Annotated in this window: 113 protein-coding genes and 1 pseudogene (1 of these 114 running past the window's edge); 55 read left to right on the plus strand and 59 right to left on the minus strand. The window is 51.8% G+C overall.

From position 1 onward, the window contains the following. Positions 1 to 693: 693 nt before the first annotated feature. The 17 genes from EZM41_RS12005 to dctP form a co-directional block, all read right to left on the minus strand. On the minus strand, positions 694 to 2,214 hold the full coding sequence (locus EZM41_RS12005) for a 4-hydroxyphenylacetate 3-hydroxylase N-terminal domain-containing protein (protein WP_198471303.1): 1,521 nt from the start codon (positions 2,212 to 2,214) through the stop codon (positions 694 to 696). 374 nt (positions 2,215 to 2,588) lie between these two features. Continuing rightward, entirely contained in the window at positions 2,589 to 3,764 is a 1,176-nt protein-coding gene (locus tag EZM41_RS12010; RefSeq protein WP_198471304.1) for a thiolase family protein, read from the minus strand. Between the two features lie 24 nt (positions 3,765 to 3,788). After that, a complete protein-coding gene (locus EZM41_RS12015; protein ID WP_198471305.1) occupies positions 3,789 to 4,997 on the minus strand; it encodes a DUF362 domain-containing protein in 1,209 nt (402 codons plus the stop codon). Positions 4,998 to 5,052: 55 nt separating this feature from the next. Next, positions 5,053 to 5,847, minus strand: coding sequence for an enoyl-CoA hydratase/isomerase family protein (locus EZM41_RS12020; RefSeq protein ID WP_198471306.1), 795 nt, complete (start codon positions 5,845 to 5,847; stop codon positions 5,053 to 5,055). Between the two features lie 269 nt (positions 5,848 to 6,116). Next, a complete protein-coding gene (locus EZM41_RS12025; protein WP_232619366.1) occupies positions 6,117 to 6,965 on the minus strand; it encodes a 3-hydroxyacyl-CoA dehydrogenase family protein in 849 nt (282 codons plus the stop codon). A gap of 44 nt (positions 6,966 to 7,009) precedes the next feature. Continuing rightward, complete coding sequence (locus tag EZM41_RS12030) at positions 7,010 to 7,918, minus strand: thiamine pyrophosphate-dependent enzyme (RefSeq protein ID WP_198471307.1); 909 nt, start codon at positions 7,916 to 7,918, stop codon at positions 7,010 to 7,012. After that, the gene (locus EZM41_RS12035; protein ID WP_198471308.1) at positions 7,915 to 9,120 is read right to left on the minus strand and encodes a transketolase C-terminal domain-containing protein; all 1,206 of its coding nucleotides are present in this window, start codon (positions 9,118 to 9,120) and stop codon (positions 7,915 to 7,917) included. The genes EZM41_RS12030 and EZM41_RS12035 overlap by 4 nt, the downstream gene beginning before the upstream one ends. After that, positions 9,117 to 9,374 (minus strand): 4Fe-4S binding protein, encoded by a 258-nt coding sequence (locus EZM41_RS14835; protein WP_198471309.1) that lies wholly within the window; start codon positions 9,372 to 9,374, stop codon positions 9,117 to 9,119. The genes EZM41_RS12035 and EZM41_RS14835 overlap by 4 nt, the downstream gene beginning before the upstream one ends. Further along, complete coding sequence (locus tag EZM41_RS12045) at positions 9,374 to 9,916, minus strand: 2-oxoacid:acceptor oxidoreductase family protein (protein ID WP_342449334.1); 543 nt, start codon at positions 9,914 to 9,916, stop codon at positions 9,374 to 9,376. Before EZM41_RS12045 ends, EZM41_RS14835 begins: the two co-directional genes overlap by 1 nt. Positions 9,917 to 10,125: 209 nt before the next feature. After that, positions 10,126 to 11,421: an MFS transporter gene (locus tag EZM41_RS12050; RefSeq protein ID WP_198471311.1), complete on the minus strand. Its 1,296-nt coding sequence runs from the start codon at positions 11,419 to 11,421 to the stop codon at positions 10,126 to 10,128. Between the two features lie 474 nt (positions 11,422 to 11,895). Continuing rightward, a complete protein-coding gene (locus tag EZM41_RS12055; RefSeq protein ID WP_198471312.1) occupies positions 11,896 to 12,834 on the minus strand; it encodes a U32 family peptidase in 939 nt (312 codons plus the stop codon). Positions 12,835 to 13,194: 360 nt separating this feature from the next. Next, positions 13,195 to 14,454, minus strand: a complete 1,260-nt coding sequence (locus EZM41_RS12060) for a hypothetical protein (RefSeq protein WP_232619367.1) — start codon at positions 14,452 to 14,454, stop codon at positions 13,195 to 13,197. Between the two features lie 31 nt (positions 14,455 to 14,485). Beyond that, on the minus strand, positions 14,486 to 15,694 hold the full coding sequence (locus EZM41_RS12065; protein ID WP_198471313.1) for an HD-GYP domain-containing protein: 1,209 nt from the start codon (positions 15,692 to 15,694) through the stop codon (positions 14,486 to 14,488). 281 nt (positions 15,695 to 15,975) lie between these two features. Next, positions 15,976 to 16,887 carry an isocitrate lyase/PEP mutase family protein gene (locus EZM41_RS12070; protein ID WP_198471314.1) on the minus strand — a complete coding sequence of 304 codons (912 nt, stop codon included), beginning with the start codon at positions 16,885 to 16,887 and terminating at the stop codon, positions 15,976 to 15,978. 24 nt (positions 16,888 to 16,911) lie between these two features. Beyond that, the gene (locus EZM41_RS12075; protein WP_198471315.1) at positions 16,912 to 18,192 is read right to left on the minus strand and encodes a TRAP transporter large permease; all 1,281 of its coding nucleotides are present in this window, start codon (positions 18,190 to 18,192) and stop codon (positions 16,912 to 16,914) included. Next, positions 18,189 to 18,695, minus strand: a complete 507-nt coding sequence (locus tag EZM41_RS12080) for a TRAP transporter small permease subunit (RefSeq protein WP_198471317.1) — start codon at positions 18,693 to 18,695, stop codon at positions 18,189 to 18,191. Before EZM41_RS12080 ends, EZM41_RS12075 begins: the two co-directional genes overlap by 4 nt. 154 nt (positions 18,696 to 18,849) lie before the next feature. Further along, positions 18,850 to 19,845, minus strand: coding sequence for a TRAP transporter substrate-binding protein DctP (gene dctP / locus EZM41_RS12085; protein WP_198471319.1), 996 nt, complete (start codon positions 19,843 to 19,845; stop codon positions 18,850 to 18,852). A 188-nt stretch (positions 19,846 to 20,033) separates the two neighbouring features. On the opposite strand from dctP, the gene EZM41_RS12090 reads away from it, so the two are divergent. Next, entirely contained in the window at positions 20,034 to 21,101 is a 1,068-nt protein-coding gene (locus EZM41_RS12090) for an NADH:flavin oxidoreductase/NADH oxidase (RefSeq protein WP_198471321.1), read from the plus strand. A gap of 45 nt (positions 21,102 to 21,146) precedes the next feature. Here EZM41_RS12090 and EZM41_RS12095 read toward each other — a convergent pair whose 3' ends face one another. Continuing rightward, a complete protein-coding gene (locus tag EZM41_RS12095; protein ID WP_198471323.1) occupies positions 21,147 to 22,304 on the minus strand; it encodes an MFS transporter in 1,158 nt (385 codons plus the stop codon). A 145-nt stretch (positions 22,305 to 22,449) separates the two neighbouring features. Here EZM41_RS12095 and EZM41_RS12100 point away from each other — a divergent pair, with 145 nt between their 5' ends. The 4 genes from EZM41_RS12100 to EZM41_RS12115 all read left to right on the plus strand — a co-directional run bounded on the left by EZM41_RS12100 (position 22,450) and on the right by EZM41_RS12115 (position 25,071). Then, positions 22,450 to 23,178, plus strand: a complete 729-nt coding sequence (locus EZM41_RS12100) for an RraA family protein (protein ID WP_198471324.1) — start codon at positions 22,450 to 22,452, stop codon at positions 23,176 to 23,178. Positions 23,179 to 23,427: 249 nt separating this feature from the next. Then, positions 23,428 to 23,718, plus strand: coding sequence for an acylphosphatase (locus EZM41_RS12105; protein ID WP_198471326.1), 291 nt, complete (start codon positions 23,428 to 23,430; stop codon positions 23,716 to 23,718). 18 nt (positions 23,719 to 23,736) lie between these two features. After that, positions 23,737 to 24,753 (plus strand): NAD(P)H-dependent glycerol-3-phosphate dehydrogenase, encoded by a 1,017-nt coding sequence (locus tag EZM41_RS12110; protein WP_198471328.1) that lies wholly within the window; start codon positions 23,737 to 23,739, stop codon positions 24,751 to 24,753. A gap of 144 nt (positions 24,754 to 24,897) precedes the next feature. Then, positions 24,898 to 25,071: a DUF362 domain-containing protein gene (locus tag EZM41_RS12115; protein ID WP_198471330.1), complete on the plus strand. Its 174-nt coding sequence runs from the start codon at positions 24,898 to 24,900 to the stop codon at positions 25,069 to 25,071. Between the two features lie 32 nt (positions 25,072 to 25,103). Here EZM41_RS12115 and EZM41_RS12120 read toward each other — a convergent pair whose 3' ends face one another. The 5 genes from EZM41_RS12120 to EZM41_RS12140 form a co-directional block, all read right to left on the minus strand. Next, positions 25,104 to 25,574, minus strand: a complete 471-nt coding sequence (locus tag EZM41_RS12120; protein ID WP_198471332.1) for a sigma-70 family RNA polymerase sigma factor — start codon at positions 25,572 to 25,574, stop codon at positions 25,104 to 25,106. Between the two features lie 5 nt (positions 25,575 to 25,579). Continuing rightward, positions 25,580 to 25,930: a D-Ala-D-Ala carboxypeptidase family metallohydrolase gene (locus EZM41_RS12125; protein ID WP_198471334.1), complete on the minus strand. Its 351-nt coding sequence runs from the start codon at positions 25,928 to 25,930 to the stop codon at positions 25,580 to 25,582. 1 nt (position 25,931) lies between these two features. Then, positions 25,932 to 26,081 (minus strand): YvrJ family protein, encoded by a 150-nt coding sequence (locus EZM41_RS12130; RefSeq protein ID WP_198471336.1) that lies wholly within the window; start codon positions 26,079 to 26,081, stop codon positions 25,932 to 25,934. Positions 26,082 to 26,160: 79 nt separating this feature from the next. Continuing rightward, the gene (locus EZM41_RS12135) at positions 26,161 to 26,361 is read right to left on the minus strand and encodes a DUF2922 family protein (RefSeq protein WP_198471338.1); all 201 of its coding nucleotides are present in this window, start codon (positions 26,359 to 26,361) and stop codon (positions 26,161 to 26,163) included. 44 nt (positions 26,362 to 26,405) lie between these two features. Continuing rightward, positions 26,406 to 26,621, minus strand: a complete 216-nt coding sequence (locus EZM41_RS12140) for a DUF1659 domain-containing protein (protein ID WP_198471340.1) — start codon at positions 26,619 to 26,621, stop codon at positions 26,406 to 26,408. 136 nt (positions 26,622 to 26,757) lie between these two features. On the opposite strand from EZM41_RS12140, the gene EZM41_RS12145 reads away from it, so the two are divergent. The 3 genes from EZM41_RS12145 to EZM41_RS12155 all read left to right on the plus strand — a co-directional run bounded on the left by EZM41_RS12145 (position 26,758) and on the right by EZM41_RS12155 (position 30,051). Continuing rightward, on the plus strand, positions 26,758 to 27,996 hold the full coding sequence (locus tag EZM41_RS12145) for a CCA tRNA nucleotidyltransferase (protein ID WP_198471341.1): 1,239 nt from the start codon (positions 26,758 to 26,760) through the stop codon (positions 27,994 to 27,996). Positions 27,997 to 28,144: 148 nt separating this feature from the next. Then, on the plus strand, positions 28,145 to 28,984 hold the full coding sequence (locus tag EZM41_RS12150; RefSeq protein ID WP_232619368.1) for a cyclase family protein: 840 nt from the start codon (positions 28,145 to 28,147) through the stop codon (positions 28,982 to 28,984). Between the two features lie 74 nt (positions 28,985 to 29,058). Next, the gene (locus EZM41_RS12155; protein WP_198471343.1) at positions 29,059 to 30,051 is read left to right on the plus strand and encodes an NAD(P)H-quinone oxidoreductase; all 993 of its coding nucleotides are present in this window, start codon (positions 29,059 to 29,061) and stop codon (positions 30,049 to 30,051) included. 109 nt (positions 30,052 to 30,160) lie between these two features. On the opposite strand, the gene ilvD is transcribed toward EZM41_RS12155, so the two are convergent. The 3 genes from ilvD to cysE form a co-directional block, all read right to left on the minus strand. Then, positions 30,161 to 31,831 (minus strand): dihydroxy-acid dehydratase, encoded by a 1,671-nt coding sequence (ilvD, locus tag EZM41_RS12160; protein ID WP_232619369.1) that lies wholly within the window; start codon positions 31,829 to 31,831, stop codon positions 30,161 to 30,163. A 213-nt stretch (positions 31,832 to 32,044) separates the two neighbouring features. Continuing rightward, on the minus strand, positions 32,045 to 32,962 hold the full coding sequence (cysK, locus tag EZM41_RS12165; protein WP_198471642.1) for a cysteine synthase A: 918 nt from the start codon (positions 32,960 to 32,962) through the stop codon (positions 32,045 to 32,047). After that, positions 32,963 to 33,667 (minus strand): serine O-acetyltransferase, encoded by a 705-nt coding sequence (gene cysE / locus EZM41_RS12170; RefSeq protein WP_446697849.1) that lies wholly within the window; start codon positions 33,665 to 33,667, stop codon positions 32,963 to 32,965. A 522-nt stretch (positions 33,668 to 34,189) separates the two neighbouring features. Here cysE and EZM41_RS12175 point away from each other — a divergent pair. Next, a complete protein-coding gene (locus EZM41_RS12175) occupies positions 34,190 to 34,624 on the plus strand; it encodes an arsenate reductase ArsC (protein ID WP_198471345.1) in 435 nt (144 codons plus the stop codon). Between the two features lie 103 nt (positions 34,625 to 34,727). Here the strand turns inward: EZM41_RS12175 and EZM41_RS12180 are convergent, their stop codons facing one another. Both EZM41_RS12180 and EZM41_RS12185 read right to left on the minus strand, forming a co-directional pair. Beyond that, positions 34,728 to 35,522, minus strand: coding sequence for a family 1 encapsulin nanocompartment shell protein (locus EZM41_RS12180; RefSeq protein WP_198471347.1), 795 nt, complete (start codon positions 35,520 to 35,522; stop codon positions 34,728 to 34,730). Between the two features lie 25 nt (positions 35,523 to 35,547). After that, complete coding sequence (locus EZM41_RS12185) at positions 35,548 to 35,889, minus strand: encapsulin-associated ferritin-like protein (RefSeq protein WP_198471349.1); 342 nt, start codon at positions 35,887 to 35,889, stop codon at positions 35,548 to 35,550. A gap of 146 nt (positions 35,890 to 36,035) precedes the next feature. Between EZM41_RS12185 and EZM41_RS12190 the strand changes: the two genes are divergently transcribed. The 6 genes from EZM41_RS12190 (at position 36,036) to EZM41_RS12215 (ending at position 41,579) form a co-directional block, all read left to right on the plus strand. Beyond that, complete coding sequence (locus EZM41_RS12190) at positions 36,036 to 36,668, plus strand: ABC transporter ATP-binding protein (RefSeq protein WP_198471357.1); 633 nt, start codon at positions 36,036 to 36,038, stop codon at positions 36,666 to 36,668. A 30-nt stretch (positions 36,669 to 36,698) separates the two neighbouring features. Continuing rightward, positions 36,699 to 37,496 carry an ABC transporter permease gene (locus tag EZM41_RS12195; protein ID WP_198471366.1) on the plus strand — a complete coding sequence of 266 codons (798 nt, stop codon included), beginning with the start codon at positions 36,699 to 36,701 and terminating at the stop codon, positions 37,494 to 37,496. A 202-nt stretch (positions 37,497 to 37,698) separates the two neighbouring features. Then, positions 37,699 to 38,727 (plus strand): Bug family tripartite tricarboxylate transporter substrate binding protein, encoded by a 1,029-nt coding sequence (locus tag EZM41_RS12200; RefSeq protein ID WP_198471368.1) that lies wholly within the window; start codon positions 37,699 to 37,701, stop codon positions 38,725 to 38,727. 81 nt (positions 38,728 to 38,808) lie between these two features. Then, positions 38,809 to 39,288: a tripartite tricarboxylate transporter TctB family protein gene (locus EZM41_RS12205; RefSeq protein WP_198471370.1), complete on the plus strand. Its 480-nt coding sequence runs from the start codon at positions 38,809 to 38,811 to the stop codon at positions 39,286 to 39,288. Positions 39,289 to 39,312: 24 nt separating this feature from the next. After that, on the plus strand, positions 39,313 to 40,815 hold the full coding sequence (locus EZM41_RS12210) for a tripartite tricarboxylate transporter permease (RefSeq protein WP_198471377.1): 1,503 nt from the start codon (positions 39,313 to 39,315) through the stop codon (positions 40,813 to 40,815). Then, entirely contained in the window at positions 40,812 to 41,579 is a 768-nt protein-coding gene (locus EZM41_RS12215) for an SDR family NAD(P)-dependent oxidoreductase (protein WP_198471379.1), read from the plus strand. The genes EZM41_RS12210 and EZM41_RS12215 overlap by 4 nt, the downstream gene beginning before the upstream one ends. 251 nt (positions 41,580 to 41,830) lie before the next feature. Here EZM41_RS12215 and EZM41_RS12220 read toward each other — a convergent pair whose 3' ends face one another. From EZM41_RS12220 to pdhA, 7 genes are all read right to left on the minus strand, one after another. Continuing rightward, positions 41,831 to 43,051: a dihydrolipoamide acetyltransferase family protein gene (locus EZM41_RS12220; protein ID WP_198471381.1), complete on the minus strand. Its 1,221-nt coding sequence runs from the start codon at positions 43,049 to 43,051 to the stop codon at positions 41,831 to 41,833. 7 nt (positions 43,052 to 43,058) lie between these two features. Continuing rightward, positions 43,059 to 44,075 carry an NAD(+)/NADH kinase gene (locus tag EZM41_RS12225; RefSeq protein WP_198471383.1) on the minus strand — a complete coding sequence of 339 codons (1,017 nt, stop codon included), beginning with the start codon at positions 44,073 to 44,075 and terminating at the stop codon, positions 43,059 to 43,061. A gap of 18 nt (positions 44,076 to 44,093) precedes the next feature. Next, positions 44,094 to 44,399 carry a DUF6506 family protein gene (locus EZM41_RS12230; protein WP_198471389.1) on the minus strand — a complete coding sequence of 102 codons (306 nt, stop codon included), beginning with the start codon at positions 44,397 to 44,399 and terminating at the stop codon, positions 44,094 to 44,096. A gap of 67 nt (positions 44,400 to 44,466) precedes the next feature. Then, positions 44,467 to 45,285, minus strand: coding sequence for an SDR family NAD(P)-dependent oxidoreductase (locus EZM41_RS12235; protein ID WP_198471391.1), 819 nt, complete (start codon positions 45,283 to 45,285; stop codon positions 44,467 to 44,469). Positions 45,286 to 45,313: 28 nt separating this feature from the next. After that, entirely contained in the window at positions 45,314 to 45,802 is a 489-nt protein-coding gene (locus tag EZM41_RS12240) for a VOC family protein (RefSeq protein ID WP_198471396.1), read from the minus strand. Positions 45,803 to 45,866: 64 nt separating this feature from the next. Then, complete coding sequence (locus EZM41_RS12245; RefSeq protein ID WP_198471397.1) at positions 45,867 to 46,844, minus strand: alpha-ketoacid dehydrogenase subunit beta; 978 nt, start codon at positions 46,842 to 46,844, stop codon at positions 45,867 to 45,869. Between the two features lie 14 nt (positions 46,845 to 46,858). Then, entirely contained in the window at positions 46,859 to 47,821 is a 963-nt protein-coding gene (gene pdhA / locus EZM41_RS12250; RefSeq protein WP_198471398.1) for a pyruvate dehydrogenase (acetyl-transferring) E1 component subunit alpha, read from the minus strand. 242 nt (positions 47,822 to 48,063) lie between these two features. Here pdhA and EZM41_RS12255 point away from each other — a divergent pair, with 242 nt between their 5' ends. From EZM41_RS12255 to EZM41_RS12280, 6 genes are all read left to right on the plus strand, one after another. After that, a complete protein-coding gene (locus tag EZM41_RS12255) occupies positions 48,064 to 49,062 on the plus strand; it encodes a cyclase family protein (protein ID WP_198471399.1) in 999 nt (332 codons plus the stop codon). Between the two features lie 129 nt (positions 49,063 to 49,191). Next, positions 49,192 to 50,025: a 3-methyl-2-oxobutanoate hydroxymethyltransferase gene (panB, locus tag EZM41_RS12260; protein WP_198471401.1), complete on the plus strand. Its 834-nt coding sequence runs from the start codon at positions 49,192 to 49,194 to the stop codon at positions 50,023 to 50,025. A gap of 41 nt (positions 50,026 to 50,066) precedes the next feature. Then, positions 50,067 to 50,990, plus strand: a complete 924-nt coding sequence (locus EZM41_RS12265; protein ID WP_198471403.1) for a ketopantoate reductase family protein — start codon at positions 50,067 to 50,069, stop codon at positions 50,988 to 50,990. 28 nt (positions 50,991 to 51,018) lie between these two features. After that, complete coding sequence (locus EZM41_RS12270; protein WP_198471405.1) at positions 51,019 to 51,324, plus strand: DUF997 family protein; 306 nt, start codon at positions 51,019 to 51,021, stop codon at positions 51,322 to 51,324. Positions 51,325 to 51,327: 3 nt separating this feature from the next. Then, the gene (gene panF, locus EZM41_RS12275; RefSeq protein WP_198471407.1) at positions 51,328 to 52,800 is read left to right on the plus strand and encodes a sodium/pantothenate symporter; all 1,473 of its coding nucleotides are present in this window, start codon (positions 51,328 to 51,330) and stop codon (positions 52,798 to 52,800) included. A 5-nt stretch (positions 52,801 to 52,805) separates the two neighbouring features. Beyond that, positions 52,806 to 53,036 carry a MoaD/ThiS family protein gene (locus EZM41_RS12280; protein WP_198471409.1) on the plus strand — a complete coding sequence of 77 codons (231 nt, stop codon included), beginning with the start codon at positions 52,806 to 52,808 and terminating at the stop codon, positions 53,034 to 53,036. A 14-nt stretch (positions 53,037 to 53,050) separates the two neighbouring features. On the opposite strand, the gene EZM41_RS12285 is transcribed toward EZM41_RS12280, so the two are convergent. The 5 genes and pseudogenes from EZM41_RS12285 to EZM41_RS12310 form a co-directional block, all read right to left on the minus strand. Beyond that, positions 53,051 to 54,559: an alpha,alpha-trehalose-phosphate synthase (UDP-forming) gene (locus EZM41_RS12285; RefSeq protein WP_198471411.1), complete on the minus strand. Its 1,509-nt coding sequence runs from the start codon at positions 54,557 to 54,559 to the stop codon at positions 53,051 to 53,053. A gap of 103 nt (positions 54,560 to 54,662) precedes the next feature. Next, positions 54,663 to 55,136: pseudogene (locus tag EZM41_RS12290) on the minus strand (MjaI family restriction endonuclease); the annotation flags it as partial. 15 nt (positions 55,137 to 55,151) lie between these two features. After that, positions 55,152 to 55,442 carry a hypothetical protein gene (locus EZM41_RS12300; RefSeq protein WP_198471412.1) on the minus strand — a complete coding sequence of 97 codons (291 nt, stop codon included), beginning with the start codon at positions 55,440 to 55,442 and terminating at the stop codon, positions 55,152 to 55,154. Between the two features lie 13 nt (positions 55,443 to 55,455). After that, positions 55,456 to 56,544 carry a hypothetical protein gene (locus tag EZM41_RS12305; protein WP_198471414.1) on the minus strand — a complete coding sequence of 363 codons (1,089 nt, stop codon included), beginning with the start codon at positions 56,542 to 56,544 and terminating at the stop codon, positions 55,456 to 55,458. Continuing rightward, on the minus strand, positions 56,541 to 57,119 hold the full coding sequence (locus EZM41_RS12310) for a DNA-methyltransferase (RefSeq protein ID WP_198471415.1): 579 nt from the start codon (positions 57,117 to 57,119) through the stop codon (positions 56,541 to 56,543). Before EZM41_RS12310 ends, EZM41_RS12305 begins: the two co-directional genes overlap by 4 nt. 682 nt (positions 57,120 to 57,801) lie before the next feature. Here EZM41_RS12310 and EZM41_RS12315 point away from each other — a divergent pair. Then, a complete protein-coding gene (locus EZM41_RS12315; RefSeq protein WP_198471416.1) occupies positions 57,802 to 59,397 on the plus strand; it encodes an N-acyl-D-amino-acid deacylase family protein in 1,596 nt (531 codons plus the stop codon). A gap of 152 nt (positions 59,398 to 59,549) precedes the next feature. Next, on the plus strand, positions 59,550 to 60,857 hold the full coding sequence (locus EZM41_RS12320; protein ID WP_198471417.1) for a hypothetical protein: 1,308 nt from the start codon (positions 59,550 to 59,552) through the stop codon (positions 60,855 to 60,857). Positions 60,858 to 61,172: 315 nt separating this feature from the next. Here the strand turns inward: EZM41_RS12320 and EZM41_RS12325 are convergent, their stop codons facing one another. From EZM41_RS12325 to EZM41_RS12360, 8 genes are all read right to left on the minus strand, one after another. Beyond that, on the minus strand, positions 61,173 to 61,343 hold the full coding sequence (locus EZM41_RS12325) for a DUF5362 family protein (protein ID WP_232619390.1): 171 nt from the start codon (positions 61,341 to 61,343) through the stop codon (positions 61,173 to 61,175). A gap of 137 nt (positions 61,344 to 61,480) precedes the next feature. Next, positions 61,481 to 61,816 (minus strand): P-II family nitrogen regulator, encoded by a 336-nt coding sequence (locus EZM41_RS12330; protein ID WP_198471419.1) that lies wholly within the window; start codon positions 61,814 to 61,816, stop codon positions 61,481 to 61,483. 31 nt (positions 61,817 to 61,847) lie between these two features. Beyond that, positions 61,848 to 62,549: a DUF1538 domain-containing protein gene (locus EZM41_RS12335; protein ID WP_198471420.1), complete on the minus strand. Its 702-nt coding sequence runs from the start codon at positions 62,547 to 62,549 to the stop codon at positions 61,848 to 61,850. Positions 62,550 to 62,648: 99 nt separating this feature from the next. Next, positions 62,649 to 63,386: a trehalose-phosphatase gene (gene otsB / locus EZM41_RS12340; RefSeq protein ID WP_198471426.1), complete on the minus strand. Its 738-nt coding sequence runs from the start codon at positions 63,384 to 63,386 to the stop codon at positions 62,649 to 62,651. 9 nt (positions 63,387 to 63,395) lie between these two features. Then, complete coding sequence (locus tag EZM41_RS12345; RefSeq protein ID WP_232619372.1) at positions 63,396 to 64,640, minus strand: glycosyltransferase; 1,245 nt, start codon at positions 64,638 to 64,640, stop codon at positions 63,396 to 63,398. After that, positions 64,637 to 65,311 (minus strand): DUF5752 family protein, encoded by a 675-nt coding sequence (locus EZM41_RS12350; RefSeq protein ID WP_198471428.1) that lies wholly within the window; start codon positions 65,309 to 65,311, stop codon positions 64,637 to 64,639. The genes EZM41_RS12345 and EZM41_RS12350 overlap by 4 nt, the downstream gene beginning before the upstream one ends. A gap of 61 nt (positions 65,312 to 65,372) precedes the next feature. Continuing rightward, a complete protein-coding gene (mnmE, locus tag EZM41_RS12355; RefSeq protein ID WP_342449325.1) occupies positions 65,373 to 66,815 on the minus strand; it encodes a tRNA uridine-5-carboxymethylaminomethyl(34) synthesis GTPase MnmE in 1,443 nt (480 codons plus the stop codon). Beyond that, positions 66,737 to 67,945, minus strand: a complete 1,209-nt coding sequence (locus tag EZM41_RS12360; protein WP_198471430.1) for an aminotransferase-like domain-containing protein — start codon at positions 67,943 to 67,945, stop codon at positions 66,737 to 66,739. Before EZM41_RS12360 ends, mnmE begins: the two co-directional genes overlap by 79 nt. Before the next feature lie 546 nt (positions 67,946 to 68,491). Between EZM41_RS12360 and EZM41_RS12365 the strand changes: the two genes are divergently transcribed. The 10 genes from EZM41_RS12365 to EZM41_RS12410 all read left to right on the plus strand — a co-directional run bounded on the left by EZM41_RS12365 (position 68,492) and on the right by EZM41_RS12410 (position 81,725). Then, positions 68,492 to 69,883, plus strand: a complete 1,392-nt coding sequence (locus tag EZM41_RS12365; RefSeq protein ID WP_198471432.1) for a trypsin-like peptidase domain-containing protein — start codon at positions 68,492 to 68,494, stop codon at positions 69,881 to 69,883. A gap of 274 nt (positions 69,884 to 70,157) precedes the next feature. Continuing rightward, positions 70,158 to 71,303 carry a pyridoxal-phosphate-dependent aminotransferase family protein gene (locus EZM41_RS12370; RefSeq protein WP_198471434.1) on the plus strand — a complete coding sequence of 382 codons (1,146 nt, stop codon included), beginning with the start codon at positions 70,158 to 70,160 and terminating at the stop codon, positions 71,301 to 71,303. Further along, positions 71,288 to 72,925, plus strand: a complete 1,638-nt coding sequence (gene serA / locus EZM41_RS12375; RefSeq protein ID WP_198471436.1) for a phosphoglycerate dehydrogenase — start codon at positions 71,288 to 71,290, stop codon at positions 72,923 to 72,925. The genes EZM41_RS12370 and serA overlap by 16 nt, the downstream gene beginning before the upstream one ends. Further along, positions 72,922 to 73,560 carry a histidine phosphatase family protein gene (locus tag EZM41_RS12380; RefSeq protein WP_198471437.1) on the plus strand — a complete coding sequence of 213 codons (639 nt, stop codon included), beginning with the start codon at positions 72,922 to 72,924 and terminating at the stop codon, positions 73,558 to 73,560. The genes serA and EZM41_RS12380 overlap by 4 nt, the downstream gene beginning before the upstream one ends. Before the next feature lie 39 nt (positions 73,561 to 73,599). Next, entirely contained in the window at positions 73,600 to 74,808 is a 1,209-nt protein-coding gene (locus tag EZM41_RS12385; RefSeq protein WP_342449326.1) for a 2,3-bisphosphoglycerate-independent phosphoglycerate mutase, read from the plus strand. Between the two features lie 67 nt (positions 74,809 to 74,875). After that, positions 74,876 to 76,576 carry a PEP/pyruvate-binding domain-containing protein gene (locus tag EZM41_RS12390; RefSeq protein ID WP_342449327.1) on the plus strand — a complete coding sequence of 567 codons (1,701 nt, stop codon included), beginning with the start codon at positions 74,876 to 74,878 and terminating at the stop codon, positions 76,574 to 76,576. Between the two features lie 31 nt (positions 76,577 to 76,607). Then, complete coding sequence (locus tag EZM41_RS12395; RefSeq protein WP_198471439.1) at positions 76,608 to 78,329, plus strand: PEP/pyruvate-binding domain-containing protein; 1,722 nt, start codon at positions 76,608 to 76,610, stop codon at positions 78,327 to 78,329. 6 nt (positions 78,330 to 78,335) lie between these two features. Next, positions 78,336 to 79,244 (plus strand): RluA family pseudouridine synthase, encoded by a 909-nt coding sequence (locus EZM41_RS12400; RefSeq protein WP_269778908.1) that lies wholly within the window; start codon positions 78,336 to 78,338, stop codon positions 79,242 to 79,244. Between the two features lie 402 nt (positions 79,245 to 79,646). Beyond that, positions 79,647 to 80,675 carry a 23S rRNA (adenine(2503)-C(2))-methyltransferase RlmN gene (gene rlmN / locus EZM41_RS12405; protein WP_198471649.1) on the plus strand — a complete coding sequence of 343 codons (1,029 nt, stop codon included), beginning with the start codon at positions 79,647 to 79,649 and terminating at the stop codon, positions 80,673 to 80,675. Positions 80,676 to 80,723: 48 nt separating this feature from the next. Beyond that, entirely contained in the window at positions 80,724 to 81,725 is a 1,002-nt protein-coding gene (locus EZM41_RS12410; RefSeq protein WP_198471441.1) for a potassium channel family protein, read from the plus strand. Positions 81,726 to 81,899: 174 nt separating this feature from the next. Here EZM41_RS12410 and EZM41_RS12415 read toward each other — a convergent pair whose 3' ends face one another. Further along, positions 81,900 to 82,244 carry a hypothetical protein gene (locus EZM41_RS12415; protein WP_198471442.1) on the minus strand — a complete coding sequence of 115 codons (345 nt, stop codon included), beginning with the start codon at positions 82,242 to 82,244 and terminating at the stop codon, positions 81,900 to 81,902. A 144-nt stretch (positions 82,245 to 82,388) separates the two neighbouring features. Here EZM41_RS12415 and rpsO point away from each other — a divergent pair, with 144 nt between their 5' ends. The 19 genes from rpsO (at position 82,389) to EZM41_RS12510 (ending at position 102,551) form a co-directional block, all read left to right on the plus strand. Further along, positions 82,389 to 82,682: a 30S ribosomal protein S15 gene (gene rpsO, locus EZM41_RS12420; RefSeq protein WP_198471650.1), complete on the plus strand. Its 294-nt coding sequence runs from the start codon at positions 82,389 to 82,391 to the stop codon at positions 82,680 to 82,682. 220 nt (positions 82,683 to 82,902) lie between these two features. Further along, the gene (locus tag EZM41_RS12425) at positions 82,903 to 85,152 is read left to right on the plus strand and encodes a polyribonucleotide nucleotidyltransferase (RefSeq protein WP_198471443.1); all 2,250 of its coding nucleotides are present in this window, start codon (positions 82,903 to 82,905) and stop codon (positions 85,150 to 85,152) included. Further along, entirely contained in the window at positions 85,121 to 85,576 is a 456-nt protein-coding gene (gene dut / locus EZM41_RS12430) for a dUTP diphosphatase (protein ID WP_232619373.1), read from the plus strand. Before EZM41_RS12425 ends, dut begins: the two co-directional genes overlap by 32 nt. A gap of 79 nt (positions 85,577 to 85,655) precedes the next feature. After that, a complete protein-coding gene (locus tag EZM41_RS12435) occupies positions 85,656 to 86,807 on the plus strand; it encodes a branched-chain amino acid ABC transporter substrate-binding protein (RefSeq protein WP_198471444.1) in 1,152 nt (383 codons plus the stop codon). Between the two features lie 36 nt (positions 86,808 to 86,843). Beyond that, positions 86,844 to 87,755, plus strand: coding sequence for an ABC transporter permease subunit (locus EZM41_RS12440; RefSeq protein ID WP_198471445.1), 912 nt, complete (start codon positions 86,844 to 86,846; stop codon positions 87,753 to 87,755). A gap of 6 nt (positions 87,756 to 87,761) precedes the next feature. Continuing rightward, positions 87,762 to 89,546, plus strand: coding sequence for an ABC transporter permease subunit (locus EZM41_RS14410; RefSeq protein WP_198471446.1), 1,785 nt, complete (start codon positions 87,762 to 87,764; stop codon positions 89,544 to 89,546). Continuing rightward, positions 89,546 to 90,286, plus strand: a complete 741-nt coding sequence (locus EZM41_RS12450) for an ABC transporter ATP-binding protein (protein WP_198471448.1) — start codon at positions 89,546 to 89,548, stop codon at positions 90,284 to 90,286. The genes EZM41_RS14410 and EZM41_RS12450 overlap by 1 nt, the downstream gene beginning before the upstream one ends. Before the next feature lie 75 nt (positions 90,287 to 90,361). Then, a complete protein-coding gene (gene thrS / locus EZM41_RS12455; protein WP_198471450.1) occupies positions 90,362 to 92,254 on the plus strand; it encodes a threonine--tRNA ligase in 1,893 nt (630 codons plus the stop codon). Between the two features lie 158 nt (positions 92,255 to 92,412). Continuing rightward, positions 92,413 to 92,988, plus strand: a complete 576-nt coding sequence (infC, locus tag EZM41_RS12460) for a translation initiation factor IF-3 (protein WP_198471652.1) — start codon at positions 92,413 to 92,415, stop codon at positions 92,986 to 92,988. 26 nt (positions 92,989 to 93,014) lie between these two features. Next, on the plus strand, positions 93,015 to 93,212 hold the full coding sequence (gene rpmI / locus EZM41_RS12465) for a 50S ribosomal protein L35 (protein ID WP_198471451.1): 198 nt from the start codon (positions 93,015 to 93,017) through the stop codon (positions 93,210 to 93,212). Positions 93,213 to 93,241: 29 nt separating this feature from the next. Continuing rightward, the gene (rplT, locus tag EZM41_RS12470) at positions 93,242 to 93,601 is read left to right on the plus strand and encodes a 50S ribosomal protein L20 (RefSeq protein WP_198471452.1); all 360 of its coding nucleotides are present in this window, start codon (positions 93,242 to 93,244) and stop codon (positions 93,599 to 93,601) included. 62 nt (positions 93,602 to 93,663) lie between these two features. Beyond that, positions 93,664 to 94,920, plus strand: coding sequence for a TrkH family potassium uptake protein (locus tag EZM41_RS12475; protein WP_342449335.1), 1,257 nt, complete (start codon positions 93,664 to 93,666; stop codon positions 94,918 to 94,920). A gap of 28 nt (positions 94,921 to 94,948) precedes the next feature. Continuing rightward, positions 94,949 to 95,629, plus strand: coding sequence for a potassium channel family protein (locus EZM41_RS12480; RefSeq protein ID WP_198471453.1), 681 nt, complete (start codon positions 94,949 to 94,951; stop codon positions 95,627 to 95,629). Next, complete coding sequence (pheS, locus tag EZM41_RS12485) at positions 95,630 to 96,667, plus strand: phenylalanine--tRNA ligase subunit alpha (RefSeq protein ID WP_198471454.1); 1,038 nt, start codon at positions 95,630 to 95,632, stop codon at positions 96,665 to 96,667. It abuts the gene before it with no gap. Then, positions 96,668 to 99,058, plus strand: a complete 2,391-nt coding sequence (gene pheT, locus EZM41_RS12490) for a phenylalanine--tRNA ligase subunit beta (protein WP_198471456.1) — start codon at positions 96,668 to 96,670, stop codon at positions 99,056 to 99,058. A gap of 25 nt (positions 99,059 to 99,083) precedes the next feature. After that, complete coding sequence (locus EZM41_RS12495; protein WP_198471458.1) at positions 99,084 to 99,392, plus strand: hypothetical protein; 309 nt, start codon at positions 99,084 to 99,086, stop codon at positions 99,390 to 99,392. Further along, positions 99,373 to 99,654, plus strand: a complete 282-nt coding sequence (locus EZM41_RS12500; protein ID WP_198471459.1) for a cell division protein ZapA — start codon at positions 99,373 to 99,375, stop codon at positions 99,652 to 99,654. Before EZM41_RS12495 ends, EZM41_RS12500 begins: the two co-directional genes overlap by 20 nt. Then, entirely contained in the window at positions 99,651 to 100,202 is a 552-nt protein-coding gene (locus EZM41_RS12505) for a CvpA family protein (RefSeq protein WP_198471461.1), read from the plus strand. Before EZM41_RS12500 ends, EZM41_RS12505 begins: the two co-directional genes overlap by 4 nt. Then, complete coding sequence (locus tag EZM41_RS12510) at positions 100,203 to 102,551, plus strand: endonuclease MutS2 (RefSeq protein ID WP_198471463.1); 2,349 nt, start codon at positions 100,203 to 100,205, stop codon at positions 102,549 to 102,551. 75 nt (positions 102,552 to 102,626) lie between these two features. On the opposite strand, the gene EZM41_RS12515 is transcribed toward EZM41_RS12510, so the two are convergent. The 5 genes from EZM41_RS12515 to EZM41_RS12535 all read right to left on the minus strand — a co-directional run bounded on the left by EZM41_RS12515 (position 102,627) and on the right by EZM41_RS12535 (position 108,232). Next, the gene (locus EZM41_RS12515; protein ID WP_198471465.1) at positions 102,627 to 103,544 is read right to left on the minus strand and encodes a MurR/RpiR family transcriptional regulator; all 918 of its coding nucleotides are present in this window, start codon (positions 103,542 to 103,544) and stop codon (positions 102,627 to 102,629) included. 606 nt (positions 103,545 to 104,150) lie between these two features. Further along, a complete protein-coding gene (locus EZM41_RS12520) occupies positions 104,151 to 105,476 on the minus strand; it encodes a short-chain fatty acid transporter (protein WP_198471467.1) in 1,326 nt (441 codons plus the stop codon). A 179-nt stretch (positions 105,477 to 105,655) separates the two neighbouring features. Then, positions 105,656 to 106,333, minus strand: coding sequence for a 3-oxoacid CoA-transferase subunit B (locus EZM41_RS12525; RefSeq protein WP_342449328.1), 678 nt, complete (start codon positions 106,331 to 106,333; stop codon positions 105,656 to 105,658). Positions 106,334 to 106,338: 5 nt separating this feature from the next. Then, the gene (locus EZM41_RS12530; protein ID WP_198471469.1) at positions 106,339 to 107,001 is read right to left on the minus strand and encodes a 3-oxoacid CoA-transferase subunit A; all 663 of its coding nucleotides are present in this window, start codon (positions 106,999 to 107,001) and stop codon (positions 106,339 to 106,341) included. A 31-nt stretch (positions 107,002 to 107,032) separates the two neighbouring features. Further along, positions 107,033 to 108,232, minus strand: a complete 1,200-nt coding sequence (locus EZM41_RS12535; RefSeq protein WP_198471471.1) for a thiolase family protein — start codon at positions 108,230 to 108,232, stop codon at positions 107,033 to 107,035. Between the two features lie 168 nt (positions 108,233 to 108,400). Here EZM41_RS12535 and EZM41_RS12540 point away from each other — a divergent pair, with 168 nt between their 5' ends. The 3 genes from EZM41_RS12540 (at position 108,401) to phoU (ending at position 111,108) form a co-directional block, all read left to right on the plus strand. After that, positions 108,401 to 108,763, plus strand: a complete 363-nt coding sequence (locus tag EZM41_RS12540; protein WP_232619376.1) for a response regulator — start codon at positions 108,401 to 108,403, stop codon at positions 108,761 to 108,763. A gap of 62 nt (positions 108,764 to 108,825) precedes the next feature. Continuing rightward, positions 108,826 to 110,379 carry a Na/Pi symporter gene (locus EZM41_RS12545; protein ID WP_198471475.1) on the plus strand — a complete coding sequence of 518 codons (1,554 nt, stop codon included), beginning with the start codon at positions 108,826 to 108,828 and terminating at the stop codon, positions 110,377 to 110,379. Between the two features lie 12 nt (positions 110,380 to 110,391). Then, positions 110,392 to 111,108: a phosphate signaling complex protein PhoU gene (gene phoU / locus EZM41_RS12550; RefSeq protein WP_198471477.1), complete on the plus strand. Its 717-nt coding sequence runs from the start codon at positions 110,392 to 110,394 to the stop codon at positions 111,106 to 111,108. 6 nt (positions 111,109 to 111,114) lie between these two features. Here the strand turns inward: phoU and EZM41_RS12555 are convergent, their stop codons facing one another. The 5 genes in view from EZM41_RS12555 to EZM41_RS12575 are tightly spaced (at most 15 nt apart) and all read right to left on the minus strand, a layout consistent with a single transcriptional unit that may run on beyond the window. Further along, entirely contained in the window at positions 111,115 to 111,861 is a 747-nt protein-coding gene (locus EZM41_RS12555; protein ID WP_198471479.1) for an ABC transporter ATP-binding protein, read from the minus strand. Then, positions 111,845 to 112,630 carry an ABC transporter ATP-binding protein gene (locus EZM41_RS12560; protein WP_198471481.1) on the minus strand — a complete coding sequence of 262 codons (786 nt, stop codon included), beginning with the start codon at positions 112,628 to 112,630 and terminating at the stop codon, positions 111,845 to 111,847. Before EZM41_RS12560 ends, EZM41_RS12555 begins: the two co-directional genes overlap by 17 nt. Positions 112,631 to 112,645: 15 nt before the next feature. Beyond that, the gene (locus EZM41_RS12565; RefSeq protein WP_198471483.1) at positions 112,646 to 113,629 is read right to left on the minus strand and encodes a branched-chain amino acid ABC transporter permease; all 984 of its coding nucleotides are present in this window, start codon (positions 113,627 to 113,629) and stop codon (positions 112,646 to 112,648) included. Positions 113,630 to 113,634: 5 nt separating this feature from the next. Then, complete coding sequence (locus EZM41_RS12570; RefSeq protein ID WP_198471485.1) at positions 113,635 to 114,507, minus strand: branched-chain amino acid ABC transporter permease; 873 nt, start codon at positions 114,505 to 114,507, stop codon at positions 113,635 to 113,637. Between the two features lie 14 nt (positions 114,508 to 114,521). Beyond that, positions 114,522 to 115,343 carry the 3' portion of an Ldh family oxidoreductase gene (locus EZM41_RS12575; protein WP_198471487.1) on the minus strand. 243 nt of this gene lie beyond the right edge of the window, so only the last 822 of its 1,065 coding nucleotides appear in the window; its start codon lies off the right edge, out of view — the gene reads right to left on this strand; its stop codon occupies positions 114,522 to 114,524.

Below are 115,343 nucleotides of genomic sequence, written 5' to 3' on the forward strand. Positions count from 1 at the left end.
GGGCCTGGCTCTAAGCTGCCCAAGGAACAGATGGTCTTTTGCCTGGGTCCCTTTGGTGTGGCCACAGACTCAACCAAGAGGTAGTTGACGTATTCTTTGCCGTTTTTGCCCTTGTGTACGGTCTTCCTGATATACATGCCACTACCATAACATACAAACCTGTATAAGTATAAGTCAACACATATATTCTACACCATTAGTCACTATTATGAGTCAAGCCGATATGGCCCTCAGACTTTGCAAGGCTTTCCTGCCACTAAAGGGGCAAAATTGGCCAAAAATCCGGCCTAAGGTGCGGAAGTTGGGGTACCCTTTCAGGCGTAGAGACATTCGGATAAATGTCTCGGAGTTGCCTCAGCTTTCATGCTTAGTCTTAGGTTGCTTTTGTCCTTTATTTTTCGTCAAACACTTCCATTTCAAGTTCATCTAGTAGGCTTAAGCGATAGCATAGTAAGTGTAGTTTATTCTTATGCAACTTGCCTCAATGTACTCGAAGATGACGTTTGGGCTCTCTTTGTGGTAGTTAACTGTTCCTGCTTAAGCAATTCAGTCTAAAGTAGAGCATATTATTTAGCGCGTCTCTACAGCAATAGAGGATGATCTCTAAATCACATAAATAAATTTCCTATTAGACACCAGATACTTATTGCTCCTACAGTAATTCCCTAAGTCTTATGGCAAAGTTATGTTTTGCTAATTATTCTTATTATTAATCTTTCGTTCTTCAACTAATCCATCACCAAAAGAGGGCTCTAAAGTACGCAGTTTCGAATCGTCAAATTCAGCATCGATTCCAGCCAAATACCGGGCTAACCTTTTCCGTTCATCGTAATCATATTCACTATTGAGAGCGATAGTCTCCATGACTGGCGATCCACCGCCGTGGACACCAGCAATCAGATACCATGCTGTCATAGGTGAAGCTCCTACGTTTTCTACAAATTTCCATATTTTTAGGGCTTCCTCGGCGTTGATGTACGGATTCCTCACAATGAACCGTGTTAATTCCTCCCTAGTCTCAGGAGCACCAAAATCTTCAGCAAAAGGAAGTGTCACCGAGATACCACCAGCAACCTCTGTAAGGATATTGTATTCATGATAAATTGACTCCCCCGTCAACCGACGTCCTACATTGGCATAGATTTCGTTGGGGAAAAAAACCCCACTCGAAGTCTTTTTACCATAAACAGCAGCAGCAACTCCCGCCGCATAGGCGAGTTCTGCGGTTCCAACATATTTAGATAGTTTCTCTCTGACATGAAACACCTTATCAACATTGTTAGCTTCAGCTGCCAGCAGCGTGGCACCACACAGAACGTCAGAAAGAGCTGGCTTGCAACCGCAGTAACTATGACGGTGGGAATTAGCAAAGAGAAGAGCAAGCCTTCTACCGTATTGCCATTCCCCGCACATAAAAACCCGTTCCCAGGGAATAAAAACATCGTCAAAAATAATAACCGAATCCGAGACGCCATAGGTACAAAAGGGGGCTACATGTGGCTCGTCTTTATCTCTCAACCAAACGGGACGTGTAACCACTTTGATCCCATCCTCATCGGCAGGCACGGCAAACGCAATGGCATAATCAGCATCCTCTTCTTTTAGCGCCCGTGTTGGTATTACAAAAAAGACATCGGCATATGCTGCCTGAGTAATGGACATTTTTATACCTCGCACCACGACACCGTCTTTTTTCTTCTCCACTACATGAACATAGGAATCGGGATTTTCTTGCTGAGAGGGACGCTTCAGGCGATCCCCCTTGGCATCGGTTTGACAGCAAGTTCCATCCAGATCTTCTAATTGGTACCCTCGCAGGTAAGAAATAAATCGCGCATGATAATCTGTTCCCTCAGCCTCATCAATTTCCTTAGTGTATATAGCCAATGCGTTGATAGCATCGTGCCCCATACAGCGTTGGATGCAACCTCCGACTCTTCGTGCAGCTAAACGGATCGCTTTTTGCTTTTGTAGGAGATCGTAAGGATTCTGAGGCAGGTGATTCCATCGATTAATTTCTTCCCCTGTGACCGATGAAATAGCCGTGGCAAGCCCTTTCCATCTCGGATCCTGTGCAAGATCAAAGGTTACATCCAACACATTTATCCCAGGACGTAGACGAGAGTCATCTCTGCCAACTCGCTGCCCGCCGACATAAATATTGTTCCTCATTGAAAAGAGACGTTCGTGATATTCCTCTTTCGTTCGTAGCATTATTTCTTTCCTCCCATCCTTCGCATAGCAATACATAATATAAACATCGTGAACCTTTACTACCAAAACATTTTTTTTAGAAGATTACTCTCTATGTCTTAAAGTGTCCAACTACTCAGCATATAAATATCCTTCAATTCTAACTTGAACACTCCTTAAGCAGCTCTTTTTCTCTTTTCTGGTAGAATCGTTGTAATGAGCCTTTTGAGATCCTCTTTTAATCACTACAATTCCTGATGTATGAATTTGATATCTTTCATATCAGGAAGCATTTTTCTTTTGCACCTAAGACCTAAACACAGAGCAATAAATTATGTTACCCACAGACAGAGAGTTGCCGGTTCAGTACCTATGAAATATGGGGCCATCTCCCTTCAGATCCGTCGGATGACCGTGGCTATGCCTTGCCCTCCTCCGATACAAAGGGTTATCAGGCCAAACTCTCCCCCACTTCTTTCTAATTCATGTACCGCTTTTGTTAACAGAATTGCACCTGTTGCACCAATGGGATGACCCAGGGCAATGGCTCCACCGTTCGGGTTTACATTCTCAGGTTGCAGCCCGAGCTCTTTCAGGACGGCTAGCGATTGCGCCGCAAAGGCCTCATTTAGCTCGATGACGTCCATATCTTGAAGAGTCACTCCTGCCATTTCTAACGCTTTCGGAACGGCATATACTGGTCCAATTCCCATGTATTTCGGATCAACCGCAACCACGGCTTGTGAAAGAATCCGACACCCCGGAGTCAGCCCGAGAGCGACAGCCTTTTCCTTTTCCATGACCAGAACTGCGGAGGCAGCGTCGTTAAGGCTCGATGCATTACCAGCAGTAACGGTGCCGCTAGGCTTAAAGGCCGGGCTCAATCTTGCCAGAGAATCCAGCGAGGTATCTTCACGGGGACCTTCGTCAGCTTCGACCACTACTGTCTCTTTCCTCGAAGCAATCCCAACGGGTATAATTTGCGATTCAAACCGTTTCTCCTGACGCGCCCTTACAGCTTTCTGATGACTTTTGAGAGCGAAAGCATCCTGCTCTTCTCTGCTAATTCCATATTTTTCAGCGAGATTTTCTGCGGTCAACCCCATATGAATACCCAGCATGGGATCCGTTAACACAGCAACTACACTATCTGTCATTGTAACGTGTCCTAAGCGAGCTCCAGACCGCATGTGATCCGAAAAATATTGTCCATTACTCATACTTTCTGAACCACCAGCCACGCATATGTCGGCCAAGTTAAGCTGAATCAGTCGAGTTGCCTCGTTAATGGCTTCCAATCCTGAGCCACAAAGACGATTCACCGTCACTGCAGGTGTTTCATTTGGGACACCCGCCTTTATGGCGGCCAGCCGGCTGAGATAAGCATTTTCCCCAAGTTGCAAGGTGCATCCCATAATAACGTGATCTACTTCAGAGGGAGAAAGACCAGTTCTTTTAAACAGGGCTGCGATGACCTTGGCACCCATATCTGAAGCGCTCAGTGAGGATAAACCTCCCATAAAGCGACCGATAGGTGTTCTAACAGCATCTATGACAACGACTTCGCGCATTTTCCTTCGTCCTCCTTTCGAAGTTCAGGCGTCAGCGCCTTTCTCGGTGGCGTAACGCCGTTCGATATTTTGATCTTCTCCAACAATAGCTCGAACGACAAATATGTTATTCGGTGGGCATCCTTGTGCATAGGTCCCCCGCCCTTGTAAATAGCGCGCACAAATGCCGACAAGGACCGTATTTTCTCTTTTTGCCCCCTCGGGGAGCGATTTTTCGTCAAGGGGGCCAGCAATTATGTACTTGCCCTCCAGGCTGCCTTCAAGGCCCTGGCTTTTGAGGTCCATAATTGAGCTTATAACCGTGTTCCTACACCCCGTACAGGCTCCTTCAGTCATCAGAAGTTTGAAAGGAGGTACTCCTTCCAGTTCAGTTTCGCTTGCTCGTTTGAACCGCTTTTCAACCTCCTCAATTGTCGCACCGCCAACCACTTGAATCTTATCAAGGTCCATTTCTCCAATGCCTCTGGCTGCGGCCCTGACAGTTATCATCACCTCTTTCGGATCATAGCCCATGATCCGGCTTCCCACGGCATCGGCTGCTACCAAGTCCTTCGAGGCCAGGACCAAACCCATGGACACGGGAACCCCAAATATCGGTCCCAATCCCTCTTGGCCAATAGTAGCATCCACTACAGTCATCAACTTGGGCCTTAATGTCATAACAAGATCGACGACCCCTTCTAAAAGCCCCTTTTGGTGAAAAGCCCTTTTTGTCGACTCGTCAAGGAGACCTTTCAAATTCTTCATGCTCAGGGTTACTTCTGTCTGGTCGTGAGTCTTCAAAACAGGAACGCTGATAATGGCATTCGCCTTTCGTACCAGCTCAAACGAGCCCAACTCTGAAAAGACTACGCGACCGTCAGGTACCTTGATCTTTGCCCCCGGGCTCTTTTTCAGGTCGACGACCTTGTAACCCATCTCGCGCAGTCTATCGTATTCACCAGCTTCAACAACTTTTTCTGTATCGACTCCGACCGCTGAACTTTCGGCAATAACCGGCCTCGCTCCTCTCTCCTTCACAAGGTCTGCGACAGCCTTACAAACCTCCCACCGAGTGATTGCCCCCGTCAGCCGGCCTGCCGGAACTGCGACAAGGTTTGGTTTAATGAGAACTAGGTCTCCGGGTTTAACGATATCTTCCAGTCCACCAGTTAATTCTATCGAACGACGAACAGCCTCAGCTATTCCTCTTTCGTCATCATGCGTCACCCTTACAAGGGACACTACGCTCATAGTCTACCCCGCCTGTACGTGCACATTCTTAACATGGTTTTTGCTGTCCCGTATTTCACTGTTTTTTAAAATTGGGCTTTCGCTTTTCCAAAAAAGCCCGCATGCCCTCACGGCTGTCATCATGTCTAAAACATCTGCCAAGGGCCTGGTTTTCTATCTCCAACCCTTCCTGAGGAGGCAAGCTTCTGCTGCTGTTCAAAACCTGCTTGGCACAGCCAAGGGCGTTTCTGCTTTGTGCGGCCAGATCTCTCGCGAAGGAAACAGATTCCTCCAAAAGCCGGTCCGCTGGGAATACACGATGAATGAGCCCCCAGTTTAGGGCCTCTGCTGCATCTAATTTACGACCAGTAAGTATCATATCTTTTGCCCTCGCATGACCAACAATAGACGGAAGCCTTTGAGTGCCTCCAAAACCTGGAATAATCCCAAGGAGGATCTCTGGGAGTGCCACCTGAACATTTTCGGCAGCAAATCTGAAATCGCAAGAGAGCGCCAGTTCCAGTCCCCCGCCAAGGGCATAACCATTTAACACAGCTATGATAGGTTGCGACGCGCCTTCTATCATGTTGAAAAGCTCATAGCCGCTCCGAGAGAAGGCCATCGCTTCCTCGGGTGTGAAATTCACCAAAGCAGAAATATCTGCCCCAGCCGCGAAGGCTTTCCCCTTGCCCGTCAGCAGAATTACCCTTGCTGATGCACTCTTAGAAGCTGCGTCAAATGCTTCTTTCAATTGTTGCACAATCTCTGAGTTCAACGCATTCAAAGTTCTGGGACGATTGATGGAAAACACCCACACCCCGTCGCCAATATCTTCTACAATTACTGCTTTACTTTCATCAGATACGGTCATGTTTTCCGCCTCCAATTGACTCCTCCCTTAATTCTAACCCCAGGCTCATACTCCCCTTTTTAGGCTTCACGCCCGTTGAGGAAGTCATATCACAAGTGTGTCTTTGTGCTCCGGCCTGCAAGCCAGTTCATGAGTCATAGCTGCAGAATAATCGATAACATTATCAACCTTCTTTCTAAGGTGATAGACAATGGGTTTGGACCTTCAAAGACTCTACATATTCATCGCAATTTTTTATAGGATCGCCATACCTTCAAGACTCGCCCAATCTATTCATAGATGAAAAATCCTCGCTTTGTCTTGCGCCCCAAGAAACCAGCCCTGACATTTTTGCGCAGCAACGGACAGGGACGATACTTAGAATCCCCAAATTCCCGATACAGTGTTTCCATGACTGCTAAGCAAACGTCAATACCGATCAAGTCTGCCAGGGCAAGAGGCCCAATAGGGTGATTGGCACCTAATGTCATCCCTTTGTCGATGTCCTCGGCGGATGCAACGCCTTCCATTAGAGCATATGCAGCTTCGTTGATCATTGGAACCAATATACGATTGACGACAAACCCTGGAGACTCTTTGACTACAATTGGCGTCTTCTCAAGAGACTCTACAAAGGCCTGGGCTTTTATTACCGTCTTGTCACTCGTAAAAAGTCCCTTGACTATCTCAACAAGCTTCATTACTGGTGCAGGGTTAAAGAAATGGATGCCAAGAAACCGTTCTGGAAAACTAGTAACCTTTGCTAATTCCGTAATGCTTAGAGCAGAGGTATTAGTTGCAAAAATGGTTTCTGGCTTAGGTTTCAGCTCTTCTATTTTACGGAAGACCTCTTTTTTGATCGCCATATCTTCGATTATTACTTCTATTATTAGATCCACCTCTGAAAGGATCTCAGATATATCCGTAATAGGTATAATCTTTTCGAGAACACGATCCGCCCTCTCTGCTGTTAATTTTCCTTTCTGAACAGCACGATTTAGCTCGGAAGCCACTTTCTCTTTGCCCTCTTCGGCACGCTCCAACCCGCCAACAAGGAAAACCGTCTTCCCTGCAGCGGCACAAACTTGAGCTATTCCAACCCCCATAGTTCCAGCTCCGTAAACTAAGACTTTATCCAAACGACTCGCTCTCCTTAATATAGTCTCTGCTGGATTAGGCTAAGTCACGCAAGCCCATATTTTAGGATATTTTCATCAACGCTCTTCTGTATGGCCTGTAAGACCTCCGAAAAAACATCATCCTTGAAGAGGTGTTGGTATCTTTTCTGCATTTTGAGGTATTCTTCAACCGGCACAGGTTTTATCTTCTTCACGGAGATGAGTTCTCCTTTTTTAAATTCGACAATGGGGAAGATTCCCGTTTCAACAGCTTTTCTGGCCAACTCAACCGTCTCCGATGGATCGAAACCCCAGCCAAGATTACAGGGAGTTAATATAAGAAGTACGGCTGGACCAGGGGTCTCGATTCCTTTCCTAACCTTCTTGCACAATTCCACCGGATCAGAAATACTCGCCGTAGCAACATAGGGAGCATCGTGGGCCAGGGCAATTGCGACCAGATCTTTCTTCGGAACCATCTTTCCAAAAGAGTCCCCAGCGACCGGGGTTGTCGTTGTGTCTGCGCCAAAGGGTGTTGCGCTGCTCCCCTGAATTCCGGTATTCATATAGGCCTCATTGTCGTAGCAAATGTAGAGAATGTCATCTTTTCTCTCAAGCATTCCCGAAAGGGAACCCATGCCGATATCATACGTCCCGCCGTCGCCGCTTATCACAACTACCTTCGTGCCCTTTGGGTTTCCCTTTGCGTTAAGTGCCGCTAATACTCCTGTCGCAATGGCGGGTGAATTTTCGAAAAGAGAATGTATCCAAGGTACCTCCCAAGAGGATCCCATAAAGGGGCTTGTAAACGTCTCTAGACATCCTGTCGCTGAAACAACGATCGTATTGCTTCCGGTTTCCCGAAGGATGAGCTTTACCGCCAATGCACACCCACAACCGGGACATGCTCTATGTCCTGGCGCTAATAGTTCCTTCACTTCCTTTTGCTCCATATACATGGTCATCTTTTTCATTTTACCTCCGTCCCAAAAAACTCATAATTAAGGCCCATCCAGACGGTCTCCCTTTCTCTATAGCCTTGTTCTGCCTTCCTGCAGGCGATGTCTACAATCTCCTTGATGATTCTGCGGTTTACATCCTTACCTCCCAAGCCAGCCATAAAGGGCACGATAATGGGTTGGTTGGGGCTTCCGTAAAAAGCGCTTTTGACTTCAGTCGCCAGAACCCCCCCCATGTTAACGCTGAGGCTTTTGTCCAGAACTGCCACCAAAGGCACTTTGCCACAAGCCTCAAGAAGCTCTTCTTTTGGGAAGGGGCGAAAGGTCCTTACTTTTACCAGGCCGACCTTACGTCCTTCGGCTCTAAGCTCGTCTATAGCAGCGCGTATAGTCGAAACCAGAGATCCCATAGCGATAAGTACCATTTCGGCATCTTCTGTGCAATAAGTGTCGATGAGATCGCCGTCGAAATGCCCAAAGACCTCCCTATACTCTGCAGCGACACTCCTTATCTTTTCCTTAGCCCTATCTTGGGCACGCATGAGTGCATAACGGTATTCCATCAACACGTCCTGGTCGGCGTATGAACCATAAGTTAAGGGTTTATCGGGATCTAGTTTCTGAACAGGCTTAAAGGTTCCCGCAAATTCTGAAACAGCTTCTTCCGGGAATATTGTAACCGGCTCATACGAATGGCTGATAACCCAACCATCCATACACACAAGCAACGGCAACTGGACCTCAGGATCTTCCGAAATGCGAAAAGCTTGCACATGGGCATCATAAGCCTCTTGCAGGCTCTCCACGTGAATTTGAAGAGCGCCGGTATCTCGAAGACTCATACTGTCCTGATGATCCGGCTGTATTGTTATAGGGTGAGAAACAGTCCGATTAACAACTGTCATCACCACTGGCAGGCGCGTAGAAGCCATCGCATAAATGACTTCCGTCATCAAAAGAATTCCCTGGGAAGCAGATGCAGTATACGCTCGCGCTCCAGTCGCGCTTGCTCCATAGACTACAGATGCGGCAGAAAACTCAGAATCGGCCCGGACGAATTGACTCTTTAGCCGTCCGGATGCTACAAACCTCGCCAAGTTCTCGAGGATATGCGTCTGCGGGGTAATGGGATAGACAGAAATGACTTCTGGCCGACAGGCACAAACAGCCTCTGCCACCGCCCTCGACCCCTCGAGGATAGCTGTTTTGCCTTTCATTTTTGCTCAACCTCCTTAGTTATAGCCTGGACTGGGCATTCGCGCATACAAACGAGACAACCCTTGCAGTAGAAAAGATTGACTTCAGCGCCATCGGCACCCATATTCATACATGAGTCAGGGCAGAAATCAACGCACCTACCACATTTGATACATTTATCCTTATCCACGACAGGACGAAAGGCCCTCCATTTCCCAGTCTCAAGCTTCTTGGATTCACCAGCCTTACACACTCCCCCAAGCGGCAGGCCCATCACTTACCACCTCCAACTTCTTCGAAGGCCTTGCGAACGGCCAGAATATTACTTTCCGCCACTTCTTTAGGAAACCTTTCCGAGACGACTTTTTCGATAGCGTCAACCCCAATAAGGCCCGTTATGCGTGCCAGGGCTCCTATAAGTGCCGTGTTCATAATGGGACGTCCAATAGTTTCAATCGCAATCTTTGTGGCAGGCACGAAAAACACCTTGACGTCATCGCGGTCTAGTGCGATAGGACTTTCTGCATTCACTAAGACAATTCCTCCCTTCTTCAATCCGGTCAGAACATCCACTACATCCATAATTGAAGGATCCTGAACAACAACTATATCCGGTTCTTCGATCTTCTCTCGCAAACGAATCGGCGTATCGGAGATCCTTGCATAAGCTTGAACGGGGGCGCCTCTGCGCTCTCCGCCTCCTCCTAAATAAGGAAAGGCTTGAGCAAACTTACCTGCGGCAAACGCAGCCGCAGCTATCATTTCAGCCATTGCAACCGATCCCTGACCACCTCTGCCGTGTATTCTAATTTCCACAAACAATACAAATCACCTCTTTCTGCTTTAGCTCAAAAGAAATCTCAATTTTTACCTACTTTATCTAAAAACTCTGCACCATAAGTCACCAATCACTGACTTTTCCATCTATCAGATCTTAACTGTTATCTTTTGTCTTCCAAGCATAAATTAATTTGCTTTTAAGATGAACAAATCTTGTCTTGGTATCAAAAATGCTATCTTATCAACTAATTATTTCTACCTCCAGCCATAAGTTTGGCCTGTGCCTGTCGCTTAAGCAAAAATAATGAAATTGGAACTAACAGTCCACCTAAACCTAAGATGGCAAAAGATGGACCCCAAAATGTAGCATAAACTGGGGAAACAAGACCATTATATGCTTGAAGAATAGCCCCAAAAGCTAAAGGCGCAATTATAGTCGTAAAATATCCTACAGCTGATTGAAACCCCAGGCATAAACCACAAGTTTTTGGTGATACCATCTCTGTAAGTCCTGCTTTATAAAGTGCCGAGTCAGCAACCACCCAAAATCCGATCCAAGCGGCAACTACTATTACAAATCCTATTTTATAGGTATATATGTACCCAAGTCCGAACTCCGCAACTAAACTAAAACAAGCTGCTAAAGCGATAGCCCGAATCCTGCCTATTCTATCTGAAACTACTCCCCATATCCATGACGCCGGAGCACCCAGGAGGATAATACAGGCAGCTACTATTCCAGCCCAAGTAGCAGCGCGATCAGGTTTCATTCCACTACTTACAGCTACAGCAGTCATAAATGGCCCTATCCATCCCCAGAAAGCATATTGTTCCCACATATGGCCCATATATCCAAGGGATATTAGAAGTGGCCCCATTATATTCCTAGGTAACTTTGCTGACACTGTAGTGTTATTATTGCAAGATACCATTTGAGATTTAATTTGAATTGTGAACGCAGACTCTTCTGGAGTCGGAGCTTCAGAAACAAATAGAGATACTATTAATGCACCAATGAATGCTGGTAGCGATGTCCATAAAATCCCAGTTCTCCAACCATATATTCCCGCAATGGGAGCAGCCACAAAATATCCTCCAGCATACGCTGCAACAAGCGCAGCTGTATACAAACCCAATACACCTCCACGCCTCTGCGGCGGGAACCAACGTGACAAAAGCGCTATACCCGGGACATATATGGCACCAGCTGATAGCCCGGTTAACAACCGAAATATCATGATACTTATTTTGCTACATGCGCCCCATACGAAAAGCGTAGAAAAAATCCCTGTGCTTAGCGTAGCCCAGAACACTATCCTCTTTAAGCCAATCTTATCGCCAAGCCAACCACTAAATACCACAATGACCACATATCCGGCTTGAAAACATGACAAAATCAATCCAGTATCCTGAGATGTTAAGTTAAATTCTTCAATAATGTATTTCGAAACAGCTGAAAAATTATACCATGGCATATAACCTAACAACATAGAAATTACCATTGCAAATAGAGTACGTCGTGCTTGTGTTTCTCTAATCAAATTTACCCCTCCATAAAACACGGAAAAGGACACTTCAAAGTTAATCGTACGCAACATATTTTGTATCATGCTGCCTCAAACTTTCCAACGAAAGTAAATTTGTCAAGTTTTAGGTAATAATCCTAAACAAAGGACTACATAGTTTAAAAAGTATATCATTGTCTGTGATAGATGTAGCCTTAAGACTTATCAACTTAGTACCTTGATATCTTATAAGACAAAAGTCCTGCTATCTTAACTTGGAAAAATGTTGCGGCGGTTTATGAAGTTCTGTAGTGTAAAGAGATAACCGCCGCCATCCAAGTCACCAACTTTACTTTAAGACGTACCTTTGTCGATCATAAGCCCCTCAAGGAGCAGGCCTATTTAGATCTCAACTTCCCTTGATTATGGTACAAGGACAAAGGACCGCCATCAAACTTCGCTTTAAAGCGCATTCCAACAATGTCGAATTAACCTAAATCAATTTATCAATCATACTTTGGGAACAAAGAGGTCTGATGCCCCTTGCGGTGAAACCTTTATATCAGGCTCATTCTCTTTAACATGATTAATAACCCACTCAGCCCATTTGACCTTCTTGCGCATAAGATCCATGTGGTTTTCATCAGCAACAAAAGGAGAATAGTAATTAGCAGTGGGAGCAGGTTCAAATTTTAAATAGCAAGGGGAATATATTTTAATAACTTCTGGCGCATCGTAAATACGATTGGCTCCACCATAAGAATCGAATGTCCAGATATAAAAATCAATTGGTATATCGGTAACTTTGCGGATCGAAGCCAATTGAGGTAAGGAAAGATCAGAAATAGGATTAAAGGAACTTGCTCCAATCTCTTGAGCTAAACGGGCACCGCAGGCAGAGCTTACGCCAGCCCACACCGAAAATTTAATCGCCACATCTTTTGGAAACTCGTTGATTTCTTGGAGTTTTTTGACCATAGCCAGCACTCCCCAATCAACCAACATAAACCCACGAATGCCAAGTTCATACATAGAAAGTATATCAGTAAGGACTTTTCTTACTTCATCGGATCCTCGATGATTAAGACCTCCACACCTTTGGCCATCTGGTGTTATAAATTGGCGACCCATGTCCCATGCGTTTCGTGGCCCTGGGACAGCTATTACTTCCATTTTTTCTTCAGCTGCCATCTGAGCAAAGTCTCTTAGCTCCGCCTTATCAAATAGAGTACCACCCTGGCAAAAAGAAATCAGGCGATGAACAGGAACATTTCTTTTGTGTCGCTCATCGATGAGAGCCTTCAATACCTTAGGGCCTTCGACTCCTGACATTTCAATCCTATAATGACAACCATCCGGAAAAGTTTTGCCGCTTTTAGGTAGGTCGTACAAATCTCTTCCTGGAATCCCAACCTTTTCCATAAGCTCAGATGCTTTTGACAGTTTCATTTCAATGCCTCCTTTAAAGTTATAGTTAAATAATACCCTAGGAAAAATAAATCTTTGAGCTTTTATTGTAGTTACTTAAATGCTTTTGTCCAAAAATTTTTAGACCCTTTAAAAATACTATTTTATCTGCAATAGTTCTCAATATTTCTTATTGTTAATAGTGCACTTTTGGCAATAACAAAATGTTTCCTGCGTAAAGGCATTTATGCTCCTATATTATAACACAGATCTAAAGGATCATGATATTCAATCCTGCAAACCCTAGAGCATCCTCTAAAAGGATCAAAGAAGATGCTCTAGGGTTTTTCAGTCTACTTCAAAGCCTCTTCATGGTATGAAGTATGCAAATTTCCCATCCTCCTAACGGCCATGTAATCCCCTGGCTGCTACGAAAGCTATCCCGTGCTTGGTCAGGCTTTCAGCGGTGCGGTTTAAGGCTATGTGCTTGAGCATATAATTCTTCTCGAGGCTTTCCCAATGACCGGAGGCTATGACCTCCTCTTTGGCGCGGAAGTAATCGAGTATATCGGAGGGGTGATCCAGAGAAGATTCGTCCTCGAAGTCGCCTCCCTCGTGTTTGGCCGATATGTTGGGCACCGTCACGGCTACTTCTACCAATTCGTCCCTGCGGCAGTATGGTTGGCGCACGATGCTTTTGGCTGTTTCGGTTATGTGGTGTTCTATGCGCACCTGGTCTTCAAATCCGAGGTCGCGCCTGATCTGCGCCGCGGTCTTTATCGTGGCGGCGTTGACGGAGTTTGAGAGGTTTATGCCAGAAAGCGCAGTCGTGCCGTCTTCCCTCGCCAAGAGGCGAGCCGCGGTGAGGGTCCACAGGAAGGAGTAGGGGTTGTCGATGCCCTTAAATACGGAGATCTTGAACTTTATATTCACGCCGAGCTTGTAGAGCAAAAGCGCAAGGAGGATGGTGCCTTCGTTAACGTTGAGCACCTCTTGCACCCCGTAGTTCGTGTAGTAATATAGGAACTCATCTACCCATGCCAGGGCGTGCTCGTTCGGCTGTCCGATGCCTCCGAAATAGCCGGTTATCGTCTCTGGCCCCATCAGGTGAATGTTAGACCCGTCCGTCCCCTTGGTGTCGAGGGTCTCGACACAGCTCGCCCCCGCCATCTCCGTGGCCGCGTGCACCGCTAAGAGGTCGCCGTCTTTGACCTGTTCCCTCATGTTGCGTACCCGTATATATCGCCCGGGCATGAGTTCGCCCTTCTCTATTGCCCTCTTGGCCTCAGCTATAAACCATGGGAAGTATTGCAGGGCGCTGATTTCAAGCGTAACGGCACTGCTTTCGTCCGGAAGCTCGGCGCCTGCTCCTTCGCCTGAGACTTTCTTTCGAAAGTCCGAGATCGATACGAAGGCTTTGCGTTCTTTTTGCTCCTCAAGCCACTCGAGGTCTTTTACGTAGGAAGGCTCTACACGTTTAAGGCGAGCTATGAGGTTTTCTACCTTCCGTGCCTCTTTTGCCCTCTCGTTTATCTCCTGAGGTGTGTCATATTTTTTGATCACGTTGACGAGGCTTTGGACGACGCTGTTCTTTTTGCTGGATAGATAGGTATTGATCTCGGCTACGCCTTTCTCTCCCAGGCAGCACATTTCACTCGACATGGTATCTTACCCCCTACTCTATTAATTTTTTTCACGCTTTGCGTGCGCTCCCCGCAAGTCCTTTTACTGCCGGCTCCTCTTGGTCTAACGCTCGCTTATCCACGCTACCGATGCTTCGTCTGATATAAAGGTCTGACTCTCTCAGGTTAACAAGGCGCAAACTGCCCTCTTGCCCCTCAAAATCGGCAAAGAGCATGACTGTTGGACGCACCAAGTCGCCTGGAAAGGTTGAAACCACCACGCCCACACTGCCGTCTGAGAGCTCCACAGTGACCCCTGGAGGATATAGTCCGAGCGACAAAAGCAGCTCTCTGACGACACCGGGGTCGAAGTGATTGCCGGCATCTCCTACTATTATGGAAATCGCATTTTTCGGTGATTCGGCTTCCTTGTATATCCTGTTCGTGGTGAGCGCGTCAAATACGTCTGCTACGGCGGCTATCCTTGCAGGAAGCGGTATCGCTTCGCCTCTTAGCCTATCTGGGTAACCGTTTCCGTTCCATCGCTCGTGATGACCTCGTACGACGGTCAACACTTCTTCGTCTCTTATCCCCTGCTGCAGCGCCAACTCGAAACCTTTTACGGGATGGGTCTTTATTATGGCAAATTCGGCGTCAGTCAATCTGGCGGGTTTATTCAATATGTGCAAAGGGACCTTAGCCTTGCCAAGGTCGTGAAGGAGGATCCCCGTCGTTATCTTATTTACAAGAACATTGTCGCCTGGGCGCAGCCTGGAGGCCAGAAAGCCGGAGAGCAATGCCACGTTGAGCGAGTGCACGAATGTATATTCATCCCATTGCCGCATCTTATAGAGCGACAACGTAATCGCCTTAGAGCTGAGGATCTCCTGTGCGAGGATATGACCCGTAGAGAGAAGCGGCTCGAAGAGGCCTTCGGTCATCCCATCACTTGCTATCCTTCGGTAGACGTCACCGAGCTGCCTCACGGCCTGGCAGGCTAAGGCGCGGTCTATTTGCTTGACCGGCCCTCTAATCCTTTGGATTAGCTCTTCTAAGTCCCGAGCCGAAGGGGTTTTCTCGACGAAAACCCTTATGTGCGTAACCCCTTCAGATTTAAGCCTCTGGACGAGCCTCTTTTTGGCGCTCCCAAACCAGGACAAATCTACCCCTTTTGGGAGCAAGAGAACTTTCTTGGCAGAGACTATATCCTCCGCCAGAACGAAGTCGCGCGTCGCTATATCCTCTACTGGTATTTCTTGCGCCGACAACGGCTGCTCCATGGCCGCTCCTTAAATTCCTTAAAATGATAAATTGTATTTTAATTATACCAAAATATCGCGCCTTGTGCTTTGGTCGTGAGCGACGCTTGCAAATCGAAGACAAGCGCATTGAAATGGCCTTTATAGAGCAGGCACAAACCGAGGCATAGATGAGACAAACAGGCTGCGCCGCCTGAGCTTTCAGCTGTGTAATGTTGCTCGTGACAGATGAAGGTCAGGCGAGCTTCTTCAAGGTGGGCAATGCGCTTACCCACAGAGCAGGCAGAGCAAGGGTGTTTTGCCTATTTTGCGCTGTTTTGCGCTGTGTCTGTGGCGGTAGAGGCATACTTCCTCTCCATGGCGAGCAGGCCCTTTAGGTTCACGATATCGGTGAACTCGTCAAACGATACGAGTTTCTCTTCCAGCCCTTTGGAGCTTCCGGTCTTTTTGAGGTGCGACAGGGCTTCGATCATGCCCTTTGTGGCCGAAAAAAGCGGCGTCAGGGCGAAGACGATGTATTTGAAGCCCATACTTTCTGCCTCTTCCACAGAAAAGAGCGGGGTCTTCCCTCCCTCTATGAGGTTTAACATCAGCGGCGCGTCGATTTCGCTCACCACCCGTTCCATCTGTTCTTTCGATTCCAATGCTTCTACGAAAACCATATCCACGCCCAGGGCTGCGGCTGCGTTGCCGCGGGCGATGGCTTCTTCTATGCCTGTTACGGCCACGGCATCCGTTCGGTATATGATGACGAAGTCGGGGTCGAGCTCGCGCTTGGCGTCGATTGCGGCCTCGAGTTTCCCCTTCATCTCATCCCAACCGATGACCTCCTTCCCCTCCATGTGGCCGCACCTTTTAGGCCATCTCTGGTCTTCGATGAACAGTCCGGCAGACCCTGCCCATATATACTCCTGCACGGTGCGGTAGACGTTCAAGGGGTTTCCGTATCCCGTATCGGCGTCTCCTAAAACCGGGATGGAGACCGCCCTGGCTATGCTCTTTACGCGATGGCACATTTCGGTGAAGTCCAAAAGGCCTATATCTGGGGCTCCCAAAAGCGTCGCGGCTGTGCCGAAGCCTGAATGGTGGACCACCTCAAAGCCGCACAGCTCGGCGATGCGCGCGCTCAGGGCGTCGTAGACGCCAACTCCCACCAGCGCACCGGGTTTTTTCAAGCGTTCCCTCAAAAGCGTGCTCTTTCTTTCCCCTGACATTATATTACCTCCATAAATGTATGCTCAATGCATGATCGACGGAAGCCATGTGCTCATAGGCGGATAAGCGATGGCCAGGATCAACATGGCCACCATGAGGATCATGAACGGAAAGACACCCTTTACTATTTCTCCCATTGTTATATCATCTCTGATCCCATGGATTATGTAGAGGTTCACTCCCACGGGAGGTGTTATCAGCGCCATCTCCAAGTTTATGACCAGTACGACGGCGTACCATATGGGATCTATCTGGAGCGCTCCCAAGATCGGGGCTACCAGAGGCATCGTAAGGAGCACGATCGATACGGTCTCCAAAATGCACCCCAACCCCAACATGAGGATGTTCATGGCTATGACAAAGCCAAGGGGTGAAAGTCCGGCGTCTATGACCATCTGGGTGAGCTGTTGAGGAATCTCGAGCAGCGTCATTACTCTGCCGAATAGGAGAGCGCCGGCGATGATCATAGCGATCATGCACGAGGTTCCGACAGAGCGCAAGCATACCCCGGGCAAGTCTTTGAGCGAAAGAGTTCTATAGACGACGAGTGTGATGAATAGACTGTATATCAGGCCGACAGCTGCGGCCTCTGTCGGGGTGAACACCCCGGTGTAAATGCCTCCCATTATGATGATAGGGAGAGCTATCCCCCACAGGTTCTTTCTTGTGACTCGAAAGCGCTCTTCCCATGAGGCCGGCTCGTAAGCGCGGTAACCTCCTCCTCGGCTTCGAATGATGGCGTAGATTACGAATATGGCGGTGAGCACGAGTCCCGGAATGATGCCGGCCATGAAGAGCTTACCCACCGACTCTTCAGTTACGGCACCGTATAGGATCATAGGTATGCTGGGTGGGATCAGGATGCCGAGTGTCCCTCCCGCGGCCAAAAGACCCAAAACGAAACGCCTCTCATATCCTCGTTCGGTTAGCGCGGGGAAAGCTACCATGCCTATCGTAGCCGCAGTAGTGGCGCTTGAACCTGTGATCGCGGCGAAAAAGGCGCAACTCAAGATCGTCGCTATAGCAAGCCCTCCTGGAAAATGTCTTACCCAGGCGTTCATTACATCAAAGAGGTCATCTCCGACTCTGCCGTCGAGCAAGACTTGGCTCATCAGGACGAATAGAGGCACAGCCAATAGGACGAAACTGTCTAACGAAGAGAATATGCTCTGTCCCACGATCTTAAGCGGAAGATCGAAGGCGACGATGAGAGCAAGTGATGCCGTCCCCAAGGAAAAAGCCACTGGCAGGCCTATGAAGAGCAGAGCGAGGAGCAGCATTACTACGAAGAGAAACGTCATCATGGCACATCCACCCCGCGTTTTGTGTTTTCAAGTCTATCTATCAATCCTGCGGCAAACTGCACTGAAAGCAGGAGAAACCCCACAGGGAGCGACGTCTGGGGTATCCACATGGGAAAACGAAGCGGTGTGGCCGAGAGTTTGTGGTATTTAAACGCTGCCATTACCATTTCATACCCCTGATACGTAACGACGATGGAAAAGATCAGACCCAACGCTCCCGTGAGTATCTCGAGTTTCCTTCTGGCGGCGGGGGAGAGGTGGGATATCAGGAGATCTATATGGACGTGCTTGCCCTGTTCGAGCGTATAGGCGGCGCCGGCAAACATCGTCCACATAAAGAGATATATGGAAACCTCTTGGACCCACGATGTAGGTGCGTTAAAAATATACCGCATTATAACTTCATAAAAAAGGATCAATCCCAAGACCAACATGCCGATACCGCTGGCATAACCCATGGCATTATTGAGCCTGACGATGAACCTTCTTGCGCGCATTTTCATCTCGTCATTCGCTCCTTCTGTGTTGACAAAGGCATCATTTAAAAGTGGGCAAACGCCGCGCCTCCTTTCAACGTCTGCCTGAAAGGTTTTGCGAGTCGACCGAGCGGCCCGAAGCAGTGATTCGCTGCTTCGGGCCGAGAGGCGAAAAACTCGGTCACTGTATGGAGAGGGCTATGTCTAAAAGCTGCTTACCCAAGGTGCCGCTCTGCTTGAGGAATGTTTCGCGCACCTTCATGGTTGCGTCAGCAAAGGCTTTGTGCTCCTCAGGAGTTAGCGTCGTAATTTGCAGGCCGTATTCTTCGAGAAAGCGCTGCGCCTCATTTTCGGAATCAGCTATGGCGCTCCTTATCCACTCTTCGGCATCGTTGCCAGCTTTTAGGAGCACTTCTTTTGTGGACTCGGGAAGCTTCTTCCACCAGGGGAGGTTCGCCTGGACCATGAATTGCGCCGTGGAGTAGTTGCAGAGAGTCATATATTTGAGGACCTCGTGAAGCTTTCTGGAAACCGCGGCTGGCATGCCGGTGGTTACACCGTCAATCGTCCTCCTTTGAAGAGCCATATACATCTCGGACGAGCTTATTACGACGGGGCTTCCGCCCAATGCCTCTATGGAATCCGCCGATCCTTTGCTGAAGGCCCGGATCTTGAGCCCTTTGAAATCCTCGGGCTTCCTCAAGGGCCTTACATTATTGAAGAACTGCACGAAGCCGTAGTCAACCCAGAATACTACCTTAGCTCCCATCTCCTGGAACGCTTCATCGAGCAGCTTCCCGCCGCCGGCTTTGAAGAATTTTCCTGGCGAGGATAAGTCGGCGAATACAAAGGGCATCTCAAAGATGTCGGCCGCTGGAATCATGCCTGACCACTTGTTTACAGGCACAACCCCGAGCTCTACGAGGCCGTTCTGAAGCGCCTCGACGATCTCTGCGTCGCTAAAGAGTTGGGCAGAGTGGAGCACCTTGATCTCCACCTCTCCATTTGAATACTCCTTGACCTTCTCGGCGAAGAGGTCCATGCCCTTGGAGATGTGGTGCGACGGCGGAAGCTGGTTTGAAAGCCTATAGCTTTCAACGGCATCGCTATCACCTGCTGCTGCGCCCAACAGAATAAAAGCTGCCAAAAATGCCAACCCCTTGAATCTCACTTTCATCACCCTCCTATGTGCGATCTCTTGCGCTGTGTGTCCAACGCTTCGTCCTTGAGCAAGAATTATATAACATATCTCGTTGGCCTATCTACCTTGCGCGTCGCTCAAGTGATCATCGGCGGTTTGTGTTAGAATTTTTAAAGCAGTTACGAAATATATGGGACCGTAAATGACCGATTGGAGGTAAGGCTATGACAGAGCTCTTTTCCGCAATTTCCATACGCGATGTCACGCTCAAAAACAGGATCGTCATGTCGCCCATGTGTCAATATTCAGCGACATCAGGAATGGCGGGCGATTGGCACCTGGTGCACTATGGCTCCAGGGCCATCGGGGGTGTCGGGCTGTTGATCGTCGAGGCCACGGCGGTAGAAGCGCGCGGCCGTATCACCCCCGGCGATTTAGGTCTGTGGGATGACGGACAGATCGAGCCAATGACTAAGTTGGCGAGCTTTATCCACGCACAGGGGTCGAAAGTTGGGGTGCAGCTTGCCCACGCGGGACGGAAGGCGAGCATGGACCTGCCATGGAGGGGTGAGCGACCGCTCAAAACCGACGAAGGAGGATGGCCCGTCGTCGGGCCGAGCTCTGTCCCCTTTGGGCCGGGATACCCCACGCCTCAAGTCCTGGACGAGGGCGCGATAAAAGGGGTCGTTTTGTCGTTCGCCGAGGCGGCCCGACGTGCTCATCGTGCCGGTTTCGACTTGATCGAGATACATGCGGCTCACGGCTACCTCATTCACCAATTCCTATCTCCTTTGAGCAACAAAAGAACTGACCGCTACGGCGGCTCCCTGGAAGGCAGAATGAAGTTCGCCCTTGAAGTCGCCGAAGCCGTGCGGGATGCCGTTCCTGATGGGATGCCGCTCTTCTTCCGCATATCCGCGACCGACTGGGTCGATGGCGGATGGGACTTGGAGCAATCCTTGGCGCTGGCTTCGGCCCTCAAGGAGCGCGGCGTAGATTTGATAGATTGTTCTTCAGGAGGGCTTGTACCCGATGCCAAAGTCCCTGCTAAGCCAGGTTATCAGGTACCTTTCGCCTCGAAGATACGCAAAAGAGCAGGCATTATGACGGGAGCAGTTGGCATAATAACGGAGCCGCTCCAGGCCGAAGGTATCGTGAGCTCTGGTGACGCGGACGTGGTCATTTTGGGGAGGGCGCTGCTTAGAAATCCTCACTGGCCCCTTCATGCCGCGACAACCTTAGGCGAGGATATCGATTGGCCCCTCCAGTACCTGAGAGCCAAGCCCAAGTGAAGACAAGCAGTAGATCGGCTTAGCTTTCGTTGGCCGCGGTCCACTTTACGAGCGCTTTTTAAGCTGACCCCAGCGCTCGTGCCATGCCCATTTGGCCACAAAGAACGATGCCGCGAATATCGATAGCGAAAATACCCTCAAAGATGCGATGACTCCTGCAGATGAGGAGATATGCCCTACGAAGATGGGGAAGAGGAAGAAGATTAAGCTGTAGAGGAACCAAAACAACGACGACAATCTTGCCCTCAAGCGAAGAGGCACCACGTCCCCTACGAGTGATACGTGTACGGGATAACCGAATCCCATAGAGAGGCCGTAGGCGGCTCCACATATGGCGAAGTGCCAGTTGTTCGAGGAGAACGTGGCAGTTAATATGGCGAGGGCCATAATGCCGAAGGATGGAGCCGCTATGGCTTTTCTGGGGAGCCTGTCCATGGCGCGAAAACAGAGAAGGCGCACGCCTATGGCCGCAAAGGCGTAGGCGGAGAGGAAAGACGAGGGGATTAAACCCTTTATCATGCTGATGCTTGCAATAAAAAGGATAAAGGCGTCGGATACGCCCAGGAACGCCACGGAGATCAGAAGAGCCCTGACATCTGGCATCCTGAGCAAAGCTGCCCAACCTTTCATCCCCTTAGACTTGCCTGGGGCGTTCTCCTGCTCCTCGGGCAAATCGATCTTGACAAAGTAAGACGCCAGGGCCAAAAACGGTGGTATCCATGGATAGATGGAGTTGAACCCCTTGTGGAGGAAGAAATCGGCGATGGGCGTAAAGACGAGCATGGAGGCCATGGAACCTGCCGAAGTCAAAGCGAACGAGCCTCCCCTCTTGTCATCGGGGACGGCTATCATTTGCGCTGTCGATATGGCCACCAGGAGCACGCCGAAGGCGATGCCCGACATGGCGCGAAAGCACAAGATAAGCGCGACTGAGCTTCCAGATAGTGCTATCCCGATGGCGCTGCAAAAACAGATGAGAGTGGAGGCCTTAAGCACACGTCGTAGTCCCCACATCTCGATGAATTGTGCGGTGAAAGGCCTCCCGATCGTGGAGGCCCCGAAATATATCCCCATTACCCAACTTATGAGCTTGATATCGACGATGCCCATTTTATCCAGATATGACGGTAGAAGGAAGTAGGTGTTGCTATAGCTCAACATTAGGAAATTTACAATTACAAACCTCCACAATAACCCGTTCACAGGGTATCGAGCTCCTCGGCTGACTGGCCAAAGATATGTTAAAGGCATACGTGTAAGTTCATTATAAGCCGTATAAGTCTATTCTTTACCGTTAGCGGTATCATTAAAGGTAGTGCCATAAATCGCAAAAAGGGGCGTGATCCTTTTGGCAGCAGAATTTGCGAAAGTTTCTGGAAAGGTCCTGGAGGAGTTGAAGAAGATTCCCACGCCGGCCATCGCAAACGCGATCGAGGCTTTTGAGATCAGGCCGAGGAATGTGGGATTTTGTGACTCACGCATGCATCCCGTGTTTGCCGATGTGGGTCCGATCGCCGGGTATGCCACCACCCTCACAGTTGGGGCTGATCTTCCGTACAAGGCGGCGAAGTCGGCCGACAGGAGCGGCTACTGGAAACATATCCTCTCGGTGCCGGAGCCGCGCATTGCCGTAGTGCGAGACATGGACGACCAACCGGTCGGAGCCTTTTGGGGCGAGGTCAACGCCAACGTGCACCTCTCTTTGGGCTGTATCGGTACAGTTACCCACGGCGGCGTGCGGGATTTGGAGGAGGTGGAGGAGCTCGGTTTTGTCTATTTCGCCACGGACGTTCTGGTATCTCACGCCTCCATATATATGATCGACTACGGCATTCCGGTGAACGTCTGCGGCCTCGTGGTCTCGCCGGGAGACTTGCTCGTCTGCGATATCCACGGCGTAATAAATGTCCCAATGGAGATAGCCGAAAAGATTCCGGAGATGGTGAAGAAACAGGCCGAAGCCGAGCGCATCGTTATCGACTATTGTTCTTCGGGAAGCGTCACCGTCGAAGGTCTTTCGTCGGCCTGGAACAGGATGGAGGAGGCGCGAAGAGCGCTCTCGAAGAATAAGATGTAAAAACCTTTCGGCAAAGAGGCAGATTCTTTTTTTATGCCTGCCTCCTTGCTTGGCTCACTTGGCAATTGCCGCCTCTATTTGTTTCCGCGGCAAGCGCACTACGGCAACCCTTTCCACGACGAGACTGCGCTCCGCTGGGCTGCGTCCAACGATATCTATCGCTCTCGATCATTTTGCTTGAGTTTTTTGTGCCATTTTTGCAGCTCGGGGCTTAGCGGCTTTTGCCTGCGATGTTATACTTTTCGTATTATGAGAGAAAGAAGAGAGATAAAACGAGCGCGTGTTTGGGTCTCGGGCTTCGTCCAAGGGGTGGGCTTTCGCCACTACGCCGTGAGAGAGGCTGAAAGGAGAGGCGTGAAGGGGTGGGTGAGAAATCTGCCCGATGGGCGAGTGGAGCTCCTCCTTCAGGGCGAAAGCGACGCAGTGGAGTCGATGATAGCCTGGTGCCGTAAGGGGCCGCCATATGCCTCGGTGAAGGATGTAGCAGTACTGTGGGAGGAACCCGAGCCCGGCCTCGTGGACTTTCATGTGGAATTCTGAATCGGGGAGGTAAACTGCGTGGAGGGAATTGCCTTATTCGGAGCGGGAAGCTGGGGCACGGCTTTAGCGGACTTGTTGGCCAAAAAAGGCATTTCTGTGTGCCTGTGGTCGCGCAATCCCGAAGCTGCCAGGGCCATAAACGTCACGGGGCACAATATGCGCTATTTGAGGGAGCACCGCCTGCACAGCGGCGTCTATGCCACATCGAGTTTAGAAGAGGCCGCTGCCTTCTCTAAGTTGTGGGTGTCAGCCGTGCCCACCCAAGCGGTTCGCGAGACCTTGCGCCTGTTGCGTCCACTTGCGGGCGACGACATCTTGCTGTGCAACGCTGCAAAGGGGATCGAAATCGAAACTGGCCTCAGAATAAGCCAAATCGCCGACGAAGAGCTTCCCGGCCTTTCTTACAGCGTTATCTCCGGTCCGAGCCACGCAGAAGAAGTGATAGTAGAGCAACCCACCGCCGTAGTCGTAGCTTCGTCCAAAGAAGAAGTCGCTTCGATGTGGCAGGAGGTTTTCGGCTGTTTTTACTTCCGCGTGTATACGAGCGTTGATGTGACGGGCGTTGAACTCGGAGGCGCCGTCAAAAACGTCATCGCCATAGCTTCAGGCATAGCCAGGTCCATGGGCCTCGGCGACAACACCCTGGCCGCACTGGTCTGCAGGGGATTGGCGGAGATCATGAGGCTCGGGGCCAAGATGGGGGCCAACCCGCTCACGCTCGCCGGTCTGGCCGGCGTTGGGGACCTCGTGGTGACTTGTTATAGCACGCACTCGCGCAATTTGAGGCTCGGCATGTGCGTGGGCGAGGGGATGTCGCTCGAAGAAGCGCAGGCAGAACTGGGCCAGGTAGCCGAGGGAGCATATACGGTTATACCCATAGTCGAGCGAGGACGTGCCATGGGCGTAGACCTTCCAATAGCCAAGGCAGTCCGCGACATACTCTACGGAGGGATAACTCCTAAAGTGGCGATGGAGGAACTGTTGCTGCGCGAGATGAAGCCGGAACTCCCTCCTCAGATGCTGTGGTCGCAGTAGCGGAAGGGCGCTGTTCGATGCGCGTCTCTTGTAATGGGCGCGTCTTTGGCTTTGCGGCCAGCGTCTTGCTAAACGGTGGGCTTAGCCGTTAGAATAGCGTGAGCACATAAAAAGCATTTTCAATATCGCAAAGGAGGGTGCGTAATGGCAAAGGCAGTAGTCGACAGGGACACGTGCATTGGATGTGAAGCATGTGTAGGTGTTTGCCCGGTTGAAGCGATATCGATAGTGGAGGGCAAGGCGCAGGTGGATCCCGATACGTGTATCGAGTGCGGCGCCTGCGTCTCCACCTGCCCGGTGAGCGCGATCTCCCAGTAGCATCTGACAAAGGCAACCTAAGCAAGTCTTTTTCAAGCGAAGGCTCCGCGCCTCATGCGGCGGAGCCTTGCGCTTACTGCCTGCTGCGACATTCCGAGGATGGTCGCAGCCTCTTTTTGGCTATAGCCTTCCGTCAAAAGCGAAATGAGATATCTGTCTTTTTGGTCGCGAATCAAGCTCTCTGCGAGGAACAGTGCGGCGAGATGCGCGTCGCTGTCGTACGTCAGCGCTCGCTCGTCTTCCAAGTCGTCTGCCTCTATAGGCACTTCGCTGTGCGCGCCTCTTCTGAGCCGTCTTGCGGCGTCGCGAATTGCCCTGGGCAGGGATTTCTTCAGGAAAAGCGGCAGAGCATCCCGTCGGCGGCACTTAGGTATAAGCGTTAGGAGCGCTGCGTATCCTTCTTGTGCGAGGTCTTCAGCTTCGGCGCCCCTTCCGGCATATCGCTTTGCCAGCGACTCTACCAAGGGGCGGTACTGCGTTATGAGCGTGTCGATTTCATCCATGAGTTTCAACCCTTAGGCCAGACGCCCAAATGTATAAAGTTCCTGACGCCGTAGAGAATTACCTGGTCGAAGCCCGCTTCACGCGCAAGTTTGCTCACATGCCCTTGATCAGAGGCGGCGCAGACTACATCTGCCGCAAACCCCTTCGTGTGGCGGCTTTCCTTTGCACCTCCCACCTCTCGGTTGTGATCCGCGCAGCGGTAACCGCTCGTTATAACTATCGGATTGCCCCAAAGTTCCCTCAGGCGCTCCAGCGCCTCCAACAGCATCGGGTGAATTTTAACTGCCCCGCAGCAGCGACATTGGAACTCTTTGAGCTTAAAATGAGAAGAGAGGCGGATGTCGTTTATGGGCATCCTAAAATACCCCCTTGCTGGTTATCGTCATCTGTAAGTCGCGAATCGCCGCGGTGAGCTCCTCTAAGCGTTTTTCCATCCGCACCAGGAGATACCCGGCTACCGCTACGGCGAAGCCGCTTTGCAAGGCTGCGGATACGAAATCTGCCATCTTCGTCACCTCTCTTGTGTAGGCGCGCGGCAAGTGGTATATAAAAACCGCTCGCCGCGCGCCGTCTATCTACATTTGCCTACAGAAGCTCGGTCACTGTGCGGTCCACAATCTCGGCACCGGCTATGGAGACCGGCCCGGAGACGAAAACGTCGTTGTCGACTATGGTCTGCATGGCGGTCTCCACCTCCGTGGCGGTGACGTCATCCTTGGGGTAACGGAGGGAGAGGATCCACTGGTCGTCATCGGCCGTGTTGAAAATCATGCGCAGCGTCTTCACTTTATCACCTCCCTATCTTTTGAATTTTGCTTCCTTGGGCTACACTAACTTACGATGTCGGTGTCGACCTTCTGGATCTCGTGGACCGGATAAGACAAGAGTCCGCCGATCGCCTGAGCTACTGCGTAGGTGGCGTTGGCATCGGCCGAGGGATCCACGCCGGAGAGCGAAAGCGTTCGCAACTGCGGCCGCCCGAGCGAGTAGGTTCCGATCTGGAGCCTAAGGCTAAGGCGACTGGATACGGGAGCGTAACTGGCCATCTCTTCTTCCCCCTTTCTTAAGGTCTCATTTATAAGAGTGGAAGGAGAAGGTTATGAATACAAATAGTATACATAAATCATTATTTGACATTTATTTGTTGTCGTCAAGGGCGCATTTGGAGGGGAGTGGCCGTTGATGGAGCGCATATCGAATACCTTGGCAATCGTCCGGGGGCTGGAAATAGAGGGATACGAAGCGGCGATAGTGGGTGGGGCTGTCAGGGATCTCTTTCTCGGAAGGCAGCAATTATCGGATGTCGATGTGGCCACGAGTGCGAGCCTCGAGGCGATCCGATCCCTCTGGGGGGAACGGGTCAAAGTGACGAGGAAGGGACCTCCCTGGACGGCGGTAATCCCCATGGACGGCTTCAATGTAGAGGTTACCCCCTTTTTGAGTGAAACGCTCGAAGGGGATCTCAAGAGGCGGGATTTCACCGTCAACGCCCTGGCTATGAAGGCGGACGGCAGAGTCATAGATGTAGTAGATGGGGTAAAAGACCTGTCCAGGCGCATCCTTCGCTTCAATGGAGAGGCGGCTGTGCGTATTCGCGAAGACCCGTTGAGGGCGCTGCGCTTGGCCAGGTTCGCGGCCGTGCTTCCGGCGTTTGTCGTGGATGAGGCTTCGCTTTCAGCTGCACACGGCTGGCAGGATGCGATGTCGCAGGTGCCGAAGGAGCGCATCGGCAAGGAGGTACTCTGCGCGATGCAAGGCGACGCGGTGCGCTTTACGGCTTTCCTCAGAGAGCTCGACCTTGCGAAAACTCTGCTGCCTGGGCTGTCCGCCGAAACCGAATCGTGCCTGACATATGCTCACATTGCGACGGATAGGGCGGAGGTAAAGGCCGCCTGCATATTGGAGTGCATGGCGAGAGCGAGGATACGAGAGGTGCAAGGGAATGCGGCCTTTGAGGGGTGCCTCGACCATCGCGTTGCTAAGGCTGCCGACCAGATCATGAGTGCCTGGGCCTGGCCGCGTAGGTTGGCCGACCACATAGCTGGGCTCGTAAAATGGCAGGAGGTAGCGCATTCTGGCCTCTCACCCTGGGTCTTCTTGCGGCTCCTCAAAAGTTTCGGCCGGACCTGGCTTGACGATCTCTTCCTTTTGGCTTGGGCAGAGGCTATGGCCGATGGGAAAGACCTCTCTGCCTGGATGAGGAACAGGATAACTGCCGTTTATCTCGAAGTGAATACCCCCCAGCCGCTCGTTTCGGGGGAAGACGTAATGGAGGTCTTGGGCATAGAAGAAGGCCCCGAGGTGGGGAGGATCCTCGAGGCCATAGAAAAGGCTCAGGCGGAAGGAAGGATCTGCACCAGGGAGGATGCCATCCGCCTTGCCAGCGCGCTATATAAAAACCCATCACATCAGGATGGTTAGCCGCTGTGCAGCATGTCGAAAGCGCGGCTGCGAAGCGATTACGATATTATTGTATGTGAAATGGGCGGAGTGATAAAATATAGTTGCACTTTCCTGATCTGTTTCACAGTAAGCCTTTAGGCGCAATTTTGAAGGAGGTGGAGGTTTTATGAGAGTTCGCATGAGAGGTCGTCTTCTTGGAGTGGTCGTGGTCCTGCTTTTGACCGCATATCTTGCGCCTGTGGCTGCGGCAGCGGAACCGACGCTTCTTGAGATTTATCAGGTGCTCCAGAAAAAAGAGTTTGTCGATCTCACCCACAGCTTTGCGCCAGGCATACCGCATTGGCCCGGTTTCCCGGACGAGAGGCGGGAGACCATATACTGGTACGACGAGGGCGTGGGCTCCGCAGGTTATGGTTTTTTCGCCCACGTTTACACGCATGTGGGGCAGTGGGGGACGCATTGCGACCCGCCGGCCCACTTCATTAAGGACCTTCGCACAATAGACCAGATAAGCGTTAAGGAGATGCTCCTTCCGCTCGTGGTCCTCGATATTCACGAGAAAGCTGCACAAAACCCCGATTACGTCGTCACGATGAATGACGTGAGGGCATGGGAGAACCGCAACGGCCCCATACCGGAGGGCTCTTTTGTGGCACTGCGGACTGATTGGTCCAAACGATGGCCGGACGCGGCAGCCATGCGCAACGCCGATAAGGATGGTGTGGCTCACTATCCCGGCTGGTCACTCGAAGTGCTGAAATACCTATGTGAGGAGAGGAAGATTACTGCCTCCGGTCACGAGACTACCGACACGGATCCCGGTATCGCCACGTCGAAGGGCGATTATTCCTGTGAGACCTACATCTTGTCCCAGGACCGCTATCAGATAGAACTGCTCGCTAACCTCGATAAAGTACCGGAGTACGGCGCGCTCGTGGTGGTGGCCTTCCCAAAGCCGGCTCACGGTTCTGGATTCCCGGCTAGGGTTTTTGCAATACTTCCTTGAAATGTCACTTTGTCAGCACGGTTTACGGTATAGGGCGCAGTTTATGGCATAGCGTAGGGAGGTGAACGAAGAAGTTGAAAGCTATCGTTTTGAGGGAATATGGTGGGCCTGAGGTCTTAAAGGCGGAAGATATACCAGAACCTCAAGTCTTGTGCCCTTACGATGTGAAGGTGGCCGTGCACGCTACGGCCCTGAACAGGGCGGATGTGTTGCAGAGGCGCGGCAAATATCCGCAGCCTGGGCCCAAGCCTCAGTACGAAGTCCCAGGGCTCGAGTTTTGCGGAGTTGTGGAGGAGGTCGGATCGCAGGTCCTCGAATGGAAGGTCGGCGATCGCGTTATGGGGCTTCTCGCTGGTGGAGGCTACGCCGAGTACGTAGTGACTCACGAGCGCATGCTCATGCCTGTTCCACGGGATTTAAGCTTCCATGAGGCTGCAGCCATACCGGAGGTCTTTCTGACCGCTTATGACGCGCTCTTTTTCAAGGGCAGGATGGAAGTCGGCGATGTGGTTTTGATCCACGCCGGCGGAAGCGGCGTCGGCACTGCCGCTATTCAGCTCGCCAAGATAGGCGGCGCGAGCAAGATATTCGTCACGGCTGGAAGTGCGGATAAATGCGAAAGGACCGTAAGGCTCGGAGCGGATAGAGCCATCAACTACAAAGAAGAGAACTTCGCCGATGTGGTGCTCTCTGAAACGGGAGGGCGAGGGGTCGATGTGACCTTGGACTTCATAGGAAAACCCTACCTGGATGGCAACACAAAGGCCGCGGCTATGGATGGAAGGATAGTCCAGATCGCCGTCATGGGAGGCGCAAAGGGCGAGGTGGATTTAGGGGCCTTCATGAGCAAACGCCTTACGCTTGTCGGGACCACGCTTCGCGCCCGCCCGATAGAGCAAAAAATCGCCCTGACCCAGCGCTTCCGCAAGGAGATCCTGCCATTGTTCGAATCCGGCCGCTTGAGGCCTATCGTGGATACGGCTTTCCCGCTTGAGCGCGCGGCGGAGGCGCATCGCTACATGGAAGAGAACAGGAACTTCGGTAAGATCATATTGGCAGTTCGGTGAGGTGTCCTTTGGCACTCTCGACGAAGGCGGCCATAGCGGTCATAAGCGAAGCGGCGCCCGGTCTTGGTTTTTAACTTGCCGGGCGCCGCTTTAGTTTTAAGCCGTGGAGCTAGAACTTGAATATTGCTCCCTTAGATGCCGATGAGGCTAGCTTGGAATATAGCGCCAGATAGCCGGTCTTGACCTTCGGCTCTGGGCGCTTCCACTGGGCGAGCCTACGTTTGATCTCCTCGTCGCTCACATGGAGCGTGAGCTCCCTCTTTTCTACATCTATAGTGATCTCGTCTCCGTCCTTGACGATCGCCAAAGGACCCCCTTCAGCGGCCTCGGGCGATATGTGGCCGACGAAGCAACCGTTGTTCGTGCCGGAGAATCTGCCGTCCGTGACGAGCGCCGTGGAAAGGGCGAGTCCTCTCCCGTAGAGGTATTTCATGGCGTTGTACATCTCTCTCATCCCGGGGCCTCCTTTTGGCCCTTCGTATCGTATGACGACCACCGTACCAGGGCCCACCTTGCCGTCGAGGATCGCCTTGTCGGCGCTCTCTTCGTCGTCGAAAACCATGGCTTTGCCCTTGAAGTGCCACACGGACGGGTCCATCGCGCCGGGTTTGCATACTGCTCCGTCTGGCGCCAAATTGCCGTGCAGAATGGCCAGTCCGCCCGTGGCGTTGAACGGATCAGATAGATCCCTTATGACCCTCTTGTCCTCCGGATAGTGGTAGCGGTAACTTGCTAAATTCTCTGCCACCGTGCGCCCGGTGCAGGTCAGGGCGTCGCGGTTGATGAGGTCTCCCAAATTTTCCATGACCCTCGGTATGCCGCCCGCCATGTAGAAGGCTTCCATGTCCCACTTGGAGGCCGGGTTCACCTTGGCTATCTGCGGCGTTGTGCGGCTCAGGGAATCGAACATCTCCAAAACATCGAGCGACAGGCCAGCCTCATAGGCGATAGCAGGTAGATGCAGGGCCGCGTTTGTGGAGCCGCCCGTCGCCATGCATACCCTTATGGCGTTTTCCAGCGAGGCCTTGTTTATGATCTTGCGTGCGCTTATGTTTTTCTTGACGAGTTCACATATCGCGATGCCGCTTTCTTGAGCTATCCGCAACCGCTCGGCGTATGTGGCTGGGGTGAGCGCTCCGCCTGGAAGCGTCATCCCGAAAGCCTCGGCGAGCGAACACATGGTGTTGGCCGTTCCGAAGAAAGCGCAGGAACCACATCCGGGGCAGGCGACATCCTCGAGATTGTAGTACTCTTCCTCGCTTATCTTCCCGGCGCTCATCATGCCCAGCGCCTCAGAAACTGATGTGAGATCTGCCTTGCGCTCGTCGAACTCGATCCCACCCAACATCGGCCCGCCAGGGACTATTATGGCCGGTATGTCGAGCCTGGCCGCCGCCATGAGCATGCCCGGAACGATCTTATCGCAGGAACCCAAAAGCACTAAGCCGTCGAGCCTGTGGGCTTGTGCCATGACTTCGATGTCATTTGCTATGAGCTCTCTGGAGGGGAGAATGTAGTGCATTCCGTCGTGTCCCTGGGCCACCCCGTCGCAGGCGGCTATTACGCCGAACTCCACAGCTGTGCCGCCGCCTCTGTATATCCCTCTCTTTACGAACTCGCTCACCAACCGCAGGTTGAAATGTCCTGGCACGATCGTGTTCCACGAATTGGCTATACCTATTATGGGGCGCGACAGGTCGTCATCTGAATATCCCATTGACTTGTAAGCAGCCCTCTGCATGGAAAACTCCGGCTTTTTAAGCACTTCCTTGCTCCTCAAACCCCTTACCCCCTTCTCGACAATGTCATAACCCTCGTCCCATTATAAACCAACCCCTGGATCAGGTCTTTATTTTTTTGTGTTTACCCTTGCTCATCTTATATGGCGATGCCATTGCTATGGCGATTGGCTATACAACAGGGCAACGATAGCACCGATGGCCTTCGGGCGCTGGCTGCCGAACATCACTACAAGGTGCCGGCCGAGTTTTCTTTACGAGGTTTTAAAAGCGGCCGTGCTAAGGTATTTATCGCCTCTATCCGGTGAGATGGTGACGATATTTCCACCTATCTCCCTCGTCAAGGTCAGGGCAGCCCACACGTTGGCACCCGTTGATATCCCCACGAACAAACCCTCTTTTCGCGCGAGGAGTCGCGCCATTTCCATGGCTGCTTCGTCTGGTACTTGCACGACTCGATCTATTATATCGAGGTCCAGGTTTTTGGGGATGAAGCCGGCCCCGATCCCCTCTATTGCGTGTCTTCCTGCGCTTCCTCCACTCAAAACTGCGCTCTTTTGTGGCTCTACCGCGATGACCTGTGCGTTGGGGAAGGCGGCTTTTACGATGCGCCCCACGCCCGTTATCGTGCCGCCGGTTCCAACGCCGGCTACGAAGGCGGCGATCTCTTTCCCTTTTATGTCTGCCACGATCTCGGGACCGGTCGTCACCTGGTGAGCCCACGGGTTACCAGGGTTTGAAAACTGATCTGGCATAAAGGCCCTCGGGATTTCGCTTACAATCTTTTGAGCGGCCTCGATGGCTCCCTTCATCCCGGTTTCTGTGGGGGTGAGCACGACTTCCGCGCCGTAAGCGGAAAGCACACTCCTCCGCTCCAAAGACATCGACTCTGGCATCGTTAAAATCACCTTGAGGCCCAGAGACGCTCCCAACATGGCAAAGCCTATGCCGGTATTGCCCGATGTAGGCTCGACGATCGTCGCGCCCTCTTGGAGCTTTCCCTCAATCTCAGCAAAGCGGAGCATCCCCCAGGCGGCTCTGTCTTTCACCGAGCCTCCGATGTTGTTACCCTCGAGTTTTAGCCATATACGAGATCCCTCGAGGGCGAGCTTCATCATTGGGGTCTTCCCTATGAGCTTTCTTAAGGCGATGCGATCGACGGCGCAATCCAGCTAAACCGCCTCCTTTGATCCCGTTACATCTTCCTCTAAGTCTTCCAACAAGCTGAGGCGCTCTTTGAGGAGTTTGACCTCTGTCTCCAGCGCTTTGAGTCTTAAAACCAGAGGCTCGGGAAGGTCTCCATGGTTTAACCTCTCCCTTGGACTTCTTAGTTTGGCTCCGCGCTCTCTTACCACGATGCCGGGTACGCCGACCACCGTGCTTTCAGGCGGCACGTCGCGGACCACGACACTGCCGGCTCCAATCCTGGCGTTTTCCCCTATCACGATATTTCCTAAAATCTTGGCCCCGCTGCCCACAAGGGCTCCCTCCTCCAGCGTGGGGTGGCGCTTGCCCTTGTCTTTGCCGGTGCCGCCCAATGTCACGCCCTGGTAGAGCGTAACATTGTCCCCTACGACAGCCGTTTCGCCTATCACCACGCCCATACCGTGGTCTATGAACACGCCCCTGCCGATCTTAGCTCCTGGATGAATCTCGATTCCCGTTATCCACCGGACCAATTGGGATAAGAAGCGCGGCAGAAAGGGAATGTGAAGCCTCGAGTGCAGGAAGTGCGTTAGGCGATGAAAAACGATTGCGTGGAATCCGGGGTAGCATGTCATTGCCTCTAAAACTCCCAAAAAGCCCCGCGGTAGAGCAGGATCCCGTTCTCTCACCGCCGTAAAATCCGCCTTTAATGTTTTCCACATTTCTTTCATCTCGTTTCCCTCCTCACTGGTTAGCTTGTTTTCAGTCTTTTTAAGTTAAAAGTATCGTTGTATAGCAGTTATAAAAAGGCGGGTTTACCACCGCACTGGGTAAACCCGCCTTTGAATAATCTTTGTCGATTTATGCCTTGCGGCTTGCGCTATGGCCGCCTTGTGCCTTCCCCCAGCTGCGGTTCGTCTCCACCGCGGCCAAGAGAAAGCCGCGGTGGATCAGGAGAGGATCCACCTACATATACACACATTTGTTCTTAAAATACGCCCTTTAACTTTAACCGCCCTCACTCAATGTCACCGCCCACTTTGCGTCGAAGTTAAGCCTACCTAACTTTTCTCCCTCTGTCAACCCCTGAGTGACAAGTTTTTTACTTTTTGTGTTTTTGCCCTTTATATCCAGATGACAATATCGTTGCTCATGTAATTGTGACGCAGGTGAGAAGTGGCGCGAAGAGCGAGCCTCCTGTTATAAAACTGTAATCGATTTGGGTTAAAATTACTGCAAAAGGAGGGATCAGCATGTCTGCTCAACAGAATAAAATCAAGGTGCTCTTTGTGTGTGGTAGAAATACCGCCAGAAGCCAAATGGGAGAGGCCCTTCTTAAGGCCTTAGGAGGAGATCGCTTCGAGGTGGAGAGCGCTGGACTTGAGGCTGGAGATGAGATAAACCCGCTCGCCATCGAAGTCATGAAAGAAATCGGGATCGACATATCCAAAAACGCGACGAAGAGCATCTTTGACCTTTACAAAGCAGGTAAAACGTACCATTACGTCATTGCCGTCTGCGACGCAGTTCAGGCGGAGCGCTGCCCTATATTTCCTGGCGTAAGAGAACAGCTCCACTGGTCGCTTCCGGATCCAGCCTCGTTTACAGGCAGCTGGGAAGAGAAGCTCCAAAAAGCGAGAGAACTACGTGATCAGTTAAAAGCAAAAATCGAAGAATGGATAAAATAACTCTGGCGGTCAGGTCCTTACTTTTTGTGTTTGTTGACTGCCGTTAGCTCTTACTAAATCACAATATCAATTAAGGGGGCGGCTTAGCCGCCCCCTGCGCTCCTTATACCTCGAGTCTGAGTATAGCTTCGGGGTTAACGACGCGGAACGTGAACGATTCCGTCAGGAAGAGTTTCACACTTTCGGCGCTCCTGTTCACAAAGCCCAGAGAGAAGTCAACCCCCAAGACGAGTTCCATATCGCCGCCGCGGAGCGATACTACGTAAGCCTCATCTATGGATGGGGCAGGTATAATCTTTTCGGCGAGAGCTTCGATCCTTTTGGCCAGCGGATAGCCTTCGGCTCGGCTTAGGATCCACTTCCATATCTTTGTTCCGGCCACGAGGACATAAGGTCCTTCTACGCCGCTCGATTTTAGAGAGGAGACAGCATCGGCCACGCCGCCGATGAAGCTCGACTCTTCCATGGAGACCTTAAGGCTCCTCTGCGCTGTGGCTTCTCTTAGGCCGACGATGCTTCCTTCTTTAAGGCCTTTGTATATAGCTTCTTCTTCGAAGCACGCCATCTGGCGCGCAGCTTCCTCGAGAGGCGATAGGTCAGGGTTCTTTAGACCCCTCGTGATGTTGTCCAGCTCCCACAGGCACAGCTCAAACTCGACTCGAGGTTCGACGAGGGGAAGCACCTGCCTCACGCCGAGGCATATGCCTTTCCCCTCACATGCTTTAACTGTCTCGACTTTACCCGTCGGGCAGGCCGCATAGTCCCAGCCCATCGGTCCCACAACGTCCACGAACTTCCTTGCGGAGAGATTGTTGATCAAAATCTTCTTTGCCTGGTCATCTATCTGCTCCCATGCTTCTGCTGAAATCGGAGCCAATTTCCTCTTCAGGATATCCATAGCTATACCTCCTATTCCTTTTTTATCACTTTAGACTGCCTATGTCGAGGCTTCCCCTACCGTTGGCTTCTTCTTCGCCCGCGGCGGAGGCTTCTATCTCGGTGATGGGTTCTTCTGTGAATAGATAAGTGCGCAAGGCTTCATCCCACTCCGGGACATTTCGCCTCAGCCACTCAAGGAGCATACTGGCATGCTCCATCTCCTCATTGCGGTTGTGTTCAATTATGGCTTTCACGGCATCGTCGCTCGCGGTGGCCGCTCTTTGGTGGTACCAATCGACAGCCTCAACCTCCTCCTTGAGGCTGACTAACGCCCTGTGGATATCCCGGTCTTTGCTGCTCAATTCCTCTACTGGCTCATGATACATTTCTACCCCTCCTTCAGGGCAATATCTATGACTTTGACATTTACGACAAAAGGATAGGCATAATTGAGAATAATGTCAATTGACGTCAGGCTCCGCCCAAGCTATATTCACTTAGGTTAAGGGGGTTAGAAGGGGGTTAGAAGTGAATGGCGCTTCTTACATGGAAAGACCTGGTACCGTCTCTTCCGCAGGAGAAGAGTTTTAGCAGTAGCGGCGAGGTGAAAGCGAAGGAAATACTGCTGCTTCAAGGCCCCTCGGGCGCTGGAAAGACGACGCTGCTGCGCACGCTTGCCCGCCTCCACCCGCGCATAAGCGGAAACATTTGGCTGAACGGAAAACCCTGCGAGGATGTACCGCCTTCCAGGTGGCGACGAAGCGTACATTACGTTGCGCCTCAAATGCTTGCTAACGCTACGGTCTTGGAAAACATAACGTATCCCTTTCGATTTTCCATCTACAAAAAAGAGACGCCGCCGCTGCGCATGACAGTCGCGCTTCTTTTAAACGAGTTGGGGCTGGATGAAGGAATATTGGCTCAAGAAGCGCGTACTCTTTCAAGTGGGGAGGTTGCCCGGGTCGCCTTGGTGCGGGCCATCCTCATAGAACCGATCGTGTTGCTGCTCGATGAACCTGCAGCCCCTCTCGACGAGAAAGCGAAAGAAAAGCTCGCGTCTTTTCTCTCTCGTTGGGTTGCGGGCGGCGAAAGGGGTATCTTGCTTGTCTCTCACCAAGGGATGGAAGGCGTAACGCGCACCATGAGCATTAACAAGACTCACTGATATAAGGCTCAAGGACGGAGGTAATATCATATGAGTGGAGTAATACCGATCTCCAACGGGCAGCTCGTTCTCTCTACCATTCTTCTCGTCTTAGCCGGCGTTTTAGCGGCGTCTTTGAGGCTCGGCATTGTAAAGTCCCTTGCTGTCAGTGCCATTAGGACTTTCTTTCAACTTTACATCATGGGCTTCATCCTTTCGGTTCTCTTTGCACAGAAAAATTTATTCCTCACTGCCGCGGTCATAGTTATCATGACGGCTATAGCCACACAGGCTGCCACGCGCCGCACCAAGGGCGTGCCTCAATATCCCCGCGCGTTGGCGTTCCTGGCGCTCCTTTTGAGCACGCTTATAACCGGCTTGATGGTAGTAACGCTGATAATCAGGGCAGAGCCGTGGTACTCGCCCCGCATTGTGATCCCCATATTCGGCATGATATTGGGAAACTCGATGAATGCCGTGGCCATCTCGCTCGAGCGGTTGTATGCTTCGGCCAGGGATAAGATTAACGAGTTGGAAGTACTCATCGCCTGCGGTGCCACGCCTTGGGAAGCGGTGCGTGGTTGCGTTTGTGACGCAGTGCGGGCAGGGATGACTCCTACTATAAACTCAATGATGGTAATAGGGTTGGTAAGCCTTCCGGGGATGATGACAGGTCAGATCTTGGGAGGGGCAGACCCACGCGAAGCCGTGCGATATCAAATCGTCATCATGTATGTAATCGCCGCTGCCGTAACCATGGGGAGTTTCATCTTGGTAGGCCTCGCATACAAACGCCTTTTCGACAAGGAAGGAGCCTTGCTTTTGAACCTAAAGTTCAGCGCGAAGTAACAGAGTCAATTTAAGCGTGATTACCACTTTGCAACCCCCATTCCATTGAATGGAATGTGGGGTTGTTGTTTGCTATTGGGGTTGCTATAATAAAATCAAAGCAAATCTGAGCGGTGAGGGGGTGACAAGCAGCAGCGTCGAGGTCTTTTGGAAAAGCGTTTCGGTTTTTCAGAAATAAGCAGATTGAAAGGGGGCAGGTAGGATGTTTAAGAAAGCGGCGTTCCTGGTTTTGGCTGTTGCGCTGGCGGTGTCGTTGACAGGAGGAGCTGCCTTAGCGGCGTGGCCCGAGAGGCCTATAACTGTAGTTGTGCACTTCGCTGCTGGTGGAGCCACGGATATGGTGGCGAGAGCCTTGTCGGCGGAGATGCAGAAGGTCCTTGGGCAGCCGATCTCTGTGGTCAACATGCCCGGTGCTTCTGGAGCTGTAGCGACCGCCTTCGTGCTCGCAAAACCGCATGACGGCTACACCCTCGTGGGCGAATCCGACAACATCCGCATGTTCCAGGTGATGGATCTCGGCAACTTCAACTACAAAGATTTCCATCATTGGATAGGGGCCATGGGGACGCTCTGTATTTCGGTCAGACCTGGCTCGCCTATAAAAGATGGTCATGACTTGATCAAATTTCTCAAGGAAAAGGGCGCAAGCGCCACTGTTTCTGGCTCTGGACTGGGAACCGGCTGGCATGTGGGCATGGAGATGCTCAAGGCCGTCGTGGGGTTCGACTACAAATATGTTCCGTACTCTGGAGGGCACCCGGCCACGGTGGCTGCCATCGGTGGCGAAGTCGATATAGCGGCTACAGGGCTCATGGAGCAGGCTGAATTCATCAGAGGAAAGAAAGTCAGACCATTGATGAATTTCAGCGACGAGCCAGTAGAGCTTCCGGGTTATGGCCCGATTCCGCCCGTTACAGACTTTGTGCCGGAAATGAAGGGCCTGGTCCCCTTTGGCGGTTGGTGGGGCATCGCCGCGCCCAAAGGCGTCCCGGATGAAGTGCTGCAAAAGTTGGATGAGGCTTACAAGGTGGCTGTTAACAGCGAAGGCTTTAAAAAATTGTGCGAGTCGCAGGTTATGGACTGGGTCGGCTACGATAGAGCTCAGTCTGAAGAGCTGGCGGCCAAAGATACCTCCCTGGTCTCTTGGATACTCTGGGAAGTGGGCGTAGCCAAGAAAAACCCGGCCGACTTGGGAATCCCCAAGCCCGAAGGGCTTAGTTTAGGCAAGTAATAGAGTAGTCTTATAAAGAGGGGGCATCCTGCCCCCTCTTTTCTTCGTTTACGTTTTCGTCTAAGAGGGGATGATTGAGCCATGGATAGCAAGGGAACGTCGAAAACAGATGTGAAGATGGGCCTTGCTTTTGCGGCATTCGCCGCCCTTGCCTTGGAGGAATCGTTGCGCATGCCTGTTTACGACGACGTCTATACAGCGCCTGGTTTGTTTCCGGCCTTTCTTTCTTTTTGCATCATCGCGATGAGCCTGGGATTGGTTTTTTGGGGGAGGCGCAGGTCGAAGTTTCAGGCAGAAGATGCCGTTGAAGTGTCCCACGAGGAAGCGGCGGTGATTGCCACAGAGAGGAAACGTCTATTTTTGGCTATAGGGCTTATTTTATTGTATTGTTTCGTGTTTTTGGGTCACATTAATTATACGCTCGCCACCTTTCTCTTCCTTGTCATTTCAATGTCATTTTTTAAGGCCACTAAAATACATTGGATCGTGATCATATCAGCATTGGCTTCTTTGGGAATTTCTTACCTCTTTGGGAAGATATTTTTGATTCCGTTGCCATAAGGAGCCCTAAAAGGAGAGGTAAATATGGACGGTTTATCGATCGTATTCCAGGAGATAACGAGGCTGTTCACCCAACCTTTCATGCTGTTCACCATGGCTTGGGCCACCTTTCTGGGCATAGTTGTGGGGGCTCTGCCGGGGCTTACGGCCACGATGACCATAGCCCTTTTGAGCGGCCTCACCTACGGTGTTGATCCTCGGGTGGCTATTCCCATCTTGATATCCGTGTATTGCGGAGCGATCTACGGAGGAAGCCAGTCGGCAATACTTGTAAATATCCCCGGCACCCCGTCGGCTGCCGCTACGACTCTGGACGGTTACCCTTTAGCCAGGAAAGGGGAAGCCGGTCCTGCCATAGGGCTTGCCACGACTGCCTCTTTTATAGGGGGGGTCTTGGGCGTCTTGGCCGTGGCTGTTGCCACGCCCCTTTTGGCCCAGGTGGCGCTGAAATTCGGTTCTTGGGAATATTTCTTGTTGGCCGTCTTTGGTATAGTGATTTCCGGAAACCTCACTGCTGAGGATCTGCCCATAAAGGGATGGATCTCCGGCTTCATCGGACTGTTACTTTCCATGGTGGGACTCGAGGGGATCCATGCCTTTCCGCGCTTTTCTTACGGCAACGTGCAGCTTGCCGCGGGCATATCGCTGATACCGGCCCTCATAGGGCTTTTTGGCATAGCCGAGGTCCTTGCGGTTTTGAAAGACATCAAACCACGAAGGGTAGAAAGTCAGCTAAACCGCATAGTGCCAAAGATAGGAGAAGTGTTGAGTCATTGGAAGACAACCTTTAAAGCGGCCTTAGTAGGGATAGGGATAGGCCTAATCCCGGGAGTGGGTGAGGATGTGGCTGCCTGGGTGTCTTACGACGTGTGTAAGCGCACCAGTCCGGAAAAAGAGAAGTATGGCACCGGCTGCTATGAAGGACTTGTGGCGGCAGAAACGGCCAACAACGCCTGCATAGGGGGAGCTATAATACCGATGCTGGCCCTTGGTATACCGGGAAGCGGCGCGGCTGCGGTGCTTTTGGGCGGGATATGGCTTCACGGCATTCGCCCTGGTCCCATGATCTTTTTCGAATTCCCCACCTTTACCTATGAGCTCATCGGTCAGCTTATAGTGGCAAATGTGATGATGCTCATCTTAGGGCTTACGCTTACACGGTTTACCGTGCGCGTGTTGGAGATAAAGAAGGAGATTTTTATGCCCTTAGTGGTGGTGCTCTGCGTTATAGGAGGTTACGCCGTAAACATGCGCATCTTCGACGTTTATCTTATGCTCGGCTTCGGCTTGCTCGGTTATGCGCTGCGCATAGGCAAATTCCCGGCGGCGCCAATGACGCTTGGGATAATTTTAGGGCCCATGGCGGATGAGAACTTCAGGCGGGCGTTGAGCATAGCCGATGGCAGCCTGACTCCCTTTTTCACGAGGCCCATAAGCCTTGGGTTGGTTATTTTGATCGTGTTGTTGATGTTGAGCCAGAATAAAAAACTTATGGCAAAAATATTTAGAAGAGGGGTGTCGGCATGATAATCGATAAGTTTAAGCTCGACGGGAAAGTGGCGCTCGTTACGGGTGGAGCCAGAGGCTTGGGAAGGGGTATAGCTCAAGGGCTTGCCGAGGCAGGAGCAGACGTTGCGGTAGCGTCGCGCACGGTTGATGAGGGCAAGAAGGCCGCTGAGGAAATGGCTGCCCTGGGTAGAAGGACCCTTGCCGTACAAGCAGACGTCTCAAAGCTGCTGGAAGTTTATCGTCTGATCGACGAGGTCGTAAATCACTTCGGCCGCTTGGACATATTGGTGAACGCGGCTGGGTTCAACATAAGGAAACACTTCCTTGATTTCACCGAAGAGGATTACGAATCGCTGATGGCTGTCCAGCTCAAGGCGGTGTTTTTCGCCTCACAACGGGCGGCTAAGGTCATGAAAGAGCAGGGCGGAGGTAAGATCATAAACATAGGTTCCCTCACGTGCGTCGAATTCGCCGGGCCCAATATTGCGCTTTACGGCACGGCGAAAAGCGGCGTCTTAGGTTTGACGCGCGGAATGGCCAAAGACCTGGCACCGTATAATATAAACGTGAACGCCATAGGCCCGGGCTGGTTTAAAACTAAGATGACCGAGAGAGTGTTTCAAGACGAAGCCAACGTTCAAAGGATGCTATCGCGGCTTCCCTTGGGACGCTTCGGTGTGCCGGAAGATTTGGCAGGCGCTGCGGTGTTTTTAGCGTCTTCCGCGTCGGACTACATAACAGGACAGATCATCTTCGTAGACGGTGGCTGGCTCATAAATTAACAACTTATATGGCTGACTAACTATATCAGGCTTAACGAGCGAAGAAAGTGGAGATCGGGCGGAGCTTTTGGAAACATTGGCGAGCCGCCCACCTGTAAATGAGCCGGAGAAACTTCAGTTGTTGATCCAGGGAGTGGTCACTTTCACGGCAATGATGCTGTTTTATATCTTTGCTTAAAGTGCCCTTTCTCACAACCCCCCTGCGGTAATACTTGCCGCAGGGGGTTGTATTGTGTTGCTTTGAGGCAAAGCTAAGAGAGTAGAAGTAGCGGGTTTTGCACCAGTTCTTTGATCCTTTTTAGGAATTGCGCTCCCTGTGCGCCGTCGACGATTCGGTGGTCAAAGGTCAGAGAGAGCACCATGATAGGTCTTATAACCACCTCACCATCGATCGCTACAGGGCGATCTGTCATCGCGCCTACGCCGAGAATGGCGCACTGAGGGGGGTTTATGATGGGCGTGAAGTCCCTTACGTCGAACATGCCGAGGTTAGTTATCGTAAACGTGCCGCCGGATATGTCGTCCGGTGTGAGCCTCTGTCCTCTCGCCCTTTCGATCAGCTCTTCCGTTTCCACTGCTACTCGGAAGAGTCCTTTCTTATCTACGTTTTTAACTGCGGGTACTATGAGGCCGTCTTCCAGGGCTATGGCCAACCCGATGTTCACCTCGTCCTGAAGGATGACTTCATCGCCTTCAAGGCGGGTGTTGAGCATGGGAAATTCGACAAGGGCTTGAGCGCATATCTTCAGGAGAATGTGGTTGTAGGAAAGGCTTGCCCCCCTCTTTTTGAATTCATCTTTCAGTTCCTCTCGCAGCGACTTCAGGCCGGAGGCGTCCGCTTCGCTGTTCAGTGTGACCATGGGAGATGTGTGCCAGCTTTCGCTCATCCTCTGGGCTATTACCTTCCTCATCCCCACGAGGGGAATCCTCTTGGCAGGGGCTGCAGGTAGAGTTTCCTTAGGGCCTGCAACGGGCTTTGCAGCCTCTATCTTTTGTCTTTCTATATAATCTTCCACGTCTTTTTCTACAATTCTACCGCCGGGGCCTGTGCCCGTAACGAGCGATAGATCGATGCCGTGGTCTTTGGCGAGTTTTTTGGCTGCCGGGGAAGCTTTTATCACCTGCGTAGCTGGAGTTTGTGCGGCAACGGGTGCGGGTGGTGCTTTGGCTTCAACCCGAGTGGCGGGTGCAGCCTCAGCCGTTCCTTTCGGCATTAGGCTTGAAATATCCTCATCGACTTCAGCTATTATCGCTATAGGCGCAGTAACGGGCACCTTAGCGTCCGGTTCTATCAATATCTTTCGCAAGATCCCGCTTTCTGGAGCCTCCAGCTCGTAATTGATTTTATCTGTGGATACCTCGGCGATGATCTCTCCCTTTTCTACCCTTTCACCTTCCTTCTTATGCCATTTGGATACGGAGCCTTCCGTCATAGTCAGGCCCAATTTGGGCATTGTAACGACTGTAGCCATCGATTGATCATCCCTCCTTACGCTTAATGTTATTTGCCTTGAAATAGCCGCGCTGGACCGCCAGTTTCATCGTCTTTTCTATATTCACCACGCGAGGTCCTTGATCGCTCAACTGCACCGCAGCTGTTTGGTTCGGCAGGATCTCTACCTCCCTTTCCCCGTCGAGAGCCAATACTGCTGGAGCCGCTTCAAACTCGACCACGTCTCCTACTTCCATGACATCGAACGCGTCTACGTATACCGATCTCACGAACCCAGGAGCTACCGGCGCTGTTATTTCAATTTTGCCTTCTTCCATGTGGCTGCCCAAGCGTATATGAACCCCCTGATTTTGCGAAAGCCCCCCCTCGAGAAGGACGCCCCCTATGGAGGAAAGCCCTATATTGCTCGGTTTGGCCTGGGTCAAAGTGATTTCCTTTACCTTGCTCATGTCCCATATGGCTTTTGCGCCTACAAATATGTCGTCATAAAGCGCAACGTCGATCAGGGCCAAATCTGTGACTTGTCCGTCCAAGAGTATATCGAAGCGCTTTGTAGCTGAGGTGGCTTCAACGACGGAGACTGCTCCGGTGGCCAAAAAGCCGGCAGCCAAGCCCGCTATTGTGCTCTCCACCATGAAAGGAAAGACGTTGTTCGTGCCCGTGGAAATAGGCATAAAAGGAACGGCGGTGCTCCCCTTGGCCACGGCGCGGTTAGTGCCATCGCCCCCTAATACCACAATGCACTTTGCGCCTCTTTCCTCCAAAAGCCTCGCCGCACAAGTAGAATCGTTCTGGTTTCCTTCGCAGGGCATATCCAACGCTTCGACGTCCATGCGCAAGTGGACGCTGTCCAGGGCCCTTGGGACTATGTTGTAGTAGTCCGGCATATATAAGACCTCTTCTACTCCCGCAGCTTCAAGCCCGAGAAGGGCTCTCCGCACGATGTTTACCTTTTCTTGATTGTCGAACACCGAACCATAGGCCACGAGCCTGCGTATGTCCTTGCCCGAGGCCGGATTGGCGATTATCCCTACTTTAGACACGCTGGTTTGAGCTCCCTTTTAAGAAAAGATTTCGTCGCCGCTTTTGCCACCAAGGCCAGGATGGCTATCGAAACGCACCACGCCTACGGCAGCTTTGCCGTGCGTCACTTTAGCTACGCGAGCGGTTCCCTCGTGGCCAAAGCCACCGCACAGCTCTATCGCCACTACGCCTTCTTTTATCAGTTCCTTTGCCACACTTTCGGCCTCATCGTAGTTGTGGACTCCTATGGCTATTAACTCCAGAGAAGGTGTTTTTATGGAGGTGCGATGAACCTTAGGATCCGCTCCTTCTGCTACAAACATGAAAGCTGCTTTTAATGTCATGCTACCTCTCCTCATTTGTGGAATATTTTTAATTATACATCATGAGCTCGAGATGATACGCTTTATATCAATGTTCGACCGCGCCACCATCTACGTTTATGGCCTGTCCCGTGACGTGGTCCGAATAGATGAAAAATAATGTGAGCTTTGCCATGTCTTCCGGTGTTTGCTCTACCCCTTGAGGTATCATACTCTCTACACTTCGCTTAAAGGATTCTTCCCAGCTTTCGCCTGGCCTTCTCCACACTTCGGCTAAAAGGTCCCACATCTGAGTGCGCACTATACCTGGACAGATGGCGTTTACAGTGATGCCCGTTTGCGCAAGCTCCTTAGCCAGCGCATTCGTAAACCCTACGATGGCATGTTTCGAAGCACAATAGTGAGGCAATGTGGCAGTGCCTCTTTTGCCGGCGATAGAGGCCACGTTTATAATCCTGCCCCATCTCTTCTTTTTCATGTAAGGAATAGCGGCCTTAGAGCAGAGAAAAGTTCCCTTAGCGTTTACGTCCATCACGAGATCCCAGGCCTCTTCCTCGAGCTCTTCCGTAGTAGATATAGTGATAGCGCCGGCGTTGTTCACCAATATATCGATAGACCCCAGTTCTTCCACCGTACGCTTTATCATGGCTTGCACTTGATCGCTTTTGCTGACATCGGCGTTTATGGCTATGGCTTTACGCCCCAAAGCCTTTAAGTCTTCAACAACTTTTAAAGCTGCAGAGTAACCTTTTATTTCCTTAGTGCCATACTGATTTTTGGGACTGTCTAAGACTTCAGCGTCGGCTATAGCTACGTCAGCTCCTTCTTTTGCCAACATTAATGCAATACCTCTACCTATGCCCCTGCCTCCGCCTGTTACGAGTGCTACTTTGCCGTCAAGTTTCATAGGTAACCCCCCCTCCCTGCGATATTGCCTATGGATACGTAGCCTCAGGCGTCGGGAATTGCCACCCCTCTGGTTGATTATAGATCTCCACGATCGTGGCTAAATCGTCCCTCGTATCGAGATAGGTGTAGGTGAAACCAAACCACGTGCCACCTTGGATTAGGTTGATTCCCTTTTCTTTCGCCAGCTCCATCGTTTCGCTGTAGCTTCTTGTCCCCAAAGCGACGTGGTGGAGTCCCTCGCCGTGGACTTTTAAGAATTCCGCATATATGCTCTTTTCGTCCAATGGCTGTATGAGTTCCCACTGGACGTTGCCGATCTGTGCGAGCGCAAGCCGCATAATGTAATCTTCACGTTTGCCGCGCAAGATCATGTCTTTAACTGTGTTAGGGTCAAAGGTGTAGATGGACCAGGGGCCTATACCCCACTCATTCCAATATTTCTTCATGGATACCTCCAGGTCTTTAACTACCACGGCCACCTGAAGCACATCATTAAAGAGCCCTTCCTTAGTCATCTTTCTCTCCCCCTGTTCGCTTGGCAAAAAAGGGGGGCGGGAAGCGCCGCCCCCCCCTGATTTCTTACTCTTGAAGGAGCGCCTTGACGGCGGAAGTGATCTTCTCTTTGCTTGGCACGAAATCCTTTTCCAAGGGCGGACTGAACGGGACAGGCGTAAACGGTGCAGCAACTCGTTTTATGGGGGCGTCTAGGTAGTCGAACGCTTCTTCCGCTATCATGGCCGCTATCTCCGCTCCAGGACCGGCGAACTTCACCGCTTCGTGCACGATGACTGCCCTGTGCGTCTTCTTTATGGAGTTTATGATCGTCTCGTTATCGAGGGGCTGCAGCGTGCGCGGATCCACAACCTCCGCGCTGATCCCGTCCTTTTCCAGGTCGGCAGCGGCCTCTAATGCCCTGTGCACCATAGCCATGGTGGCTATTATCGTGACGTCTTTACCTTCTTTCTTCACATCTGCCTTGCCCAGGGGGATCGTATAAGGTTCTTCCGGCACATCTCCTTCGGCTCCGTATAGGAATTTGTGCTCTATGAATACCACCGGATTGTCATCCCTGATAGAGCTAATCAGAAGTCCTTTGGCGTCGTAGGGCATCGAAGGGGCCACCACCTTGAGGCCGGGAACGTGCATGAGCCAAGCCTCTAAGCACTGAGAGTGTTGAGCTGCCGCTGACCCCCCGGCACCGCAGGGCATCCTGAGGACCATGGGAACCTTCGCCTTGCCGCCGAACATGTACCTCATTTTGGCAGCCTGGTTAAAGATCTGGTCCATGGTAACGCCGATGAAGTCGATGAACATGAGTTCCGCTACTGGGCGCAGGCCGGTGGCTGCTGCACCTACAGAGGACCCTACGATGGCGCTTTCGGTAATGGGCGTATCGCGGACGCGATCGGGGCCGAATTCCTCTATTAAGCCTGCGGTGACGCCGAAGCAGCCGCCGAATACACCCACATCCTCACCGGTTACGTAAACTCTGGGATCGCGTCGCATCTCCTGACGGAGGGCCTCATTTATCGCCTTGAGCATCGTGAGTTTGCGCATCTATCTCACTCCCCTTATACGGCGTAGACGTCTTCCGTGATTTCTTCCGGAGAAGGCCATGGGCTCTCCTCGGCGAACTTCACGGCCTCGTCTATGAGTTTACCTATCTCGGCTTTTATGGTTTGTGCCTGATCCGGGGCGAGGATTCCCATCTTTGCAAGTTCATTCTCGAAGCGAGGGATCGGGTCTTTTTTCTTCCATTCCTCGACCTCTTCTTTGGGCCGGTAGACGGTGGGATCACCCTCGAAGTGACCGCGATAGCGGTAGGTCTTGCACTCCAAGAGCGTCGGTCCTTCGCCGGAGCGTGCGCGTTTTATCGCCTCGCCCGCAGCTTCATACACGGCCAAGACGTCGTTTCCGTCCACCACCACGCCCGGCACATTATAGGCTGCGGCCCTGGCTGCCACATCCGGCACGTTCATCGACTTTTTTTGGGACATGGATATGCCGTACATGTTGTTTTCGTTCACGAAGATGACGGGAAGCTTCCATATAGAGGCCAGGTTCAAGGCTTCGTGAAATGTCCCCTGGTTTGAAGCGCCGTCGCCAAAGAAACACACCGCCACCTGATCCGTGCCATTGTACTTGGCCGTGAGGCCGGCCCCGGTGGCGATTGGGAACCCCCCTCCCACGATGCCGTTGGCTCCCAAGATCCCAAGCTCTACGTCAGCTATGTGCATGGAACCGCCCTTACCTTTGCAGTATCCCGTCTTCCTGCCGAAAAGCTCAGCCATCATGAGTTTCAGGTCGCCGCCTTTGGAGATGAGGTGGCCGTGCCCTCTATGTGTGCTCGTGATGTAGTCATCCTTGCGCAGGTTCGCGCAGACGCCGGTTGCTGTCGCCTCTTCGCCCACATAGAGGTGCACGAAGCCGTAAATCTTGCCTGCGGCGAAATATTCGGCTACGCGCTCCTCGAAAAGGCGAATAGTAACCATGTTCCTGTACATCCACAACAGCTTTTCTTTTTCGATGGCCATTTAAATGCCTCCTTTCGCTTCGGTTTTTTGGAGGTTACATCGCGCGATTTGTGCCTCGCATCACCTCCTCGGCTGCTCGCTTTATGTTTTTGGATATGCCATGGGGAATAAATGACGCAATGGCCAACTCCTCAGCAATTTCAAAATTATTCTAACGCGACCTTGACAGGCCGTCAAGGATCGCGATATCATTTTCGCAATTTACAATGAAAAACTTTACAATAAAATTGGAGGGATGAAAGATGCATGTCAAGCGGTGCGGATTAGTAGTGGCGTTTGTGATGTTGGTGCTTTTTCTCTTAACTCCTGTTGTCATAGCCGAGGAAAAAACTGCCCCGGCGATGGAGCCGTGGTGGCCTTCGCGATACGGTCCTGACGACACCTTGGGGACGCTCAACGAAATAACCCCACAAAAGATCGCAGAAGCTGCCATGCTGGTCAAGAAGGGAAAGGTTATAGAACTGGGCACAGAGTACAGCGCCGAATCCCCGGGCTTCCCCCCGCGCTTCTGGCAGACTCAAGCATTGGCCCATAAGGTTATCAAGCCTTTGGGAGAGAACAAGTTTGTGTGGCTTGAGGAGCAGTTTGAAGGGTGTCCCGGCGTAGGAACTCAGATCGACGTGCCGAGTCATGTGGGCGTGGAATATGCCCCAGGCGACATACGCTTTTATAACGGCGCGAAGCTCGAGGATGTACTTGATACCAATAAGGCCTTGGTAAAAAAATACGGCATAGAGTCCATGCCGCCCGTGATAACGAGAGGAGTCCTCGTAGACATGGAATCCTATAAGGGCAGGAGGCTTGAGGCTGGAGAAGTGATCACTGTATCCGACATAGAAGGTTTTTTAAAACAGCACAAATTGGAGCTTAGACCGGGAGACGCGCTCCTCATAAACACAGGATGGATGTACTGGTACAAAGAGGACCCGAAAAAGTTTATATCTGGTGAACCAGGAATCGGTAAAGAGGTCGTGCCTTGGATGTACGAGAAGCGCATAGCCTTTATCGGCACTGATCAATGGTCTACAGAGGTCGTTCCGATGGAAGATCCCGACGAAGCCTGGCCAGTCCACTGTGAAACCATAGCCAAGCGCGGTTTTACCTGGGGGCAGGACCTCGTTTTGGATGGGCTTGCCAAGGATTGCGCTGAAGACGGCGTATATGAATTTATGTTCGTCTTCACGTTCCCCAAGATCACTGGCACTACGCAAGGGATAGGCAATCCGGTGGCTATTAAGTAATCGATCTGAAGCGCGTTAACGTGCAGCAAAGAGTGGGTAGTGGGTTGGTAGCGCAAAGACCGCCTACTACCCACTGACTTTGGACAGATGTTAAAATATGAGAAATTAAAAGTTGAGGGAGGAATCGACATGTCTAAGGTAACGATTCAGCAATTGCAGAAGATGAAGGCCGAGAAAGAAAAGATCTCAATGATTACCGCATACGATTATCCCACGGCGCGATTTGTGGACAAGGCTGGGATCGAGATCATCCTGGTGGGTGATTCGCTCGCCATGACTGTGATGGGGCTCGACTCGACCGTCCCTGTCACTATGGAGGAAATGATCCACCACACAAAGGCAGTTGTGCGCGGGGTGGAGAACTCTATGGTTATAGGAGATCTGCCCTTCGGTTCGTATAACCAGTCGAAGGAACAGGCCATTGCAAATGCGACCCGCCTCATGAAAGAAGGGGGTTGTGATGCAGTAAAACTCGAGGGGGGCGTGGAGATGGCTGAAATTACCAAGGCCATCGTCAATGCCGGCATACCCGTAATGGGACACATTGGCCTAACGCCTCAAACCATATCAAAGCTCGGGGGTTTCAAAGTGCAGGGCAAAGGGGCACAGGAGGCCGAAAAACTCTTAAAAAGCGCCCTAACCCTCCAGGAAGCCGGGATATTTTCCATAGTGCTCGAGTGTGTGCCCGAGGAGGTAGGACGGCTCATCACAGAAAAGCTTTCGATCCCCACGATAGGGATAGGGGGTGGTAGGTATTGTGACGGCCAGGTCCTCGTCTTCCACGACACGCTTGGGCTCTTCGAAAAGTTCCTGCCAAAGTTCGTGAAGCGCTATCGTAATTTAGGGGAGGAGATCGTAAAAGCTCTGGAAGAGTACAAGCAGGAGGTCAAGGAGGAAAAGTTTCCTGGGCCTGAACATGTCTTCGGCGGCGTAACTGAAGAGGAATTGAAGCGTTTGTATTAGTGAGGTTTTGTAATTCATTACAGAGAAAGGGAGTGGCCACGTTGAAGGTAGCGGTTGTAGGAGCTGGAGCTATGGGAAGCCTCTTCGGTGGGAGCCTTGCTGCTTCTGGCCATGAGGTCTGGCTAATTGACGTTTGGAAAGAGCATGTGGAAGCGATAAACAAAAATGGCCTCCTTATAGAGGAGGTCGGTGGCCGAGAACGCCTCATCAAGGATATCAAGGCGACAACGGACCCTCGCGAGGTTGGCACTGTAGACCTCGTCTTGATTTTCGTGAAGTCCGCCCTTACGGAGGAAGCGACGCGCAACGCCCTGCCGCTCTTCGGTAGAAGCACTACGGCCATAACGCTTCAAAACGGCCTGGGCAATGTGGAAAAGATCGCCTCTGTCGTGGGCGAAGAAAGAGTAACGGCCGGTGTCACATCTCACGGCTCTACCATGCTCGGCCCCGGTAGAATCAGGCACGCTGGCGTCGGCGAGACGCTCGTTGGAGAGCTTGACGGGCGCGTTACCGATAGAATAAAGCGCATAGCCGATGCATTAAACTCAGCAGGTATAGAGACAAAGGTGACCGACAACATACAAGGCGCTATATGGGGAAAGCTCATCGTGAATGTGGGAATAAATCCCCTGACTGCACTCACCGGCCTTTTAAACGGCCAGCTCCTTGATTTTAAGGAGACGGAAGAGTTGCTGGAAATGGTTGTCGAGGAGGCTGTGGAAGTAGCCAAGAAGAAAGGCATTAGCCTGACCTACGATAACCCCGTCTCTCATGTAAAGGAGGTATGTCGCCTGACGGCTGCGAATAAATCATCGATGCTCCAGGATGTAATGAATAAGCGTCGCACGGAGATAGATGTAATAAATGGTGCCATAGTGAAGGAAGGCGAGAAAGTAGGTGTATCCACGCCTGCCAATAAGGTCGTGACGAACCTGATATCCGTGATTCAGCAGAACTATAAATAGAGCGAATTAGGGAAGGAGGCAGATCACAGTGGCGCAGGTTAGGGAAGATCCGCGTTATGGTCAGGCCAGAAAGGAGGCGCTTTACACGATAGCTCTGGCCGCGGCGAACTTCATTTGGTGGTACGCTTTTGCTTACGGGCTGGGTTCTCGTCCCGTGGAGGAGTATACCTATGTATGGGGTTTGCCTTCCTGGTTTTTCTGGAGCTGCGTGGTGGGTTTTTTGGTATTTTCCTTTGCGGCGTGGATAATGGTCGCCACGTGCTTCAAAGATATCCCTCTGGAAGGGCATCCAGAAGAAGCGCCCTCTCAAAGGGTACCAGGAAAGGGGGTTTAGACTGTGGCGCGCTTCGAGTTATTGTTACCCATGATCCTATATCTGGCGGTTGTCTATGGCCTTGCCGTTTATAGCAGTAGAGTGATGACCAAGTCGAAAGTTGGATTTGTAGAGGAGTATTTTTTGGGCAACAGGGCCATGGGGGGGTTTGTTTTGGCCATGACCTTGGTTGCCACTTACACCAGCGCCAGCAGTTTTGTTGGAGGTCCTGGGGTGGCGTATAACGTCGGCCTGGGATGGGTGCTTTTGGCCATGGTCCAAGTCCCTGTGGCTTATTTCACGCTGGGTGTGTTAGGGAAGAAGTTTGCCATAGTGGCTAGAAAGATAAAAGCCGTGACGGTGACCGATTTTCTCAGGGCCCGCTATGAAAGCCCGGCCGTTGTAATTATAGCTTCCGTGGGAGTGATCATTTTTCTCGTCGCTGCGATGGTGGCCCAGTTCATCGGTGGGGCCAGGGTTTTTGAGGCTGTTACGGGATTTCCCTATGAGATAGGTCTCATTGTCTTCGCTGTAACGGTGATCATATACACCACAGTGGGCGGATTTAGGGCCGTGGTCTTGACGGATGCCGTTCAAGGTGTTGTCATGACCTTAGGCACGGCTGCGATACTCTGGGGTATAATCCATTTTGGAGGAGGTATGTCTTCCATAGTGGAGCAAATCAAAGCTGTAGACCCGGCGCTCCTCACCCCTTTTGGGCCGAATAATGCCGTGGCCAAGCCTTTCGTCCTGTCATTTTGGATCCTCGTGGGCTTTGCGACGGTTGGCCTTCCCTATACAGCGGTGCGTTGTATGGGCTACAGGGATTCACGCTCCATGCATCAGGCTATAGTGATAGGCACATTTGTAGTAGGATTTCTGATGCTTGGCATGCATTTATCCGGGGCTCTCTCGAGGGCTATAGACCCCAACATAAAAGGAGCAGATATTGTCATTCCGACCATTACGATAAAGGTGCTACCTCCTTTTTTGGCCGGTATATTCTTGGCCGGTCCGTTGGCGGCGATCATGTCTACCATCGACTCGCAGTTAATATTGGCCTCGTCGGCCATAGTGAAGGATATTTACCTAAACTACGTCAACCCGGGGGCTATTGATAACCCAAAAAGGGAGAGAGGTCTAAAGCGCCTGAGCTTTCTCACGACAGCGATCATGGGGATCATCGTCTTTGCGATCTCCTTTAAGCCGCCCAGCATCATTGTATGGATAAACCTCTTCGCCTTAGGAGGGCTCGAATCGGTCTTTTTGTGGCCTATCATTCTCGGCCTTTATTGGAAGAGAGCGAACGCTCCTGGGGCCCTTGCTTCTATGGTCGTGGGGTTAGTCTCCTTTCTCCTTTTGAGCAATTATGTGGGGCGGCTGTGGGGGATGCACGTAATCGTCCCGTCTCTTCTCATCGCGCTTGTTGCCTTCGTCGTCGTGGCTAATTTGACGCCTCCTCCGCCTCAAGAAGCTATACGCAGAATCTGGGAGTGATGTGTGTGCGGGTAACAGTGCGCCTGAAAGGGCAACTGTGTTGGTACGATAAAGAGAGGCGCAAAGAGGTAACCTTAGAGGCTCCTTCTTTGACCGTGCGGACGATCTTACAAGAACTGGGCATACCCGAATCGGAGCTCTACATGGCGACTGTCGATGGAATAAAGGTAAGCCTCGATCAACCCCTGAAAGATGAGGCGACGGTGGAACTACTGCCGGCTATAGGTGGAGGTTAGCGCTTAGCGTGCGGTCAGTCGGCCTCTTGTTGCCTCATTGTGCGGCGCCCTCGGGGAAAGAGCGGAGGAAGAGTGCTTTCTGGGAAGTCGCCCAGCGCTTTGCCCGCCGCAGTGCGGAGGAAGTTGTCGACCCACCAGAATATGTCTTCCTGCGTTATGTTTCTCCGTAACAGCCTCATGCGCCTTCTCCTCTGAGAAAGGGGCATAGTGAGGGCGCGATATAGGGCGTCCGCTACGCCTTCGATGTCATAAGGGTTTACCAGCAGGGCGCCGCCTCCTAATTGTGAAGCGGCGCCTGCAAATTCGCTCAAGATCAATACCCCCGGATCTTCTACTTGACAAGCACAATATTCCTTACACACAAGGTTCATGCCGTCCTTCAGTGGGGTTACAAGCGCTACGTCGGCAGCTCTGTAGTGCGCCACCAGCTCATCCCTCGGTATGGATTGATAGCGGTAGACTATAGGTACCCATCCACCCTGGGTGAACTCTCCGTTTATCTGCCCCACGAGGGCGTCTATCTCCCCCTTGAGGGCACCGTAAGCGGGCACACGTTCGCGGCTGGGCACCACAATCTGTACCAACGTTATACTTCCTCGAAGTTCTGGGTATCGCCTTAAGGCGAGGCGGAAGGCGTTTAGCCTCTCCGGAATCCCCTTTGTGTAATCGAGCCTATCTACTCCGATTATCAAATGCTCGCAGTGATATATCTCTTTCAGCTGTTTTGCCTGTGCGGCTACATCCGATTGCTTGGCCTGCCTGGAGAAACCCTTGAAATCGATGGATATGGGTAGATGTGCCACGTTCGCCGTATACCCCATGGACGTGACTTTGATAGCAGGACCTCTGCCCGATACAGTCGTCCTGCGGTCCAAGGCTCTCAAAGATCCGAGGAAATTCCTGCGATCTCTCAACGTTTGGAAGGCTATGAGGTCATTTTGCAATAGCATCCGCAGTAACTGTTCGCGCCAGGGAAGTTTTAGGAAAAGGTCTGGGGGAGGAAATGGTATGTGGAGGAAAAAGGCGTACCGCCTCTTTACCCCTGTTTCCTTGAGAGCCGCAGAGAGCCCCATGAGGTGGTAGTCATGAATCCATACCAAATCATCCTCTTGTGTATGCCTTGCCACCACCCTGGCATACTTCGCATTCACCGCTACATAGCTTCTCCAATAAGCGGGGTCGAAACGGCACCTCGTTTGCAAGTCGTGGAAGAGAGGCCAGAGCACCTCGTTCGCAAAGCCGTAATAAAATTGGTCCGCTTCTTCGTCGGAAAGGAGTACAGGATACAGACGGAAACCCCACTCCTCGGAGGCTGGCCCCAGTATAGTGCGCAATTGACGTATGCTCAATGTCTCCGTGGTGCCAAGCCACCCTATCCAAATTCCGCCGCGATCCTTCAGTATTGGCGTTAAGGCTGTCACTAACCCCCCGGAACCGGGTTTAAGCCTCTGAGAGTTGTCGTCCTTTTCTAAGACTACAGGAAGCCTGTTTGAAACCACTACAAGGCGCGGTTCTTTTGCCATACGCATCAACTCGCTTTATGCACTATAGTTTATATAAACCTATATTAATTTTAAATAACAAAATTATGATCTATTCCTTGCTATTTAAATAATTAAGTTAGCATTATAATAGACCTCCATAATCTACTTCAATATCACCATCGATTTTTCTATAATAAATAATCTTGACGTCTATGTGTTCTGGCAAGGATGCTTTAGCGCTATAAGTATGTGGTTTTATAGATACAGGGATTTCTCCGATGTAGCCATCGATTCCTTTTGCTTCTTCATCAGCCTCGGATAGTCGATAGCTGGTTTTCTTTATCTCGGCACCTTTCTTTAGTATCGCTTCTTGAAATCGTAGGCCTACAAAAGTTTTCACAATCACTAAATCCTTTACCCATTGTTCAACCATCGTTTGGTCGATTTTATTCAAAGAATTTTTAAATTCTTCCAGTTTTTGCAGTATTTTTTCTGTTGCGTTTTTAATCGCTTCTGGTTTTTTCTTTAAATACCATTCTTCTCATTCAGACAACGTCTTTCCTTCAAATTCATTGATAAGTTCGCTCATTTGGCCAACTACCTTTGGGCGTGTTCCTTGCGCATATTTACTTCATGTTATCAAATCATAAACTAATCTTGCTTTGTAAGCAGCCAAATCAGAAGGTAGCGCATCTTTATCCGAAAGTTTTTTATAGCTTTTATTGTGAATCCTCTCTTGAAAAGCAAAAGCACTCAATGAACAATTCGCGATAATAAAACAAAGTGCCTCTTTGTGATCAAAGCCGTTTTTCAAAAGCAATCTGAAAACACTGTCAAAAGTATAAAGCTCATATACAATATATAATCCATTACGGTCTTTTGGAAATTTTTCCAGAAAGTCTAAACTGCTTTCTTCTCTCATTTAAATCATCTCTTCAAATTTGTAATGGTATCTGCAGTTGTTCCCTTCTTAAGTGTAAATATAACTCTAAGTAGCCTAAAACTCGGGAGCCTAAAGTTGTTAAGACCATTCTATCATACTTGGATTTAGAAAGCCTCATCCTTTCTACCAATTCAAGCTCCTCACACTGATTACAGGTAAATAAGAGAAGTTTTCTTATAGTAGTCCACCTGTAGCTCTTACCAAATAAAAAGTTAATAAATTTCAATTTCTCTTTATCCTCAGATATGCCAGAGTTGGGCAGCCAATCGCCATTTGTGAGATGCACGAATCTAAGAAAATAGTATATGTTTACTTTACTTTTTGTAAAAACCCCATTGGTTAAAACTTCTAACAAAATTCTTTTTTGCTCTGTGCTTAAATCTGGCATACTAGCTCTTGACTTAATTATTTCAGCATTATAATTATCTCTAAACCTCTTGCCATAATCTGTTAATCCTGCCATCCCATTTTGTTTTTCTTCTATTAATTCAAAATATTTTGTTAAAGATGTATATACTCCAAAACTTGTTCTGGATTTGAAAATATTTCTTACGTCAGTAATGGATAGCTCGTCAGCGTTTTTATCGTAGAAGGGTTTAATGACTTTATTGAGCCAGCGGAGATAGACGACATCCATAGCCACAGGTGGGCCGAGATGTATCCCCGTGCTTTTACTGAGTTCCTCTAAACATTTTTTGTATAGTTTCTGAATATCTAAAATAGAATAAGTCCTTAATACGATATCTAATTTCTCACAAAAATCATGCAATGGCTTTATAAACTTTGGAGAAGTATTTTCTTCATCAAATAAAATAATAAATTTTACAGGCTTTTGTGTGACAAAATCTATATCTTTGTATCTCGTTACTTGTTCGAGACAATACTCAAATTTTGCTTTATTATTTATTCCCGTCTCAAGTTCTACGACCAATATTTCACTTTTTGTTTCAAAAGCAAAATCTATTCTACCTTGTTCGGTGGTGTAATTCTCCCCAAGTTTTCTTTCCAGCTCAAAACCGAGTTTTTCCTGTAAGTATTCAGGTCTCCTTAGCAAAACCCATTGAACAAGGCTTTCATTCATACTGTCATGCCTTCTTCCGGGAACATGGCCAAATGTTTGTTTTGTTTTTCACCAGGGAAGTTCCAATGCTCGTAAAAATATTGATTCCATTCTTCTTGCGTCAACTTTGATTGCTCTTTAATGTCATTGTTGACCGTTGGAGCAGCTTCATATTTTTTGAAAATTAAAATAAACTCGTAATCCAGTTTAATGATTCCGTTTCTGGGGTAAGGAAACGACCCCATTACTGTCGCTCCTCCGGTTGTGTGACATGTGGTAACCTTTTGCCAAATAATGGCTCCCATATAGTCAAAACCGGCACTCTCACAAAATTTAATTATCTCTGTTCTTATAGGAATGACTTTGTATCTTCCATAGTAAACTGACCTGGCAAATTGATCGCCTATGTTGATACACAAGCGACAACCTTTATGTAGAACCCTGTGACATTCATTCCAGACCAAATTGAGATTGTTAATGTACTCCTCATAAGTATCATTGAAGCCAATCTGCTTCTCGTTTCCATAATCTTTTAATTGCCAATATGGCGGAGATGTAATGACAAGATGAACAGATTCGTCGGCTACTTCATCCATGCACCTTGAGTCGCCAATAATTATTTTATGCAACGTCTTCAGATTGTGATCACCTCAAATGCCTTATAATATTTTCCATGGCAACTGTGTAATTCCCAAAGGTAGCTATGCTCAATATTTTACCACCCTTCTTCGATTCGTTTCTATAGTTTATTCATGCTGTATGCTAAACATATCGAGAAAAATTCCCGGGGTTTTAACTGCGCGCATCGATCCAAGCAGTTCAAAAAGGAGAGGAACTCTTTGGGCGGGACGAGTCAGGTATCAGCCTTTGTAGGGTGCTATGCGCGCCGCACAGGTGCCGACAGCCCTTTTCAAACTTACCGAGTTATGAGCATTGGTAAATGAAGCATCGGTGACAGACCAAACCGCAAATGCATATCCCGTCAAGGCACGTCGGGCATCATGCGCGCAATCGATACAATGTTTATTGCCATGCAGAGCAGCAATCAGCGACCACGAAAGTTCAAAGCCCATGACAAACAATGTTGCTATGCGTTCCTGTATGTGCTATATAATATACCTTATTCGTAAGCAAACAAACGGGTTGCACCGAATTTTGCCCACATATGTTGACGTGTATGCAAATTGTTGGTGATTGAGCATGCAGATTGACTGCTAAGGGCTACATGTTGCCATTAGATAAGTCATAATTCACAAGCAGGAGGAGGTTTTGCGTATTATGGCAGATGTGCTCATTCGTAATGGCTTAGTGGTAGACGGCACAGGGGGGCAGGGATATAGAGCCGATGTGGTTGTGCAAGAGGATAAGATTGTCGAAATTGGAGCGAGGCTTAGCACACCTGCGAAAAGAACGATCGATGCCGATGGACTCGTAGTAGCGCCTGGTTTTATCGACATACACTCGCACAGCGATGGCAGTATTTTTGCCCATCCTTTATCCGAAAGCAAGATCCTTCAAGGAGTCACCAGCGAGGTGGTGGGAAACTGTGGGATAAGTGCGTTTCCGGTAGCGCCAGCCCATATAGAGGAACTTGTAGGTTACCTCAAGATGCACGAGTTTCTGTTTTCGTCAGAAAACATCACTTGGACAGATTTTAAAGATTATGCGCATATTTTAGAAAAGCGCGGGCTGGGGCTTAATTTTTTGCCTTTGGTTGGACACGGTGCTCTGCGCGGTGCAGTTATGGGGTTTGAGGACAGAGAGCCTACCGCTGATGAACTTGCAAGCATGGAAGGGCTGCTTGCTCAAATGCTGGATCAAGGCGCATGGGGGATGTCAACGGGGTTGATTTACCCGCCGGGCAGCTTTGCTAAAACCGATGAACTTGTCGCCCTTTCTCGCGTATTGGCCCATTATGACGCTTTATACTCAAGCCACATCCGCGGCGAAAGCTCCACGTTGCTTAAGGCTTTAGATGAAGCTATTTATATCGGGGCAAATAGCGGTGCCAAGGTTGAGGTTTCTCACCTTAAAGCTATGGGTAGGCCGCAATGGGGACAGGGGAAGGAGTGTTTGGCGCGCTTAGCCAAAGCGCGCGAACAAGGCGTCGATATCGGCGCCGATCAATATCCCTATGAGGCATCCAGCACTTCCCTGACGGCATTGATACCTCAATGGGCACATTCCGGTGGCGCAAGGGAACTATTAAAGCGTTTGAATGCACCAGAACTAAGAGAAAGACTAGAAGCAGAGATCCAGCGTGAAATGACGATGCGCGGAGGTCCCGAGCGAGTCCTCATCGCTGGTGTGGGTTCAGCGAAAAACGCAAACCTATCAGGACAAACCTTAGAACAGATTGCTAAACTCTGGGGTGTCAGTCCAGCAGTCGCAGTGATACAGCTTCTTGTAGAAGAGGAAGCAGCTGTGGGGGCTGTTTACTTTTCCATGGCTACAGAAGATGTAGAGGCTATCTTGGCCGATAGGCAAGTGGCAGTGGGTTCAGATGGTCGTGGCATGAATGTCGAAACAGATGCCGGTAAAGCTACTCATCCGCGTTCTTATGGGACCTTTGTTAGAGTTTTGGGCCGCTATGTTCGAGAGAAAAAACTCTTAACTCTGGAAACGGCGGTTAATAAAATGACTGGTTTACCAGCTCTCCGCCTTAACCTCAGTGATCGTGGCCATCTCAAGCCTGGATCGGCTGCAGACATAACCATATTTGACCCAGCCAAAGTCATCGATGTGGCAGATTTCGTCAACCCGCATCAGTATGCCAGAGGTGTTGAATATGTCTTCGTAAATGGCTCTCTGGCGGTTGTATCGGGCCGTCTGACAGGCGATATGGCAGGGCGAGTCTTGCGTAAACGATCATAGCAACAAGCTTATTTTTGGTAAGCGTGTCTTATTGAGCGGTTGTCAAGTCTTGTAATTGCCTTACGACATGAATCTTTAACTCCGTTATTCATGCTCGGTCAACTGTCTTTGGTCAGCCGAAGTATAAATTTAAAATGGGAGGTTATGAAGTTATGGCAGAAAACAGCTTTAATATTTGGCTTGGACTCTTAGGGCTTTTACCTCTTGCAGTCTATATAGTTCTTGTCTTTAGAGACTGGGAACCGCTCCCGGCCACATTGGTGTGTGTATTGATTGGTGCGGTAATAACACATCAGTCTTTAATATCTTTTGGAGATGTAATAGCAAAGTCTATGGGCTCGTTTTTGGCTTTGGTTGGCCTAATTATAATGTTAGGGCGCGGCCTCGGCGAAGTGCTCACGGAGACCAAAGTAGCTCACACACTGGTGCATGGAATCATTTACAGTGTAGGAGTTAACACCAAGAAGAAATTGATGTTGGGCATTATGATAGCTGATATGGTAGTAGTTGCGTTACTAGGGACTATGGCAGGCGGCGTTGCTATTATCGCGCCAATAGTGTTACCCATTGCGGCAGAGGTAGGACTTTCTAGCAGCACAGTAGCCATCCTTTTTCAAGCGGTAGCAGAAACGGCGCTTATACTTGGCCCCTTTACTCCACCCGTAGTGGCGCTCCTTGGCTTTACCAAGCTCTCTTATCTTGATATGCTTCTTAAAGTGGCTATCCCTATCTCTTTAATAACGTTAATCCCTACATGGTTTATGGTGCAGCGCATTCAGCGTGAGACCGAAGAGAAGGCCGCTTATCCGCGGCAGGAAGGCGTAACCAAATTCATCCCGACACCTACAAGTCGTCGAGCTACTTTGACTTTCGGCCTCCTTTTCTCTGTAGCTATAGTCTATGGCATAATGGTTAAAGCTTCTACATCTTATGTCATCGTAATAATGTTGGGATTAGCGTTAGCGACAGGCTTTGTTGGCGGATTAAACCTCGATCATATCTTAAAAGTTTTTGTAAGGGGCATGGCAGGCAATGTAGGCATGTTTTTCCTTTTTGTGTTGCTTGAACCCTTCATTAACTTTATCGTTCAGGCCGGCGGTTTTGCCGCACTAGCTCAGCTCTTTAGGCCACTTATCGAGATAGGTGGCAGATCCATTGTCGTTATTTTAGGCGGTATTACTGGTGCTTTTGGTATTTCTGGAGCGGTAGTAGGGGAGTTAAAGACTCTCCATGAGATGTTTCTTCCTTTACTCTCTGAATACAATGTCTCTATGACTGCTTGGGCAGTAGCACTGATAGTTGCTACCCGTGTGACCAACTTTATTTACCCGGGCGGCAACATGTTTAGTTGTCTAGGTTTTGCGGGCTCGCGCGATGTAAAGTCTGTCATCAAAAACGGTGTCGTAATTGCGATTTGCCAGACGGTTTTTCTTATTTTTTACGCCATTCTTTTTGCTTAAGCTGTCGGTATGCGGTAAGTGCGTAAGCCGTGATCCGGTAATTCAAGTAGGTAGTTACTTTGGGTGATTATCTGCACGTCGACACCCGTAGGGCGCTATGTGCGCCGCGCAGGTGTCGACAACCCTTTTCAAACTTCCAAGGCAGGAGCAGAGTGATAAGTGAAGCATTAAGACCAAACCGCAAATGTGTCCTGTCAAGACGTACCGGGTACTATGTGCATAATTGATAGATGTTTATTGCTTGCAGAGCGACAATCGGCGATAACAAAGGCTCAGTGTCCAGGATGCAACAGTGTTGCTATGCGTGGTTTTGAGTTACGGAATATTCAGCTTATCTTTGATGGTTCTCACATCGTCGTAAATTCTTCCAATTGCGTAAAGCACTATGCCATTTATGATGATGGCAATTCCTGATGGAATCGTTACCACCGGAAGCATTATTAATACCCCAATTATTATGCCTATGATCCCAAATATTCTTAGCATTTTCCCCACGAGAAACCCCCCTCAATTCAGATGTATAACTAAAAACATTAGAAAACCAGTACGTTTCAAGAAATAAGACAAACAAGAGCATTAATATCTGCATAAAAAAATGAATATACTGTGCTTTGAGTGTTAACCTATCCTGCATTATTTAGTTTCGAGTATTCTATAAAATGCAAACCAGTCAACTCAGATACCATAAATGTGAATATAACACCTGTGCCTGGCTCTTGAAGCTTGTCTTCCTCGACAATGGCGTCATAAATTGGTTTATATTCTCCTACGTCACTAAGTATGAGAATTATTTCTTTAGAAGCCTCGATGCGTAGATTGAGAAATTTTAATGCCTCTGCTTGCCCCGTGCCTCTTCCGTAAAGAATTGTGGCTCCTTTTGCGCCCGTTTTTTTGGCTCTTTCTACAATTTTATCAGCTTTACCTCTTTCAACAATAGCAACAATACATTTGGCTTCCATGATACTTTATCTCCTTAATCATTTATGTTATTCATATTTTTGTCAATATTCCTAAAGTTAATACCGATATTACAGCTCCAATTGAGGTGAGTCCCACTATACCAAACCCATATGCTAATGGATCTACGTTTTCGAGTACCTTTGCTAAGCCAATTGCTAAAGCCATATTTATAGGAATATTGACGGGACCAGTAGTAGCGCTAGCTGAATCCGTTGCTATTGATACAAATTCTTCTGGTGCAAAAAGGGTTAATATGAGGATTAATAAAAGTAAAAATGTGACAATTTTTATGTAAGATGTACTATTTAAGATTTTATATATGCCTATGCCCATTCCAGCGCCGAATCCGATAGCTACGGAGTGAATTAAAGTCATGTGCGGTATAGCTCCAATGGTTATCTCTTCTACTTCTAAAGCCAATGTCTTTAAGGCTGGTTCAACTAAAGTTCCAAAGTATCCTATGGCGAATGCTGCTGCTATTATCAACCATTTGTTATTTAAAATAATTATACTTCCACCTACAGAATCTCCAAGCGGGTGAAGGCTCATTAAGACACCTTTTAAGAAGAAATGTAGACCAAATATGCATAATAAAATTCCAAAAATGAATTCCTTAACATTTTTGATTGGTTTTTTCAGTATAACCACCTGAAAAAAGACAAGTATTATAGCCAATGGAAGCACGCTTCTTGTGGTTTCCCATAAATCTTTTAAATTCATCAAAACTCTCATATAATATGATAACCTCCTGTTGCTTGTGCGGTTGATATACTATACGATCAACCCATATTGCTTACGCGGCACAGACCAGAAGACGGAGGCAAGAAGCCGTTATCTGGATGCCGCAATCCATCGGTCTAAGAAAGAAAGCAGCTCCTCTGGGGGGATTATCCACACGTCGGCAATTGTGGGGCGCCATTCTCCTCGCACGAGGGCCGATAATCCCTTCCCCTTTATGGCGGAGAAAGCGTCCTCATCGGTGAGGTCGTCGCCGAGATAAGCCATGGCAGCATCTCCTTCTTCTGCAATTATGGTCTCTATGGCCATCGCTTTGGTGCAGGAAAGAATTCTCAATTCAAGCCCGCCGTCGAAGGGCATGAGCCCGAGCCCGCAATCACACAGAGTATCGAGCAATTCTTTAAGCTGATAGCCTATATCATAGCTGAGGCCGCGCAGATGAAATGCCACAGAGAGCGGTTTTTTCTCCACGCGCCTTTCCGGAAGGAGGGCGAGTGCAATCTCACTCGCCCTCTCCAACGCTGCCCTCTGCGCAGATGTTAAAGGAAGGGTGTGGAGTTCACCCGAAGGCAGGAACCTCTCTCCGCCGTGGCATCCCCAGACCTCGAGCGGCGGATCTGTCGGCAAAAATCGCAGGATCTCCCTTGCGCTTCTGCCCGTAACGATGACGACGCGCGTATCGCTCTGTCTTATTGCGCTCAGGCGCTCTATTACGCCGGGATATGGGAAAGCCTCGTCGCGGTCCTCGACAAAGGGAGCGAGCGTTCCGTCGTAATCGGAGAGCAGCGCACGCCTTTTGGCCTCAGAGAGCTTCTTCCAAAAATCCTCCATCGGTTTCAGCTAAACCACCACCTCAAGCCTGGAAACCTCCCCTTCTTTAAGGCTCATCATGAGCGCTAGGTAGTTCCGCACCTGTTGTGTGATCAAGAAATTGTCCTTCACAAAATTGTGGGCATTTTGCCCCATGCGCCTGGCTTTTTCATGGTGGTGGAGGAGATAGCGTATTCGCAGCGCGGCGCCCTCAGGCGTGCGCACGCGGAAGCCGTTGAAGCGGTCTATCACCTGGAGGCGTATCCCGCCTATGTCTCCTCCGACGACCGGTTTGTATTTCCACAGGGCCTCGGTCACCGTTAGACCAAACCCCTCGCGCAGTGACTTTTGAAGCACGACCTCTGCCGCTCGCTGGAGGGCGTTTATCGTGCGGTTGGCAGTGGGGGGCAGTTCCAGTATGTGTATGTCAGGGTCATCCTTGGCTGCCTCGAGCACTTCGCCCAAGACTACCCCTCCCTCAGGGTCATCGGAGGCGCCGCCGCCCGCCAATACCAACTGCACGCTCTCCTGAAAACTTTTTACGATTTTATAGGCCTCTATTACGCCCAAGGGGTCTTTGAAGCGATCGAAGCGCGAGACCTGCAAAATGAGTGGTTTTTTGCGATCTAAATTGAAACGATCAAAAACGGCCTCAATCTCTTCTTTAGGGAGATCTATATTTTTTTCGCTCAGAGGATCGATACTGGGTGTGATTAAGTACTGCGGGTGGGGTAACGCTTGGGCGAACTGAGCCAACGAAAAGATGCTGGCATCATATCTTGAGACAGTCCTCTCAAGGCGCCGCCATACCGACGGTTGGGGGATGCTTACGTCTATATGGCAACGCCAGATCCACTTTGCGCTCCTCTGTGGAAAGTGGTTTATGAGTGCCGCCGGCTGAGGGTCATGGATGAATACAAAGTCGGCATCCTTGAGTTTATTTTCCAGCATTTCGGCATTGGCGCGATTCGTCTCTTCATAGACTTTCCACATAGGCTCCGAAAGGGTAACGGGTGCGCCCTGAAGGGCGTTATGGATATTTTTGGTAGTTACGAAGAAATCGGATTTTCCTTCTATTATTTCCCATTCCACATCGAGCCCCAATTCCCTCTGTAACGGCACGATGCGATTGAGCAGCTCAGCTACGCCTCCTCCGCTTCTGGTGGAATTGACGTGCACGACACGCGCCCCGTGCAACCCCTTGGCCAGCGCCCGCATGTGTCTTATCTCTTGCTCTCCAACGACCCCGGCGTATTGCGAAAGTAGATCGCTCAAAATGCGCTCCCTCCTTGTGTCATGCTTTCGTTCAAGGCCTTTACGATCAAGTCGCGCAATTCGGATAGTGAAAACAAGTAGGGATCTATCATGGAGATCTTCTTGCGCGCCTCGGCCGTTTCGTCGCCAAATTGCTCAAGCCAGTAGCTGAAGTCGTCGCAGCAGATCGGACTTCTTCTCTGTGCGTCAATGAAATGATAGAATATGCTGCCGGTGGGTGCTTGAGCGACGGCAGGCGCGAGGTCTTTGGGCTGCATAATGCGAATCCCTGAGTTAAATATGATCATCTGTGCCTTCAAAAATACGAATTCCGTCTCCCCCTTGGCCCAGGTGAGGAAGTCTCCCTGGACCAGGCGCTCGTCTAAGATGTCCAGGAGCCTGTTTTTTAGCGCATTCAGGTCTTCGTAATGGGATGGGTTTATTACGCTAAGCCGTTCGGCCAATGCTTGGTCACGCAAGCTCCTGTCCACCCATGTGGCGAAGTCGTTGTCGTACTCGGATTCGCTCAAGTAAGGGCGCAGCATCCATCCCCAAAAATGATACAAAAGGCTTCCGTCGGGCGCCTCTTTGAGAGCGTCTCTGAGCTCCCTCATAGTCTGCGCCCTCAAACCCGTGCTTACCATTACTATCTCGCAGTCCTTAAGTTCAAAAGGCTCTATAGAAGAAATCATTTGAAAGTTGCCCCTGCCTTTCGGCTGAGGCTGCCCCCTTTCTGTTTTATGCTGAGTTGCGTTATTTCCCCACACAAAAGCGGGAGAATATAGCCTCAAGTAGCGCGTCGTCGTAAGATTTGCCCAAAAGCCGCTGGAGGCAAGCTCCAGCGGCGGCCAGCGCGCTCGCTGCGAGGTCTTGACCTAAACCGGCCTTGATCGCTTCTTGCGCTTCGACAATAGCCCGCGCAGCGCATTGTAACTCAAAGAGTTCCCTCGCACTTGCGTTGAGCCCGGCTTCGAAGGAGTTATCTTTGAATGCTATGTTAAATATCGCGTCTTTGAGCCCGTCTATCCCCAAGCCCAGCAGGGCGGAGGTGCGACATATAGGGCTATTTTGAAAGAGGGCGCACACGTCGCTCTCGGCAACGGCCAGGGGCAGATCCACCTTGTTGAGGGCTATTATGCGAGGCGCATTTTCTGTGTTAGCTGCGATCTCTCTATCATCGTCTGCGAGGGGTGCGCTTGCGTCTAAGACGACAACCAATATGTCAGCTCTATCTATGGTCGCTTTGGCCCTATCTACGCCAATGGCCTCGAGTTCGTCCTGGGGTTTTCGCAGGCCGGCCATGTCTGCCAGACGAATGGGAAGTCCTTTGTGCACGATCACTTCCTCTATGATGTCGCGCGTGGTGCCCGGTATAGGGGTGACGATTGCCCGCTCTTGCGAGGATAGCGCGTTTAACAGCGACGATTTGCCCACGTTCGGGCGCCCCGCGATTGCCACCCTTACGCCCTCGCGCAGCGCAAAACCGACCCGGCATCGTGATATCAAGCCTTCGAGCTTTGAAGCTATTGAAGCGATATCTTGCAGTATTTCAAGGTCAGTCTTCGGCGGGACGTCTTCCTCCGGAAAATCGAGCGCCACCTCGACTTCGGCTGAAAGGGCGATGAGTGCGTCGTAGACGCTTTCTGCATTTCTGGAAATCTCTCCCGACAGCGACCTCGCTGCGGCACGAAGAGCCTCATCGCTTTTGGCCTTGATTATTCCTAACACCGCCTCAGCTTGCGATAAATCTATTCGGCCGCTCAAGAATGCCCGCTTCGTGAACTCTCCCGGCTCGGCCAAGCGTGCTCCCCTGTCGAACAGGAGTTCTAAACACTTCTTGGCCGCGAGGCTTCCGCCGTGGCATTGTATCTCAGCTGCTTCCTCTCCGGTGTAGCTGTAAGGAGGGCAAAACCACACGGCCAATACCTCGTCAAGTCTCTCTTCGCTTTCGTCCACAATATAGCCGTGCTTCATGACTCTCGGAGGGCTTTCTGCCAGTTGGGCTTTTCCTTGAAAGATCGAGTCTGCGAGTTCTCTGGCGCGCGGGCCAGAGAGGCGAACGATGGCTATCCCCGATTCTCCCCAGGCCGTAGATATGGCTGCTATCGTGTCCAGGCCTACATCAGCTCCCTTATAGCCTCCCCAAGGCGCTTTATGCCCTCGTCTGTGTCCTCGGACGTAGCAAAGGTGAAGCACATGCGGAAGGCGCGCTCTCCGCCTTTACCGCTGGCGTAAAAAGGCTCTCCCGGCACGAAGGCTACCTTCTTTTCTATGGCTTTGTCGAAGAGGTCTTTTGTGAGGACGTTTTTCATCTCTATCCAATAGAAAAACCCGCCCTGCGGCTTCACCCAAGAGACTTCCCCAAGAGGAAGATGACGCTTCAGAGCCTCTTCCATATCGTCGCGCTTCTTTCTGTAGTGGTTTACGATTTTCGGCAAGAATGAGTCGAGGTGCCCCCGGCGGCAATATTCGTATACGAGCCCTTGGGCCACTACGCTGGTGCACAGATCGGTGCCCTGTTTGAAGACGGCCATCTTGCGGATGATGTCTGCGTCTCCCACGCACCAAGCGACGCGCGTCCCAGGCGCCAAAATCTTTGAGAATGTTCCCGAGTGGATGACGTTCGTCCCGCCGTCGAGCGAAAATATGGAAGCTACGTCTTTTCCTTCGAACCTCAGATATCCGTAAGGGTCATCTTCGAGGATCGGTACACCGAGGGAGTGCGAAATTTCGACGAGCTTCTTCCTTCTATCGAGGGATAACGTGCACCCTAAGGGGTTGTGAAAGTTCGGTATCGTGTAGATGAAGGCTACCTTCTTCCTTTCTTTCTTGGCTTTTTCTATCAATCCCGGCAAAAGGTCTACTTTCATGCCCTCGCTGTCGCAGGGGACCGTCAGAAACTGCGCCCCGTGGTTATACATGGGTATCGTAAAGCCGAAGAAGGTGGGTTCCTCGACGATAATGTAGTCTCCGGGGTCTACGAGTGCCCAAGATATGAGATCGGCCACCTGTGTAGAGCCGGATACGATAAGGATTTCCTTGGTGGGATCCGCTTTTCTGCCGAGTCTCGGAGCAAGCCACTCCGATAGGAATTCTTTCAGCGGCTGATATCCCTCAGTGGTGCCGTACTGTAGAATATCTTTTCCCTCTCTCTTTAAAATCTCCGCGCAGTCGCAAAATAGATCTACGGGAAAGATCTGGGGATCCGGCATGCCTCCGGCGAACGATATCATACCGGGCCTGCGGATCACGTGCATCAACTCTCTCGTCGGCGAAGGTTTAAGCCCCCGCGCCGCCTTACTGTAAAGCCCTTCCCACGCACTCATGCTGTCCCCCCCTTTAGGAAATGTATCTCATTTATGGCGTAATCTACCTTCAAATAATAACATAACTATTGCCCGTCGTTGTTCAGACTGGGGCAGATTCTGCATCTTGCCCCCTTTACAGGATGTGCTACTATTAGTCCACTAAACGGTCAAACATTAATGAACACGTGTGAAGTGTCGCTAACACTCGTTTGGGCTAAGATGTAAATTAGCTTAAAAGTGAGCAAATGGATAAGGGGGTGGGGGTCTTAGGGAAACCAACGCCAAGAGCATCGAAGACAGTAAAATGTAGTAGGTTATTGATCTTTGGAGGAGAATGGGGATTTAGATAGCTTAATAAGTTCAAAGCTTAGATATATTTTGTCGATTGTTGCGCAAGAACACATATGGTTACTTGCAAAAAGATCCTTGAAAATCATTGTCTTTTAAATCTTTTTTGAGAGAGCGGTGAAGGCAATGTTGTGGAAGGCAAGCAAGTTATCGGCGCTATTGGTTTTTAGTCTGTTTTGTGCAGCGTTCACGGGATATAGTCCGGCTGGGGCAGAGGTGGACACCGCTGCCATTTCGAAAGCGATGCAATCCGTTGCCGTTTTGACCGTAGAAACGGAAGGAGGCCAAAAGCTACAGGGCCTAGCGTTTATTGCGTTAGGCGAAAATAGGGCTGTTACAGCGGCTCGCCTTATCAGAAACGCTAATAAAGTCACCCTAAGGTTCCAGGACGGCGTTGAGGTTGATGCGCTTGGCCTGGTAGCCGTCGACGAAAAGAGGGGAGTAGCACTCATCGATATTCCCTCCTCCGGAAGGGGAGTGCTTAACCTCACCCAGGCAAGCATTACTCCTGGAATGGTCATTAACAGTGGAGCTGTGAAAGACAACACCTACGGTTTCGTCCAGTTGGCCGTTGCGGAGGTACACCAGGGAGCTAGCGGTATAGAAAGATGCATGCTCTCCGGAGAGGCCCCGAGCGGCAACAGCGGAGCACCGGCCCTGGACTCTAAGGGCAACGTGGTCGGAATAGTTATAGAAGCTCAAGACGGACGGGTGTTTGTGCCGTCAGCATTCATCGCAGCCCTTAACGCGTCGCTTCCTACCAGGTCTTGGGGGGCGCAGAAACAGACGGTGGAAGCGACTGGAGGTGTTGGAACTGTTGTTCAAACCACAGGCTCTAGCCCCATGGATGACATAGATCTTATGTTGTTGAGCTTTTTTACTACATTTTACGACCATTATGCAGTCTACGTGTGGATTATCAATATTATAGACTACTACTCGCATTTTGAGAGTAAAGAAGTGCCTCAGCTCGTATATGACTATCAGGCGAAACTCGAGCGTGAGCTTAAGAGAATAGCTGGCATAAGGACCGACGACTCGTTGAGGAAAGAAATCCTACAAACTGCCTTGGAAGCCGGGGCTAACCAATTTAATGCGGTAAATTATTTGATGCAGGCTATGGTCATTGCACAGCAAACCAAAGCATGGGGAGCTCAATCTGATGACCTAAGGAAGCGCGCCATAGCTTCCTTTAAGATGGCCTGGGAGGTTCTTACCCCAAAAACATCGGCTTTAATGCAACTTTATAAAGAATCTATGATTTTTAGGAAAAACGCTCCTCGAGATCTTGTGTATATGATGGGGTTAGAGAAGCGGCCGTCTGTCTTCAAAATCGGAGCTACGACCATGGTTACAGATCCCTTCTATTTGCTTGTCCTTAATAATAAGAGCATGGGAGAAGCTCTTGGCCTTAGAGCGGGAGACAGAATTATTTCGACTGCGGGTCAGAAATTCGACAAAAATAGTTCCATCGAGGATTTTAAGGTGATAATACAAAATAACCTCGGGAAAACGATTAAGGTTGTAGTGCAAAGATATGGCGAAGAGACAACTCTTGAAATGGAGATTCCAAAGGAGATACCCAAAGAGTATCTTTACGAAAAATAATGCAAATAAGCATAGGTTGACAGGCGATGAAAGATGTGATAAAAGCAGACAAACGTCTGATATGGTGCAAATAGCGATGGCGAAATGGTCAGCTTTAACTTTTACGGGGTGCGGTAGCTGCTCATCAGACTCCTCTTCGTCTTGGAGAGGGGAAAGGAATCTTGTGCGCTTCCGCACCGTTTGTGTATAGACTTTATAGTAAGCAGATTTAGACGCACAAAAGGGCCGGAGGCAAGCTCCTCCGGCCCTTTAAATTTCAGTGGAGGTGGTAAAGATGAAGCACCTGTTCACGCCTGGCCCGGTGCCGCTGCCACACGAGGTGGCAAGCTCTGGCGCCCGCCCCATGATCGGCCACAGGAGCGAGGAGTTTTCTGCCCTCCTGCTGCGCCTCCAGAATCGCCTTAGGGATTTGTTAAAAAGCAGCGGACCCGTGGTGTTGCTCCCATCTTCCGGTACAGGGGCGCTCGAGTCTATGGTGGAAAACCTATTGAGGCCGGACGATGTTGTAATCTCGGTATCTTGCGGTCAGTTCGGTCTCCGTTTCAGGGAGATGGCGAGCAGGATGGACTGTCAAATTGTCTCGGTAGATGTGCCGTGGGGGGAGGCGGTTGCCCCCGAAGCTATAGCGGAGGCGGTTAGGGTTCATCCCGAGGCGAGGGCGATCCTTTTAACGCACAATGAAACTTCAACCGGCGTCATAAACCCGATTCACTCCATAGCGTCTGTCCTTCCCAAGGAGAGGCCGCTACTTTTGGTGGATGTCGTGAGCTCTCTCGGCGTTACGCCTTGTCTGCCTGAGGTCTGGGGGGTGGATGCGCTTGCCGGCGCTTCTCAAAAGGGGTTGCTTTGTCCTCCCGGCGTTGGGGTAGTTTGGCTTTCGCCCCGCGCTTGGGAAGCCTTGGAGAGTCTCGGGCACCCTAAGAGCTTCTACTTCGATCTGTTGGGATACAGGGATTCCATGGAACACCTTCAGAGCCCTTACACACCTCCTATTTCTCTGTTTTATTCGTTAGATGCCGCGCTAGCCCTGCTGGCTGAGCATGGATATGCCAAATGGTGGAAGGAGCGCCGCCGCTTCGCTGCTGCCTTTGCGGCAGGAGCCGAGGCTATGGGGCTCGATTTACTCGTCCGCCAAAAGCGCCATCGCTCGCCAGGGGTGACGGCCATAAAGACGCCCGAGGCTAAAAGGCTCAAAGACGCCCTTTACGGAATGGGCGTCGAAGTAGCCGGAGGCTTGGGAGCGCTCAAGGGACAGATCGTGCGCGTGGCTCATTACACAGACATGGGTTGGCCTGAAATGTGCCTGATCTTAGGAAGCATCTATGGAGCTGCCAAGAGCGCGGGCCTTTCCGTGAACGCCGGCTTCTTGGATGTCGCGCAGCGGGTATGGGAGGAGGACGCCCCATGTGGAAAGTGTTAGTCACGGAGGAAATACACGAGGACGGCCTAAGGGTCTTGCAGGAGGCAGAGGATGTAGAGCTGATAAATCGCCCTGGCATAGCCGGGGAGGAGCTCCTAAAAGCTGTATCCGATGCAGATGCGCTTCTTACGAGGAGCGGAACCGCTGTAGGAGAGGAGCTGCTCGAACGTGCGCCCGAGTTGAAGGCCGTGGCGCGGGCTGGCGTTGGGGTTGACAACATCGACCTCGTCGCGGCGAGTAAGAGAGGGGTCGTGGTCATAAATGCCCCCACCGGCAACACCCTTTCTGCGGCCGAGCACACGATGGCGATGATGCTTTCTCTCGTGCGCAAGGTGCCTCAGGCATATTATTCCGTTTCTTGCGGCCGGTGGGAGAGGAAGCGCTTTATGGGGTGCCAGCTTCACGGGAAAAAGCTGCTCATAATCGGACTCGGTAGGATCGGTTCTCAGGTTGCGTCTCGAGCGAGATCTTTCGGCATGGATGTTTTTTCTTACGATCCTTACGTTCAGGCGAGCAAAGCCGAAAGGCTTGGGGTTACGTTGGTGCCTGATTTGAACATCGCTCTCGCCGAGGCCGATATCGTAACACTTCATCTGCCTTTGACTGCGGAGACCAGAGGCATGATAGGCGAGGAGCTTTTGGGTCGTTTTAAGCGTGGCTCCTATCTCGTAAATTGCGCAAGAGGCGGACTCGTCGACGAGAAGGCGGTCGCCGAGGCTCTAAAGAAGGGGCACCTCGCCGGCGCAGCCTTCGATGTTTTCTCCAAAGAACCCCCTTCTTTAGATCATCCGCTCCTTTCGCCTGACCTCGCAGATAGAGTTGTGCTTTCGCCCCACATCGGCGCCAACACCTACGAAGCCCAATCCGCGGTGTCCGTCATCGCCGCTAAAAACCTCTTAGCATCGCTCAGAGGAGAACCGTGCGAACACGCCGTAAACCTCCCCTTCGCCGAACAATTAATGGACGTCTCTAAGCGCAAATATTTAACCCTTGCGAGGAAGGTGGGACAACTCGCTGCGAGCCTTTTCGGCGTTCCTCAAAAGTTCCGCTTTGCCATGCTCGGCTCCCTTTTCAGCGAGGAATCGTACGGGGCCTTCGAGTTGCCATACCGATATGCCCCTTATACGGTAGCGGCCCTTAAGGGCTTTCTGGAGGTGCGCCACGGTAGCGGCGTGAGTTACATGTATGCCCCGCTTTTGGCCTCCGATGTCGGGCTGTCCGTGGAAGAGGTCAAAGGGGAAGCCTTTACGTACAAAAACCTCATAGGGCTCACGCTCGAGGAGAAAAACGAGAGATTGGAAGTCTTGGCTACTGTCACCGAGGAAGGAAGGCAGCGGGTGGTCTGCATCGATGGTTTCTGGATAGACTTCGTGCCGGAGGGGCGGGTTTTGCTCTTTTCAAACTATGACCGACCTGGCGTTATAGGCAAAGTCGGGACGCTCTTGGGGAAGAACGGCATAAACATCGCAAATTTCGCCCTCGGCAGAAAGAACGGGAGCGGTCAGGCCGTAGGCGCTCTCCAGGTTGACAACGCTGTACCTCAGGGGCTCGTCCAGAAGCTAGCTCAGGATGCCGACCTGCTTTGGGCGAAGGTCGTCGATTTTGAGGAGGACTTGCAATGAAGGCGCGATTCTACCTCGTGCGTCATGGAGAGACGGCCTGGAACTGCGAAGGGCGCTTTCAGGGGCAACGGGATGTCCCGCTGAACGAAAGAGGCATAGAGCAGGCCGAGGCCCTGGCACGGGCTCTCAAGGGTTGCGACGCTAAATTCATCTGGAGCAGCCCGCTTTCGAGGGCAAAAATGACGGCGGATAAGATAGGCCAGGCCATAAGGCTTCCCGTCTACGTCGATGACGATTTGAAGGAGATAAATCACGGTCTCTGGGAAGGGCACACGATGGAAGAGGTTAAAAAGACGTGGCCCGCGTTGTTGGAGGCGTGGCACTCGCAGCCTCATATGGTTAAGATGCCGGATGGCGAGGATCTCGCACGCCTCCAGGCGAGGGCCTTTGCGGCCTATTGCCGCATCAGCGAGCACGGTGAAGGACCGCACATTGTCGTGACGCACGACGCCGTGATGAAGGCGATGCTGTGTCTTTTTTTGGAGATGCCGCTTTCCGGGTTTTGGCGTTTTCAGTTGGGAAACGCCAGCGTCTCCATCGTGGAGAGGACGGAGAGGGGGATGCGGGCGACGCTCTTAGGGGATACGTGTCATTTGGGAGATCCCTACTTCCGCGCGGAGCAAAAAGGGTTATGATGAACCTGAGCGTACAATTTATCCTTGGAGGTGATCGCCGTGTCCGGTCGGATGGAGTTGATCAGTGGATTGACCGTAGAGGGAAAGGGCAAGATGCTCCTTTTGGTCTTGGATGGCTTGGGTGGGCTCCCAGGGGGGAGCGGAGGTACAGAGCTTGAGTCAGCGCACAAGCCGAACCTCGACGCTTTGGCCGCTAAAGGGGAGCTCGGAATGCTTGAGATCGTCGATGTCGGCGTCACGCCGGGAAGTGGTCCTGGACATCTCTCCCTCTTCGGTTACGACCCGCTCGAGTTTGAAATAGGGAGGGGAATATTGGAGGCGCTGGGCCTCGGGATCGACGTTGGGCCCGGGGATGTCTGCGCCAGAGGGAATTTCGCTACTTGGGGAGAAGGCGATGTCGTAGTCGACAGGAGAGCAGGCAGGATACCGACGGAGAAAAACCGCTCCCTCATAGAGAAGCTGAGGCAAGAGATAAGCGAAGTGGAAGGTGCACGAGTGTGCCTTTATCCCGGAGAGGAACACCGCTTCGTCGTGGTATTTTCCGGTGAAGGCTTGAAGGATGCGGTTTACGATGCTGACCCGCAGGTTGCAGGCCCGATGAAATGGGCCACCCCAACAGATCCTGCCGGCGAGAGGATGGCGCATGTGGCAAATGCCTTTATCCGTAAGGTTAGGGAAGTCTTGAGGGATGAAAGACCTGCCAACGGTTGTCTGCTCCGGGGGTTTTCTTCCGCGCCTCACATCCCATCGTTGAGGGAGCTTTACAAGATAAGGCCGGCCGCAGCAGCGACATATCCCATGTATAAAGGGCTTGCGAGGCTGGTGGGGATGGAGATCCTGGAGACCGGCAAGGAACTTGAGGGTGTATTCGACGCCGTCGTGAACAATTGGAACGACTTCGATTATTTTTACGTCCACGTGAAATACACCGACAGCCGCGGCGAAGACGGGGACTTCGACGCGAAAAGGCGCGTAGTCGAAGAGGTGGATTCGCTCCTTCCGCGTTTGACCAACCTTCGCCCCGACGTGATCGTCATTACGGGTGACCATAGCACCCCTGCAAGGTTGAAAGCTCACTCGTGGCACCCGGTCCCGTTCATGCTCGTAAGCCCCTATGTGCGCCCATGCGGTGCAAAATCTTTCGGTGAACGAGAGTGCGCCAGGGGGTCGTTTGGGATCATGCCGGCCCATAAGCTAATGGGGTTGATGCTGGCGCACGCTCTGCGCCTGGTCAAGTTTGGCGCTTGAGCTCGCTTCCCGACCCGCGGTATAATTGTCTATTACGAAAAGCGATTTTTAGAGGTGTGGTTGAATAGTGTTTCCTCGATATGTCGATTACGATGGAAAGCCATTTTATGCCGAACGCGGTTGGCTCATAGGAGATGGCCAGATAGGGGGCAAGGCGAAGGGGATCGCCTTTGCCCAATCGGCCGTGGCCGAAGCCGAAATGAGCTGCGAAGTGAGCTTCCCTCATACTACTTTTGTCATCACTACGGAAGTTTTCGACGAATTTATGCGACGCAATGTCCTGGAACCGATAGTGCGGGGTAGCGAGGATTTTTCGCAGATAGAGAAAGCCTTTGAAGAAGCGCCGCTTCCGGAAAACGTAAGGAGCGCCCTCGCCGGCATCCTTCAGCGCATAGACAGCCCAGTAGCCGTGAGGTCTTCGTCGATCTTAGAAGACGACATAGCCTTGGCTTTCGCCGGCAAATACGAGACGCGCTTTTTCGGGAATCGAGGGAACTTGGAGTACCGGTTGCGCCGTCTGGAGCGCGCCGTAAAGCTCGTATATGCCTCTACGTTCAACCCTACGGCCAAGGCCTATAGGCGTAAGCATGGGATCAAGCTTGCGAGCGAAAAGATGGCGGTGATAATTCAGCCCGTAGTGGGTCGTTGCCGCGGCAATCTCTATTACCCGGAACTTGCGGGTGCTGCTTTTTCCAAGGTATTTCGCAGGCCAACACCGAGGGTGCGCAAAGAAGACGGCGTGTTGAGGCTCTGCTTTGGCTTGGGCACTCGCGTGGTGGGTCGCTCCTTCGCTCGCACCTTTTTCTTGTCGCACCCCGGGATTCGCCCTGAAGGAAATAGCATGGCTGACATACTTTCTCACGCCCAAGACGAATTCGATTACGTCGATCTGGAGCACGGTTTCTTGTTGGGGATGGATGCGAATAAAGCAATAAGCCACATCATGAAACATCACAAAAACGCAGCCTCGTTTTTGGAGCTCGCCTATGACGATTCCTTCCATTGGATTCTCTCCGAGGTGCGGCACTTAGCTTATGCTAAGGCGGTCTTCACTTTTAGCGACTTCCATCGCCGCTTCCCGTGCTTCTTCGATCAGCTTCGAAGGGTGCTTTCGCTGTTCGAGGAGACTATGAGGTTGCCCGTAGATATAGAGTTGACCTATGAGACCGAGGGCGAACAGATGAATATAGTGCAACTGCGCCCGCTCGCCACATATGAAGAGTTCGGGCGGGTGGAGATCCCGAGGGACATTCCTCGTGAGCGAATACTCCTGAGAGGGAGCGGCATGGTCTCGAACGGCGTATTGGAGAGGGTATCTCATATCGTATGTGTGGACCCATCGGCGTATCTGCGTTCAGACCCTCATCTCGTGGCCAGAGCCGTTGGAGCAGCCAATGAAGCGCTGAAAGGCGGTTATATCCTCGTCGGGCCCGGTCGTTGGGGAAGCGTCAACCCGGCCTTGGGCGTGCCGGTCCGTTACGGTGAGATATCGAACTGCAATTGTCTGGTAGAAGTAGGCTTCTCCAATTCGGGCATGGCCCCCGAACTCTCATATGGTACGCATTTCTTCTTGGATTTGGATGCTGACGGCGTGCTCTACCTTCCGGTCTTAGAGGGCAAAGAGGCGAACGTCTACAACAGGGAGTGGTTTTCTGAAAGTCCTTACGAGGAGGGGCAACATCCGGCTGTGCGCATATATCACGGCAACTTCTCCGTCTTGCTGGATGGGGAAAACGATGTAGGGGTAGTAATCGTCAATGAACCGTGACTATTTGCGCGCTTATGAGAGGTAGAGAGTTATGAATGACGCACGCAGGGCATATTTTTTGTGGGATCCCGCCGGGGACAGCGAACTCTCGTCGCTCATCGTAGGCGACGGGCACGTCGGGGGAAAGGGGCGCTCCCTCCTTTTCGCCATGAAGGTTTTGAGGGATAGAGGCCCGGAGGCGGTGCGCGTTTCTTTTCCTCCCTCTATTTTTATAGGCGTTGGGGTATTCCGGGACTTTCTTTCGAGTTTAAAGGGTTTCGACTTGAGAGGGATGCCCTTTGAAGCCGTTCAGGGGCTATTTCTGTCGCGTCCGCTTCCAGAATATGTGTATAAGAGATTGGAGTCCTTCCTGTCTGACGTGAGCGCTCCGCTGGTAGTGCGAAGCAGCAGTCTTCTCGAAGATTCAACGGAACGTTCCTTCGTGGGCAAATATCTAACTACGTTTCTGACCGAAGGCGGATCGATGACCTCGCGCCTGTGGAAGTTGGAGCGAGCCATAAAGCTCGTCTACGCCAGCACCTTCTCTCAGGCCGCGGAGAGCTACAGATCGAGGCATGGGTTAGGGGACGACGCCATGGGTGTGGTGGTCATGCGCATGGCCGGGAAGTGGCGCGGGCGCTATTATTACCCCACCACGGCGGGCGTGGCTTATTCGAGGAACTACAGACGCTGGTCGCCTCGCATTAAGGTCGAAGATGGGATGGTGCGCCTCTGTTTCGGCTTGGGGACGATCAGCACGAGGAGGGGGTATGCCAGGACTTTCTCGCTTACTAATCCGTATCTGAGGCCAGAAGGGCATGATCCGTTCAAGATAATGCGCCAGGCCCAAGAACGCTTTCAGGCTTTGGACGGCATGACAAAGGGAATCGTGACCCTCGACATCAAGAGGATGTGGCGCGACCTGATGAAGTATCATGACGACCTTGGGGTATTGGCGCAAGTTTACCGCCCGGGCTCCGAAGGCGGATATTTCGATTTTTTGGGGAGCCTCCTTTTAGATCCTCCTTCTCCTGGCACCAAGCCGTGTTTCACCTTTGAGGATTTTCCGAGGCGCTACCGACACTTCTTCGAGCGGATGAAGGGGCTACTTTCGTTTCTCGAAGAGGCCATGGGCATGGCCGCGTATGTCGAATTCGCCTACGAGACGGAAGACGACAACCTTGAACTCTTGGAGGCGCGCCCTCTATGGGAGAATAAACCGATGGGCGGCAAAAAGATCCCCGACCTGTCGGGCAAACGCGTGATACTCAAAGCTAACCGCATGGTCACCGACGGCTTTGTCGAAGGATGCCCATGCCTAGTGTATGTGGATTATCGCAGTTATGCGGCGGATAAGGATTACGCTGGGGTAGTCAAGGCCCTCGGTGAGTTGAACAAGCTCCTTGGGGGCGAGCGTTATATCCTGGTTGCGCCTGGGAGGGTGGGGTCGAGCAATCCAGAGCTCGGCGTCCCCGTGCAATATCACGAGCTCACCAACTGTCGTTGCATTGTTGAGGTCGGCTTGCCAAAGTTGGGCTTCATGCCCGAGCTCTCTTACGGCACCCACTTCTTCGCCGATCTCGAGGAGGAAAACGTCCTTTACATGCCGGTGTTCGAGGGAGAAGCTGACAACGTCTTCGATCAGGGTTGGTTTGAAAAGACCCCACACGAAGCCACACTTCACCCCACAGTGCGGCTCTATCGAGGGAGTTTTTCTGTCTATATGGACGGCGAGCGCAACGTCGGCGTGGTTATAGACGACCTTGCCGGGTGAGAGAGTTTGTACGAATTCAAGGTTTCGCGGCATGACGATGGGCGGAGGCTGGATAAGGTCTTGAGGGGTCTTTGGCCGGCGGTGCCTTTGAGTGCCATCATGCGCTCCATCCGCAAAGGTAACGTCAGGGTCTGCGGTCGAAAGGCTCACCCTTCCTCTCGTCTGCGCGAAGGAGAAAGGGTGAGCGTTCCCTGGGAAGCGCCTTCAACGAGGGGAACGCGCCCCATGCCTGGCCCGGTCGATGTGGTTTACATCGACGAGCATATGCTCGTGGCCAACAAACCCGCAGGCCTGCTGAGCCAACCGTCGAGTCGCACTTCAGACAGCCTTTTGGGGCGCATCGTGGCCATGTACGGGCGAGAAGGCGGCTTTCCTCCCACGCTGGTTCATCGTCTCGATAGAAATACTTCCGGTCTGGTCATGGCGGCGCTGGATGGGCTCTCTCTGCGCTCTCTCTCCGTTGCCATGCGGGAAGGGAAGATTTTTAAGCGTTACTGGGTCGTCGTGATCGGCGACCTCCCCGATAGGGGGGAGATCGATCTGCCGCTCGAAAAGGATACCGAGAGCAATATCACCTTTGTGTCGCAAAGGGGCTCGCGCGCCCTGACACGATATCGCGCCATTTTGCGATGGAAAGACTTCACTCTCGCCGAAATGGAGCTCGTTACCGGAAGGCCTCATCAGATAAGAGCCCACCTTGCTGCCATAGGCTATCCTATAGTGGGAGACGTAAAATATGGTGGCCTTGTAGCGAGGCGTTGGGAAAATGCCTTGCGCCCCCTGCTTCATGCGCGCGAACTCTCTTTTGGCGATATGCCCGACGCGCTCTCTGTCCTTTCTAATATGAGGCTCATCGCCCCTTTGCCGCCCGACTTCGAGAGGCTTCTCCCTCCTCAGACGGCACTCCTCGGGTAAGGCGCGGCGGCTTTTCAATATTGCCCCCATGGGGTATAATCGACCTACCAGAGCAAATGGGAGGGGATATTGTGGCAGATCTAAGGCTTGAAATTACAGAAGAAGCGAAAGACAAGCTTCGCAGGATGGGAACGAGCGAGGTCACCGTAGCTTTGGGAAAGGTCGGATTTGGCTGAAGCGCGTTCCTTTCTGCCCTCGTGAAGGGCGGCTCTCCGAGCGATAGGGAAAAGTTCCTCTCTCTCGCGGAGGACGGCTTTACCGTGTGGGTGCCAAAGGACATGCAGTTTCGCGATAACGTGGTCCGCTTGGACGTGAAGAGGGAGTTCCTGCGCAGCACGCTCGCGATTGACACGGCCGTTTTGGACTTCGGAAGTTGCTGATTTGGAGGTAGAGCTTGAAAGCTTGAAGAAAAGAGAAGCTCTCGATCTAAAGTGCGAAGAATGGGAGGCCTTGTTCGAGGGATGGAAGGAGCCGAGATATAGGGCCTCCCAGGTTTGCGACTGGATTTACAAAAAGCGGGTTCTTGGCTTCGACGACATGACCAATCTGTCTTTGCCCCTGCGCTCGCGCTTAAAAGAAGCGCTTGATCTTTCTCTGCCGGTTTTGATTGAGCGAAGGCAGTCCAGCCGTGGCGATGCCATAAAGTATCTGTGGAAGTTGCACGACGGGGAAAGCGTAGAGTCTGTAGTAATGCGCTACGAAGGGCGCGATACGGCGTGCCTTTCGACACAGGTGGGTTGTCCTTTGGGATGCTCTTTTTGCGCTACCGGTAAGAGCGGCTTCGTGCGAAACCTCACCTCCGGCGAAATTGTCGGGCAATTCCTGGCCATGGAAGCCGACATCGGCGACTCCATAGAAAACGCAGTGTATATGGGTATGGGAGAGCCGTTCCTGAATCTGGATGCGGTTTTCGATAGTGTCCGCAACCTGAACCATCCCAAGATGCGCGCTCTCGGCATCCGCCACATTGCCATCTCGACCGTAGGCATCGTGTCCGGCATAAGGGCCCTGGCGCATTCCGGCTTGAAGGTACGCCTCGCCGTTTCGCTTCATGCCCCCAACGATGACCTACGGACGCAGCTTATGCCGGTCAACGTCTCAAATCCTCTGAGTTCGCTGTATAAAGCCCTTAAGAGTTTTCAGGAGATTACCGGAGAGCGCATCTCCATAGAATACATGCTCATAAGCGACATCAATGACGAGCTGAGCCTGGCCGACGAGCTTGCCGATTACCTCAAAGGCCTCCATGTTTACATCAACCTGATACCTTATAATCCCACTGATGGGTCTTTCAAGCGGCCTCCTCGCGGAAGGGTGGAGGCGTTCAGGAAAAGGCTCGAAGAATTGGGATACGAGGTGGCCCTGCGCAAAGGGTTGGGTGTCGACATAGAGGCAGCTTGCGGTCAGTTGCGACGCCGCACATTGATATAATTCCTTTGTCTTCGATGGGGGTTGACTCAACGAGGGAAGTGGAAGCCGATGGCAAGACATAAGAAGGCTACTTTATGGTTGGCAGTGTTGGGCGGCGTGTTGTTTACAGGGGCCATCGGACTTAGAGTTACTACCGATTTATCTTGGTATGATGCGTTGTTTTACACAGTGATCACCCTCACCACAGTAGGTTACGAAGCTCCACCTAATTTGACACCCCAGGCAAAACTCTTTTTGATAGCGTTCGTAGTGAGCGGATTTGGCATTGCAGGGATAGCGCTGACGCAATTGGCCCAGCATTTTTTCGTCGAAAGGATTTCTGAGGCCCTTGCCATGAGGAGGGATCGCAGGATGCACGACGCGCATGATCATTGGATCATATGCGGCCTTGGCAAAGTTGGTAGTCAGGTAGCCGAGCAAATGCTGAATAAACGTATAGATTTCATCGCAATCGATAGCGACGAAAAGAAGGTCTCGGAAGCCAAAGATAAGGGATGCATTGCCATCGTGGGAGACGCTACGCAGGAATATACATTGTCGGAAGCTGGCATAGAAAGGGCGAAGGGGATGGTCGTAGCTCTTTCCTCGGACGCTCAAAGCGTTTACGCAGTTTTGACGGCAAGAGCGCTGAACAAGAAACTGCGGATTGTCGCTAGGGCCAACGAGAGACAAGGAATAAGCCTATTGTATCGAGCTGGCGCTGATAAGGTAGTCAACCCAGCTCGAACTGGCGCCATTGCGATGTATCGCGCTGCGACGTCGCCGGCAGTTGCGGATTTTTTAGAGTTGATAGAGCTGTCCAAAGACATGGATTTGAGTTTTGATTCTCTCAAACTGGCAGACGATAGTTCCTTGGTGGGTTTGACTTTGGCAGAATCTCCGCTGAGGCGCGAATATAATTTAATGGTAATTGCCGTCCGGCGCCCATCCGGAGTTGTGGAATACAACCCGTCCGGGGATTTTCGATTAGAGTCTGGAGATGAGATAATAGTACTGGGTCCTCCGAAAAATATCGATGCTTTGAGAAAAGCAGGTTCGCAAGTCGGGTAAGAAGGACAAAAAGTACCTAAAAATGCCTTTACTCTTCAGAAGCTTCGCTGTAGGAAATTAAGATGTCGACTTCAATCGGTACATGTATCACCAATCAGGAGCATTTTCAGGTTGGCAAACACGCCTTTGCCGTATCTTTCCTCAAAATTAAATCTCTCTGAAATGTATTTCTGTTTAGGCATCGTTAAGCCTCTTAGAGTTTTTCTCAGAGGCACGAGACGGTTTTTCAGATGCCTGTTCTATCTGCTCTGAGAGCTTGATTATGTCTGTGGCGTTTCTGGACTTAGTGAGATTTTCTTTTGTATCTGCGTCGGCCGTCGGACCCTTTAAGGCCCTATTTAGCGGTATATCCATATCGTAGGTCTTGTGTACTTTCCCGTCCTCCTTTTGTCTCGATACGAGCCTCATATGTGGCATAAATATATTGTGCCTTATCGTTATGAGCCTGAGCAAAAGCCAGAGCGCTTCAAGCTTCTCATCGGTATCATATCTCCTTCGCCAGGTATATGTCCTCACCATAGGCCAGTTCTCGCTCTCTGTGCAGGGTGAGTTGTTTTTCATGTACTGCCGTGCCGAGGAAAAACCGAGTTGTTGTTATGTGCGCGGCATACGTGTTAAAATAAATACACCCTTGCTCAGAGCGGGCCTTGCCCTCCCTTGGCAATGGGATTTCGTGTTTATGAGGTGAGACGGGTGGACAAAGAAACAAAAGGGCACATCATTGACGAGTTCCGTATTCACGCTGCGGATACAGGATCTCCAGAGGTGCAGGTGGCGATCTTGACGCATCGTATAAATCAATTAACCGAGCACTTGAAGGTTCACGGCAAAGATCACCACTCTCGAAGAGGGCTTCTCAAAATGGTGGGCAAACGGCGCAAGTTGTTGAACTATCTGAGAGAGAAAGATTTCGGTCGATACAGAGATCTCATTCAGCGCCTCGGTTTGAGGCATTGAGGATCTTCTATACAGGGCAGTTTATGTGCGAGAGAGGCGGGGGCGGTGCTCTTGCCTCTGTTTTTCCTGTTTGCGGATTGTGCATGTCGGTTAAAATGTCGTGCCACACCGAGCGCGACGATATGGGAACGCTAAGGATAGGCATCGAAACTCCAAAGAGGAGCCTACGACATGCTTTTGCTAACCATAAGAAGGCGAAAGAGGAGGAAGAGATAGAAGGATGACGGATGTTTTTCGGATTGCCGTGGGTGATCGCGATATTATCTTTGAGTATGGCCACTTAGCCAAACAGGCCAATGCGGCCGTCAAGGTTTCATGCGGCGATACAGTGCTTTTGGTTACGACCTGTATGTCAGAAGAACCGCGGGAGGGGTTGGACTTTTTCCCCTTATTAGTTGATTACGAAGAGCGTTTTTACGCGGCCGGCAAAATCCCCGGCGGGTTTATCAAGAGGGAGGGGCGCCCGTCTGAGGGAGCGATACTCAATGCCCGCCTCATCGACCGCTCGATCCGCTCGCTTTTCCCTGAGGATTTGCGCAACGATGTCCATGTGGTGGCCATGGTGCTCTCCGTGGACCAGCAGAATGCCCCCAGCGTACCCGCAATAAACGGCGCATCTGCTGCTTTGACCATTTCCGATGTTCCGTGGAATGGGCCGGTAGGGGCTGTGCGCATCGGTCGCATCGATGGGCATTTTATCGTGAACCCTACAGAGGAAGAGATGGCCCACAGCGAGTTGGATCTAGTCGTGGCTGGTCATGCCGACGGCATCACGATGGTAGAGGCCGGCGCCAATGAGATACCGGAGGATTTGATGATAGAGGCCTTGGATCTGGCGCAGGCGGAAATAAGAAAGATAACGGCGGAGCTGGTAAAGATTCGCGAACGTCTCGGCAAACCGAAAGCGGAAGTCCCTCCGCTTCAGTCGATACCCGAAATCGACGAGTGGATAGCTGAAGAATGCCTTGAAGGCATACGTAGAGCAGTTCGGATCAATGAGAAGAAAGAGCGCAATACGGCCATAAGCGACGTTATCAAACGAGCCGTGGAGCGCTTCCAAAGCTCCTATCCCGACTCTGCGGCATATGTAGTCTCGACAGTGGAAGGCCACGTGAAAAGGGAGCTGCGGGCCATGATCCTCGAGGAGAAGAGGCGTCCGGACGGACGAGCCATGAATGAACTTCGCCCGATAAGCTGCGAGGTTGGGGTTTTGCCGCGCACCCACGGCTCTGCGCTCTTCACGCGCGGCCAAACGCAAGCTCTCGTGGTTACGACCCTCGGCATGGTAGGCGAGGACGAGCAGATACTCGACAGCTTGAAGTTGGATGAACCGCCCAAGCATTTCATGCTTCACTATAACTTCCCTCCTTTCTCGGTCGGAGAGGTACGCCCAATGAGAGGCCCTGGGCGCAGAGAGATAGGCCATGGCGCGCTTGCAGAGAGAGCCATAGCGCCCCTCGTCCCCAAAGAGGGCGATTTCCCATACATAGTGCGCGTGGTATCTGACATCTTGGAATCCAACGGTTCAAGCTCCATGGCCAGCGTCTGCGGGGCCAGCATGAGTCTGATGGACGCCGGTGTTCCGGTAAAAAAGGCATGTGCCGGTGTCGCTATGGGCCTGATAAAAGAGGGGGACAAGGTGGAAATCCTCACGGACATTCAAGGGCTGGAGGACCACTACGGTGACATGGATTTCAAGGTGGCAGGGACCCGCGACGGCATAACCGCCCTGCAGATGGACAACAAAGCGGGCGGTATAGATAGAGGGATACTCGAGCGGGCCCTCTCTCAGGCTAAAGAGGCACGACTGGCGATACTCGATATCATGGAGAGCGCCATTCCGTCTCCGCGCGAGTCGCTTTCCTCCAACGCTCCGCGTATCTTCACCATGACCGTGCCTCAGGAGAAGATCAGGGAGATCATCGGTCCGGGCGGCAAGACGATACGCGATATCGTCCAGAGGACAGGAGTGAAGATCAACGTGGAGGATGACGGTCGCGTTTACGTGGCCGCCTCTTCGGAAGATGCCGCTCACGCTGCGATCAAAGAAATCTCCGGCATAACGAAAGATGTGCGTGCCGGCGAGGTGTATGCGGGCACTGTGACGCGCATAATGAACTTCGGCGCCTTTGTGGAAGTCTTGCCAGGCAAAGAAGGCCTCCTCCACGTCAGCGAGATCAGCGATCGTCGAGTGCCCAAGGTTGAGGACTTTTTAAAGGTCGGCGACAAAGTGCTGGTCATGGTAAAAGAGATAGACGATCTGGGCAGGATCAATCTCACGCGCAAGCGCCTTTTGGAGAAGGCCGACGAACTCGAGTTGGACGAGGAGTGTAGGGCCATGTTGGCTGTAGAAAAGGAGCATGAGGAGAGCTTTGCCGCATCGCATCCGGCGTCTCGACCTTCTCACGGTCGCAGTGAGGGGGGGGACCGCCGATCCCATGGATACAGAAGAAGGGATGATAACCGTTAAAGTAGCACGGAAGCGTGAAGCGCTGTCGTGCAAGCTTCCCTCTTACGTGACGCTCGGCGCTTCCGGTATGGACCTGCCGGCGGCGGAAGAAGTGACGATAAATCCTGGAGAGTGGGTCTCCGTGGGAACTGGCTTATGCATTGAACTTCCATCGGGTTACGAAGGGCAAGTCCGTCCCCGCAGTGGGCTCGCTTTGAAGTGGGGAGTTACGGTCTTAAACGCTCCCGGTACCGTGGATTCCGACTACAGGGGCGAGGTGAGGGTGATCCTCATAAATCACGGCAAGGACCCTTTCCATATCGAAGTCGGCGACAGGATCGCCCAATTAGTCATTGCTCCCGTGGCGCGGGGGGAGCTGCAGGTAGTAGACGAGCTTTCATACACGGAGAGGGGAAAGGGCGGTTTCGGTAGCACGGGGTTGTAGTTGACGGCAATGGGCAGCGTAGCGATCTATGCTGCCCGCTGTAAATTGCTACGATAAAGCGAAAGGAGGAACGAGAAGGATGAAGAGGTTTTCGATGGCATTTTTAGCGGTTTTCGTTTTTTTTGCGATGTCGAGCGCGGCAGGCGCTGCGGAGGCGGTGAAGATAGGCCTTCAGGCTCCGATCACGGGTCAGTGGGCTTATGAAGGACAAATGGCGAGGCAGTCCGTCGAGGTGGCTCTTCAGATGATCGCCGAGGAGGGCGGCATCCTGGGCGGCAAAGAGATCGAGCTTGTCGTAGCTGATGATGCGTCAAACCCCAAGGATAGCGCGCTGGCAGCCCAAAGGCTCGTGTCTCAGAAGGTGGCGGCAGTCATAGGTACCTATGGCTCATCGGTCAACGAGCCCGCCGCCGACATCTACGAGCAAAACAAGATGGTGGACATTGCCTACGGTAGCACGGCGGTCAAGCTCACCATGGCCAAAGAGCGCAAGTATTTCTTCCGCACCTGTGGTCGCGACGATGCCCAAGGGCAGTTTTTCGCCCAGTATGCAGTTGAAGTCATGGGGGCCAAGCGGATAGCGATCATGCACGACAATACCACCTTTGCGAAGGGCGTGGCCGAGGAGGCGAAGAACGCCTTAAAGCCCTATATCGAGGTAGGTAAGGCAGAGCTCGTATACTACGACGCCATAGCGCCGGGCGAGAAGGATTTCTCACCCTCGATCACGAAACTCAGGGAAGCGAAGCCCGATGTGTGGTATTTCACCGGGTATTATCCTGAGGCGGGGCTTTTGGTGCGCCAGGGGCGCGATGCCGGCGTGACCTGTCCCTTCGTCGGCGGTAATGCGGCCATCAACAGCGACTTCGTGAAGATTGCCGGCCTTGAGTACGCCAAAGGCTCCTTGCTCACTCAAGAGCCGATGCCCAGCGACTTGGATACGCCGAAGTCCAAGCGTTTCCTCGAGCTTTATCGTTCCAAACACGGCGATATTCCTTCGAGCCCCTGGCCGGTATACGCCGCCGATGCGGCCTTTGCGCTTGCATGGGCCATCGATAAAGCGGGTCCCGCCGATTCCGATGCGATCGCATCTGTCTTGCGCAACCAGATGGAAGGGTGCACCGGTGTGACCGGAGCGATAGCTTTCACCGAGCGAGGCGACAGGAAGGGAGTTCCCTATAAGATGTATGTCGTCGACGGCGAAGGCAATATAGTGCTTTACAAGCCTTAGAAGAGATTATTGAGGATAAGCGAAGGATAGGTCCCCGTGGGCGTATTTTTAGAACAGCTCGTTAACGGGCTTACTATCGGTTCGTTTTATGCCCTTGTAGCCTTGGGGTATTCGATGGTCTACGGCGTGATGAAACTCATAAATTTTGCCCACGGGGATCTCTTTGCCTTGGGTAGTTATGTTGGTTATGCTATTCTCGTCTACGGTTCGTGCATCATAACGCGCACCTTCGGCGTTTGGGCCGGCATGGCCATCGCCATGGCGTGCGCGTTTCTTTTGGTGGGGGCTGCCGGCTTGGCCATGGAGAGGATCGCGTACAGGCCTGTCACGGCAGCCGGGCGGCTTCCTCTCGTGGTCTCCGCGCTCGGCGTTTCCATATTCCTTGAGAACGCCATCATGGCCATATGGGGGCCTCGTTACCAAGCTTACCCTGCGACCGTCGTGCCCTCTGTGTCGTGGAATATAGCGGGATTGCGCATCACGGCCATGCAATCTTTCATTTTGCTATTTTCTCTTTTTCTCATGGCGATGTTATATTACATCGTGCAGAAGACCAGATTCGGGGCTGCAATTCGCGCGACGGCCTTGGATCGAGAGATGGCCACGATGCTCGGAGTGGATGTCGACGCGGTGATTCGGTTCATATTTTTCCTGGGGCCGGCTTTGGGAGGCATGGCGGGAATTATGAACGGCATGTACTATCGCCAGATCTCCTTTGCCATGGGTTGGAATTACGGGCTCAAAGCCTTTACCGCCACCATCTTGGGCGGCATAGGAAATATCCCTGCCGCCATGGTGGGCGGCCTGCTTTTGGGCATCCTGGAGATGCTGGGGGCCGCTTACATCTCAAGCGCGTGGAAAGATGTCTTTACCTTTCTCGTCCTGATCCTGGTCCTCATCGTCCGTCCGACCGGACTTGTGGGCGAGCGGATTGCCGAGAAGGTGTAGTTGCCGATGAAGAAATTCCTCCTTGCGGCTGCTGTGGCATTTTTTCTGCTCTATCCTTTCCTTGTGAGCGCCTATTTGATAGATGTGGCATTTTTCTTCGGTATTTATGCGCTGCTGGGCTTGAGTCTCAATATAGTCTTGGGCGAAGTGGGGCTATTTGACTTGGGACATGCCGCGTTTTACGCTGTTGGCGCTTATGCGACGGCGATTTTGAACGTTCGCTTCGGCGTTCCCGTGATGTACCTTATCCCGGTGAGCGCATTGGTTTCCGCAACTTTTGCCTATCTTGTAGTCTCGCCTATCATCCACCTGCGCGGCGATTATCTTTGTGTCGTGACGATTGGCATAGGGGAGATCGTCAGGTTGGCCTTGATCAATAACCCCTTCGAAATAACGGGCGGCCCAAACGGTATTACGGGCGTGAGCATGCCGGCTTTGGGCCCTTTCGTCATCAGTTCGCCAAGGGGTTATTACTTCTACGTCTGGATCATCATAGCTATCTCCATTGCGGCGCTCGTTCGTCTTCAGCGTTCGCGCTTGGGCAGGGCGTGGAACTGCGTAAGGGAGGACGAGATCGCTGCCGAAAGCTCAGGAATAGACGTGCGCCACTATAAACTCTTGGCTTTTGTCCTCGGCGCGGCCCTTGCCGGTGTAGCCGGAAACATCTACGCCAGCAAGATCATGGTGGTCTCTCCCGAAAGCTTTACGTTTATGGAGTCGTCTTTGTTGTTTTGTATAGTTCTGTTAGGCGGATTGGGGTCCATCCCCGGCACGATAGCAGGTGCCGGCATCGTGAGCGTATTCCCGGAGATATTTAGGGCGGTGGCCAATTTCCGAATGCTCTTTTTCGGCGGCGCCCTGGTAGCCATGATGATCCTTCGTCCGGGCGGCATATGGCCCAGGAAGAGGGAAGGCGCGGCGTTTGGCTCTTTTTTGGATATAGGCGCAGCGGCCGTGGACGCCGGGGGAAGTGGGCCCTCGCTGGAGCTTAAACCGCGTTGGGATGAACGCAACCTGGCAGAGGGCGACGAGGTTCTTCGGGTTGAAAATCTTACGATGCGCTTCGGTGGCCTGGTAGCGGTTCGCGATTTTCACATGGTCGTAAGGAGGAAAGAGGCGACCAGCCTCATAGGTCCGAATGGGGCGGGCAAAACGACCGTGTTCAATGTGGTGACCGGCATCCATAAACCCGCAAAAGGGAGGATCCTCTTCTTTGGGAAAGATGTCACCGGCCTCAAGCCGCATTCCATAACGAGCCTCGGCATGGCTCGAACGTTTCAAAATATTCGCCTATTCCCAAATCTTACGTGCATGGAAAACGTCATGGCCGGCTCCCACTGCTGTGGGAGGAGCGGAGTATGGTCTTCCCTATGGCGCACCCCCGAAGAGCGCCGGGAGGAGGCGGAGTTGCTGAAAAAAGCTGCCTATCGCCTGAATCAGGTGGGGCTTTGGCCCCATCGCGACGATCTGGCCAGAAGCCTTCCCTATGGCAAGCAGAAATGGCTCGAGATAGCGCGAGCGTTGGCATCCGATCCGCTGCTTTTGATACTCGATGAGCCATCATCCGGACTCAACGATAAAGAAACTGAGGAACTGATGGATTTCCTAAAGAAGCTGACAAAAGACGAAGGGTTGACCCTTTTATTGATAGAACACGATATGAACGTGGTGATGGGCATTTCTGACAAGGTAGTGGTGATGGACATGGGAGTGAAGATCGCCGAAGGACTGCCGCGGGAGATATACAATAATCCCCGGGTAATAGAAGCTTATTTGGGCAAGGATGAATAATGCCGCCGATATTAGTTGCTGAAGGCGTGCGAGTTCGTTACGGAGCTGTAGAGGCTTTAAAGGGCATCTCCCTCTCGTTGGGAGAGGGAGATATAGTAACTGTTTTGGGGGCGAATGGGGCGGGCAAAACGACCCTCCTAAAGGCCATATCTCGTATTTTGCCCTTGACAGGCGGCATCATTAAGTTCAAAGGCGAAGACATGAGGAAATACCCTCCGTTTCGACTTCCATCCTTGGGATTGGCCCATGTGCCGGAGGGCAGGAGGATTTTCTCCACGCTTACGGTGGAGGAAAATTTGCAGTTGGGGAACTATGGCGTCAGGGACAAGATGACCCCTCAAGACGCCGAGCGAGAGATGCGCCGGGTATATGAACTTTTCCCGATACTCGAGGAAAGAAAAAGGCAGCTCGCAGGTACCCTATCCGGAGGAGAACAACAGATGCTGGCCATCGGTCGTGCCCTCGTATCTCGTCCGCAAGTTATGCTCTTAGACGAACCGTCTTTGGGGTTGGCACCGCTTTTGGTACAGGAAATCTTTAGAGTGATCGAGCAAATTCACCGAGAAAGAGGGGTTTCCATACTACTGGTGGAGCAGAACGCCAGAAAAAGCTTGAGCGTGGCGAGTTATGGCTATATCCTAGAAACCGGCAAAGTGCATGCTGAGGGCAAGGCGAAAGAGCTCGCGGGCGACCCGCGCCTCAGGGCTGCCTATTTAGGCGGTGCTGCCATCAGGCGATAGTTTTTTAGAGCGTGCTCTTGACATACGTTATAATGAAATTGAACTGGTTTTAGTTTTTTGCGAGGAGGAGATGAAATGCCCGTCTATAGAAAATCTTCTGGTGAAACTGCCGAAGCAAAAGCCGTAAGAGTGCAAGATGTGCTTCGTCTTTGTGGCGAAGAGGAGGGCGCCATAGCGGCCAAGGTGAACGGCATACCCGTAGACTTAAACGCTTTTGTTCCGGATGACGCCGTCGTGGAGCCTATACTCGCCTCGACTGAAGAAGGCCTCGACATATTGCGTCACTCGGCATCTCACTTGATGGCTCAAGCCATAAAGCGGCTTTACCCGGGGACAAAGCTCGGCATAGGTCCGGCCGTGGAAGACGGCTTCTATTACGATGTGGATCCGCCCCAGAGTCTGACGGAGGATGACCTGCAAAAGATAGAGGAAGAGATGGGGCGCATCGTCAAAGAAGCGCTTCCCGTCGAGAGGATTGAACTGCCCAGGGATGAAGTTATCTCGATTTTCAAAGAGAGAGAGGAAACTTACAAACTCGAACTGATCGAGGAGATAGAAGACCCATTGATTTCCCTTTACAGGCAGGGAGAGTTTATAGACCTCTGCAGAGGGCCCCATGTGCCCAACACGTCGTATATCCGTTATTTCAAATTGCTCTCGCTGGCAGGGGCATACTGGCGGGGGGACGAGCGCAACCCGATGCTCGTCCGCGTCTATGGCACTGCCTTTTCCACGGCCGAATCGCTCAGAAGCTACCTTGATAGGCTCGAAGAGGCCAAAAGACGTGACCACAGGAAGTTGGGGAGAGATCTGGACCTGTTCAGCATTCAACCGGAAGGTCCTGGTTTCCCGTTCTTCCATCCGAAGGGCATGACGATCGTAAACGTGCTGCTCGATTTTTGGCGAAAAGAACACGTCAAGCGCGGGTATATGGAGGTGCGCACCCCGCTGATACTGGAACAGAGCCTATGGATCCGTTCGGGCCATTGGGACCACTACAGGGAGAACATGTATTTTACCGAGATCGATGGTCGTCCTTTCGCCATAAAGCCGATGAATTGCCCCGGGAGCATCCTCATTTACAAGAGCCAACTGAGGAGCTACCGCGATCTGCCTTTGAGGATGGCGGAGCTCGGCACGGTTCATCGTCATGAGCGCTCCGGCGTCTTGCACGGTCTCATGCGCGTACGCTGCTTTACCCAGGACGATGCGCACCTTTACGTGACTGAGGATCAGATCAAAAGTGAGATATTGGGGATAATGGATCTGATGCACCATATATACGGCGACGTCTTCGGGTTTCCGTATCGCGTCGAGCTCTCCACGCGGCCGGAAAACGCGATGGGCGAATTGTCGCAGTGGGAGATGGCCGAATCGGCCCTCAAAGAGGCCCTTGACGAATCGGACACGCCGTATAAGCTGAATCCCGGCGACGGTGCCTTTTACGGGCCAAAGATAGACTTTCACCTTGAGGATTGCATAGGGCGGAGCTGGCAGTGCGGCACGATTCAGCTCGACTTTCAGATGCCCGAGAAGTTCGATGTAACCTATGTGGCGGCGGACGGAAGCCATCGTCGCCCTGTTATGCTGCATCGCACCGTCTTGGGCAGCATCGAGCGCTTTTTGGGCATCCTCATAGAACACTACGCAGGAGCCTTCCCCTACTGGCTTGCCCCCGTGCAGATTCGCATCCTCCCGGTGAAGGACGACTTTTTGTCTTACGCGCGAGAAGTGGAAACTGCCTTGAGGAATTGGGGTGTGCGAACGGAGGTGGACCTGAGGGAAGAAAAGCTCTCGAGGAAGATCCGCGATGCCCAACTTCAGAAGGTGCCATATATGCTGGTGGTAGGTGCGAAAGAGGCGGAAGGCCGTAAGGTTTCGGTGAGGGAACGCACCAAGGGAGATCTCGGCGAGATGGGCCTTGAAGGGCTAAAGGGCCTGTTGAATCAGGAGTTCAACCCGTTTTAGCGTCTTTTGTCCTCATTTATCGTCAACTCATTGTTGTCTGGGGTTGCAAAGACGCCGTGCATGCTTTATAGTTTTAGTCGTTTTGAGAGTGGCCTCAAGCGGCGAGAGAGCTGCCGGGGCTAAAGGCAGTTTGTGATTATATATGGAGGTGAGCATCTATAACTACAAGTACGGAGGAGCCCCGCGTCAACAGGGAGATATGGGCCGCTCAGGTTTTGGTCATAGACGATGAGGGCAAAAAGCTGGGCGTAATGACCGCCCCGGAGGCGCTTCGCATTGCAGAAGAAAGAGGGCTTGATTTGGTCGAGGTGGCCCCGCTTGCCGATCCACCCGTCTGCCGCATCATGGACTATGGCAAGTATAAATATAAGCTCCAGAAGAGGGACAAAGAGGCCCGCAAGAAGCAGAAGGTTCAAAGTCTGAAAGAGATGAAGATGCGCCCCAAGATCGACGAGCACGACTACAATTTCAAAACTCGCAAGATAAGGGAATTCTTGGTCGATGGCCATCGTGTCAGGGTTTCGGTCTTTTTCAGGGGCAGAGAGATGTCTTTCCTGGACAAGGGCAGAGAACTATTGGAGCGCGTGGCGCGCGATTGTAGCGACATCGGGCGCATGGACGCCGGGCCCATCATGGAAGGGCGCTATATGCGGATGACTTTAATGCCTCTTCCGCAAAAGGGCAAGGAAAAAAGAGAAGAGGCCCCAAAAGCTAAAGAAGAGGCTTTGGAATGACGTTGCACATCTTAGGAGGATGACAAATGCCGAAGCTTAAAACTCATTCGGGAGCAAAAAAACGGTTTAGGGTTACGGCCACCGGCAAAGTGGTCTATAAAAAAAGCGGCCGCAGTCACTTGTTGAGCGGCAAGCCGCAGACTCGCATACGTCGCCTAAGGAAAAAGGGGTGTCTAAACCCAACAATGGGCAAACGCGTCAAGAGTCTGTTGCCCTATGCTTAGCAATTTACAATATGAAGAGGTGAAGTTCGATGCCGCGGGTTAAAGGCGGAAGCGCCAGCGACAGCAAGCGAAAGAAACTGTTTAATATAACGAAAGGCTATTATGGCCGCAAAAAGAACGTGTATAGGAGAGCGAAAGAGGCATACCTGCGCTCTCTGACTAACGCATATCGGGATCGCAAGGCCAAAAAGCGAGAATTCCGCAGGCTCTGGATAACGCGGATAAACGCGGCGGCTCGGATAAACGGAATCAGCTACAGTAGCCTCATAAACGGTCTTAGGAAAGCAAACGTGGCGGTGAACCGCAAAATGCTGGCAGAATTGGCTGTGAACGACATGCGGGCGTTCGCCAGACTCGTAGATACAGCCAAGGAGGCGCTGCGTCAATAGCTGTCAAGCTGTATAGCTCTCACAAGCCGGAGAGGACGATAGTCGGAGGGTTCCTCGCGCTCATAGCGTCGGGAGCCCTTTGCATATGGGCGGCTAACGCGAGTTTTAAGCCGTTGTCGTTCATCGACGCCTTGTTCACCGCCACCTCGGCCACGTGCGTTACCGGCCTAATCGTCGTCGATACCGGGCGTGACTTGTCTTTCGTATCGCAGTGGATCGTCCTTCTTCTGATACAATTGGGTGGAATCGGCGTGATGACGTTCACCACTGCGTTGCCATTGCTCGCCGGACAGCGCATAGGATTGCGCCAGAGGATGTTGATGAAGGGTGGGCTTGGCATGGAGACTCCTTCTGGGGCCGTGCGCCTGCTCATGCAAGTCTTAAGGCTGACCGTTTTTTCGGAAGCGCTCGGTGCGCTTTTTCTCTTCTTTGCCTTTTTGCAAGGCAATTGCCCTTTGCGGGCTACGCAGCTTGCCGTGTTCCACACTGTAAGCGCTTTCTGCAATGCCGGTTTTTCACTCTTTTCGGATAGCCTAGAGTCCTTTGCTGCCACATGGGCGGTTCCCGGCATCGTTATGACCTTGATCGTAGCTGGCGGTTTGGGATTTCCCTTTTATGCGGAAGCGGCCTCGAGTTTGCGCACCAGGCGAAAACTCTCCCCTTATTCGAAATTGGTAATGCTGGTCACGCTCGTCCTCATTGCCTCGGGCGCCCTTTTATTTTCCGTTACGGAGTGGAATAATGCTTTTAAAGGCTTAAGCCCTGGCCTTAAAGTGTGGAATGCCTTGTTTTGCGCGATCACTCCGAGGACCGCCGGTTTTGATACTATAAGCGTAAATGCCCTTTCATCGGCGAGTGTCCTTTTGACGGTCTTATTGATGATCATGGGGGCTTCGTCCGGTTCCACCGGAGGCGGCATGAAGGTCACAACGATAGGCGTGTTGTTCGCGACGATGTGGAGCCATTTGAGGGGAAGGGAAGACGCTATTCTGTGGGGGCGGGCTATACCTCATACGGTGCTAATTCGCTCCATTTCCGTGGTGCTCATATATCTGCTTACCCTCTTTTTTGGTTCTTTCATCCTCCTTTTGATCGAACCGTTTCCATTTCGTTGCCTTGTCTTTGAGGTGGTTTCTGCGCTCGGCACCGTAGGGTTGTCTACGGGGATAACCGGAGACCTCTCGTCGGCGGGAAAGCTGGTCCTGATCGCGCTCATGTTTTGGGGAAGGGTGGGTTTGCTGACGTTTATGTATAGCTTGCTTAAAAAAGATCACAAAGGCAGCGTATCTTATCCTGAAGCCACTTTCATAGTGGGTTAAAGCTGGTTCATAAAAGGGAGGGTCGCTCTTGAATGGTGTTAAATCCATCATAGTTATAGGGCTTGGAAGATTTGGGAGCGCCCTGTGCGAGAGGCTCAAGGCCCACAAAATGACGGTCATAGTGGCAGATAGAGATAAAGAGAAAGTCGAGGCGATGGCCGATGTGGCAGATCTCGCCGCTCAGTTGGACTCTACGGACAAGGAGGCACTCACAAAAATCGGCACCAAGGAGATGGACGTCGCAGTTGTGGCCATCGGGGAGGATGTGGAATCGAGCATATTGACCACCGCGATTTTGAAGGAGTTTGACATTCCGCAGATCATATCGAGGGCGCAAAACCCCCTTCATGCCAGGATATTAGCCAGAGTTGGCGCCCATAAGGTCATTTTCCCAGAGAGGGATATGGGGTGGCATGTGGCGGATCTCATTGCGAATCCTTGGCTTCAAGGCTTCTCGCAGTTGCCGAGGAGCGACATCTTGATAGGTGAAATAAAACCCACAGAAGAGATGATAGGTAAAAGCCTGGCGGGTCTTCAATTTAGCGACAGATACGGCGCTGTAGTGGTATTGGCAGAGAGGGGCGGAGAGAAGTTTCTGCCGAAGGCCAACTATATCATAGAAAGAGAAGATAGGCTTACAATTGCTGGGAGTCGTGATGATATAAAGAAGCTAATGGAAAGATATGAAAAGGAGAAGGAGGACTCATGATTGGCCGATCTTGTCGAAGAAACGAAAAGGCTGCGGGAAGAATTTTATTTTAAGCTGAACGCAACCTCCAGCAGTGAGGATCTGCGCGATTTGCAAATTTTTTATTTGGGGCGCAAGGGCGCCTTGACCGGTTTGCTTAAAACGGTCGGCTCTCTCCCTCCGCAGGAGAGACCGGAAGCGGGACGAGCCGTTAACGCCCTGCGAGAAGAACTTGAGGAGGCCATAAAGAGTCGCAGGGATGAGATCCTTTCCCTCGAAGAAGAGGAACTGGAGGAGAAACAGTGGGTCGACGTGACGCTGCCGGGTCGTGGGAGGCCTTGGGGGCGCTTTCATCCCGTGATCCAAGTTATGCATGACGTGATAGAGATATTTTTGGGCATGGGCTTTTCGGTGGCGTTGGGGCCGGAGGTCGAGGACGATTTTCACAACTTCGAGGCCCTTAACATCCCTCCACATCACCCGGCCAGGGATATGCAGGATACGTTCTACGTCGATGGCGGATTGCTCCTTCGCACCCACACGTCTCCCGTTCAGGTCAGGTCCATGCTGCGCTACGGTGCGCCGTTGCGCGTGGTCTGCCCTGGAAGGGTATACAGGCGAGACAGCGATCCGACGCATTCTCCCATGTTTCATCAGTTGGAGGGGCTTTTGGTGGACGAAGGGGTCTCCGTGGCGGATTTGAAGGGGTGCCTGGAGCAGTTCGCCAAATTGGTCTTCGGGAGGCCCGTAAAGACGCGGTTCCGCGCCAGCTACTTTCCTTTCACCGAGCCGTCTATGGAGACCGATGTGGAGTGTATAGTTTGCTCCGGCAAGGATCCCAGCTGCCGTGTTTGCAAGGGCACGGGGTGGCTCGAGATTGCCGGAGAGGGAATGGTTCATCCGAACGTATTGCGCGCCGGCAATATAGATCCTGAGCGCTACAATGGTTTTGCCTGGGGAATAGGACTTGATCGGATCGCCATGCTCAAATATGGCTTAAATGATTTGCGCGTCCTCTTTACGGGAGATTTGGCTTTTTTGCAGGGAGGGTGGCTTTAGTTGAAGTTATCGTGGAAATGGCTTCAGGAGATAGCATTTTTGCCCGTTGATGCATTTACCTTGGCTGAAAAGTTGACCGCCGCCGGGACCGAGGTGGAATCGATCGAAGAAGTGGCTCCCAACCTGGCTGGGGCTGTTATAGCTTCTGTCAGGGAAATTGTTCCTCACCCAGGGGCGCCGCACTTGAAGGTCGCTGAGGTGGAGTGGGGGGAAGGAAGTGCGCGGTGCATAACTGCCGCTACAAACGTCAAAAAGGGCGATAGGGTGCCCTATGGGCCGCCTGGAGCCGTTTTGGCCGACGGCACAATTTTGGGCGTGCGCGACTTCGATGGAGCGAGCAGCGAGGGTATGATGCTCTCTGCCGAGGAGATCGGCCTGCCTTCCATCCAGGAGGAAGAAGGTATACTGATCCTGCCGCCCGATGCCCCTATAGGAGAGGACGTCCGTTCCTGGCTAGGCCTCGATGATGTCGTAATGGAGCTTTCGATAACTCCAAACAGGGGTGATTTGTTGAGCGTCCTCGGTGTAGCGAGAGAGTGCTGCGCCATCATCCCTGAGGCCAGATTAAAGGGGCTTAAAATCCAACGCTTGGACGATGAGGGAGAATGGCCCCTTCCTTTCGAAGGGATAAAGCTACTGCACGACGGATGCTTGCTGTATCTTTTGGGCCTGGTCACGGATGTGAACATCGCACCTTCGCCTATAAATGTGAAGGTTAAATTGGCTCTGTCGGGCATGCGCCCCATAAACAACGTCGTGGATGCTACTAACCTGGTGATGCTCCTTTTGGGGCAGCCCCTTCACGCCTTTGATTACGATCGTTTGCCGTCTCCTGAAATCACAGTGCGGACCGCCAAAGACGGAGAGCGATTTATAACGCTCGACAACAAGGAGCGCATCTTAACGCCCTCCGACCTCCTCATAACGAGCGGCGGCGTAGCCGTCGGTATAGCCGGCGTTATGGGCGGCGCCAATACGGAGGTTACCGAGAACACGCGGAGGATCGTGGTGGAGTCGGCAATATTCGATCCTATAATGATCAGCGCCACATCCAGGCGGCTTGGGATAGCGAGCGAGGCCGCCTACCGCTTTGCGAGGGGTGTGGATCCGGCAGGCGCCAGGACTGCGCTGGAATGCGTATTGCAGCTTTTGAGAGAATGGGGTGCCGCTGTGCCGCATCCGATCGTCAAATCGGAGGCGCGCGGCTCGCGAGGCTCTCGGATCGTTTCGCTCCGCGGGACATCTCTGGAAAAATATCTCTTATCGGGCGACATGGATGAAGCCTCTAAAATCTTGACCCGCCTCGGGTTTGAAGAGGTGGTGAGGGAGAAAGACAGGACGGCGTTTCTCGTGCCGACATATCGTCTCGATGTCTCCATCGAAGAAGACTTGATCGAAGAGGTGGCGAGGATAAAGGGATATGACTCGATCCCGTCGCGACTGCCGCCATTCCTTCACAAACCTGGCGAAAAAGGCATAGAGATGAAAGTCCAGGGGCGCCTCAGAGAGATAGGCATGGCGCGCGGTTACGCGGAAGTCGTAACTTACAGTTTTATATCGCCTGATTTTGTGCCACTGCTTCGCTTTAAGCCAAACGACCCGAGGTCTTCGGCCGTGTCTTTGCTAAATCCATTGAGCAAGGATCAGGCAGTATTGCGGACCAGCTTATTGCCGGGGCTTCTGGAAGCGGTGTGCAGTAACGTGAGGAACGGATGGCGTGCACCTGTCAGGATCTTCGAAATGGGGCGCGTATTTTGCGCTAAAGAAAACGGCGTCCTCGAGGAGGACCACATAGGTGGCGTCGCTTTCACCGGAAAGGAGGCGCGCGTCCTTTATCCCGAGCTTTTAGACGACCTCCTCTCGGTGAAGGCCGATGTGGAGGCATTTGCTGCGGCAAGTGGCCTCGAACTCTCTTTCGTCTCGGGCGAAGAAGCCTTCGCTCACAAGGGGCAGTCCGCCCACATCTTATGCGAAGGAAAGAGAATAGGCTATCTGGCGCGCATAAAGCCGTCCATAGAGAGGAAACTCGAGCTGGGAGCGAGCGTTTACGCCTTTGAGTTCGACTTGTCCCCGTTGACGCGAGAGTTCTTCCCGCACTACGCTTTGAGCGATCGCTTCCCCCCCGTGATGCGAGATGTAGCCATCATCGTTCCGAAAGGAAAGAGCGCCGATTCTGTGCTCGATGACATCAAGAGGCTTGCCTCTTCGCTCGTGTGTTCCATTCGCCTCTTTGACGTATACGAGGGCCAGGGGATACCCCAAGGACACAGAAGCCTGGCTTTCTCGTTGGAATACAGGAGCCCAGAGCGGACGCTCAGCGATGAGGAGGTTGAGGAGCACCATAGAAGTCTCAGGGCAGCTCTGTCAAGGGAAGGCTATGTTTTAAGATAGCTTTTAAGAAGGGGAGGGTGAGCAGATGAACGAGGCCTTGGAACGGATCGAACGTATAGTTACGACGACAGTGGAGAAATACCGTCTTCTTCAGAGGGAAAAAGAGGAATGTCAAAAGGAGGCGGAGAGGCTCAGGGCCCAGCTTCAGGAGAAGGAAGCCGAAGTCATGCGCTTGAGGAGAGAGCGCCAGCAGGCTGCAGAGGACTTGGAGCGCGAGGTGGCGGCATTGAGGGAGGAGCGCTCCCAGATGAATCAAAAATTGAGCGAACTCCTGAACAAGCTCACCTCTCTTTCCTTCTCCGAGACGGACGTTGATGCGGACTCCGATCGCTGATTCAGACGGGGCGATGCTTGCGGTGGAAAAGCGGAGCGTGAGGATAAAGTTAGGAAAGCGCTCTTATAATGTGCGCACCGCCCTCGAGCCCGAGCAGCTCGACCGTGTCGTAGCGCTGTTGCACCGCGTCATAGAAGAGAGCGGCGACAATCGCGATCAGGAGGAGTTGTTGGTTTTAACCAGCCTCCGTCTGGCCTTCTTCTTGGATGACATCGCCTCGAAGCTGGAAAGCCTTCTTGGGGAGGGCCGAAAGAGGATTTGAGCGTTCCGTCGATCATCGACATAGCCGCACTGTTTCTACTGCTTGTTTTCGTGATAAAGGGGATTTTGAGAGGTTTCGTCATCGAAGTGCTCACGCTCTTCGGGCATATCGGGGGCTTCGTTTTGGCGTGGCGTTATGCACCCGCTCTGGGGAAAGAGCTCTCTCGCTTCTTCGCATGGAGTGAGGGAGTAAGGTTTGTCGTATCGTTGGTGGCGATATTCGTGGCCATCAACCTCCTCGTGGCGTTGGCTGCCAGAGTTATAAGGGGTTTTTTGAGGCTCGCCAAACTCTCTGGCCTGGACTACGTCCTTGGCGCTGCAGTCGGCGTGGGCAAGACCTTTTTATTGTGCCTCGTCTTTTACGCCGTGGCAGCATCGCTCGCCCCCGTCGTGCCGCCGAGCTGGTTGCACGATAGCCGCTCCATGGTCATAACTGCTAAAGCCTGGCCTTATGTGAGCACTTGGCTCGTCGAAAACGGTATCGTAAAAATCGACCAGATGCTTGCAATCCCTGGAGGAAGAGACCTCTTCCGCGACGGAGATATATAAATGATCATCTCGTCCAGGGCCAAGAATTGCTTGGAGGTTGAAAAAGTCCTTTCGCTCATCTGGAGAAATTGCAGGAGCGAACTGGGCGTGACCGCGTTTAGGAGGCTCGAGCCGGCGTCGAACCTCAAAGAGCTTTCCTATCGTCAGGCCGTCCTGTTGCAATACAAACGCTACACGCAAATCTACGGCGATCTTCCCTGGTCCGATGGGATATCCAGCATAAGGCCTCTCATCGAAGGAGCGAAAGCGACGGGGATCCTCTCCGGGGAGGAGCTCCTCCTCTTCAAGAAAATCATAAGACTGGCGTCGGCTATGCGCGAAATAGTGCCCATCCTCAGAGAAGAAGGATATGCCGAGCTGGCCAATTTACTTAAGGGCGCCAGGGACTTCAGCGCGGAGGCCAAGTCGCTATCCGTCCTCTCTGACGACGGCAGGCTCTACGATCACGCCTCGCCGAGGCTCAAGGATATACGCCTTAAGCTCGCCCATGCGAAGGAGCGCGCCAGAGCCGCAGGGCAAAAACTCGTTAATGACCGCAGATTCGGTGGTTTTTTAAGAGAACCGATACTTTATTTGAAGGACGAACGCTTCGTCGTCCTGGTCAAACGAGAAAGCGTCTCCATGTTTCCTGGAGTTGCATTGGAGCTATCTGGCTCGGGCAACTCCGTGTATATGGAACCCCACTCCCTGGTTCGCCTGAATAACGAAATTGCTGTGCTCGTCAGGGATGAAAGAGAGGAAGAGCGTCGCATTCTAAGGGAACTTACGGAGATGTTGCTCCGCCGCGAGCGCCATCTTCTGGAGGGCGAAGACCTTTTGGGAATGGTCGATTTGCTATACGCTACTACGGTACATATGGAAAAGGGACGCTGGACCTTGCCAGAGACATCCCGAAAGAGCTCCTTCAGCTTCCACTCCTTGCTACATCCGCTCTTGGGGGAAGGCGCGGTTCCTATAGACATCCGCTGTGGTGAGCATTTTCGGATCCTCGTTATAACGGGGCCCAACACCGGAGGCAAGACCGTGGCATTGAAGAGCACTGGTCTGGCTGTGGCTTTAGCTTGGCTGGGCTTGCCAATCCCGGCGAGCGCCGGCTCCTGGGTGGGGGATATCGATCATCTCGATGTGGACATAGGGGACGAGCAGAGCATAGAGCAGAACCTTTCTACCTTCAGTTCTCACCTGAAAAATATTGTAGAGATGCTAAAGGAAGCCACCGATAGGTCTCTCTTTCTGCTCGACGAGCTCGGTGCCGGCACCGACCCCCAGGAAGGCGCAGCCTTGGGTGTGGCCATATTGGAGGCTTTTTTGAAGATAGGGTCCATGGTTTTAGCTACCACTCATCATAACCTCATCAAGCGTTATGCCTTGACCACACCGGGAATAGAGACGGCGAGCGTCGAGTTTGACAGCGAAAAACTCACCCCCACCTATAGGTTGCTCTTCGGCGTCCCAGGCCGCAGCAACGCCCTCCTCATAGCGGAGAGGCTCGGCCTTCCGAAAGACGTCGTCCTTCGGGCTCGCGAGGAATTAGGCCCTCACGAGGTCTCCGTAGAGGAGATGATAGGGCAACTCCAGGAAAAACAGGCTCGCCTGAATGCCCTCGAGGAGCGGCTGCTCGCAGAGAAAGAAGAGGTCAACATTATTAAGAGAGAGCTTGAGGAGCGCCTCTTTCGCCTGGAAGCTGAGAAAGAAAAGGCCTTGGCCGCTGCTGACAGGAAGGCTCAAAGGATAATACGCGAGGCGGAAGAAGCTGCGCGCGCGTATATCAAAAAGATTGAAAGGGCATCCAAAGATGCAGCCCTACGCGAAGCGAGCCGCCACCAAAAAAAACTTAAGGAAATCACAAGGTCCAGCGAAAAGAGAGAGGAGAGAAGGATCGAAAAACTCTTTTCCGTCGAAGGGAATGCGCCCAAGGTTGGCGACGCTGTCTCTATTGCGGGCATGGCTGTCAAGGGCATCGTCGAATCGATAGAGGGAGACAAGGCTGTCGTGCGCTCCGGTGCCGTCAGGCTTGAGGTCCCCGTTAAGCGGATAGCGACGGCAAAAAGCGCTCCGGAGGAAGAAACACTGAAGGTGCGCGTGGAGAAGCCCGTTCAGGCCCCGGGGCCTTCCATAATGGTCAGGGGTCTAACAATCGACGAAGCCATCCCTATGGTCGAACGCTACTTGGATCAAGCTTTCAGGGCAGGCTATGGCGAAGTCGCGGTAATCCACGGCCGTGGTGAAGGTATATTGCGCCGTGCTGTGCAGGAGCTGTTGCGGACGCTGCCATACGTGGAAGATTTCAGGCTCGGTGGCCCGGGAGAGGGAGGAGAAGGGGTCACGATTGTTCGCTTTAGGCGGTGATCCCTTCCGGATTGTGCGCTCCGACGAAGCACCATCATGAAGTGGCTCAACATGACGTGAGACATAATTACTGCTTTACTTGTCATTTTTAGGGTGAACCAAAGAAGACAGGTCGAAAGATTCTTTTTTGACAGTCCATCCGGCATAGGTGTTCCCTTCGGACCAAACGTCCTCAAGACGATATAGTATTTCTTGGGAATTCGGCTGTATCTTCGCCGCTACGCTCACGATCAGCGCGTTTAGCAAGCTCATGGCCGTGGTGTAGGAAACTACGAAAGATATTGCGTTGCACGGGACGGTTATCGTCAGGTCAGAATGCTGCGCCGTGCTGGAGGTGAGGCTGTTGGAGATTAAAGCGGTCTTGATCCCTAAGGACTTGGCGAATTTCAACGTTTCGTATGTGCCCTTCGCGTACCTGTGAAAGCTTATGCCTAAAACCAGCGGCTTTTTGTGATGACAGGAAGACTTGACCAACTGCTCCCTCACGAAGTCTCCCACCAGTAATCCCAAGTTTGGCAGAAACCAGGAGAGGTAAAAATGCAGATAATATGCCAAAGAGAAGGCGCTCCTGAAGCCCGAGATGTATACAAAGTCGGATTCCACAATCATATTGACGAGCTGGTCTAATCTTTCTTGTTCTAATTTGCTGACTGCGATAGTCAGCGCTTCTAAATCCTCTCCCATAACCCGCTTCCCCAAGCTTTCGCCCTTACCTGCCGCTTCCAAATATTTCCTGTATTCGTATTCCGGAGAAAACTGTTCTACCATAACTTCTTGGATGGCTTGCCTCATCTCCGGATAACCGTCATAACCTATGGCGCTGGCGAACCTCACCACGGTGGACTCGCTCACCCCCACCTTGTCTGCCAGCTCGCCAGCGGTCATAAAAGCCGCCTCCGGCATCCTCTCGAGCAAAAAATGGGCCACCGCGAGCTGTCCCGACGAAAGCTCCGGCAACTTTCGCATGATCCTTTCCTTTATCCCTTCATACATATTTATTACGTCCTCTCTGTTATGTACGGTAAACCTTGACTGGAATTATTATACGCCATCCCCTTTAAAATGCTTACGAACTGGTGGCGGATATTAAAATAAATACTAGTTTCATCACATTGCTAGCTTCTATAGTATTGCTCTTCCAACAAGCTTTCTTATAAAGTTATGGTAATATGCACAAAAATAGGCAGCCTAAACAAAAACAGTAGGCTGCCTTGAGAATTTAGAAAGTATACGTTAAATAGATAATTGTTACTTATTAATATTTGCCAACACTATTATTATTGCTATATACCAAAGTAAGATAGTTAATAAGGGGAAAAGTAAACTTTGCCCGTTGAACCCTGTCCAGCTTCCCAGCCCTCCGGCGATAGGAGGAATACTATATAGAATATAACCCCGGCTTTTGCTGTCTGGGAAAACTTTTTGCAAAACCCAAAGAAAACAAATGCCAATACTACCCCATGGCAGCGAACAACCAATAGAATAAACCATCATATCACTAAAATTTATCATTTAAATATCCTTTCATTGTAAAAAATGAAGAAAAAGCATTATCTTCCTTTTGATTATGCTAATTTATCAACAATTTCGTAAGTGTAGTTAGAGGATAATTAACCCTATCGAGACAATAATACCTACGAGAATGGCATTCATGAGGCAGTAGCCCATTATATCCCGAATACCAAGATTAGCGATAGCCAGAAGGGGTAATGCCCAGAAGGGCTGTATTTGGTTCGTCCACGAATCTCCCCACGCAAGGGCCATGGCGACTTTTGCACTCGATGCTCCAATCTCATGAGCAGCCTGCATCATAATGGGTCCTTGAACAGCCCATTGACCACCTCCTGATGGAATGAATATGTTTAATATTCCCGCACTCCAGAATGTAAAAAGTGGAAGGGTGTTCGCTGTTGAAAAACTTACAAAAAGGTCCGAAAGCCACTTTGCCAGCCCAGAGCTCCCCATCATACCCATCATCCCTGCATAGAAGGGAAACTGGAGGATGATGCCGCCACTTGTCTTAACAGCGTTATTAATAGCATTAGCATAACCAGCTAGTGTTTTATGAGCGATGATTCCAAAGACCATAAAGATCATAATCAGAATATCAAGGTTAAGATTAAATGAGGGTTGCTTGGAAAAATAATCATAGAGCATCCAGCCACCAGCGAAAGCAACAAGGATTGTTAAGATAATGCTGTTATCCATCTTTTGTGCCGGAGTATCGATAGTCTCTTTTTTCCTCTCTATGTGCTCTTCGGCAAGCAGCTTTGGGTCTATCTCCACGACTAATTCGTTCTTCTTTGGATACATTAAGTAGAAGATTGTAGGTATAGTTATAACTAGTACGATTGTAATAATAAGATTCCAAGAACTATAGAGTGTTTCGGTAACCGGGACGACCCCCATGAGCTTCTCAAGGAAATGACCAGGAGTGGCAATAACAAGAGGTATGCTGGAAGAGGGGCCGCGAATTACATTTCCTCCGTATGCTGCTGCCACAAGAAGGGGATAATGTAATCCTTTCCCTAAGTTGTTTTTTGCAAGCTCTCTTGCGACCAAAGCGCCAGCAATCAATCCAAAAGCCCAGTTAAGATAGCTAGTAAGGCAGCCCACAAAAGCCATAAAAAGCACTGCTCGCCTCGGGCTTTTTGGAATGCTTGCCAAAGCCTTCAGCAACCGTTGTATGACGGGGGCACTTGCCAGTGCGTGCCCTGTGACAAGGACAAGTACCATCTGCATAGTAAAGCCATATAGACTGAAGAATCCTTTCCCCCAATACTGATTCATTTCATGGGCACTTTTCTTCATTATTAGCATACCCATAATATAAACTATTACGCTAAGTATAACTGCAAGTGTGAAGGGTTGTGGAAGATATTTTCTGACAAGTCGTACGAAAAAATTAGTCATTGCATGAAGCATTACTGTCACCTCCAAGAAAAATTGATTTTGAATCTGATAAGAATAAAATGAGCCATTGCTTCTAATAGCTTACTAAGATTCTTAAGTCGCCTCCTTTCTTTAGGAAGAGAGTAGAGATGTAAACTTTTGTTAGCGCAATATTATATTGAACTATATTGATTTGATCTTTTACTTAAGCCTCAGTCCTTCATCACCTTGAGGTCGTTGGCTACATGAAAGCGCGCGTCCGTGAGCTGGCGCAGCTCATCCAGGGTGATTTCTGGAGCTATTTCCTCCAGGACGAGTTTTCCTTCAATGAACCTCATAACCGCCAGTTCGGTCACGAGTAAATCCAGCGCGCCGTAGCCGGTTATTGGAAGAGTGCAACGTGAAAGTATCTTGGACTTCCCGTCGCCCGTAGTATGGGTCATAGCGACGATTACAGACTTGGCACCTGTGACTAAGTCCATGGCTCCACCTACGCCCAACTGCTTGCCATTGGGTATTATCCAGTTGGCGATATTGCCTTCTTGGTCGACCTCCAAAGCGCCTATCACGGTGACATCGATGTGGCCTCCGCGGATCATCCCGAATGAAGTGGCACTGTCAAAATAAGAACATCCCTTCCTTTCGGTTATAGGACGTCGCCCTGCGTCGATGAGGTTGCGGTCCTCTTTGCCGGGTGCGGCAGGTGGGCCCACGCCGAGAATTCCGTTTTCCGCCTGAATATAAACTTCTTCGCTCTTGATGTATTCAGGGACCATGGTAGGTATTCCGACGCCGAGGTTGGCGAAGAGAGGTTTCGGCATCTCCTCAAGCTCTTGGGCTATCCTTTTAGCTATCCTTATTCTTGCTGCTTCCTTTTCTACGATGGTCACTAAATTCACCTCCCCAGACACAGGATGTCGACAAAAATGTGCGGCGTAACTATGCACTCCGGGTCCAATGACCCCGTCGGGACTATTTCGTCTACTTCTGCGATAGTAACAACGGCGCCCATAGCCATGAGAGGGTTAAAGTTCCTGGCCGTCTTGTAATAAACGAGGTTGCCCAGCTCGTCCGATTTGTGGGCCTTTATCAGGGAAAAATCGGCTCCTATGGCTTCTTGTAGCACGCATTCTTTGCCGTTAAAGGTTTTGGTTTCTTTGCCTTTGGCCAACTCTGTCCCTACGCCTGTGGGGGTGTAAAAAGCGGGTATCCCAACTCCTGCGGCGCGGATGGCCTCGGCCATGGTTCCTTGAGGGATGAGAGTGACCTCAATTTCGCCGTTGTTAAAGGCTTCCGCCACTTCCGGGTTCCAGTTGAAGTAAGACCCGATGACGCCTTTGACCTGTTTATTCCTGAGCAGCTTGCCCAACCCTATGCCGGGGGAACCCAAGTCGTTGCTTATTATCGTTAAATCTCTCGCGCCGCTTTCCGTGAGGGCTTCGATCAACATGTTTGGAACCCCTGCATTCCCGAACCCTCCGACCATAATGCGAGCGCCCGGTTTTATGAGTGAAATCGCTTCCTTTATCGATTTCAGTTTTTTGCAATCAATCGGCACAGCTTACCGCCTCCTCTTGCGCGTTTTTATGCTAAAGCATCAGATTTTCGTATATAGTGGCCATCCCTTGTCCGCCGGCAATGCAGATAGCGGCAAGACCGAGTTTGGCTTTTCTTTTGACCATCTCGTGGAGGAGTGTCGCCGTGATCCTGGCGCCAGAGCAACCGAGGGGATGCCCCAAGGCGATAGCCCCGCCGTTTACGTTTACGATCTCCGGATCGAAGGGCAACTCTCTGAGCACAGCCAAGCTTTGGGCGGCGAAGGCCTCGTTTAACTCTACGATGTCAATGTCATCCAGACGCAACCCTGCTCGCTTCAAGGCGTCTTTCGTTGCGGGGACGGGCCCAATCCCCATGATGCGAGGGTCAACCGCCGCTATGCCTATGGAAACTAATCGAGCTATGGGCTTCAGGCCAAACTCTTTCGCTTTCCTTTCGGAAGTGAGTAGAAGTGCGGCAGCACCGTCGTTGCGGCTTGAGCTGTTTCCCGCCGTCACCGTGCCGTCTTTCTTAAAGGCCGGTTTGAGAGCAGTGAGCTTTTCGAGGTTTGTGTCGCGCCTCGGCCCCTCGTCTACGTCGACTGTGATGGGTGCCCCCTTGCTTTTAGCGATGGTTATTTGGACGATTTCCTCTGCGAATCTTCCGGCGTCAATAGCCCTGATCGCCCTCATGTGGCTCCTGTAGGCGAACTCGTCTTGTTCCTTTCGCGAGATCGCATACATCTCTGCCAGGTTTTCAGCGGTCTCTCCCATAGTGAAGCGCCCATAGGTTTCTTCCGGTTGGGATTTAGGCTGGCTTTCCGTGTTGGGGTCGACGAGCTCTCCGTTGCCTGCCACATAACCGAACCTGCATTTGCGAAGGTAATAAGGGGCTGTACTCATGCTTTCAACGCCGCCCGCAATGATGACGTCTGTGTATTCGGCTTGGATCTGCCAGGCAGCGCTTGCTATGGCCTGCATTCCGGAGCCGCATTGTCTGTGGACCGAATAGGCCGGAAGGTTTTCTGGCAAGCCGGCTTTGAGTGACGCTACGCGGGCTATGTTGGGAGCGTCGGTGGTGGGCTTGGCCTGGCCTATGATGACCTCGTCAATTGTTTCTTCGTTCAATCCGGTAGAAGACGCGACTTCCCTGATTACGGGCACCAACAAATCTTCCGGCAAAACGTCTTTGAAACACCCACCCATTTTCCCTACGGGAGTGCGTTTAGCTGCTATTACCACGACTTGCTCCAATCCTTTACCCACCCTTCTGTCTTGTGATGCAATTTACGCGTCAAAATATATCACGATGCAAAAATTGTGTCAATAGGGTTGGCTTGACATGGTTGAGATCATGCGTCATGATGCTGTAAGCGTTCTTCTGATAAAAACTGGGCTGGTATGCTGGAGGAGGGGAGAGCCTTGGCGCGCATCCTGATCGCCGACGATGCGCCGATAGCCAGGGCGATGCTCAGGAGGCTCTTGGAGCAGATGGGGCATTGCGTGGTGGGGGAAGCCGAAAACGGCAAAAAAGCCGTGGAGCGGTATATGGCGTTACATCCGGACTTGGTGGTCTTAGATATAACAATGCCCGTGATGAACGGCATCGATGCCCTCCGTGCGATACGCCGCTTCGACCCGAAGGCCAAGGCCATAGTAGTTAGCGCCTTAGGGCACAGCAGGAGCATAAAAGAGGCGATAGATGCTGGGGTCATCGAGTTCGTCTTGAAACCCTACGAGCCGGATCGGGTGACCCGGGCGGTCAATCGAGCGCTCGCATCTTGACAAAAGCCTTCAGTTAAGATCTGACGCGGATATCTCCTTGAAGTCGTGACGGAGGTGGTTTTGTGTCCTCGTGGCAGTGCGCACTTCTGCTATTGGGAGGGCTTGGGGTCTTCCTTCACGGTATGGAATACTCTGCATCTTCCTTCCGAGAAAGCCTCGGCGACAGGACGAGGCGCCTTTTGGCTTCATTGGGAGAGAGGAAATCCTTGTCGTTTCTATTCGGCATCCTCTTGTCGATCTTATCTCAGAGCAGCACTGTGGCCATCTCGTTTGCCGTCGGGCTCGTCGATTCGGGCCTGCTATCGCTTTCGGGTGCTTTGGTGGCGATGATGGGTTCAAGCGTGGGGAATGCCTTTATCGTACTGTTCTTGAGCCTGGGGATCGTGAAGTATGCGCCTGCTCTTTTGGTCGCATCTGTGTTGGCCGCCCGATCTGGCAATCGTGAAGTTCAAAGGTGGAGCAGGCCTCTCGGGGGCATCGCGCTGGTACTGACCGGCATGTTCCTCATAAGGCTTGGGGTGCATCCGCTGATATCGGAACCATCGGCGCGGGGACTTTTGCTCTTCTTTTCAAGTCAACCGATCCTCATGGGAGCCGCTGTCTTTATCCTTACAGCGATACTTCAGAGTAGCACTGCCGTAATGGCCATGGGTGTAGCGCTTGCGGCGTCCGGCCTTTTGCCTCTGAAGGCGGCGTTTCCGTTGGTGCTCGGGGCATACCTCGGGTCGTCGATCACGGTGATGCTCGTCGGGATGGGGAAGAGGAGGCGTGCGCGCAGTGTCGCTTGGGGCACGTTCATTTACAGGCTTTTGGGCGTGGTTATAGCTTTGCCGTTGGGAAAGCTTTATCTGGGCTTGGCGCAACGGCTTTCCCCTTTCATACTATACGAGATGGTATATGTTCAGATGGCCGTGGCTTTGGTGAACGCGGCGTTGCTTTTGCCGTTCGCGAACCTTTTGAGCTCTCTTTGTCTCGGCCTGGTCCCGGTGAAAGAAGAGCCGGGCGAGCCGATTTACCTCGACGAGAGCCTGCTGTCTTTTTCGGACGTTGCCCTCGCCTTGCTTTCGCGGGAGACCGTTCGAGCAGCCAATTACCTCGAGGAGTTATTGCAGGCTCTCCTGTGCGGCGGCGAATCGGATCGCGCTAATAGGATTCGGGAATCCTTAGGGGATCTGTTGGAGGCATGCCTGCGTTATCTTTCCTCGATGACGGTACCTTTAGAAGATGAGCGCCTGCGGAGGGAATATATGAGCGTATCTTATTCCCTGGCCGTGCTCAAGGAGATGGCAGATATCATTACGAGCAGGCTGTGGCCGGTGGCCCATGCGCTTCAGGGGTGCGATCGCTTGGTGGCGGCGTTATTAGAGACGCTGCGCGATGCGTTAGGTGCTTTTGCCTTGGGCGAAGAGGATTTCGTCCGTAAGGCGAAAGCCTCCTACGAACGGTATATGGAAGAGGAACGCACGCTGCGTTCGACGCTCGTCGGTGCGGCCAATGGCGCACACGGGATGAAGAGGTTGAGCGCGATCATGACCTTGAGCGGCATAGCCAGAATGGCGTCTGAGCTCGCCGGCGGCGTGATTATGGTAGAAGGCCGAGAACGGGCGAGCGAGTGAGGAGGAGGAAGGATGTTTCGAAGAGAAAAAGCGCAACAAGCGAGACTTTTTAAGGAGGATCGAGACCGCCTGTTCAAGCTCCTTTCGGAAATGGTCGAAGTCGCCCAGAGGGCGCTCGATAAAGCCATGCGGGCTCTTCTTGAGCATAGCGACGACTTGGCGTTGGAGGTCATTAGGGTGGATGAGGAAAAGGTGGATCTGCTAGAGATTGAAATAGAGCGGGAATGCCTTCGCCTCATAGCCATGCGCCAACCTGTGCGGGAGGAGCTGCGCTTCGTCTTCTCCGTCCTCAAGATAATAACGGACCTCGAGCGCATAGGCGACCAGGCTGTGAATATCGCCCAGAGGACGCTCGATTTGAATAGAGAAGGGCTTTTGAAACCGTTGGTGGACATCCCCAAGATGGCCGAGATCTGTCAGGAGATGATTTCGGGGGCGATCCGGTCCATGGTCGAAATGGATGCAGAGCTGGCAAAGGCCGTCTCCTTGAAAGATGAAAAGGTGGATGCCTTAAACCATGCTATATTGGCCGAGCTCGTGGAGATCGCTGGACGCACTCACATCAGTGATCCGCTTTCGATAAAGAAGGCCACGGACCTCATGTTGGTGGCCCGTCATCTCGAAAGGGTCGGAGACCACGCGTCAAACATCGCGGAGCGCTCCTTCTTTTTCATAACCGGCAAACGCATAAAAGAAGAACTCGCTGCAGGAAAAGGGCAGAGCTCTTGATGTGCTTTATCTTTGTTCTACGCCGGCACCGAGGTATATCGCCCTCACTTGGTCGCTCTTCAATAGCTCGCTTGAAGGTCCTGAAAGTACGATCTCGCCCGTTTCCAGCACGTAGGCCTTGTGGGAGGCCTTGAGCGCCATGCGAGCGTTTTGTTCAACTACCATGATCGAGGTGCCTTGGGCATTTATCATCTTTATTATATTGAAAACCTCTTTTACCAAATACGGGGCAAGGCCCAGCGATGGCTCGTCCAAGAGTAAAAGTTTGGGCCGAGCCATCAACCCCCGGCCCACTGCGAGCATCTGCTGCTCGCCGCCGCTCAAGCTCCACCCTAACTGATTTTTCCTCTCCTTCAATCTGGGAAATAGGGAAAAGACCCTTTCTATATCTTCTTCTATTTCCTTCAATACCTCCTTTTTAGGTTTGCCTGAGTTGAACCTGCTTACGGCTCCTATCCTGAGGTTGTCCAAAACGCTGAAGGCCGGAAAGATCATCCTGCCTTCCGGAACGTGAGCTATCCCCAGGCTTACGATATTTTCTGGAGGGAGGCCGTCGATCCTACGCCCCATGAAGGATATGCTCCCGGAAGCTGGCTTGAGGAGTCCGGATATGGTCTTCAAGAGCGTGCTCTTTCCTGCGCCGTTTGACCCTATGAGCGATGTGATCTCTCCTTCGTTTACCTCAAGAGAAACGCCTTTGAGCGCCTGGACGGATCCATAATATACATCTATCGAGTTAACCTGCAATAACATCCTCCGGCTCCTCCTCCCCCAGATAAGCCTCTATCACCTCTGGGTTGGTCTGGATTTCCTGCGGATTTCCTTCGGCTATCTTCCTGCCAAAATTTAAAACCGTGATCCTGTCGCACACTTCCATCACAACTCGCATGTTGTGCTCTATGAGGATAACCGTGATGCCAGTGTCGCGAATTTTCCGCGTGAGTTCGATCATCCACTCTTTCTCTGCGGGGTTCATGCCGGTAGCCGGCTCGTCCAAGAGGATGATTTGGGGTTCGAGCGCTAGCCCCCTCGCGATCTCCAACAGCCTCCGCTCGCCGTGAGGGAGGGCTCCGGCTGCAAAATCTGCCCCTCGCTTTAGCCCTACGAACTTCATTATCTCGAGGGCCTTCTTGCGGCAGCTCTCTTCTTCGAGTTTGGTCATCTTGTGTCTGAACAGGGTATGGTGTAGCTCGGATTTTGTCCTCGCGTGCATGCCTACCATTATGTTGTCCAGGATCGAAAGGCGCGGGAATAGTCTATTATTTTGAAAGGTTCTGGCTATCCCCCTTTCTGCCCTCTCATGGGGGGGAAGTTTAGATACTGATTCGCCGTTTAGAAGGATATCTCCGCCGTCGAGCGGATAAACGCCGCTTATGAGGTTTAAGAGCGTGCTCTTGCCGCTCCCGTTGGGGCCTATGAGGCCGCGAATCTCCCCCCTGTTCACCTGTAGGTCCACGCTATCGACGGCTACGAGTCCACCGAAGCGTTTCGTTATCGCCTTAGTCTCCAATATGTGCGTCAACGTCGCTTCCTCCTTTCAGCCCGTGCTGCCGTTTTTCTTGGCGGAGGAAAACAGCGCAGCCAGCCTGCGCCAGTACGGCTGCGTCAAGCCTACCAGGCCGGTGGGCATGTAAACTGCCATGACCACCACGGCGGCGCCGTAGATGATGGCGTTGTATTCCTGCATGAAGCGCAGCCATTCCGGTATGACCGTGAGCAATGTGGCCCCCACCACGGGGCCCGCGATTAAACCTGAACCGCCGATCATGAGCATGCACAACACGGTGACCGCTTCCTCGAAGGTAAATATGTCCGGGCTTATGTATCCCACCAGGTGGGCGTAAAGGGCCCCTCCCAAGCCGCCGTAGAAGGCGCTGATCGTGAAGGCCAGGACTTTATACTTGAATACGTTCACTCCCATGACCTCTGCCGCCAGGTCGTCTTCCCTTATGGCTTGCATGGCTCTTCCAACCCTCGAGTTTTTGATGACTGCCGTGAGCCAGATCAACAGAAAACATGATATTAAAGTTATGTAATAAAATTTATGCATCGTGTCGAAGCGAAGCGGACCTATCGTCGGTTTAGGTATTCCGGGTAAGCCGTCCGCTCCGCGGGTGAGGCTCGTCCAATTCTCCAAGATCAGCCTGGTTATGTGGACAAAGCCTATGGTGGTTACGGCGAGGTAGAATTTCTTGAGCTTCCTCAGGCTCGGCAAACCCAAGAGGAACCCCACGGCTGCCGTTAAAAGGGCCGCTGCCGGAACGGTGAGGAGGAAGGGGAAACCGTGCTCTACGGCCAACAAGCCGGCCGTGTAAGACCCTATGCCCCAAAATGCTGCCTGCGTGAACGACATGAGCCCTGTAAAACCGAGGATCACGTTAAGTCCGGCGGCCAGGATCATGTATATGCCGCCCAAGTTTATGACCGTCATTTGATAGTTCGACGGTATGAACTTGGGGAGGAAAAGCAGGATCACCCCCGCCACTACCAGTGTAATGGTTTTGGCATTTTTAGGCGCCATGAGCCTTACACCTTCTCCGATATGGGTTCGCCGAAGATGCCTTGTGGCCTGAAGAGGAGAAAGAGGATGAGTAGGCCGAAGGCCCATGCATCCCTATAAGCCGACGAGATGAAGTAAGCTCCGAAGGTCTCCACCAACCCCACAAATATGCCGCCGACCACAGCGCCAGGGACGCTGCCGAAACCGCCGACTACGGAAGCGGCGAAGGCTTTGGAGAGTATCTGAGCTATACCGGGCGACACGAAGAATATAGGCCCGGCGAATATGCCGGCTATCGCCGCCAATGCGGTGCTGTACATAAACGTGAATGTGATCATGCGGCTAACCTTTATCCCCATGAGGGCGGCAGTGTCTTGGTGTTGCGCCACGGCCTGCATCTTCTTGCCGAGCCACGTCTTGTTGAAGAAGTACGCCTGGAAGAACAGCAGGGCCACGGCCATCAGCGCTATGGCTATATTTTGGAGTGGTATGGAAGTCCCGAGTATCGTAATTGTGCCGCTTCCGGCGATGGGCGGCAGAAATTTGGGATATGTCCCCCATATGACATAGACGCCGTTGTTCAGGAAGACGCTCACGCCTATGGTGCTTATCACGACCGGGATGATCCCGGCATATCGCAGCGGGTAGTATGCCACCCGCTGAAAGATGGCCCCCACTCCGGCCATTATGATAACGGCGGCGATGATGGCCCCTATCATGGGAAGCTTCAACGTCTCGAGGCAGCTCGTGGCGACGTAGGCCCCGAGCATGACCAGCGAGCCCTGAGCGAAGTTTACCACCCCAGCCGCCCTGTATATGAGGACGATCCCCATGGCAGATAAGGCATAGACGAAACCCATCGCCACGCCACCCGTCGCTAACTGCAATATCGTGATCATCTCTGTGCGCACCCTTATGTCGTCAGTGGTTTTACGCCGAACCTTCGGCCAAGCTCTTCCAATTCCGAAAAGAGCGATTCGGGGAGCGGTATTCCCTCCTCGAGCCGCTTGGCCTCTTCCCTGAACTCCGGTTCGCCAGGCAGGAGGATTTCTTCGAAATTCGCCGCGGGTTTTGACGACTTGAGCCCTCCGATAAATTCGGCCATCCTGGATTTAAACTCGCCGATGGGCATGAACTTTTCGACGTTTAGAGCGCCTATAAAGTGACCCGAGCGCGTCGGCGACTCCGGATTTTCGTACATGCTCTTCACTCTTTGAGTGAAGCCTGAGCCGGTGAGGATGCCCGACAGGACCTCTATGGCGATGGCTATGGCCGAACCTTTGTGCCCTCCGAATGGAAGGATAACGCCGCCCGGCCTGGCCTTGTTCGGGTCCGTCACAGGGTGGCCGTCCTTCAATACCCAGCCCTCAGGGATGGATTCACCCTTAGCCGCGGCCATAAAGACCTTGCCCCAGGCTACAACGCTGGTGGCCATGTCGGCCACTATCGGAAATTCTCCGCTCGATGGTATGGCTATTGCGAAAGGGTTATTGCCTATGACCGGCTCCGAACCTCCCCATATGGCCATCGTAGGCGTGGTGTTGCTCATCGAGATGCCGATCATGTCATGCCTCGCAGCCTTGAGGGCCCAATAGGCCGCTGCACCGAAGTGCCCGCTGTTTCTCACCCCCACAAAACCTGCGCCGGTCTTTTTCGCTTTATCTATAGCAAGTTCAGCCGCTTCATTGGAAGGTATTTGCCCAAGGGCATTGTCCCCGTCCAGCACCGCTACGGA

It is taken from the genome of Acetomicrobium sp. S15 = DSM 107314 (genome assembly GCF_016125955.1).
Lineage (GTDB): Bacteria > Synergistota > Synergistia > Synergistales > Thermosynergistaceae > Thermosynergistes > Thermosynergistes pyruvativorans.

Excerpts from the sequence above, each read along its gene's own strand:
- EZM41_RS12005 (WP_198471303.1), bottom strand. The coding sequence starts at position 2,214 with ATGCTACGAACGAAAGAGGAATATCACGAACGTCTCTTTTCAATGAGG.
- EZM41_RS12010 (WP_198471304.1), bottom strand. The coding sequence starts at position 3,764 with ATGCGCGAAGTCGTTGTCATAGATGCTGTTAGAACACCTATCGGTCGC.
- EZM41_RS12015 (WP_198471305.1), bottom strand. The coding sequence starts at position 4,997 with ATGAGCGTAGTGTCCCTTGTAAGGGTGACGCATGATGACGAAAGAGGA.
- EZM41_RS12020 (WP_198471306.1), bottom strand. The coding sequence starts at position 5,847 with ATGACCGTATCTGATGAAAGTAAAGCAGTAATTGTAGAAGATATTGGC.
- EZM41_RS12030 (WP_198471307.1), bottom strand. The coding sequence starts at position 7,918 with ATGAAAAAGATGACCATGTATATGGAGCAAAAGGAAGTGAAGGAACTA.
- EZM41_RS12035 (WP_198471308.1), bottom strand. The coding sequence starts at position 9,120 with ATGAAAGGCAAAACAGCTATCCTCGAGGGGTCGAGGGCGGTGGCAGAG.
- EZM41_RS14835 (WP_198471309.1), bottom strand. The coding sequence starts at position 9,374 with ATGGGCCTGCCGCTTGGGGGAGTGTGTAAGGCTGGTGAATCCAAGAAG.
- EZM41_RS12055 (WP_198471312.1), bottom strand. The coding sequence starts at position 12,834 with ATGAAACTGTCAAAAGCATCTGAGCTTATGGAAAAGGTTGGGATTCCA.
- EZM41_RS12060 (WP_232619367.1), bottom strand. The coding sequence starts at position 14,454 with ATGTCGAGTGAAATGTGCTGCCTGGGAGAGAAAGGCGTAGCCGAGATC.
- EZM41_RS12065 (WP_198471313.1), bottom strand. The coding sequence starts at position 15,694 with ATGGAGCAGCCGTTGTCGGCGCAAGAAATACCAGTAGAGGATATAGCG.
- EZM41_RS12070 (WP_198471314.1), bottom strand. The coding sequence starts at position 16,887 with ATGTCAGGGGAAAGAAAGAGCACGCTTTTGAGGGAACGCTTGAAAAAA.
- EZM41_RS12075 (WP_198471315.1), bottom strand. The coding sequence starts at position 18,192 with ATGATGACGTTTCTCTTCGTAGTAATGCTGCTCCTCGCTCTGCTCTTC.
- EZM41_RS12080 (WP_198471317.1), bottom strand. The coding sequence starts at position 18,695 with ATGAAAATGCGCGCAAGAAGGTTCATCGTCAGGCTCAATAATGCCATG.
- dctP (WP_198471319.1), bottom strand. The coding sequence starts at position 19,845 with ATGAAAGTGAGATTCAAGGGGTTGGCATTTTTGGCAGCTTTTATTCTG.
- EZM41_RS12090 (WP_198471321.1), top strand. The coding sequence starts at position 20,034 with ATGACAGAGCTCTTTTCCGCAATTTCCATACGCGATGTCACGCTCAAA.
- EZM41_RS12105 (WP_198471326.1), top strand. The coding sequence starts at position 23,428 with ATGAGAGAAAGAAGAGAGATAAAACGAGCGCGTGTTTGGGTCTCGGGC.
- EZM41_RS12115 (WP_198471330.1), top strand. The coding sequence starts at position 24,898 with ATGGCAAAGGCAGTAGTCGACAGGGACACGTGCATTGGATGTGAAGCA.
- EZM41_RS12120 (WP_198471332.1), bottom strand. The coding sequence starts at position 25,574 with ATGGATGAAATCGACACGCTCATAACGCAGTACCGCCCCTTGGTAGAG.
- EZM41_RS12125 (WP_198471334.1), bottom strand. The coding sequence starts at position 25,930 with ATGCCCATAAACGACATCCGCCTCTCTTCTCATTTTAAGCTCAAAGAG.
- EZM41_RS12130 (WP_198471336.1), bottom strand. The coding sequence starts at position 26,081 with ATGGCAGATTTCGTATCCGCAGCCTTGCAAAGCGGCTTCGCCGTAGCG.
- EZM41_RS12140 (WP_198471340.1), bottom strand. The coding sequence starts at position 26,621 with ATGGCCAGTTACGCTCCCGTATCCAGTCGCCTTAGCCTTAGGCTCCAG.
- EZM41_RS12145 (WP_198471341.1), top strand. The coding sequence starts at position 26,758 with ATGGAGCGCATATCGAATACCTTGGCAATCGTCCGGGGGCTGGAAATA.
- EZM41_RS12150 (WP_232619368.1), top strand. The coding sequence starts at position 28,145 with ATGAGAGTTCGCATGAGAGGTCGTCTTCTTGGAGTGGTCGTGGTCCTG.
- cysE (WP_446697849.1), bottom strand. The coding sequence starts at position 33,667 with ATGAAAGAAATGTGGAAAACATTAAAGGCGGATTTTACGGCGGTGAGA.
- EZM41_RS12175 (WP_198471345.1), top strand. The coding sequence starts at position 34,190 with ATGTCTGCTCAACAGAATAAAATCAAGGTGCTCTTTGTGTGTGGTAGA.
- EZM41_RS12180 (WP_198471347.1), bottom strand. The coding sequence starts at position 35,522 with ATGGATATCCTGAAGAGGAAATTGGCTCCGATTTCAGCAGAAGCATGG.
- EZM41_RS12185 (WP_198471349.1), bottom strand. The coding sequence starts at position 35,889 with ATGTATCATGAGCCAGTAGAGGAATTGAGCAGCAAAGACCGGGATATC.
- EZM41_RS12190 (WP_198471357.1), top strand. The coding sequence starts at position 36,036 with ATGGCGCTTCTTACATGGAAAGACCTGGTACCGTCTCTTCCGCAGGAG.
- EZM41_RS12195 (WP_198471366.1), top strand. The coding sequence starts at position 36,699 with ATGAGTGGAGTAATACCGATCTCCAACGGGCAGCTCGTTCTCTCTACC.
- EZM41_RS12200 (WP_198471368.1), top strand. The coding sequence starts at position 37,699 with ATGTTTAAGAAAGCGGCGTTCCTGGTTTTGGCTGTTGCGCTGGCGGTG.
- EZM41_RS12205 (WP_198471370.1), top strand. The coding sequence starts at position 38,809 with ATGGATAGCAAGGGAACGTCGAAAACAGATGTGAAGATGGGCCTTGCT.
- EZM41_RS12210 (WP_198471377.1), top strand. The coding sequence starts at position 39,313 with ATGGACGGTTTATCGATCGTATTCCAGGAGATAACGAGGCTGTTCACC.
- EZM41_RS12215 (WP_198471379.1), top strand. The coding sequence starts at position 40,812 with ATGATAATCGATAAGTTTAAGCTCGACGGGAAAGTGGCGCTCGTTACG.
- EZM41_RS12220 (WP_198471381.1), bottom strand. The coding sequence starts at position 43,051 with ATGGCTACAGTCGTTACAATGCCCAAATTGGGCCTGACTATGACGGAA.
- EZM41_RS12230 (WP_198471389.1), bottom strand. The coding sequence starts at position 44,399 with ATGACATTAAAAGCAGCTTTCATGTTTGTAGCAGAAGGAGCGGATCCT.
- EZM41_RS12235 (WP_198471391.1), bottom strand. The coding sequence starts at position 45,285 with ATGAAACTTGACGGCAAAGTAGCACTCGTAACAGGCGGAGGCAGGGGC.
- EZM41_RS12240 (WP_198471396.1), bottom strand. The coding sequence starts at position 45,802 with ATGACTAAGGAAGGGCTCTTTAATGATGTGCTTCAGGTGGCCGTGGTA.
- EZM41_RS12245 (WP_198471397.1), bottom strand. The coding sequence starts at position 46,844 with ATGCGCAAACTCACGATGCTCAAGGCGATAAATGAGGCCCTCCGTCAG.
- pdhA (WP_198471398.1), bottom strand. The coding sequence starts at position 47,821 with ATGGCCATCGAAAAAGAAAAGCTGTTGTGGATGTACAGGAACATGGTT.
- EZM41_RS12255 (WP_198471399.1), top strand. The coding sequence starts at position 48,064 with ATGCATGTCAAGCGGTGCGGATTAGTAGTGGCGTTTGTGATGTTGGTG.
- panB (WP_198471401.1), top strand. The coding sequence starts at position 49,192 with ATGTCTAAGGTAACGATTCAGCAATTGCAGAAGATGAAGGCCGAGAAA.
- EZM41_RS12285 (WP_198471411.1), bottom strand. The coding sequence starts at position 54,559 with ATGGCAAAAGAACCGCGCCTTGTAGTGGTTTCAAACAGGCTTCCTGTA.
- EZM41_RS12300 (WP_198471412.1), bottom strand. The coding sequence starts at position 55,442 with ATGAGAGAAGAAAGCAGTTTAGACTTTCTGGAAAAATTTCCAAAAGAC.
- EZM41_RS12305 (WP_198471414.1), bottom strand. The coding sequence starts at position 56,544 with ATGAATGAAAGCCTTGTTCAATGGGTTTTGCTAAGGAGACCTGAATAC.
- EZM41_RS12310 (WP_198471415.1), bottom strand. The coding sequence starts at position 57,119 with ATGGATGAAGTAGCCGACGAATCTGTTCATCTTGTCATTACATCTCCG.
- EZM41_RS12315 (WP_198471416.1), top strand. The coding sequence starts at position 57,802 with ATGGCAGATGTGCTCATTCGTAATGGCTTAGTGGTAGACGGCACAGGG.
- EZM41_RS12320 (WP_198471417.1), top strand. The coding sequence starts at position 59,550 with ATGGCAGAAAACAGCTTTAATATTTGGCTTGGACTCTTAGGGCTTTTA.
- EZM41_RS12325 (WP_232619390.1), bottom strand. The coding sequence starts at position 61,343 with ATGCTAAGAATATTTGGGATCATAGGCATAATAATTGGGGTATTAATA.
- EZM41_RS12330 (WP_198471419.1), bottom strand. The coding sequence starts at position 61,816 with ATGGAAGCCAAATGTATTGTTGCTATTGTTGAAAGAGGTAAAGCTGAT.
- EZM41_RS12335 (WP_198471420.1), bottom strand. The coding sequence starts at position 62,549 with ATGAGAGTTTTGATGAATTTAAAAGATTTATGGGAAACCACAAGAAGC.
- otsB (WP_198471426.1), bottom strand. The coding sequence starts at position 63,386 with ATGGAGGATTTTTGGAAGAAGCTCTCTGAGGCCAAAAGGCGTGCGCTG.
- EZM41_RS12350 (WP_198471428.1), bottom strand. The coding sequence starts at position 65,311 with ATGATTTCTTCTATAGAGCCTTTTGAACTTAAGGACTGCGAGATAGTA.
- EZM41_RS12360 (WP_198471430.1), bottom strand. The coding sequence starts at position 67,945 with ATGAGTGCGTGGGAAGGGCTTTACAGTAAGGCGGCGCGGGGGCTTAAA.
- EZM41_RS12370 (WP_198471434.1), top strand. The coding sequence starts at position 70,158 with ATGAAGCACCTGTTCACGCCTGGCCCGGTGCCGCTGCCACACGAGGTG.
- serA (WP_198471436.1), top strand. The coding sequence starts at position 71,288 with ATGTGGAAAGTGTTAGTCACGGAGGAAATACACGAGGACGGCCTAAGG.
- EZM41_RS12380 (WP_198471437.1), top strand. The coding sequence starts at position 72,922 with ATGAAGGCGCGATTCTACCTCGTGCGTCATGGAGAGACGGCCTGGAAC.
- EZM41_RS12395 (WP_198471439.1), top strand. The coding sequence starts at position 76,608 with ATGAATGACGCACGCAGGGCATATTTTTTGTGGGATCCCGCCGGGGAC.
- EZM41_RS12410 (WP_198471441.1), top strand. The coding sequence starts at position 80,724 with ATGGCAAGACATAAGAAGGCTACTTTATGGTTGGCAGTGTTGGGCGGC.
- EZM41_RS12415 (WP_198471442.1), bottom strand. The coding sequence starts at position 82,244 with ATGGTGAGGACATATACCTGGCGAAGGAGATATGATACCGATGAGAAG.
- rpsO (WP_198471650.1), top strand. The coding sequence starts at position 82,389 with ATGGGATTTCGTGTTTATGAGGTGAGACGGGTGGACAAAGAAACAAAA.
- EZM41_RS12425 (WP_198471443.1), top strand. The coding sequence starts at position 82,903 with ATGACGGATGTTTTTCGGATTGCCGTGGGTGATCGCGATATTATCTTT.
- dut (WP_232619373.1), top strand. The coding sequence starts at position 85,121 with ATGGATACAGAAGAAGGGATGATAACCGTTAAAGTAGCACGGAAGCGT.
- EZM41_RS12435 (WP_198471444.1), top strand. The coding sequence starts at position 85,656 with ATGAAGAGGTTTTCGATGGCATTTTTAGCGGTTTTCGTTTTTTTTGCG.
- EZM41_RS14410 (WP_198471446.1), top strand. The coding sequence starts at position 87,762 with ATGAAGAAATTCCTCCTTGCGGCTGCTGTGGCATTTTTTCTGCTCTAT.
- EZM41_RS12450 (WP_198471448.1), top strand. The coding sequence starts at position 89,546 with ATGCCGCCGATATTAGTTGCTGAAGGCGTGCGAGTTCGTTACGGAGCT.
- thrS (WP_198471450.1), top strand. The coding sequence starts at position 90,362 with ATGCCCGTCTATAGAAAATCTTCTGGTGAAACTGCCGAAGCAAAAGCC.
- rpmI (WP_198471451.1), top strand. The coding sequence starts at position 93,015 with ATGCCGAAGCTTAAAACTCATTCGGGAGCAAAAAAACGGTTTAGGGTT.
- rplT (WP_198471452.1), top strand. The coding sequence starts at position 93,242 with ATGCCGCGGGTTAAAGGCGGAAGCGCCAGCGACAGCAAGCGAAAGAAA.
- EZM41_RS12495 (WP_198471458.1), top strand. The coding sequence starts at position 99,084 with ATGAACGAGGCCTTGGAACGGATCGAACGTATAGTTACGACGACAGTG.
- EZM41_RS12500 (WP_198471459.1), top strand. The coding sequence starts at position 99,373 with ATGCGGACTCCGATCGCTGATTCAGACGGGGCGATGCTTGCGGTGGAA.
- EZM41_RS12510 (WP_198471463.1), top strand. The coding sequence starts at position 100,203 with ATGATCATCTCGTCCAGGGCCAAGAATTGCTTGGAGGTTGAAAAAGTC.
- EZM41_RS12515 (WP_198471465.1), bottom strand. The coding sequence starts at position 103,544 with ATGTATGAAGGGATAAAGGAAAGGATCATGCGAAAGTTGCCGGAGCTT.
- EZM41_RS12520 (WP_198471467.1), bottom strand. The coding sequence starts at position 105,476 with ATGCTTCATGCAATGACTAATTTTTTCGTACGACTTGTCAGAAAATAT.
- phoU (WP_198471477.1), top strand. The coding sequence starts at position 110,392 with ATGTTTCGAAGAGAAAAAGCGCAACAAGCGAGACTTTTTAAGGAGGAT.
- EZM41_RS12555 (WP_198471479.1), bottom strand. The coding sequence starts at position 111,861 with ATGTTATTGCAGGTTAACTCGATAGATGTATATTATGGATCCGTCCAG.
- EZM41_RS12565 (WP_198471483.1), bottom strand. The coding sequence starts at position 113,629 with ATGGCGCCTAAAAATGCCAAAACCATTACACTGGTAGTGGCGGGGGTG.
- EZM41_RS12570 (WP_198471485.1), bottom strand. The coding sequence starts at position 114,507 with ATGATCACGATATTGCAGTTAGCGACGGGTGGCGTGGCGATGGGTTTC.